The following is a 104,449-nucleotide window of genomic DNA, read 5'->3' as shown; positions in this document are numbered from 1 at the left end:
ATACGAAGCGAGCTACACAATCACCCAAGCAGATATTGATGCTGGTGAAGTAGTAAACCAAGCGACTGCTATGGGAACAGCTCCAGATCAAACTGTAGTAAGTGATGATTCAGGAACAGCTATTGATAATGACGATCCAATAATTATTACGCTTTGTCAGAATGCTTCAGTTGCTGTAATTAAAGTTGGTACTCCAGTGGATGAGAACAATGATGGATGTGCAGGAGTAGATGAAACGATTATATATACATTTAGTGTTAAAAACACAGGTAATGTATCGTTAACCAATGTGATTATAACAGATCCGTTGGTAACTGTAACTGGTGGTCCGATTGATTTAGCGGCTGGGGAAGAAGATGTAACTACTTTTACTGCAACCTATATTATATCGCAAACTGATGTTGATGCAGGATTTATTGAAAACCAAGCTTTAGCAGAAGGTATTGCGCCAGCAGGAAACATTGTTTCAGACCTTTCAGACCATACTAGTTATTTAGAAGATAATCCTACCATAACTTCACTATGTAATAATCCATCGATTTCATTAGAGAAATCAGGAGTATTTAATGATGAAAACGGGGATGGTGCGTCTGATGTCGGAGAAACGATTAGCTACACATTCGTAGTGACTAATACAGGAGATGTTACACTTTATAACATTACCATATCAGATCCGCTACCAGGAATTGTAATGTCTGGTGGTCCAATAGAAGTATTGCAACCAGGTGAAGTGGATAGTACAACATTTACTGCTACTTATTCAATAACGCAACAAGATATTGATAATGGAGAGGTTGTAAACCTTGCTACCGTAAGCGGTGAGGATACTACAGGTAACACTGTAGAAGGTGATGCCGAAGCAATTGTTATTCTTCCAGATGTATTAGGAGTTGTATTTGAGATATTCAATGGTATTACACCAAATGGAGATGGTATGAACGACTTCTTCTGGATAAGAGGAATTAACAATTACCCAAATAATAATGTTAAGATATTCAACAGATGGGGGGTATTGGTTTACGAAACAGATGGTTATGGACAGGGAGAAGACGATAGCATAAATACTTTTAGAGGTATTTCAGAAGGTCGTGTAACTGTTCAGGAAGATAAGGAGTTACCAACTGGAACTTACTTCTATATTCTTACTTTCCAAGGTGAGAACCCTGGTAAAGATACTTATACTGGATACTTATATATAAATAGATAGAAAAATCAAATATTCCTGGGAGCATATCTCCCAGGATTAAAAATACATAACTATGAAACACAGTTATCTAACACTAATAATTTTGATTTTACTTGGCACGTTTTCAAGTAATGCTCAGCAGGACCCCCAATACACGCAGTATATGTATAATACGCAGGTGGTTAACCCTGCCTATGCAGGAAATCGTGAAGCTCTTAGTTTTGGTCTTTTGTATAGGACTCAATGGGTTAATTTCGGTGATGGTGCACCTAATACAGGTACATTTACCGTAAATTCTCCTATGGGTGAAAATATGGGAATAGGACTTTCAGTGGTTAATGATAGAATTGGTCCCGCTGTTGAAACGAATTTCAATATCGACTATTCTTATTCAATTAATACTTCGGAAAGCGCTAAGTTATCATTCGGTCTTAAAGCAGGTTTAGACATTTTAGATGTAGATTTTGCTAAATTGAATTTACCGGGCGATGTATATTCTGATCCATATTTTGAACAAAATAATATAGACAATAAGCTTCAACCACAAATTGGTGCAGGTGTATATTTTAATACTGATAAGTTTTACGCTGGGTTATCAGTACCCAATTTTTTAACTACTAAGCATTTTGATAAAGGTAGCATAGCCAATACTACAGTTGAAACAACCGCTTCCGAGCGTATGCATTATTTTTTAATTGCTGGGTATGTATTTGATATCAGTGATAATTTAAAGTTTAAACCAGCAACCTTAGTTAAGATGGTAAGTGGATCGCCTTTACAAGCAGATGTTTCTGCCAACTTCTTATTGTATGATAAGCTAACACTTGGTGCCGCTTATCGATGGAGTGCTGCTATGAGTGCTATGGTAGGTTTTCAAGCTTCGGATGCAATATTTATCGGCTTTGGATATGATTATCAAACAACAGATATTGAAACTTATAGTGATGGCTCTTATGAACTTATGCTTCGTTTTGATATATTTAATAGACCAGAAAGAGTGTTAACCCCAAGATTCTTCTAAAATATAATGACTATGAATACAATATTACGTAATATATTTATTTTAGCCTTTATGGTTCTTTCAACGGGAAGCACTTTTGGGCAGATAAAAGATGTAAAAAGGGCAAATAAAGAATTTGATAAGTATGCTTATATCGATGCACGACAAATCTATCTAAAAGTAGTTGAAGATGGATATGAATCTGCTCAGATATATGAAAACTTAGGAGACACCTATTACTTTAATGGCGATTATACCAATGCAGCAAGATGGTACGAAAAATTAGTAACTACGTTTCCAGATGAAACTGAACCTAAATACTATTATAGAGCCGCCCAATCACTAAAGAGTCTTGGTAAACACGATAAGAGTCGTGAGCTATTAGAATCCTATACTGCGAAAGGAGGAACTGGTTTTGTGATAAAAACCTACGATGAGGACGTAGATTATTTAAAGAGTACTGTTTTTAAATCTCGACAGTTTGTAATTGAGATGTCTCCAATAAGCTCAGGAACTTCAGATTTTGGACCTGCTTTTTATATGAAGGATAAATTGGTTTATGCATCCGCAGCCAATGCAACAGGATTAAATGTAGATCCATGGACTCAAGAGCCTTATTTAGATTTGTTTATAGCTAATAGAGATGAAGAAGGATTGCTAAGTAATCCAAAGCCGTTAGGAGGAGATGTAAATACTCAATATCACGAATCTACTGCAGCTTTTACAAAAGATGGTAATACAATTTATTTTACTCGAAATAGCTATATAGATGGTCAAAAAGAACTGGATAAATCTAAAAAACATAAAACACTAAGATTAAGCCTTTTTAAAGCCGAGAAAACGGGGGAAAATACATGGACTAATGTGGTGGAATTACCTTTTAATAACAAAGCCTATTCAGTTGCGCATCCTGCTTTAAGTCCGGATGGCAAAAGATTGTATTTTTCATCTGATATGCCAGGTACTCTAGGTATGTCTGACCTTTGGTATGTAGATATTTTAGAAAATGGCACCTATGGTACACCAGTTAACCTAGGCCCTGAAATAAATACAGAAGGAAGAGAATCTTTTTCTTTTATTAGTGATAAAAACAACCTTTATTTCTCTAGTGATGGTCGTTCGGGATTGGGAGGCTATGATGTTTTTGTTTCAACATTAGATGAAGAAGGAAAACCAGGGGGACCTACAAATTTAGGAGCACCTACTAATAGTGCAAAAGACGACTTCGGATTTATTATAGATGAAGAATCTAAAATAGGATATCTATCTTCTAATAGAGATGGTGATCGCGGAAGTGTAGATGATAATATATATCTAGTAAGAGAAAGTTGTACTATTTTAATAGAAGGAACAGTGTTCGATGCTGAAACAAAAGAGATGTTGGCTGGTGCAAGTGTTTCCTTATTAGATGAGAATAATAAACTTATAACTCAAACAACTGCTGATGAGAATGGTGTTTATAGTTTTGATGCAGATTGTGAAAAGCAGTTTACAGTTAGAGGAACCATGGAGGGGTATAATCCTCACGAAGAAATTGTTGAAACTCCTAAACTTGCAGGAACTATTAATGTACCATTACCATTATTTAGCGAAGGCCCTTGTGCGCCCAACGATTTGGGATGTAGATTAAACTTACGACCAATCTATTTTGACTTTGACAAGTCGTATATACGTCCAGATGCAGAAATAGAGTTAGCTAAAATTCTTGCTGCCTTACGAGAGTATCCAGAGATAGTTATTCATATAGAATCTCATACAGATTCACGAGGAAGTGATGCGTATAACGAAGCTTTATCTGAACGTCGTGCTCAATCTACCCTTAACTGGTTGATTTCAAAAGGAATCGATAGCAGTAGGTTAACAGCCAAAGGCTATGGCGAATCGCAATTAGTTAATGAATGTGAGAATGGAGTGCCTTGTAGTGCTGAGAAACATCAATTAAATAGAAGATCTGTGTTTATCATAAAAAATTAACTCGACTAAATTAAATTCCATAAAAGCGTTTAATACTTTGTATTGAACGCTTTTTGCTTTTTATACAGCTACTGTTTTCGTATTTTTGAGCCAAAACTAAGTTTTTAATGGAAGAAGAAAAAGTAATACTTGTCGATGAGAACGATCAGAAGATTGGTTTAATGCCAAAAATGGAAGCCCATGAAAAGGGTTTGCTTCATAGAGCTTTTTCAGTTTTTGTATTTAATTCAAATAATGAATTAATGCTTCAACAACGTGCATTACATAAATACCATACCCCTGGACTTTGGGCAAATACTTGCTGTAGTCATCAACGCGATGGGGAATCTTCTATAGATGCTGGAATGAGAAGACTTTCAGAAGAGATGGGTTTTACCACAGCCTTAAAGGAAACCACAACGTTTATATATAAAGCTCCTTTTGATAATGGTTTAACCGAACACGAGCTTGACCATATTCTAATAGGAAAGTATGATGGAGAACCCAACATAAATCCTGATGAAGTAGCCGACTGGAAATGGATGAGTTTAGAAGAAGTTAAAAATGATATTCAAGTGAATCCAGATATTTATACAGCTTGGTTTAAAATTATTTTCGATAAATTTTATCAACATTTAGTTGTATGAGTTTAACTGTATTTAGAAAAGCACACTTCAATGCTGCTCATCGCCTATTTAATAAAGAATGGGACGATGCAAAAAACTTTCAGGTTTTTGGAAAATGTAGCAACCCAAACTATCATGGGCATAACTATGAATTGGAGGTTGGCCTAACCGGTGAAATAGATCCTGAAACTGGATTTTTAATAGATCTTAATATTTTAAGAGATCTAATTAAAGAAGAAGTTGAAGATGCTTTAGATCATAAAAACCTAAATTTAGAAGTTCCTGAATTTAAAGATCTTAATCCTACTGTAGAAAATATAGCTATTGTAATTTGGAATAAACTAAGAAAACGTCTTGATTCTAAATTCGACATTACAATAAAATTATACGAAACCCCACGCAACTTTGTTGTTTACAACGGACATTAATGATTACAGTTTCTCCCCTTTATCCTTTAAAATTTGAACCTATACTTAAAGAAAAAGTGTGGGGTGGTAATAAGTTGAAGGAAATATTCAATAAAGATGCCGATGAATATATAGGTGAAAGTTGGGAGATTTCCGGGGTAGAAGAAAGTGTATCGCAGGTTGTTAATGGAAGTTTAAAAGGAAAAAGCCTTAACTGGTTATTAGAGGTTTATAAAGAAAAATTAGTTGGAGCAAAAGTTTATAAAAACTACCAAAACACTTTCCCTTTATTATTTAAGTTTATTGATGCTCGTGAAGATCTTTCGGTACAGGTTCACCCAGACGATATACTCGCCAAGGAAAGGCACGATTCATTAGGAAAAACCGAAATGTGGTATATTTTGGATGTGGAGAAAGATTCAAGACTGATAATAGGTTTTAACGGGAAAATCAATGAAGAAAAATATTTAAAAGCCCTATCTGAAAAAAAAATCACGGAAGTATTAAAAACTGAATCTGTAAAAAAAGGAGATGCTTTTATTTTAAAACCAGGAACTGTTCACGCTATTGGCGCAGGAATCCTTTTAGCAGAAATTCAACAAACCTCAGATAACACTTATAGAATATACGATTGGGATAGGCCGGATATCAACGGAGAAATGCGTGAATTGCATACCGAACTTGCAATAGGTGCAATTGACTTTTCATCGGAAGAATCAAAACAGAATTATATAACCAAGAAAAACACTCCTTCTCAAATTGGTGTTACAGAGTTCTTTACTGTCAATAAATTAGATCTATCCAAAAATTACCTTCGAGATTTAAGAAGTATCCCATCTTTCACCGTTTATATGTGTTTAGAAGGAGAAGCCACAATAAAAACTAATGGTTATACTGAAACAATTAGTAAGGGAGAAACCGTTTTGATACCTGCTCAATTACCTGAAATAAAATTTATTACAAATTCAGTAAGCTTTTTAGAAGTGTACATAGCTTAATTGTTCGTATCTTTGCACCCAATTATTTAGAATACAACAAAAACAATTAAAGTAAGAACAATTCAATGGCAAACGTTAGAGATTTAAAAAAAGACATAAACTACGTATTAGGTGATATTATTGGAGCAGTTAGCATTTGGGAACTTACCAATCCAGAGAAAGACAACAAAAAATCACAAGGTATTATAGACGAAGCTATCACAACTTTTGACGAGTTAATCGCAAAAGTAAATCAAAAAGATGTTGACAATAAAAAACAACACTTTACTGCTGTAAAAGCTGAGCTAGAAGAAAGAGGTAGAAAATTAATCGACCAAATTAACACACTATAATATAGTATCTGTTTTTTTACGATTTACAATAAATGACTCCAATTCTTTACCGTATTTGGAGTCTTTTACTTTTGGGGTAAGTGCATTGTAAACGGTGTCTAAATATTTGATATTTGCATCGTAAACTTCACTCAATACAAGATAAGGAGCAAGTTCATATTCCTTATGGTTTAAAGCGAAATTTATAGTTGCAAAATATTTGCTAGAATGTAAAGCCCGCTGTTTGTCTTCAATTTTTGCTCTAGACGCTTCGCTTGCGTTGTTTTTCAACTTTAACCTTTCTTCGATTAAACTTAAATTTTTAATTACGTATCTGTTTTTTAATTTAAGGTAATCTCTATACGCCTTATCATTTTCTGAACCTGTAACAACTGCAGCACTTCCAAAGTTTTTTAAGTTGGTAGTGATATTAATATCGCTGTTTTCAGCAAAAAAAGTGATTCGGTCATCTTTTAATGTTCCGTCTTTAAGCCTAACATATAAATAGTAAACTTCGGGACTCTCAACTTTATCTGAAAACTTAAAATTAGAATTACCATCTACAATCACCGAATCTATTGTAACTAGAACTGTGTCTTCAAATTTCTGAAACAATATTGTTCCTTTCTTCAGACCTTTTACAGTACCAGTAATATTCATAATCTCTGTATCCTTGGTATTATTACAGCTAACAAGTGATACAAGTACAATTGCAATTAGTAGAAAATAGCGCATTTTAATAATTTAAAGATGATATTATGTTAAAGTAGGTTTGATTTAAGAGCCTGCAAATATGACTATTTTTTTTCAAAAATAATCGTTGAAAATAATAGATTCAGTGTTTCTTTATTCACAATTTAATCTTTAAAAGGTTAACTAAAGATTAGTTTACTTCAAAATAGAAACACAACTGTATTATTTGCATTTAGGCAACTGAAGCTAATTGCATAAGTACAGTACATAAAATTGCGGCTACCGTTCCCACAGCGTATCCAAATACTGCTAATAGTACTCCAACCGTTGCTAGTGAAGGGTGAAAAGCCGAAGCAACAATAGGAGCAGATGCAGCACCTCCAACATTTGCCTGGCTACCTACAGCCAAGAAGAAGTAAGGAGCGCGAATTAATTTTGCTGTCAGAATCATTAGTCCCGCGTGTACAGCCATCCAAACTAACCCGATAACAATTAACCATAAGTTATCAAAGATGAGGGTTAAGTCCATTTTCATTCCAATGCTGGCAACTAATATGTAGATAAATACACTTCCAAATTTACTAGCGCCTGCGCCTTCATAAGTTCTAGCTTTTGTAAAAGATAACAATACACCAATAATAGTAGTTATAGTGATCATCCAAAAGAAACTTGAATCTAAGAATGTGAAAATATTTCTTGTTATGCCTTTTGGCATTTCACTCACAACAGAAGTAAAAAATCCACTTAGGAAGTTAGCACCAAAATGTGCCACACTAACAGTTCCAAATGCGATTGCTGCAAGGATCATTAAATCTGTGAGTGAAGGGTTGCGATCAACTTTTTTAGCGTAATCGGTAACCTTTTCTTTTAAACTTTCTATGGCTGAAGTATCTGCTTTTAACCATCTGTCAATTTTAGCAGATTTTCCTATCCCAAAGAGGATTATAGCCATCCAAATGTTTGCGACTACAATATCAACGAATACCATTCCGCCGTAAAGCTTTTGGTTGTAACCATAAATTTCTAGCATGGCAGTTTGGTTTGCACCACCCCCAATCCAGCTTCCTGCCAGTGTTGAAAGTCCACGCCATACTGCGTCTGCACCTTCGCCACCCACAGCTTCAGGATGAATAGACCCTACAATTAGCACGGCTAAAGGCCCACCGATTACAATACCGATGGTTCCCGCAAAGAACATAATTAAAGCTTTTGGACCTAAATTAAGAACTCCTTTCAAGTCGATACTTAATGTCATTAATACTAAAGCTGCAGGTAATAAATACCTACTAGACATATAATATAAACTTGTTTTTCCTGTGGTAGTCTCTCCGGTTTCAGAAATAGTTGTCCACTCTGGTGATATTATACCTGATGTTGTTAATAAAGCAGGAAGGAAATACGCCATAAAAAGCGCGGGAACTACACCGTAGAATTTTTTCCAAAAACCATCTTCGCGTGAAGAAGTATAAAAAATGAAGCCTAAGGCTATCATCAAAATTCCAAAAACGATTGTGTCGTTGGTAAAAAGGGGAGTAGTGTCCTTAATAATTTCGGTAGCTGTATCTTGCATTATGGGTAGTTTTGGCGCAAAATACATATTTAATTTAAATTTTTAGAACTCTAATTTCAGAATTATGAGGTGTTTGAATCTTATAACAACTTAATTTTTTTGATATTCTACTTATTAATAAATCCACTTATTGTTTCTACCAACTCTGGCATAATAGGCAAGTTATGAATATTATAGGTTTTGCTGTTTTCCAAATCATTACCTTCAATTTCTTTAAGGATATGATTCATATTTTCAATAATATTATATTCCGCGTCGGGTTTTGCTTCCTTGAGCAATTCAGCTTCCGAAACTAAAACTTGAATATCTTTTGTTCCGTTAATAATCAAAACTGGAATATCTAATTTTGCAATTTCTTCTTTTGGATTAAAAACCATCCAACTCCCAATAAACGGTTGAATTTCTTTTCTAAAAATTGATGCTAATCCGGGGTTGTAATTGTTAGCAATACCATTTACGCGAAGATCATCGAAGGCATCACGAGCACTATCTGCCAATCCTGGAGCTTGTTTGGTAAGTTGAGAAACAATTACATCGTCTATAGGTTGGCCAGCTCCTGCAACAGATATAAAGCCATCTGCACCATTTTGCGCTGCAACCATCCCCACTAAGGAACCTTGACTATGACCAATGATATAAATTTTTGAAAATTCGTTTTTGTTTTTGAAATAATTCAGGATAGCATCAGCATCTTTTATAAAATCGCTGAACCGAATGTTTTTTTCATCAATATTGCGCATTTTCAATTGCTTTACAATTCGTTTATCGTATCGAAAAGTAGCAATGTCTTTATCGTAAAGTGCCTCAGCTAAGAATTTCAATGAATTGTTCTCCATCATTTGCTGGTTTCCATTTCTATCGGTTGGACCACTACCCGCAATTATAATTGCCAATGGAATTTTTTCATTCGAATCTGGTGTTAATAAGGTGCCATCTATAAGTGGAGTAATCCGTAAATCTTCAGCGTTAAATTTTTTAGTTTGGGCAGAAATCAAACCACTGAAGAGCATAAAAGCAATAAGTATTTTTTTCATTTGTTCTAAATTTATAACGTTGAGATTGTGTCTTGCTAAGATAACACAAATTGAATTCTCTTATTCTATTAACAAGTCGTTTATTCAAATATTTTATTTTCGAAATCTGAATGTGAACAATTATATAAGATGCTATCTTTGCATTCCTAAATCTTAAAATATCATGAATAAATTTATAGTAATTACTACATTCTTTTTGCTTTGTTTATCAACCGCTTATGCATCTGAAGACTTCGGAAAAACGGGGCATAGAGCAGTAGGTGAGATTGCCCAAAACCATTTGAGTGAAACAGCTAAAGAAAAGATATTTAAGTTGTTAAATGGTCAATCCTTAGCTTTAGTTTCTAATCATGGTGATGATATTAAAAGTGATAGAGCTTATGATTCTTATGGTCCTTGGCATTATGTAAGCTTTCCATTTGGGGAAAAATATGATGAACATCCAAAAAGCGAAAGCGGAGATTTAATTCAGGCTATTGAAACATGTATTGCTGTGTTGAAGGACGATACAAGCACTAAAGAAGATAAAGTTTTTCATTTAAAACTATTGGTTCACTTTATAGGAGATTTACACCAACCGCTACATATTGGTTTAGCTGAAGATAAGGGAGGGAATGACTTTCAAGTTCGCTGGTTTAAAAATGGAACAAATCTACATAAGGTATGGGATACCAAAATGATAGATTCGTACAAGATGTCTTATACCGAGCTAGCTTCAAATATTGACGTTCTTAATGAAGAAGAAATTGAAGCTATTAAAAGTGGTTCGGTAAGAGATTGGATGTACGAAAGTCGTGAGCTTTGCGAGGATATCTACGCCAATACTGAAGTGGGACAAAAACTGAGCTACGGGTATATGTATAAATATATGGAGACTGTACGCTTTCAACTTCAAAAAGGAGGAGTTCGGTTAGCAGGACTATTAAATGAGATTTTTGGTTAGTCGATAGTGTTTTAATGGCGAGAAGTGAATGGGGAATGTCGTTGCTTCTCTGCATTTTGGCTTTCTAAAGCGAAACGGGTTAGCTCTCTGTTACCTAAGGCATAATGAGCTAAGGTTTGTATTTATTAAGTATATAAATACGCCCAATAAATCAATGCTAATTGCAATGGAAATCTTACGATTAACACCCATTTTGGTAGCTTCATAGAAGCTTTTTTATCCTGCAACATATAAACATGTACTGGTATGAATGCAATTAATAATGCTATTATACCCCAGGCCGCCATTTCTTGACTGTTTTTATTCATTAGCATAAAACCTAAAACCATTTCGGCTACTCCACTAAGCATAACCATAGTGCTATGTGCAGGAATATATGGTGGCATAATGCGCTCATACAACTTTGGTTTTCTAAAGTGGTTCATTCCAGCGAGTACTAGTAGTATTCCCATTAAATATTGATGCCAAGGTAACATAAGTTATTTTTTTAAGTTTTTAAATGTAGGCCTTTTTTAGATGTACAACAATAACGAATTGTTTAAAAAGACAAAAGCCTTTCTAATTTATGTTTAGAAAGGCTTTTAAAATATTTAATCTAATTGTATTGCTTAGAGACTATTTAATCATTTCGTAGCTACGCTTTATAAAAGCAGTTAGCTCTTCACCTTTTAATAAGTTTTTACTCAATCTTGCTAAGTCCAAAGCTTGATTAACTAAACGCTCCTTTTTCTTATCGGTCTTAGTATTTAGTATTTCACTTACCAATTCGTGGTTTGTGTTTACAATTAAATTGTACATTTCTGGGAATCCACCCATTCCAAACATACCACCGCCTCCGGTTTTCTGCATATCTTTCATTCTACGCATAAACTCTGGCTCGGTAATAATAAAAGGATTGGCATTGCTATCCATTGCTTCTAATTGAACAGTAAATTTTTCCTTTGGTATAACCCCGTCTAAGAACGTTTTTAGCGTTTCTTTTTCTTCATCAGAAAGTTTAGAAATCTGCTCGTCGTCTTTCTTAATTAAGTTTTCGACGTGATCACTATCTACGCGAACAAAAGAAACTTTATCTTCACTGCCTTCAATTTTTTGAAGTAGGTGAGCAACAATAGGAGAGTCTAATAATAAAACTTCGTATCCTTTGTCTTTTGCAGCCTGAATATAACTGTGTTGTTCTTCTTTGTTTGAAGCATAAAGAATTACAAGCTTGTCATCCTTATCAGTCTGGGCGTCTTTTATTTTGTCTTTTAACTCAGAGAAAGTGTAAAAAGCGTTATCTACAGTTGGGTAAAGCGCAAAATCTTTTGCTTTGTCGAAGAATTTATCTTCAGTAAGCATCCCGTATTCAATAACGATTTTGATATCGTTCCATTTCTTTTCAAAACCTTCGCGGTCGTTGTTAAATAAGCTCTTAAGCTTGTCTGCAACTTTTCTTGTAATGTAGCTAGATATCTTTTTAACTGCTCCATCTGCTTGTAAGTAGCTTCTAGATACGTTAAGTGGAATATCTGGACTATCAATCACTCCGCGTAACATTGTTAGGAATTCAGGAACAATTCCCTCCACATTATCAGTTACGAAAACTTGATTTTGGTAAAGTTGAATTTTATCCTTCTGAATGCTCATATCGTTCGTCATCTTAGGGAAGTAAAGAATTCCTGTAAGGTTGAACGGATAGTCTACATTTAGGTGGATATGGAAAAGAGGTTCCTCGAATTGCATTGGGTACATTTCTCGGTAAAACTCATTATAATCCTTATCTTCAAGTTCAGTAGGTGTTTTTGTCCACGCTGGATTAGGGTTATTGATTATATTGTCAACTTCCTGAGTTGGAGCTGGATCGTCTTCTTTTGCGTCATCTGGCTTCGGAAGAGTTTCAGTACGAGTTCCAAATTTAATTGGAATAGGCATAAACTTATTATACTTCACTAAAAGTTCACTGATTCGTGACTCCTCTAAAAACTCTGTAGAGTCTTCAGCAATATGAAGAATAATCTCTGTCCCTCTATCCTTTTTATCGGCTTTTTCTAATGTAAATTCAGGCGAACCATCGCAAGACCAATGTACAGCAGGTTCATCTTTAAAGCTTTTGGTAATTATCTCAACTTTTTCGGCAACCATAAAAGCTGAGTAAAAGCCAAGTCCGAAATGACCAATTATTCCAGCATCCTTCCCATCCTTGTCTTTGTACTTCTCTATAAATTCCTCAGCTCCAGAAAATGCAATTTGGTTGATATATTTCTCAACTTCTTCCGCAGTCATTCCAATACCTTGGTCTATAATGCGTAGCTGTTTCTTTTCTTTATCAAGCTTTACTTCAATTATTGGATTACCGTATTCAACTCCTTCAGCCTCTCCTATATTAGCAAGGTGTTTGAGTTTTAAAGTTGCATCTGTCGCGTTCGAAATTAATTCACGAAGAAATATCTCGTGGTCGCTGTATAAAAACTTCTTAATTAGCGGAAAAATATTATCCACTGATACATTAATAGTTCCTTTGCTCATCTTTTTTATATTTTATATAATTTGTAATTGTATTCAGTATCACTTCATAGTCAAAAAAAATACCAAGGGTTACAATGCTGACACCTTGTCATTCTATTGAAGAAATAAACTTTAACACAACATTTTGTTTAACAGTTAGTCTAAAATGTTAAACAGTAACTATCTTTGCTTACTAAGGTTGATTTACACCTTTTTTAATATTAAATACGAGACGTACTATGGCGACTGCAAAAACGAATTCTCCTGCTTTAAAAAAATCAAATTCGAAAACTAAAATGAGTAAGGAGAAAATTATTTCCTTGTATATGGAATCAGTTCTTACAGATGAAAAAGCTCCGAAAAGCATTTTTAAATTTTGTAAGGAAAACAATTTAAAGGAAACTCAATTTTACGAGCACTTTGGTTCTTTTGAAGGTTTACAAAAGGAAATTTGGAGTTCTTTCTATGAACAAACAATTTCATTAGCCAATAATGACAAAGCATTTCAGAGTTATTCCAACCAAGATAAAATGCTAACTTTCTTTTTTACCTTTTTTGAGTTGCTTACACTTAATAGAAGTTATGTGCTTTTTACATTGAAGGAGCATCGAAGTATGTTGAAAAATTTGAGTCAGTTAAAGGGACTTCGCAAAGATGTAAAACACTTTGCGGCCGAATTAATTCGAGAAAATAATGAAGACAAAAAGCTAAAAGTTTTAAAACAATCTGTCACAATTTTTTCTGAAGGCGCTTGGTTACAAACCCTGTTTCTGATGAAATATTGGATGGAAGACAATTCTGCTGGGTTTGAAAATACAGATGTTGCAATTGAAAAGTCGGTAAGAGCCATTTTTGATGTATTCGATACACAGCCGTTGGAAAGTGTTTTAGACTTTGGGAAATTTTTGTGGAAAGAAAAAATGGTATAATGAAGACTATCGATAAAATTCCAACAAACAAAATTCAACGTGCTTCCAAGTTAATGACTACAGGTGCAAAAGTCGGCGGAAATTATTTAAAATATTACAGTAAAAAACTCGTAAACCCACAACATTCAAAAGATGAGTTAAACGAAAGCAATGCTGAAGATATTTATGACAGTCTTAAAAACTTAAAGGGAAGCGCTTTAAAAGTTGCCCAAATGCTGAGTATGGAAAAAAACATCATGCCAAAGGCATATGTTGAAAAATTTTCTTTAGCTCAGTTTCAAGTACCGCCACTTTCTGCACCTTTAGTGCGTAAGACCTTTAAAAAGTATTTTGGCAATACTCCAGAAAATATTTACGATTCTTTTAATGCCGAATCTGTGGCGGCTGCGAGTATAGGGCAAGTCCATAAAGCAACTAAAGATGGAAAGAATTTAGCTGTAAAGATTCAGTATCCTGGAATTGCCGAAAGCATAAGCAGTGATTTGGCTATGGTTAAGCCAGTAGCCATGAAAATGTTTAATATTAAAGGAAAAGACAGTGACAAATACTTTCAGGAGGTAGAGGAGAAACTGTTGGAAGAAACCAATTATATTTTCGAAGTTGTTCAAAGTAAAGAGATTACACAGGCGTGTAGCAAAATTCCAAATCTTAGGTTTCCAAAATATTACGAAGAGCTTTCTAACGAGCGAATTATAACTATGGATTGGATGGAAGGGCAGCATTTGTCTGAGTTTGTAAAAACCAATTCAAACCCTGAATACTCCAACAAAGTGGGGCAGACATTGTGGGATTTTTATATGTTTCAAATGCATCAATTAAAGCGAGTTCACGCCGATCCCCATCCTGGGAATTTTATGGTAGATACTGATGCAAACCTAATAGCCATAGATTTTGGTTGTGTTAAAACCGTGCCAGAGGAATTTTATACCCCTTACTTTGAGTTGGCTCAACCTGAGAATATCAACAATCCTAGAATTTTTTCAGAAAAAATGTATGCTTTAGAAATTTTGAAGAAAGAAGATTCTCCTGAGGAAATTAAGTTCTTTTCAGAGCTATTTCACGAGATGCTAAGCTTGTTTACAAAACCATTCCACAGTGAAACTTTCGACTTTTCAGATGAAGTGTTTTTTATGAAAATCGCCGAATTAAGTAATAAATACTCTAAAGATACCGAATTGAGCAAAATGAATGGAAATAGGGGTTCTCAACATTTCTTATATATAAATAGAACTTTTTTTGGACTTTATAACTTGATGAACGACTTAGGGGCAAAGGTTCAAATTAACAATTATAGAAAATACATTTAAACTTTAACAAAACTTTGTTTAATCCTTTAACAATTTCACTAAACAAAGAATGGTATATTTACCATTAAATAATTAGATATAAAATTGCTATGAAAAAGTAAAATATCAATTATTTAATTGGTTAGGTTGTTTAAAAAGGGCGCATTGTTAATGCGCCTTTTTTGTTACATTAAATTATTTTCTGAAGTGCTTATTCACCGATATTCTTTTTGTTTTTTACATATTTTTCAAGCCACTCATGTTGTTCCCATAAAACGTGAAGAACACTTTCTTTGGCGCTGTAACCGTGACTTTCCTTTGGAAGCATAACAAGGCGAGCAGTTGCTCCTAAACCTTTTAATGCATTGAAATATCGCTCACTTTGTAGTGGGTAGGTTCCTGAGTTATTATCTGCCTCTCCGTGGATTAATAACAATGGAGATTTCATTTTGTCGGCATTCATAAAAGGAGACATAGTATTATAGGTTTCAGGAGAATCCCAATAGCTTCTTTCTTCACTTTGAAATCCGAAAGGAGTTAACGTCCTATTATAGGCACCACTTCTAGCAATACCTGCAGCAAATAAATTTGAATGACTTAATAAGTTTGCTGTCATAAATGCACCATAAGAGTGTCCTCCAACACCAACTCTGTTTCTGTCTATGTATCCCATTTCATCAACTGCATCTATTGCGGCTTTTGCATTTCCAACTAACTGAGTAACAAAAGAATCGTTAGGCTCTTCATCACCTTCACCTACAATTGGAAATGCAGCATCATCTAAAACTACATATCCTTGGGTAACCCAGTAAATTGGAGATCCGTAATATGGGTATATAAACTCGTTAGGGTTTGTTGTGCTTTGTGCAGCGCTGCTTTTGTCTTTGTATTCACGCGGATATGCCCAAAGAATCATCGGCATTTTTTCTTTGCTATTCACATCATATCCGATAGGTAAATACAAGGTGCCTTCAAGCTCTAAACCATCATCGCGTTTGTAACTGATAACTTCTTTGTGAACATCTTGAATGCTTTTAAACGGATTTTCAAATGAAGTAACTGCAGTTAAATCATTCTTCTTTTTGATGTTTCTGAAGTAATAATTAGGGTATTCATTCTGTGATTCTATTCGTACTAAAATCTTCCCTTTCTTCATGTCAATAGCAGAGTTTAAATTTTCTAACTTATCGGTATAAGTAGATTCGTAAACACGCTTAGTTTTTTGAGTTTTTAAATTGTATTCATCAATAAAAGGAAATTGTCCTTTCTCTGAAAAACCGTCACCCATTAGATAAGCTGTACCATTGTTGATTTCTAGAACTCTTTCGTCATAATTGTTTCTAGTAGTTACAAAATTTCCTGGATCGCTATATCTGTCTTGATAACTTCTATCGAAAATTACTTTTGGTGTTTGTGAAGCATTTGAAGGATTGAAAATATAACTCTTTGTATTACGGTCGTTCCACCAGTAATCTCTTGCAATTGCTAGGTTATCATTCCCCCAAGTAATTCCAGAAAAACGATTGATAGTTTTAAGGAGCAACCTCCCTTTACCTTTAAAGGGAGCAGCTAATTCATAAACGGCATCTCGGTAATCTACTTTTACTTCTGGGTCACCTTTATCTTGCGCTTCAGCCCAATATAAAGTAGCCGGTTTGTCTGCGCGCCATCTCATACTTCTTTTGCCTTCTCTAGTAGCCATAAATCCTTTTGGCTGTACTTCGTTTAGCGGTACGTCGTTTACTTTTTGAATCAGTGTCCCGTTCTTGTCATAAATATTTGTTTCAAATGGAAATCTGTAGTAAGGAACTATATACGAAAAAGGTTTTTTTATAATATTTACCATAACATAATTACCATCTGGCGAGAAATCGATGTCGTCATACATTGCGGTAGGGAGGAAATCTGAAACTTCTCCGTTAAGTGTAACCTTTTTTATCGTTGAAAGTGCCAATTGTTCAAAATTATATTCGTCATTAGGGCTACTCAATAAATCTTGATAGGTTCTGTTTTGAGCTTTTTCTCCGTCACTTGCTGAAATTGTTGGCCCTTCGGGTACAGCTTCTGAAATATTTATTAATTCTTTTCTGTTGTTAGGAATAGCATTTACTAACAGTGCATTACTATCTTTAAACCAATTGATAGGATTCCCCATATTTGCATTTAATCTAAGTGTACTTAGTTTCTTTGCACTTCCTTTTTCAATATCTGCAATCCATAACTGAACTCCATTGCCCGAGGTGTTTAAGAAAGCAATCATCTTTTCGTTTGGTGAGATAGATAAATTAGAAATTCTTGCATTCTCAGGTAATCCAATGATTTGCTTTGCATCCTTTGTTGTAGCTTCCTTTACTTTTATGTTGTTGAAATACCTTGTTCTACTTCCGATATTAGTTTTAGGGTTTATACGTAGACCTCCCAAACGAAGTTCGGTTTCAGAAAGTTCGGCAATAGATTTATATGCGTCTCGGTAAAATAGCAAAACGTTTTCCCCTTTACTATCAATCCAAACTGAAGGTGCTAAAGGAGCATCAACAAGTTCTAAAATTTCTTTTGGGGGTTTTTGATATTTTAGTTTCTCTTGTCCAAAAAATGATGTTGTTACAAATAAAAATGCAACAAATGCAATAATGTTTTTCATATTAAAATTTTTAAATGCCTAAAGATATTCAAAATAATTATTCTAGGTGTTTTATAAAACCAGGAGTACAGAGAATGTTTTAAAATGTGAAGGTTAATTTGTTTCATCTTAATAATCTATTATGCATGCATACTTTATTACGTTTATATTACTTCCATAAAAAAAGTATATGCGTATCTTTCACGATTATTTAAAACGCAAAAAATGTATACTTCAAAAATTACTGGTCTTGGATATTATGTTCCCGAAAATGTTGTGACCAACGACGATTTGTCGAAATTAATGGACACCAATGATGCTTGGATTCAAGAGCGCACAGGTATTAAAGAACGCAGACATATTAAAAAGGGCGATGGAAACTCTACTTCTGTTATGGGAGTTAAGGCTGCTACTGTAGCCCTAGACCGCGCTAAACTGCTTCCTAAAGATATAGATATGATTGTTTTTGCTACGCTTAGTCCAGATATGTATTTCCCTGGCGGTGGAGTAGAAGTACAAGAAATGATGGGAATGAGAACGATTCCAGCATTAGATGTACGAAATCAATGTAGTGGTTTTATCTATGGACTTTCTGTGGCCGATCAGTTCATTAAGACGGGTATGTACAAAAACGTTTTAGTAATTGGTAGTGAAAATCACAGTGGGGGATTAGATTTTACAACGCGTGGAAGAAACGTTTCAGTGATTTTTGGGGATGGTGCAGGAGCTGCTGTACTATCTAGAAATGAAGAGGGTGCCAATGGAATTTTATCTACGCATCTGCATAGTGAAGGGGCACACAAAAATGAACTTGCATTACAAGGGCCTAGCACCGCTCATTGGGTTCCAGAAATTATAGCTGAAAATCCTCAAGAAAATATTCCGTACTATCCTGTAATGAATGGACAATTTGTATTTAAACACGCTATAGTTCGATTTGCCGAGGTAATTCATGAAGGTTTGGATGCAAATAACCTTAAAGTGAAAGATATTGATATGTTAATACCTCACCAGGCTAATTTACGTATATCGCAATTTATTCAACACAAGTTGAAATTAACAGACGATCAGGTTTTTAACAATATTCAGAAATACGGAAATACAACAGCTGCCTCAATTCCAATTGCGCTTACTGAAGCTTGGGAACAAGGTAAAATCAAAGAAGGAGATATTGTAGTGTTAGCAGCTTTCGGAAGTGGATTTACCTGGGGAAGTGCAATTATAAGATGGTAAATTTATTTTTTTAAAATAAAGATGCGATTGCGAAACAACCTGTTTTAAAATGTTGTTTACTCACAAAATAAGATAGCCTTTCAGAATTTCTGAAAGGCTATTTCAATTTCCTAAAATATGGAATAATTCGTTGAAGGCTAATTCAAATAAATTATAAAAATGAAACTTAGGATTATATGTGTTAGACGAAAAACCATCTTAATTGTTTCATTGTAAAACCTTATTTAACAATACAATAACATTTGAGTTTTATTACAAACAAACCCGAAGTGTTTGCTTCGGGTTTGAAAAATAACTGCAATTATTAACACTAACCATCAACGTAAAACTATTGCAGTAAAATAATATCTTTCTTCTACTTTAATTAAGACGTTCAAAAAGTTATTATGTTTCATTGCTACCTTCTTTTTAACTAACATTTATGATAATTTAAAGCGTTGTATTGTATTTTTCCTAAAAACTAAATAAAATGAAAAAAACATTAGTGCTAGGCGCAAGTTTAAAGCCGAATCGATATTCTAATTTGGCAATAAATAGATTAGTGAATCACAATCATATTGTTGAAGCCGTAGGCTTAAAAGAAGGTGAGGTTGCTGGCGTAAATATTGTTACAGAAAAGAAGGATTTTAAAGATATTGATACAGTAACCTTATATCTAAATCCAAAACGACAAGAAGAATACTACAACTATATTATTTCGTTAAAACCAAAGCGAGTGATCTTCAATCCAGGTACTGAAAATCCTGAATTCTACGCACTTCTTAAAGACAATAATATTGAAGCTGAGGTTGCTTGTACTTTAGTGCTTTTGGGTACGAATCAGTATTAGACCTAAAAATGTAAGTACTCCATTTAAAATTAATATAAAAAATCCGAATTCAAAGTTTAGGTGCAATGAGCTTAGGTGACTTATACCATACCCTATAAATGGAGTGGCAATTGCAATTACCGGAACTAGTTTATCCTTTACATTCCATTTTGTAAAGAGACCGTAAGCATACAGACCCAAGAGTGGACCGTAAGTATAACCCGCGAAAACAAATAATTTTGATATTACAGAATCGTCTGCAATTACATACTTAAAGATAATAATTACAAGTATTAATAATAGTGAAAATAAAATGTGAATGAGCTTTCGCATTTTAATTTGCTTCTTTTCATCATATCTCTTCTCAATACCCAGTATATCGATACTAAAGGAGGTGGTTAATGCCGTTAAAGCACTATCTGCGCTACTATAAGCTGCGGCTATTAGCCCTAAGATAAACAACACGGCAACGCCAATACCAAACACGCTTTCTTGCGCAGCAAGGGTTGAGAAAAGTTGATCTTTATGAGCATCTATTCCATTTTGTTCAGCGTACACAGTAAGTAATAACCCTAAAGTTAAGAACACAAAATTTACAATTGTAAGTACAATAGTAAACCAAAACATATTTTTTTGAGCGTCTTCTAAGTTCCGACAAGTAAGGTTTTTTTGCATCATATCTTGGTCTAAACCTGTCATTACAATTGCAATAAAAGCACCACTTATAAACTGCTTTACAAAATGATCTCCTGATCTCCAATCGTCAAAAAAGAATATCTGGCTCATTTCACTTTCAGCTACAAATGTAAAAAGACTGCTTCCAGAAAGTCCTAAATCTGTGGCTACATAGTAGACAGCAACTCCCACTGCTATTAACATAAATAAGGTTTGTAGTGTATCTGTCCAAACAATAGTTTTTATACCACTTTTAAAAGTATAGAGCCAAATCAATAAAATTGTAATGGTTACTGTTGCCCAAAAAGGAATATTCATATCGTCAAAGATTAAACTTTGCAACACTACAGCTACTAAATAGAGGCGGAAACTTGCTCCAACAACCCTGGATAATAGAAAAAATGAAGCTCCTGTTTTATAAGAGGCATTTCCAAACCTTCCTTCTAAGTATGTATAAATTGAAGTGAGGTTTAAGCGGTAGTAGAGTGGAAGTAAAACGGTTCCAATTACTGCATAACCTACTATATAGCCTAAAACAACCTGAAAATAGCTGAATTTCGAAGCTTCAACCCAACCGGGAACTGATATAAAAGTTACTCCGCTTAATGAAGCACCAATCATACCAAACGCAACCAAGTACCAAGGCGATTGTTTTCCTGCCTTAAAAAAATCGGCATTACTACCACCTTTATTAGTTAAGTAGGAAATTAAAATTAAAGCTAAAAAATATCCAATAATTAATAAAAGTATGTGTAAGGGTTGCATATTATATTAGACTATAATAGTTAGGAATTCGGCCGCGTAAAAATACAAAGTTTGGTTTCTCTACCCATTTTATTTTTAATACATTTGATGGCTTTACTTAAATTAACTTATAACTACCTAAAAACTAAAAAGATGCGTTTTAGATTACTACTGCTTTTTACCCTTTTATTTAGTTCTTTAGCCATTCAGGCTCAAGAATATTTACGAATGATTGATGCTGGCACCTACAAAGTGCAAGATATTATAGATAGTGCCGAAGCCCATTTCGAAGGGAAGGATAAAGGCCGTGGCACAGGATATAAACAATATAAGAGATGGGAGTACAACGCTCTTAGAATGGTTCAAGAAGACGGATATTTAGCTTCTAATGCTGATCGTTTAAGAGAACTAGAAAACTGGAACGCATATGTAAATAATACTGCTGAAAATAGAATGGTTCTTCCAGATAGCTGGCAAGAAATGGGGCCAGATAATTGGAATGCAACTTCAGGGTGGAATCCAGGTGTAGGTAGAATTACTTCAGTAGCTATTGAAGAAGGAAACGAAAACCACATTATTGTTGGGGCTAACACCGGAGGTGTTTGGAGAACTACTGATGGAGCTCAAAGTTGGACTCCTTTAAACGACTACTTTTCAAATATGAAGGTTTATGCTGTTGCTATGGATCCAACCGATGCTAATACTTACTTCTTTGGAGCAACTAATGGCGATATTTTTAAATCGACAGATGCTGGAGCAACTTGGAGTTTATTAGCTACTATAGGGAACAGTGTGGTAAATAGAATTTTAATTCACCCAACCAATAGCGATATAATGTTTGCAACTGCCGAAAATGTTGGGATTTATGCTACTACAGATGGGGGAGCCACATGGACAACTGCAGTTTCGGACTCAAGAGGGTACGACTTAGAATTTAAACCAGGAGACCCTTCAGTAGTTTATGCTTCGGGAACGGGATTTCATAAATCAACAGACGGAGGTGCAACTTTTACAACCATCGGCGGATTTACTACGGGCCCAAAAATGATAGGTGTTTCGGCAGCAAATCCAGAGGTAGTTTATGTGGTAGAAGCTTTTCAAAATAGATTTGGTGGATTTTATTCATCTGTAGATGGAGGTAATACATTTACAAAGCTTAATCACGGTAACAAAAACTATTTTGGATATAGTACAACTGGAAATGACAATAACGGACAAGCACCTAGAGATATGGCGATTGCTGTAAATCCTTTAGATGCTAATGAAGTGCATATTGCAGGTATTCTTTCTTGGAGATCTATGGATGCAGGAGTGACTTTTGAAATTACTTCAGATTGGGTTCCTGCAAATGCTGCTGCACAAAACATCGGCTACTGTCATGCCGATATTGATGATATGCTATTCCACGGAACTACACTATATGCTGTTACTGATGGAGGAATTTTTAAAGCTGAAAACACGGCTACAATAAACGCTTCATATTTTGAAGATCTTACAGAAGGCTTAGGGATTCGTCAATTTTATAAAATTGGTATTTCACAAACCGAAGATGTGGTTGTTTCTGGTGGGTCGCAAGATAATGGTACTTCTTTCTACACCTCTTCAACTGGATGGAGAGATTGGATTGGTGCTGACGGAATGGAAACCTTTATAGACAAAGACAATACAAACTTTATGTATGGTACTAGTCAATTTGGTCAATTATACCGAACTCAGAATGGTGGAAATAGTCTAATTCAAATTAATGAACCAGGAACGGGTTCAGGGAATTGGGTAACTCCTTTTGAGCAAGATCCAACAGTTCAAAATTCTATATATGTTGGTTACAATCGAGTTTATAAATCGGCTAACTTAGGTGCTTCGTGGACTCCAATTTCTCAAAATTTTGGAGGTAACTTAAACAATTTAAAAATTTACGAAAGAAACAATCAGATCATGTATGCATCAAGAGGTGCATTAATGTACAGAACTACTGATGGGGGTGCTACAGATTGGGAACAAGTTGGAATTCCAGGAGGACTAATCAATTCAATTGCAATTCACCCTGTAGACCCTAACAAAATTGCAGTAGCTACCACAAGTGCAAATAAAGTGATGGTATCTGAAGATGGAGGGGATACTTGGAGTAGTTACAATTTAAATCTTCCAAACTTTTCAGCTTTAGCAGTTGTTTGGCAAAATAACAGTAAGGATGGTCTTTATTTAGGTATGGATTACGGTATTTATTATATAGATAACACTTTTACCGAATGGCAGCCTTATAGTAATCTACTGCCAAACGTTCAGATTAATGAGCTGGAGATTAACTATGAAAACGGAATGATTTACGCGGGTTCATATGGTAGAGGTCTTTGGGTTTCCCCAGTAGTTGAAGGTACAATGGGAGTTAGTAAGAACACTTTTGAATCTACTGTAAGTATATATCCAAATCCAGCGGATTCTCAGATTACACTAGGATTGCAAAATCCAATAAATGCAGAAATTAGAATTTTTGATATTTCAGGAAAACTATTAATGTATCAAGCTGATGCATATATCGCAAATAAATACACTATGGATGTTTCATCATTGAATTCGGGTGTTTACTTTGTGCGTTTAAATACAACTGCTGGTACAGCAATTAAAAAGCTTGTAATTAATTAATACAAATTTAACCCATGTTAGGAATGCTTCAGGAAAAACATTTTTTTCTGAAGCATTTTTTTTAACTTGTCGGCAGGATTTTAGCTATGGAATTTTCTTCAAAATTACTTGAGAACGCGGTAAACGAAATGTCCCAACTCCCTGGAATTGGAAAGCGTACAGCTTTGCGTTTAGTGCTTCATTTATTAAAACAACCAAAAGAGCAAACCCAAAAATTGGCTGCTAGTTTGGTAAAAATGCGGGACGAGATTAATTTTTGCTCAAATTGTCACAATATTAGTGATTCAAAATTATGTGAGATTTGTGCTAACCCTAACCGAAACGAAAAAATTGTTTGTGTGGTAGAAGATATTCGCGATGTAATGGCAATTGAAAATACAAGTCAGTATCGCGGACATTACCACGTTTTAGGAGGTAAAATATCACCTATGGATGGAATTGGTCCTGGTGATTTAACGGTCCCTTCACTTGTTGAAAAAGTGAAATCTGGAAATATCACCGAGCTTATTTTTGCTTTAAGTTCTACTATGGAAGGGGATACTACTAACTTTTATATCTTTAAACAAATTGAGCCTTATAACATTATTACAACTACTATCGCTCGTGGGGTTTCAGTAGGTGATGAGTTGGAATATGCAGATGAGGTAACTTTAGGGCGAAGTATACTTCATCGTATCCCATTTGAATCGTCCTTAAAAAACAATTAGATTTGATTCCATTACTTCAAAATAATAAAACCATCTTAGCTTTTAATTTTTCAAAATAGTTTGTACCGATGAAATTATCTGTAGTTATACTTAATTATAATGTGCGGTACTTTTTAGAACAGTGCATACTGTCTGTTGAAAAAGCTATTGAAAATATTGACGCTGAAATTATCGTAATAGATAATGACTCTAAGGACGATAGTTGTGAGATGGTAAAAACTCAGTTTCCAAACATAACTCTTATTCGAAATAAGGAAAATGTAGGATTTAGTAAGGCAAATAATCAAGCAGTATCTGTAGCCAAAGGGGAATATGTGTGTATATTAAATCCAGATACTGTTGTAGCTGAAGATACACTTGTTAATGCAATTCATTATTCTGAAAATGTAGAAAATATTGGCGCTTTAGGTGTTTATTTGATGGACGGAACAGGTAGTTTTTTACCTGAAAGTAAACGGAATTTACCAACACCAAAAGTATCTTTACTTAAACTGTTAGGCTTTACAAAAAAGTATTATACGTCTCATCTATCAGAAAACTCTTGTGGTGAAGTTGAAATATTAGTTGGTGCATTTATGCTTGTAAAACGAAGTATTTACAATGAAGTTGGTGGATTTGATGAAGATTACTTTATGTATGGTGAGGATATAGACTTGTCTTATAAATTTACTAAAGCAGGATATAAAAACCATTATTTAGGAAATAGTACTGTACTTCACTATAAGGGAGAAAGCACTAAAAAGAACAAAGCGTATTTTGAGCGCTTTTATGGTGCAATGCAGATTTTTTATGAAAAACATTTTAATAATAATGCATTGCTTAAAAATTCAGTTTCTCTAGGAGTTGCTCTTGCAAAAAATGCATATAGATTTACGTCAAGTAAAAAAAACAATGAAAGTGTACAGCTAGAAAAACATTATGTTTTTACTGAAAATGTTGAATTAATTGAAAGGCTTTCAGATAAAATGAAACTACATTTTCAAATGGTATCAAAAAATATTCACGAGCAGATCGTTTTGGAAAATTGCTTGCTGGTTTTTGATAATGACTATGTTACAAATGGTGAAATCTTTCAGTTTATGAAACAATTGAAAGGAAAAGGCAATCATTTTAGAATAAAACCGCGAGGTCGCAACTTTATAATTGGAAGTGACCAAAGTGACGAAAAAGGTGGTGTATTTGTTTTTTAAGAAAATTGAAACAGAAGACGAGCAAATTTTGACTAATTTTGCAACGTTTTTAAAATAAGGCTTACGCCTTCCAAATTCGATATTGAAATTATATTATGGCAAAATTTGAATTGAAACTACCCAAAATGGGCGAAAGTGTTGCTGAAGCAACCTTAACAAACTGGCTAAAAGAAGTAGGTGATACTATTGAAGCAGATGAGGCAGTGCTAGAAATCGCTACAGACAAAGTGGATAGCGAAGTTCCCAGTGAGGTAGATGGTGTTTTAGTTGAAAAACTATTTGATGTAGATGATGTTGTGCAAGTGGGACAAACCGTTGCTATTATTGAAACAGAAGGAGAGGCTGATGAAACTCCAAAAACTGAAAGTACTTCAGAAGCTACTGCCGATTCAACACCTGAACAAGCTGTAAAAGAAGTTGAAAAGCAATTTGAAGCTGCAAAACAAGAAACTCAAACTCCTATTGAAAATACTGGCGATCGTTTTTATTCTCCTTTAGTGAAGAATATTGCTGCTGAAGAAGGTATTTCACAAGCAGAGTTAGATGGTATATCTGGAACTGGTAAAGACGGCCGGGTAACCAAAAACGACATTCTTGCCTATGTAGAAAACCGTTCTTCTGCTAAAACTGATGCTCCAGCACATGCTGCTGCAACTGCGGATTCTGAAACTCCTGCGGCAAAAGAAACTTCAAAAGCTAAAACTCCGATATCGGTAAATGGTGGTGATGAGATAATTGAAATGTCTAGAATGGGTAAATTGATTGCCCATCATATGGTTGAAAGTGTTCAAACATCTGCCCACGTACAGTCATTCGTAGAATGTGATGTAACTAATGTTTGGAATTGGAGAAATAAAGTAAAAGCATCATTTGCTAAGCGCGAAGGTGAAAACTTAACTTTTACTCCAATATTTATGGAGGCTGTGGCAAAAGCGCTAAAAGACTTTCCAATGATGAATATTGCCGTAGATGGTGATAAAATTATCAAAAGAAAAAATATAAACCTTGGTATGGCTGCTGCCTTACCCGATGGAAACTTAATTGTTCCTGTAATTAAAAATGCAGATCAGTTAAACTTGCTTGGAATGAGTAAGGCTGTAAACGACCTTGCAGTACGTGCTCGTGAAAACAAGCTGAAACCAGACGACATTCAAGGTGGTACATACACAGTTACTAACGTTGGAACATTTGGTAGCATTATGGGAACACCAATCCTTAATCAACCACAAGTAGGTATTCTAGCTCTTGGAGCAATTAGAAAAGTACCAGCTGTTATAGAAACTCCAGAAGGTGACTTTATTGGAATACGTTACAAAATGTTCTTGTCGCATAGTTACGACCACAGGGTTGTAAACGGTGCATTAGGAGGGCAATTTGTAAAGCGTGTTGCAGATTACCTTGAAGATTGGGATGTAAATCGTGAGATTTAATTGAGATAAGTAATACGTTAAAGGGGGATTTTGTAATCAAAATCCCCCTTTTCTTTTTTATAAATTCTTTCAAAACTTCAATAAGAAGTATCTTTACTTTTTTAAAATAAAAAAATGGAACTGAACCTAAAAAAACCAATCTGTTTTTTCGATCTTGAAACCACAGGTGTAAACGTCGCCAAAGACAGAATTGTTGAAATTGCAATCCTAAAGGTATTTCCAAATGGAAATAAAGAAAGTCATACTTGGCGCGTAAACCCAGGAATGCCTATTCCACCAGAATCTACAGCTATACACGGAATTAACGATGAAATGGTTGCTAACGAGCCTACTTTTAAAGAAATTGCGCCAAAAGTTTATGGATTGATAAAAGATAGTGACCTTGGCGGATTTAACTCAAATAGATTCGATATTCCACTGCTTGCTGAAGAGTTGCTTCGTGCAGAAATAGACTTTGATTTGAAAAAAGCTCTTGCGGTTGACGTACAGACCATTTTCCATAAAATGGAAAAGAGAACCTTAGAAGCAGCATATAGATTTTACTGTAACAAAGACCTTCTAGATGCTCATAGTGCTGCTGCCGATACAAATGCCACTTACGAAGTTTTAAAAGCGCAATTAGAGCGTTATCCAAACTTGGAGAACGATATAGCTTCCTTAGCAGATTTTAGTTCTCATAAAAACCATGCAGATTTTGCGGGATATATAAGTTATGATGAGAATGGAGAAGAAGTTTTTTCATTCGGAAAATATAAAGGTAAGTTAGTGACTGAAATATTAAATAAAGATTCAGGTTATTTTGGATGGTTGCTCAATGCCGACTTTCCATTGTATACCAAAAAGGTGCTTACGCGAATTAGACTTCAGAAATTGAATACAAAACTTTAAGAAAATTATCCCCTTTGATAACTGATAGTTTTTCTACTTTCAAATAATAATATTTACAATATGAAAATAATCTGCGTAGGAAGAAATTACACAGAACATATTAAGGAACTGGATAATGTTGTTCCTGAAGAGCCAATATTGTTTTTAAAACCAGATTCGGCTATACTATTAAAAAAGCAACCATTTTACATTCCTGAATTTACAAATGAAGTTCATCACGAAGTTGAAGTGTTGGTGAAAATCAATAGAATAGGGAAGCATATAGATCGTAAGTTTGCACATAAATACTACGATGAAATAGGTTTGGGTATTGATTTTACAGCGAGAGATTTACAAAAGAAACTAAAAAGCGATGGTTTACCTTGGGAAAAAGCGAAGGCATTTGATGGTTCGGCTGTAATTGGAAATTTTATATCAAAAACTGAGATTGAAGATGTTAACGATATTCACTTCAGTCTAAAACGCAATGGAGAGGTTGCTCAACAGGGGAGCACAAAGCAGATGATGTGGAAAATAGATGCCTTAATCGAAAATATTTCAAAATACTTCACTTTAAAAATCGGAGATGTTATTTTCACAGGTACACCATCAGGCGTTGGGCCAGTTTCTGTAGATGATGTTTTACAGGGGTATATTGAAGAAAGAGAAATGTTTTCAATAAAAATAAAGTAAAGGAATATCATTCCGACATTATCTTCAAAATTGTCTTTGAAGTGTGCTTTTTTAAAAAAAACAATGTAAATGCTAGCAGAGATTATAACCATAGGAGATGAAATTCTCATAGGTCAAATTGTAGATACAAATTCGGCTTTTATTTCGAAAGAGCTTAATAAAATAGGGGTAAAAGTATATCAAATTACTTCGGTTCAGGATGATCGTGAGCATATATTGCAAGCTTTTGAAGATGCTAAAAAACACGCCGATTTAATTATTGTTACTGGAGGACTTGGCCCTACCAAAGACGATATTACCAAACGTACTTTTTGCGATTATTTTGAGGATACTTTGGTGGAAGATTCAGAGATAGTTGAAAACATTAAGCGATTATTTAATAACTATCAGCTCGGGGAGCCTTTGCCCTCAAATATTCAGCAGGCACTCGTTCCTTCTAAAGCAAAAGTCTTAATGAATTATTATGGAACCGCACCTGGAATGTGGATGGAGAAGGATAAAACTGTTTTTGTTTCATTGCCAGGCGTGCCATACGAAATGAAAAATTTGTTAAAGGATCAAGTTTTACCGCTAGTAATAGAACGCTTTAATAGACCATTTATTTACCACAAAACCCTACTTACCTATGGAATGGGGGAAAGTGCTGTTGCAGATAGAATTGCAGATTGGGAAAATAATTTACCTGAAAATATAAGACTGGCGTATTTGCCTTCCTTAGGAAAAGTACGTTTGCGACTATCATCTAGTGGTGCCGACGAAAATGCTTTAAAAGAAAGTATAGATTCCCGAATGGAAGTTTTATCTAATATGCTTTCGGATATTGCTATAGGTTTTGAAGATGAAACGACTATAGTAGGAAAGATTGCACATATTTTAAACGAAAAGCAGCGAACATTAAGTTTAGCAGAAAGTTGTACAGGAGGGACGATTGCAAGCCAGATAACTGCGGAGCCTGGAGCTTCATCATTTTTCTTAGGAAGTATTATTCCGTATAAAACAGAATTAAAGACAAAAGTTTTAGGTGTGCCGGCATCACTTATTGAAGAATATTCAGTTGTAAGTGTTGAAGTTGCTGAAAGCATGGCGTTAAATTCGTGTAGGCTATTTGATACAGATTATGCGATTGCCACAACAGGAATTGCAGGACCAACAAAAGGAGATGGAGCAGATGAAGTTGGAACTGTTTGTATTGCAATAGCATCTGGAAACGAAGTTTTTTCAGAAAAATTTAATTTCGGAAATGATCGCTATCGTGTGATTACAAAGGCGGCAAACAAATCTTTTGAGATGTTATTAAAAGAAATTTCAAAAAACTAATTTTCTTTTGTTGTACAACACGAAAGAATTACTTAAATTTGCACCCTGTTTTAAAATAACTAATAAAGTTAAGGAAATGTCAAGAGTTTGTGAACTTACCGGAAAGAAAGCGATGGTTGGAAATAACGTGTCGCACGCGATGAATAAAACCAAACGTAAGTTTGATGTAAATTTGCTTAAAAAGCGTTTTTATATACCAGAAGAAGATAAGTGGGTAACACTTAGAGTTTCAGCTTCTGCTATTAAAGATATCAATAAAAAAGGTATTTCTGCGGTTATGAAAGAAGCGCGTGAAAAAGGCTTTTTAACTAAATAATTGCAATAATCAATAAAGTCTATTACAATGGCTAAAAAAGGAAATAGAGTACAAGTAATTTTGGAGTGCACTGAGCATAAGGAATCTGGTAAACCAGGAACTTCTCGCTACATCACTACCAAAAACAAAAAGAATACACCGGATAGAATGGAGTTGAAGAAATTCAACCCAATTCTTAAGAAAATGACGGTTCATAAAGAGATTAAATAAGAGATAAAATGGCAAAGAAATCAGTAGCATCGTTACAGACAGGTTCAAAACGTTTAACCAAAGCTATTAAAATGGTTAAATCGGAAAAATCAGGAGCATATACATTTACTGAGGCTATTATGTCTCCAGAAATGGTAAACGACTGGTTAAACAAAAAATAACCAGATTAAAATATTGAGTTAAAGCCACTTTTTTACGAAGGTGGCTTTTCGTATTTTTGTTATTTAAAAAATAGTCAGGTATAAAATTGAGCTAATAATGGCATAAATTTATACCCTTTAACCGACCACGGAAACCATGAGTATATTTAAAAGGATATTCTCCAAGGAGAAAAAAGAAACACTTGATAAAGGGCTAGAAAAAACTAAAACATCTTTCTTCGATAAGCTTAGTAAAGCTGTAGCCGGAAAAAGCAAGGTTGATGATGAGGTTTTAGATAATCTTGAAGAGGTATTGGTTTCTAGTGATGTTGGTGTAAATACTACCTTAAAAGTAATTGAAAGAATTGAAGAGCGAGTTGCTAGGGATAAATACTTAGGTACGGATGAGCTAAATAAAATTCTTCGCGAAGAAATTGCTGGGCTTTTAAGTGAAATAGATTCTGGTAACGCTACCGAATTTGAAATTCCATCAAATAAAAAACCATATGTTATTATGGTTGTTGGGGTAAATGGTGTAGGTAAAACTACTACCATTGGGAAATTGGCTTATCAATTTAAAAAAGCAGGTAAGAAGGTAGTTTTAGGTGCTGCCGATACTTTCCGTGCTGCCGCGATCGATCAATTGCAAATATGGGCTGATAGAACAGATGTATCCATCGTTAAACAAAGTATGGGTAGTGATCCCGCTAGTGTTGCTTTTGACACCTTACAAAGCGCAGTAAATCAAAATGCTGATGTTGTAATTATAGATACAGCAGGGCGTCTTCACAATAAAGTAAACTTAATGAACGAGCTTACTAAAGTAAAACGTGTGATGCAGAAAGTTATACCAGATGCGCCTCACGATGTACTATTAGTTTTAGATGGTTCTACTGGCCAAAATGCATTTGAACAAGCTAAGCAATTTACAGCTGCAACCGAAGTTACCTCTCTAGCAGTTACTAAACTTGACGGTACTGCAAAAGGTGGTGTTGTTATTGGTATAAGCGACCAATTTCAAATCCCGGTAAAATATATTGGAGTAGGTGAGGGAATGGAGGATCTTCAGGTATTTAATAAAATTGAATTTGTGGATTCGTTCTTTAAATAAATCACATAATAAAACTTTATTAAAAAACCCACCTTTCTTAATCTAAAGGTGGGTTTTTGTGTTTTTTGTGGAGTTGAAATTTAAACTTCAATAATGGTAAAAGATAAGTTTAAAGGATCTAAATTCTCTTTAATAATATCTAATATTTCTTCCCCATTATCTAAATAGAAGTTTGAAAAATTCAGGTTTCTCTCTTGTAAACTACCATTTGGGAATAGAGTACCTTGAATATTTTTTACAGGGTTTAATTTCTCAGAAAGTTTTCTTTTTTGCGCTTTTAGTAATCTAGATTCAAGTTTATCTAATCCGTTAAGTTGTTTTTTCTCTTGAGCAGCCACAGCACCAAGAAACGACTTGTCCGTTTTTTCAGCTAGTACATATAAATCTTTAAATTGTTGTTTTAAAAACGCTCTTTGTTCAGAAAAATCAATTTCAATATCCGAAATTTTATAAACGTGCTTGGAAATTAACTCTTGTTGTGGAAGAAATAAATCTTTAATAGAAACGTCATAAGTTTCTAGTTCTTCCAATAATTTTTTAGGAACTATTAAAGCTGAATTTCTCAATAAAAGAATAGGAAATGGAACTTTTACTTCATTAAAATAATCTTTCAATTGAAACCAATATGCTAGTTCGCCGCCTCCACCAATATAACAGAGGTTTGGTAATACAGCTTCTTGATATAATGGACGCAGTAAGGCGTTTGGCGAAAAGCATTGTGGCTTATCATTAATTTCGGCTAAAATTTCCTCCTTAGAAAATGAAATTTCAGTGTTATTCACGTAAAAATCACCTTCACTTTCAACGATACGTTCCCGAACATTCTTATTTAAGTAAAATAAATTAATCTCTCGAGGATGTACCTGTTCTGGATGACCTAGGTCTTTTAGTTTTTTAGTGGTTTCAGAAACTTTTTTGAAACTTAAGTTTTCAGTTATTTCTTTTTCAGCATAAGGAATGAAATGTTTCTTTAAAACCTCATCATTGCCATCGACAATTACCAATCCAGATTCAAAAAACAATGTATTGGCTAAGTGTCGAGTAGCATCAGCTAAATTGTCATTTTTTAAATAAGCGTCAGAAAAATATTTAAGAAGCTCCTTAGCATTTTCACTGTTTCCAAATTGTGTTTTTAATTTTTCAAAAACCTCATTTAAGCCTTCAGTACTTAATTCTCCAACAGCGCCGGAAGAATTTCTATCCCATTTATGCTTTTCTAACCTGGAAGTATTATTGTTTTTGTATGTATTAAAATAATTTATCTCTTCAAAGTCGTGATCTTCTGTTGCCATCCAATAAACGGGAACAAAATTAAAATTAGGATAGTGCTCTTTTAGCTTTTCACATAAGTTAATCGTTGAAAATATTTTGTAAAGAAAATACAGTGGTCCGGTAAAAAGGTTGAGCTGATGCCCAGTTGTTACGGTAAAAGTAGTGTTTTCCTTAAGCAAGTCTAAGTTTGTTAATGTAGCTTGGGATATAGAGTTGTACCCGTATTGCAACATAATCTGTTTGGATAATAACCGTCTCTGACGAATATTAAAACTATTTTGTTTCTCTTCAATTTGAAGTTTGAAGTTCTCCAAATTTGGAAAACGATTATAAAAAGGAATTAATGATTTTTCTTCTGCTAAGTAGTCGCAGATAAGTTTAGAAAAATAACCAGTCTCTTTATAAGGAATAGATTTAATTGACATGTGCAGTATGAAAGATTTTGAACAAAAATAGCCGATTTATGTGGGCTTAGGTTTTAAAGATACGTTAATTTCAGATTGTAATAAAGGCCTTTTAAAATTGTTTAAAGTCACTGTATTTGCAGTTTGAATTTCGGGCATAGTAATTGTATCTTTGCACATCCAAAAACTATGGCCATTAAAGGTGATAGTTCTTTCAAAAATACCCATGAAAAAACGTGTTGTAGTAGGATTAAGTGGAGGTGTAGACTCTAGTGTAGCAGCCTATTTGTTAAAAGAACAAGGCTATGAAGTTATAGGTCTTTTTATGAAGAATTGGCACGACGATTCTGTAACTATTTCAGATGAGTGTCCTTGGCTAGAAGACAGTAACGATGCAATGCTTGTTGCTGAGAAATTAGGAATACCATTTCAAACTGTAGATTTAAGTGAAGAATATAAAGAGCGAATTGTAGATTATATGTTCCGTGAATACCAAATGGGACGTACTCCAAATCCAGATGTGCTTTGTAATCGAGAAATTAAATTTGATGTGTTTATGAAGATAGCGCTAGGGTTGGGAGCAGATTTTGTCGCAACTGGACATTATTGCAGAAAAACAACTTCAAGAAGTAAAGAGAATGGCGTTGAAACAGAAATTCATCATTTACTAGCAGGGAAAGATCCTAATAAAGATCAGTCTTACTTTTTGTGTCAACTTTCGCAAGAACAACTATCCAAAACATTGTTTCCGATTGGTGAATTATTAAAGCCTGAAGTTAGAAAAATCGCAGCCGAACAAAATCTTATCACTGCTGAAAAACGCGATTCTCAGGGCTTGTGTTTTATAGGAAAAGTGAGATTGCCAGATTTCCTTCAACAAAAATTAGCTCCTAAAGATGGAATAATTGTTGAAGTTCCAGCAACATTGCCAGAATATAAAGTGGAAACTCCAGAATTTACTTCTGAGATGGAAGAACTTGAATTTCTATCAGCAAAACATAAGTATTCAAAATCTGATGGTAAAGAAGTCGGGGTTCACAATGGAGCGCATTATTTTACTAAAGGGCAACGAAAAGGTCTAGCAGTTGGTGGTACCAAAGAACCATTATTTGTGATAGACACAGACGTGGCTGAAAATATTATTTATACAGGACAGGGTAAAAGTCACCCAGGACTTTATAGACGCGGACTTTTTGTAAAGGATGAAGAAGTTCATTGGGTTCGTGAAGATTTAAAGCTTCAAGAAGATGAAAAGATGGAAGTTATGGCTCGTATACGCTATAGACAGCCATTAGAAAAAGCAACATTGCACTGCACGCATTCAGGACTTTATATTATCTTTGATAATCCGCAATCTGCCATTACAGAGGGTCAATTCGTGGCTTGGTATAACGGAGCTGAGTTACTTGGAAGTGGTGTTATCTCTTAAAAATATTATATGAAAAAATTATTCCTATTAGTAGTATTTGCATTTGTGTCAACCTTAAGTTTTGCACAGTTAGAAGATGCCTTGGTTTTTTTAGAACCTAAGGATCCTTCGGTGGTTTCGGCTGCATTGGCAGACCCATCAACTATTTTAACTACAGCGGCAATAAATAGAAAATTAGCACAAGGTATTGTTATTGATGAACGGGATGTACCTTTAAATGAAGTGCAAAAAGCACAGATAGAAGATGCAACGGGTATTACAGTTCTTGCAAAATCAAAATGGCTAAATGCTGTTTATGTGCGAGGAACTTTAACAAATATCAATAATCTTTTAAATCTTTCATTTGTTTCAGATATTGAATATGCTGATAAAAGTATGAATAGACCTGGACCTAAAGAATTTGAAAGACAGTTTAGATCTTTACAGAACAAAATAGAACAAGAAGAGCAATTAAGAGTAGTTTATAATTATGGGAATGCTGAGAATCAGACTGAAATGATTGGTGTTGATGTTTTGCATCAAGAAGACTTTACGGGGCAAGAAATTGCTGTAGCATTTATGGATAATGGATATCCTAATGTATTGTACAATCCTGCTTATGCTCATATGCGTGATGAAGGAAGATTACTTGGGTATTATGATTTTGTTGCTCGTGTGGAAAGTCCAAATGGAACTGGTGGTCACGGAGCTTTAACCTTAAGTGATGCCGCTGCGGTGGTTACAAATGAATTTGTAGGTACTGCGCCAAATGCTTCCTATTACTTATTTATTACCGAGGATGATAGTGAAGAGTCTCCTGCTGAGGAGGCTTATTGGGTAGAAGCATTGGAGCGTTCCGATAGCTTAGGGGTTTACGTGAGTAATACTTCTTTAGGTTACCAAGATTATGACAAATCAGCCTATACTCATCAATATTCAGATTTAGATGGAGAAACTACTATTGCAGCTCGCGGTGCTAATATAGCTTTTGATAAAGGTATGATTACGGTTACCTCTGCAGGTAACGACGGTTCTGGCTTTGGTTATGTGGGAACTCCTGCAGATGCGCCAGGTTCTTTCACGGTAGGCGCAGTGGATGCAAACGAAAATTATGTGTATTTCAGCTCTTATGGTCCTAATTCAGCTGGACTAGTAAAGCCTGATGTAATGGCTCAAGGGGCTAATACAGCTGTTGTAGATAGATTTGGAGAAACCACGGATTATTGGGGTGATCCATTAACTTCTAATGGAACTTCTTTTAGTTCACCTATAATTGCTGGAGCTGTGGCATCTTTATGGAGTGCTGTTCCCACTTTAAAAAACGATGTCGTTATGCAAGCAATTCGTGAGTCTGCACATTTATACAACAATCCTACAGATTTAATGGGTTATGGAATTCCAAATTTTGGAGAAGCATTAAGCACACTTTTACTTAAAGTGAACGATCAAGAGCTTCAAAAAAATCAATTTGCTTTATATCCAAACCCAGTTACAACTGAAGTAAATATTTCATTTCCTAAAACTGCAGAAAATGCTGTATTTGTAATGTACAATGTTTTAGGTGAAAAAATACTTAAAGCTAATATAACGGCTAGTAATAATCGCATTGATTTATCTAACCTAACTTCAGGGATGTATATTGCATCTATTACTTCAAGCAATAAAACAACAAGTTACAAAATCATAAAAAAATAGTGCAGAATAAAATTACAGAGCTTTTTAAGATTGAATATCCAATTATTCAAGGTGGAATGATATGGAATAGTGGTTGGCGTTTGGCTAGTGCTGTATCTAATGCAGGTGGACTAGGTCTTTTGGGAGCAGGTTCAATGTATCCTGAAGTGCTTCGGGAACATATAATAAAATGTCAAAAAGCTACAGACAAACCATTTGGGGTGAATGTGCCAATGCTTTATCCTGATATCGAAAAAATTATTGATATAATAATTGAAGAAGGGGTTAAAATAGTTTTTACCTCGGCTGGAAATCCAAAGACTTACACTTCTAAACTTAAAGAAAACGGGATTGCCGTAGTTCACGTTGTTAGTAGTGTAAAGTTTGCCTTAAAAGCACAAGAAGCAGGAGTAGATGCCGTTGTAGCTGAAGGTTTTGAAGCAGGAGGTCATAATGGTCGTGAAGAATCCACTACACTTACTTTAATTCCAATGGTAAAGGAACAGTTACAGATTCCATTAATAGCTGCTGGAGGTATTGCTACAGGTCGCGCTATGCTTGCTACTATGGTTTTAGGTGCAGATGGGGTACAGGTAGGTAGTCGTTTTGTGGCATCGAATGAGGCTTCGTCACATCATGCGTTTAAACAAATGGTGGTAGACGCAAAAGAAGGAGATACCCAACTTACTTTAAAAGAGTTGGCTCCAGTAAGAATGCTTAAGAATGAATTCTTTGAAAGTGTTATGGAGTTGTATAAAACGAATCCTACCAAAGAAGAGCTCGCCAAACATTTGGGTAGGGCTCGTGCAAAACGTGGAATGTTTGAGGGAGATTTAGTTGAAGGTGAATTAGAAATAGGGCAGGTTTCTGGACTGATTCACGATATTAAACCAGCTGGAGTTATATTAAAAGAAATGGTTGAAGAATTTCAAACTGCAAAAAAGGAAGTAGCTAGCTTTTAGCCTTCTTATTAAATATTTTAAAAAGCAAAAACCCTTCCGATTTATTTCGGAAGGGTTTTGTTATTAGGATAATTATAAACTTATTCTTTAATAAGTCTTTTTATTACTTGACCATCTTTACCTTGAATAATTACAAAATAAGTAGCTGAAGCCAATTCAGAAACATCAATAACTTTTTCAGCACCCATATTTCTAAGATCGATTGTTTTAATTACTCTTCCTCTTAAGTCGAATATCTTCAAGTTTTCAAGAGAAAGACTTGTTGATTTTCCTAAGGTGATAGCGTGTGTAGTCGGGTTAGGATACATTTGTACACTTTCCGAATCTAAGTTGTTATCACCAATGCCTAAGACTTCATTAACAGTAAGTTCAAACGTACAAGTGGCATCGTTTCCATACTCGTCTTGAGCAGTTAACGTAATTGTATGAACTCCTTCAGGAAGTTGTGTTCCTGCCGCTGGGTTTTGAGAAGTAATAGTAACAGGAGATGTACAATTATCTACTGCTGTTGCCTCTCCAGTTCCAAAGTAATCAGGTAGTATGTAAAATTCATTCCCAGGATCAGTATCCACTGTTTGATCATTAGGACACGTAATTACTGGTGCTTCACTGTCTTCTACTGTAATAGTAAAACTACAAGTAGTAGTATTGCCTTCACCATCAGTAGCTGTAAATTCAATAGTGCTCACACCAATAGGGAAATTACTTCCGCTAGGTAAACCACTTGTTTGTGCAACTGTTACAGAGCAGTTGTCTGCTGCCGTTGGAGTGGTGAAACTAACTACTGCTTCACACATAGCAGCATCAGTATTTACAGTTATATCTGCAGGGCAATTAATTGTTGGAGGAAGGTTGTCTTCTACTGTTACAATAGCTACACAAGTGCTTGTATTTCCATTTACATCTGTTACAGTTAGCGTAACATTATTTGCACCTAAATCTGCGCAAGTAAATGAGCTGGTTGAAATACTTAATGTATCAATAGCACAATTATCACTAGAACCTCCGTCAACATCTGCAGCGGTAATAGTTGCATTTCCAGAAGCGTCTAACTGTACAGAAATATCTTGACAAACTACTGTAGGTGCTTCAGTGTCATTTATAGTAACGGAAAAAGAACAAGTTTCTATCGGATTAATTCCGTCGTCATATTCAAAAGTGTTAACCGTAGTTCCAATAGGGAATGTGCTTCCACTTGCCAAACCTTCTGTTTGTGTTATAGTTCCTGAACCACCGCATCCTGCTGGAGAGTCTACAGTATATGTAACAACTGCACCACAAACCCCTGGGTCGTTATCTTGTGTGATATCACCTGGGCAAAGTAGTGGACCGCCACCGCCGGTACCAATAACATTAACCACTGCAGAACAAGTAGAGCTAGCTCCACTGTCATTTGTTACTTCAACTAAAATTGTATTTAGGCCAACATCTGAACAGCTAAAACTTACTGTTGGAGCTAATGGGCTTCCTGCAAGTACAGTGTAACTACCACATTCAACACTAACGTCGTATAATAATGCTTCTGCATTTATAGTAGCATTACCGGTACCGTCAAGTGTTACATCTAATACAGGAGCGTTAATTTCGTAATCGTAATCTATAGCCCATGTGTTCAGTGTACCAGTAAGGCCACCTGCAACATCCGAAACTTTAAGTTCCCATGTTCCTAAAGTGCTTTCACCATCAAAAATTGACAAAGGGTTATTTGGTTTGAATGTTCCATTTATAGTTGGTGTTGAACTCGAACATTCATTTTCTACAGATGTTGCAGCTTCATCGTCAAGGGTGGCAACAATATCATCGCCAGAACAACCGTACCCAGAATTTGTTCTTCCTGGTCTATCAACGATAACAGCGGTAGTACCAGCTGGAGATTTTATTCTAACAATTACGTCTCCCACCCAAGAATGTGATATGTTTAAATCTACATCTAAATCGGTTATTGTAACATCTTCTGTAACATTCATCGTAACGGTAACCCCACTTGAATTCCCGTCTGGGATTGCAACACCTGGGGAACTTGATTGTGAACCTGTCATTGGCACACCGCCTGAACCCATGCAAATAATCACAGGAGGTTCGTTCGTTACATTAATTTCATCGGTAATTGTTGTAGGGTTTCCAGTACAGAAATCATCTACTGCATAAGTCACCGTTACTAATCCCGGACCTGCAACACTTGGGTCGAATGTAAAGGTTGTTCCGTTTCCATCATCTGTAACTCCAGGTCCACTATAAACTCCGCCAGCAGGGTTACCTCCTGAAAGACCAGTTTGAACACCGTCTGAAAGACAAACTTCATCTACAACATCTAAGCTTGAAAAGTTTGGTGGTAAATCAAATGCTTCAGTTCCATCTGTTTTACTACTAGATGAGCCCTGAATGGCACTATAACCAAGTCCTCTTCTGGCGAATGCATCCCAAATTGCACATTGATTAGCTCCTCCGTATAAAGCCATGTCTGCTGCTAGAATAGCATCACGACCATCCACAAAACCAGGATTACTTGGTTGTAGTTTAAGAGCTTCTGTTACTAAGGCTAAAGAAATATTATTTCCACCACTTCCATTATAAAAATCTGTATCGAATCCGTGTACAGCAATTAGCTCCCACGTCATTTCCCAAAGCATTGCGGTCCAAACAGAGCCTACTCCATGTGGTGCAACTTCTGATTTTATATCATCATATGTGTGAGGGTTAATTGCAAAATTTGTACTGTAAGGATGAGTTCTAATTCCTGGACCATTAGGACCTTCTCCCATTAACCAAGTTCCAACACCTCTAGAGTCGGTTCCAGAATCTCCGCTTTGCATAGTAAGCATTAACCCATAATAGTCACTCCATCCTTCACCCATTTGTTCTTGTCCGCCTAAAGTGCTTAATCTATTAGAAATACCATGCCCATATTCATGAACAATTACCATATTATCTAAATCCCCATCTCTGTTATCACAAACATACATCTGCATACGAGGTCTGTTTCCGTCTGGGGGAGTCGCGAAGTTTGCATTACATGTTCCCGAGCCATCTTGCGCTTCTGCATTAACTCGGTCATTGCCTAAGCCACCTTTTCCATAATTATTGTGTTGGAAATTTCCACTAGCTTCATCAAAACCATATTGATAAGTTACGTCGTGGATAATATTATTCCAGTAAAAAAGGTTTGTAATTGCAGCGCTCTCCGATTGGTCACTATTACTGTAGTTGGTATTTAATGGGAAATCAAAAATTAAATTACCGCCCGGGCTAAACGCGTATTTATTGTCTGGTTGGTTGTTTGCATTGTCATCGTCATATGCATCAACATTATTTCCGCGTGAATTGGTGTAATCAGCAGTGTTATTACCGCTAATGTCATGCCATCCGTAAGGGGATGCAGTTAGGTTTTCTGGGTTTGTTACTAAAGTTCGGGTTCCGTGATTTGGACTTTCTACCGGCATAGCAAATACTCTATAGCTTGCTGCTGGAGCCAATGTAGTTGTCGAAGAATTTGTATTGTTGTAATTATAAGGCTCATTCATCGGCCCAACAAAAGGTGCTGAGGTTTCAGCAGCGTGAATGTGGTTTTCGTGATCTCCTAATATATTACAGTATAAGGTCCAATTGTCTTTGTCAATAATATTTCCGGTTGACGCATCAACGCGGAAGTTCCACCAGTCTGGTGACGTTGTTTCAGATACAGAAAGCTCCCAAACTAGTTGAGTACCTATCCCTTGTCTGTAATAATACATTAGTTTAACAGGAATGTCTTCTGAAGAAATATCTGCTTTATTAAAAACTGCAGCCTTATTTTTACCGCCGATGCTTTTTACTTCTTGAAGATTGCCAATTTTGTAGTTCATTTGTCTAGCTACAGAAGTAATTGCTTGTTTTGCAGAAATTCCTTGAGCATTACTTTTTAAAGTAGCTTGAATATCTGCTAAAAATTTGTTGTGAGCTACTAATACCTTTCCGTTCTTGTCAATGTGAATGCTAGATTCTGTACCGTAAACTTCTATTCCGTTTATGGCTTGACGTAAATAGATGTGATGAACACCGCTAATACTACTTACATGTTGTTTAGTGATTACATAGGTGTCATTTTTTTGTTTGATGAGTTCTTCTAAAGAAATAGAGGATGGCTCATTTAAAATTTTTGCCTCTCTCCTTTCTTTTTCTCGATTTGTGTCTTGTGCATTGAGCTGAAAAGTCAGCAAACACAGTGCTAGTAAAAATAGGGTAGTGTTTTTCATATTATAATTGAAATTTAATGGAATCTTAAAATTACAATAAATAAAAATTTATTTAGCAATTGACACTGTTTATTTCACTCTAAATTAAAGTAGGAAAGTTTTGAGCAAAAAAAAACCCCGCTAAAAGCGAGGTTTATTGTCTTAAAAAGTGATAACTATATTATAGTACTTTTACGTTAACCGCATTTAATCCTTTTCTTCCTTCTTGAAGATCAAATTCTACTTCGTCACCTTCGCGAATCTCGTCGATAAGTCCTGTAACGTGTACAAAATGTTCTTTGTTGTTTCCTTCTTCAGTGATAAAACCGAAACCTTTGGTGTCGTTGAAGAATTTTACTGTTCCTTTGTTCATTGTATTTAAATAAAATAATTAATATAAGATGCAAATATAGATTTATTAATTACAATTTGCGGAGTTTTTAACTATTTTTTTTAAAAACTATAAACTTTTCAATTGTAAAAATTATTTATCTTTCATTATTTGAGGCTATTTTTCAATAAATTGCTTTCTGAAGTGTTATAAATATGGATTGTTTGTAACTGATACTAAATATTTGAAAAGTATTAATTTTCAATTTAATTTTACATCGAGAAGGAAAGCCTTAAAAAACATTAGGGCATTCTTGTTACATTTGTTATTTTTGCAAACCATAAATCAAGCCTGCTGATAAAATGCAGTAGGAACAAAATCGCAACTATGAACTTACACGAATACCAAGGAAAAGAAATACTAAACAGTTTTGGCGTTGAAATACAACGCGGAATCGTAGCAACTACTCCAGCAGAAGCTGTTGCAGCTGCAAAAAAACTTACCGAAGACACTGGAACTAGCTGGCATGTAATTAAAGCTCAGGTTCATGCTGGTGGCCGTGGAAAAGGTGGCGGAGTAAAACTTGCAAAGAACCTTCAAGAGGTTGAAGAAATTGCTGGAAATATAATAGGAATGAACCTTATCACTCCTCAAACTTCTGCAGAAGGAAAAAAAGTACACCAAGTTTTAATTGCTGAAGATGTTTATTACCCTGGAGATAGTGAGCCCGAAGAATACTATATGAGTGTTCTTTTAAATCGTTCTACAGGTAGAAATATGATTATGTATTCTACAGAAGGTGGGATGGATATTGAAACTGTAGCTGAAGAAACTCCACATTTAATCTTTACTGAAGAAATTGATCCTGCTGTTGGTCTTTTAGGATTCCAGGCAAGAAGAATTGCTTTTAATTTAGGCTTGAGTGGAAAAGCTTTTAAGGAAATGACAAAATTTGTTTCTGCACTTTACAAAGCTTATAACGAATCAGATTCATCGCTATTTGAAATTAATCCAGTACTAAAAACCAGTGATGATAAAATTATCGCTGTAGATGCTAAGGTAAGTCTTGATGATAACGCAATGTATCGTCATAAAGATTATATGGAAATGCGCGATAAGCGTGAAGAAAACCCAGTGGAGGTTGAAGCTCAAGAAAAGGGTCTTAACTACGTTGATCTTGATGGTAATGTTGGGTGTATGGTTAATGGTGCTGGACTTGCAATGGCCACTATGGACTTGATTAAACAAGCTGGTGGTGAGCCTGCTAACTTTTTAGATGTTGGAGGTACTGCAAATGCAGAGCGCGTTGAGGCAGCATTCAAATTAATTTTGAAAGACCCAAACGTAAAAGCAATCTTAGTAAATATATTTGGTGGTATCGTTCGTTGCGACCGTGTAGCCCAAGGTATTGTTGATGCATATAATAATATGGGAACTATTAATGTGCCAATTATTGTTCGTCTACAAGGAACAAACGCCGATATCGCAAAAGAATTAATAGACAATAGTGGTTTAGATGTTCAGAGTGCTATTGAATTCCAAGAAGCTGCAGATAAAGTTAAAGAAGTATTGTCTTAATTTATTTGCCTAATCTTTAGTTATATAAAACCTTTCATCTTAACAGATGGAAGGTTTTTTTATGGTTTTAAATCAAGATTAGCTAACGAAACCATCTTGTTCTTATCTTTTTCAGAACTAAAATCCATATCATCAACCAAGGCTTTTAATTCATTTTTTACAACAATGTTGTAGTCCTTGTTTCTAATAGATTGTTTATCTAAATAGGTCAGCATGGTTATTAATTTTTGGATCACAATGGGGTCGTGCTTACAATAAGCTCTTAGCGAAGCCATTACATTATACAATAGCTCTTCAAAATGAATTATAGCTATTTTTAAATTCATTTTTCCATCTATAATAATTACACCGTTATCATTTTTTCTTAAACGAAGGGCGAAGAGCTCTGTTAGGTAGTCTATGGCGTTTATAGCGGTTCCTGGGTCGTTGATTCCTGGTGACATAGCTTTTACCGCAATTTCGGTAATTTGCTTAAAGGCAAGGGTGTAATTGTCTTGAATGTATTCTCCTCTAGCAAAGTTGATGTTCGAGAATATTTCTTCCACTAATTTATCGTCAATTGGTTTGTTGACCTTTAACATTGAGTTGTTTTTCAATACAAACAAACCCTTAGGAACGGTTATGTAGATTCTAATATCGTGTTCTAAGCATAATGCATTCATGTTTTTAATTGAAATATTTTGGAAATACCCACTTTTAGAACAACTGTAAGTGTGCCAATCGGAAGTGTCGGGAAATATTTGCGGAAGCATTTTAGAAGAATCTTCTTCCTTTTCAATAATTTCTTCTAAACGCCTTGTGGCTGTATTATAAATCCCGTCCATAATATTATTTATCTGAATGCTTTGGGAAATATTATGAATGAAAAATATAAATGAAAATAAACACAGTACCGTAAACATTACGCCTATTAGAATTGATATTCCAGGCAAGGTGTATTTGTCTTCACTAGGGTCTATGGAAAATAATGTGAAAATGCAGTATATAATAGAAGCCAAAAAGACTCCCAAAATAACTTGATGGGTTTTGTTTGAAATTAAACCTGGAAGTAGGCGAGGGGAGAAATTGCTTGATGCTTGGCTCAATAAAAGCATAACCATAGAAAAACTAAAAGTCATCATGGCTATCAAGCCGCCAATACAAGTGCTTAGAACATTAAGAGCGGTATCTCCATCCTCTACCATCAACATCGGAAATATCTTAAGCACTTTTTGAGAAACTCCTTGTTGCTCAATAAATATCATGCTAAGTGCTAAAAAAAATCCTCCTAAAGCAAAAATACTAGGGTAGAAAGCAATTTTACCCTCTAGCATATTAAAGAAAGTTGACAGTCGGTTAATGAAGTACTTCATTATTATAGTTTTAAATGACAAAAAGACAGTTGTATTACTTTAAAACGAGCCAAATTGTCTGGTTTTTGTAAATGGAATTGTTATTGTCTAATTGTAATTGAAATTAGTAAAAAATAAAACAATATAACACTATGAAAACAGTTAATAACAATAATATGTGGTTGCCTAGTTTATTAGATAATATATTCTTAGAAAACCGTCTTGATAGATTAAATAATTATGAAACTTTTAGTAATCCAGCGGTAAATATTATCGAAAATTTATCGAATTTTGTAGTCGAATTGGCTGCGCCAGGTTTGCAAAAAGAAAACTTTAGTATTGAAGTTGAGGAAGATACCTTGAAAATAGCTTATGAAGTTAAGGAATCTCAGGAAGAAGAGCAGAAAAATGATAATGCAGCTCAATATAAAAGAAGAGAATTCAATTTTGGAAGTTTTGAAAAGTCATTTAAACTACCTGAAAATGTAAATGTTGAAGATATTTTGGCAAACTATGAAGATGGAGTATTAAAAGTTACTTTGCCTAAAATGGAAGAAAAGAAAGTTTTAAAGAGAATGGTTGAGATTTCATAATTGAAATTTAATTTGGTTAGTTAGTTAAAATGACCGCGTGCTACTCAATCGGTACGCGGTTTTTTTTATGCTTTTTAGTTAACCTCGTCTTCGCTTTCCTCCTGTACTTTTAATATTGGAATTACCTCTTTTTTCACCGCCATTTTTTCTTGCTTGTGGCTTGTCCTTTCTAAGAGGTTTACCTTTTTTATTGTCTATTGCACGACGTCTTGTGGGCTTTAAGGCCCTTTTTTCATCAAAGTCGGCTTTAGGATGCGGTTTAGGCTGTCCATCGCTATCTTTAACAGAATCTTTTAAAGTTTTTAATTCTTCTTCAGTTAGATCACGCCATTCACCAATGGGTAAGTCGCCTAATTCCAAATTCATAATTCTTATTCGTTGTAGTGCTACAACTTCATAGCCAAGGTATTCACACATTCTGCGAATCTGTCTATTCAAACCTTGAACTAAGAATATTTTGAATTCAAATCGGCTAACTCTTTCAACTCTACAGCGCTTTGTAACAGTATCAAGAATAGGAATTCCAGACCCCATTCTTTTTATAAATTCATCTGTAACAGGTCTGTCGACTTTAACAATATATTCTTTTTCGTGTTTGTTTCCTGCACGTAAAATTTTATTTACAATATCTCCTTCATTAGTTAGTAAAAGTAAGCCTTCACTAGGTTTGTCTAATCTTCCTACCGGAAAAATTCGTTCAGGATGTTTCACAAAATCTATAACATTATCTTCATAACGAGTATCTGTGGTGCAAGTGATTCCAACAGGTTTGTTGAGCATTATATAAACTAGATTCTCGTTCTCCTTAATTAATTTCCCGTCAACACGTACTTCATCATTAGGCATAACTCTATCGCCAAGTGTACTTTTTACGCCATTTATTGTTACGCGCCCTTTTTCGATTAAGGCGTCAGCTTCACGACGTGAGCAGAAACCACTATCGCTTATAGCTTTATTAATTCTTACAGAATCTGGATGATGCATTTATAGATTTTTTGTAAAGATACCATAACTGAATGTCAAATTAAAAAGGTTAAAATTGATTTAATTTCTATATGTAGATATTTTAAAAATTGTAGTTTCATAAAAAACTAAAAATATGGCAATATTAGGTTCAATAATCAAGACTGCAATCGACCTCCGCGACGCGATAGTTTCTGAAAAATCCCAAGTAGAATCTCAAAAGGAAGTTTTAAAAAGCTTGCTAGAAACAGCTAAGGATACAGCTTTTGGGAAATATTATGGTTTTTCTAAAATTTTAGAGGCTGAGGATATACAAAAAGAATTTTCTGACAAAGTTCCTTATTTCGACTATCACCAAATGGAAGAGAAGTGGTGGGTAAAAACACAAGAGGGGCTTGAGGATATTACTTGGCCGGGTGTACCTACATATTTTGCGAGAAGTAGCGGAACTACTGGTAAAACATCAAAAAAAATTCCTGTAACTGATGAAATGGTTGAGACCATTCGCAATGCTGGGATTAAACAAGTGGGTGCTTTAGCAAATTTTGATGTTCAATCAGATTTCTTCGAAAAGGAAATAATGATGTTGGGTAGTAGTACAAACCTTGAAGAACAAGACCAGTTTTTAGAAGGTGAAATTAGCGGGATTAGTGCGAGTAATATTCCATTTTGGTTTCGCGGATACTACAAGCCCGGCGAAGAAATCGCACAAATGGAAGATTGGGACGAAAAGGTGGAAACAATAGCGAAACGCGCACGGGAGTGGGATATAGGGGCATTGAGTGGAATTCCTTCCTGGATGGAACTAATGATGAAAAAAGTGATAGAATATCACGATGCAAAAAATATACACGAAATATGGCCAAACCTTCAAGCCTATACTTCCGGAGGGGTTGCTTTTCAACCCTATGAAAAGAGTTTTAATCAGTTACTCGCGCATCCTATTATAATTATTGATACTTATTTAGCGTCAGAAGGGTTTTTAGCTTTTCAGAATAGACCCGAAACAACCGCAATGAAGTTGGTTACAGATAATGGTATTTATTTTGAATTTGTTCCGTTTAACCCAGATTATATAAATGATGATGGATCACTGTCTCAAGATGCTCCTGCATTAACACTTGAAGAGGTTGAGGTTGATACAGATTATGTTTTAATAATAAGTACGGTTTCTGGCGCTTGGCGTTATTTAATTGGTGATACCATCGCTTTTACAGATGTAGAAAAAGCTGAAATTAAAATTACAGGTCGCACCAAATTCTTTTTAAATGTGGTAGGGTCACAACTATCTGTAAATAAAATGGAAGCTGCCATGCGTGAACTGGAAGAGAAATTTGATATAAAAATCCCTGAATTTACACTTGCTGCTGTTAAGATAGATGACGAGTTTTATCATCATTGGTATTTGGGTACAGATACTGAAATTAGCGATAAAAAATTAGCTGAAGCCTTAGATAATGCTTTAAAAGAAGCAAATAAAAATTATGCAGTAGCTAGATCCAAAGCTTTAAAAGGAGTAAAAGTCTCTACCGTAAGTTTAGAGGTTTTCCAAGAATGGAGTGCCAAGAATAAAAAGAAAGGTGGACAGGTTAAAATGGAGAAGGTGATGGGAGAAGATAAGTTTGCGGAATGGGAGGAATTTGTAAAGCAACTGGGTGTATAGGCAGGCGAATAGTTACTTAACGCAATTTGATAACAAATAATCGATATTGAAAATGTGCAATGTTTAATTAATGTTTAAAAACATGTTATTGCCTATAGATATAGTTGCAACGTCTTCTTCATATTCATTCTTTCGACTGAAAAAAGTTTTGATTTTTGGTTTAAGAATTCAATAATAATAATTCCTTTTTCAGCAGTTTTATTTAATTCATAATTTTCTTTTAAATCAAGAGATTGTATTTTAACCACAAACTGATATAATAATTTTACGATTTTTTCAATATGAGATTCATGTAACGTCGAAATATGTTTTATTAAGTCTGTAGTATTGATATTAGATATTTTTTCTAATGTTAAGTCAAATTCTTTTTCTAGAACTTCATTTATACTGCTAATTTCGTTGTTTGCATTACTTGAATTAATACCACTAATTTTATCAATTAAACTGACTAATATTAAATTGAGTTTTTGAATTTCTCGTTTTATATAGTCCTTTTCTATCTCCATTATTTAAAATTAGTATCTAATAGTTTTGGTTTAAAATTTGGCTAGTTTAATTTCGAAAGCATATATTTTTATTTCATACATTTAACTTGATTCTTTTAAGTCCAAAAATAGATCTATCCTTCTTTTTCTACCATTTCAATTTCTTCCTCAATTTTATTTTTGTTGATTAGTTCCATAACTTCTTCAGGTGAAATGTAAAGTCTTCGAATGCGTTCTTTATATTTCTCAGAAAGATTGGCGTTATCGAGTATAAAGTTTTTTGTTTTTAAAATATAATCACCCATACCGTGAGCAATAGCGTAAGTATCTGCTGCGCGCTCTACTTCTTTGATATGTGCTGAAGAGAAAAGATATTTCACCCCAAATATTAGCATTCCAACATTCGTTCTATTGCGATAGTCCATAACATGACCTAGTTCATGGCCAATCCAACCAATTATTACATCGGAAGGAATGTCGTCTATGGTGAATTTTTCACCTTCAATTTGAATGTTTCTACTAATTAGAATCACATATTCCCTGTTTTCTTTCGATTTAAAAAAACTTGCAAACCGAGGTTGAGCTTGCATTGTAGACTTTTTTATATTGTTCTTAAATTTAAACTCTATGGAAGTGTCATAAAGTTCAGGATAATACGAAATTGCTTCGATTACCTCTTTTTTAATGTTCTCTGGAATTATTTTGTTATCTAAATTGATATTTTGAGTTGAAATCATAGAAAGAGTAAAATACAAAATAGATTTTATGAAAGTCGTTAAAAGCATTGTAAAATTAATTCTCTTGTTAATATACTGCTGACTATAATATAAAAAGAATATTTTAAAATACTCAGACCTCCTCTAGCTGTTTTTGATATGTTTTAATTTTATCACGAAGTTTAGCAGCCATCATAAAATCTAACTCTTTTGCCGACTTTTCCATTGCTTTACGAGTATCTCGGATTTTCTTTTCAATTTGAGCTTTAGTCAGGTATTCCACTTCAGATTCTGCAGCAAGGCTTTCAGCTGTTTCAAACGAATATGCTTCTTGTTTAGACTTGGTTAGTGAATTTTCAAAAGACTTTTTAATTGCTGTTGGCGTGATACCATGTTTTTTATTGTATGCAATTTGCTTTTCTCTTTTGTAGTTGGTACTATCAATTGTCTCTTGCATACTTTTAGTTATTTTATCAGCATACATTATGGCTTTACCATTCAGATTTCTAGCAGCACGACCTACGGTTTGGGTTAGAGAGCGCCCGCTTCTTAAAAACCCTTCCTTATCAGCATCTAAAATAGCTACCAATGAAACTTCTGGCAAGTCCAACCCTTCACGAAGAAGGTTTACACCTACTAATACATCAAAAAGACCAAGACGTAAATCCTGCATAATTTCTACACGTTCCAAAGTATCAACATCACTGTGGATATAACGAGTTCTTACCTGTACACGAATCAAATACTTGGTAAGCTCTTCTGCCATTCTTTTAGTTAAAGTAGTAACTAAAACCCTTTCGTCTTTTTCAATACGAAGTTGGATTTCTTCCAGTAAATCATCTATTTGATTGAGGCTAGGTCGAACCTCAATTGGTGGGTCCAAAAGTCCTGTTGGGCGTATAATTTGCTCTACAAACACACCGCCGCTCTTTTCCAATTCGTAGTCGGCAGGAGTTGCACTCACATAAATAACTTGATTTTGAATAGCTTCAAATTCTTCAAACTTAAGTGGTCTGTTATCCATTGCAGCTGGTAAACGGAATCCGTATTCAACCAAATTTTCTTTTCTAGAACGGTCACCCCCATACATAGCGCCAACCTGGGGGATAGAAACGTGGCTTTCATCGACTACCATCAAATAATCATCAGGAAAATAGTCTAATAGGCAGAAAGGACGAGTACCAGGCAAACGTTGGTCTAAGTAACGCGAATAGTTTTCAATTCCGCTACAATACCCTAGTTCGCGAATCATTTCAAGATCGAAATTGGTTCGCTCTTCTAGTCGCTTTGCTTCTAAGTGCTTCCCGATTTCTTTAAAATATTCTATTTGTAAAATTAAATCATCCTGAATGCTCTTAATAGCATTTTGTAACACATCTGGTGAGGTTACGAACATATTGGCAGGATAAATATTTAATCGATCATACTTCGCTTTTATGCTGTTATTTAAAGGATCAAATACTTCAATTTCCTCAATTTCATCTCCAAAAAAATGAATTCTAAATGCATCATCGGCATAACCTGGAAAGATATCAACGGTATCTCCTTTTATTCGGAATCGTCCGTGATTAAATTCGGCTTCAGTTCTAGAATAAAGACTTTGAACCAAACGGTGAAGTAACTTGGTTCGCGAAATTATTTGTCCTTTTTCTAATGAAATAACGTTTTTCTTAAATTCAACAGGGTTACCAATACCGTATAAACACGAAACGGAAGAAACTACTAACACATCTCTTCGTCCAGATAATAGGGCAGAAGTAGTGCTTAATCGCATTTTTTCTATTTCTTCATTTATAGAAAGATCTTTTTCAATATAGGTTCCGCTGCTAGGAATAAAAGCTTCTGGCTGATAATAATCGTAGTAGGATACAAAATATTCTACTGCATTATTTGGAAACAGATTTTTAAACTCCGTATAAAGCTGAGCCGCAAGAGTTTTATTATGGGCTAAAACCAAAGTAGGCTTTTGTACTTGTTCTACAACATTAGCAACAGTAAAAGTTTTTCCCGAACCAGTTACACCCAAAAGTGTTTGATATTTTTCGTCGGAATTGAGGCCTTCAACTAATGATTTTATAGCCTGTGGTTGGTCACCAGTGGGTTGAAATTCTGATTCTATTTTAAACTTCATATGTTCTTTTTCAAAGCTTTACAAAAATAGTGAATTGAAGTGAGAACTGATAATTAGTTAGCTAATGCTTAACGTATATTAATTATGAATTTCAATTTGAAATTTATCTAAAAGTCCAATTACACTAGGTAATGAAAATTTAGCGCCTTTTAATCTGTTTTGTTCAGGATCAATAGAATAATTTTTAGCTTCTCGAAAATCAGCTTTTTCCAAATTCGTGTTTTGAAAAGTTGCATTTTTAAAATTACATCCCGTAAGCTTTACACCTTTTAAGTCTGCTTCAGTAAAATCTACAAATTGCAATTGTGAATTTTTAAAAATACTTCTGCTCAACTTCATTTTAAAGAATATCGAATGCTCTAAATGGCATTCATCAAACGAAACAGCAAATCCAAAGTCATTACATGAATCAAATTGCAACCCTAACATTTTACAATTTTTAAACCTAACATCCTGAAAGGATACCTTAGACAAATTGCTATTGCTGAAATTACAATCTACAAACTTACAGTCTGAAAATCTACTTCCAGAAAGGTTGCTATTAGCAAAATTGCAATGTGTAAAAGTGCAGAATTCATATTCGGCTACTTCTAATTTGTCTTTCGAAGTGTCAATATTGCTAAAATTTTGATCGTCTATGTATTTGAAATTCATTAAATAATTTTTCGGTTATCTATTAGAGTGATTCGTTTATTAAACAGATTTAATTTCAACTTTTTCACCGTAAAACTTAGGTTCAACATTGAAAATGATATCTAGAAAAGCTTTCGTTCTTGCGAAATACTCGCGTAGCTTCACCTTAAAACCATTTCTTCCACCCACATCCTTTGCATTATAACCAATTACGGTTAAACCGTTTTTTTCGGCGAGATATATAGCGCGTTCATTGTGAAACTGTTGTGAAATTACAGTAAAACTATCCTGACTAAAGATAACATGAGCACGGATAACAGAGTCTAAAGTTCTAAAGCCAGCATAGTCCAAGAATATTACATCTTCGGGTATGCCGCGTTTAATCAATTCCCTCTTAAATGTTTTTGGCTCATTATAGCTCTTCGAGCTGTTATCGCCGCTCACCAAGATAAAATCAATTTTATCATTCTTAAATAATTCTACAGCTGCATCAATTCTATATTTAAAATATAAGTTTATTCCTCCATCTTTATAGTACTTTGCTGTTCCTAATACTACGCCAACGCTATTTTTCTTTATGGAGTTTGCGCTATTGAACGTCTTGCCTTTACTTGTATTTGTAATTGTATAATTGGAATAAAAAGTCAAAAAAAATACACTTAAGAAGATCAATATTATAACTTGAAAAATTCTTTTTAGAATCATTGATAGTGATTGGTGTTTTACTGTTGAATTAAATTTAGCGTAAATCAATATTGCTACTTCACAAAGCTACGCAATGGGTTTATTCTTATAATGTATTTTAGGGAAATTAACTACTTGTACTCATCGCGTACTTCATCACTATTTGCAAAACAAACTGGTGATGAATTTTGAGGAATTTGATTTTTAGTTTCAATCCATTTACTTAAGTACTTTGTGCTCTGTAGTGTGTGATGCTGTATCACCTGACCCAAGAAATTTTCTTGTCGGTGTTTTGTTATGGTTTTAACAAGGGTAGTAATTTTCGCATTGAGTTTTTCGGAGAATAATTCACCTAAAAAACGTTTTTCAATAATTTTAAAACCATTTTTCTGAGCATTTTGCCAGGCGTTTTCATCTGAATACAGTTCGACTGCGTTAGTGATGAAATTTTCATCCGAAGTGGTTATAACTCCACCATAGGCTAAATTTCCATATAAACCTTCAGCGCCAACTTTAGTAGTAATAGACGGCAAGCCAAATTGCATTGCATCAAAAAGTTTTCCTTTTAATCCAGCACCAAAACGTATTGGAGCAAGTTGAACACGATAATTATTCATTATTTCGTTAACGTCTTCTGCCCAACCTTGTATAATAAAACCTTCTTTTTTATTATTAAGTTGAAGAATTTGCTGAGGAGCATACGCACCGTAAACGTGGAGTTCAGCTGAGGGTATTTGCCTTTTTATTTTAGGCCATAATTTTTTCAGTTGTAAAACGGAATCTACATTAGGCGGATGCAATAAATTTCCGATAGCTAAAAAGTTTTTTCTTTCTGTAAATGAAACACTGTTTTTGAATTCCGTATTAGCGTCAGCCAGCAATGGAAGATAAAAAAGTATATCAGAGGAAATATTAAAAGAGTTCTTTAAGAGCATAATTTCATATTCTGAAATTATTAAAGAGAGGTCACATCTTAAAATACTTGCGAGTTCCCTTTTTGCAGAATCTGAGAATAGATTTGCGACAGAAACTGGTTTATTTTTTTTAATAGCTTCCTTTCTTGCGTTTCTTAAGAAGTGCAGATCCTCTGTATCTAAAATTTTTAATGCATTTGGACAGTTTTCAGATACGCGCCAACCAAATTGTTCTTCAGTAATAAAGCGATCAAACATTACTACCGTTGGATTTATTTCTTTTACAAAATCATCAAATGTAGAGTCGTTGAGCTTTATGTTTTTAATAGTAATATCTTGAGCTATTAGGTTCGCCGATTTTTCATTTTTTGAAGCAGTACTTCCAAAGGTTATTTCATAATTACTTTCATTGAAGAGTTTAATCAATTGCATCATTCTCCCGCCCGCTGCGGTAGTTGAAGGCTCAGGGTATGTATGGCCTATAATTAGAAGTTTTTTTGTATTCAAATTAGTATCCATAGAATTCACACATTAATCCAAGGTTGAAAAATCCAGAGAGAGCTCCTAAAAAGAGCATAGTACTTATAAATATGATGGTGAGAATTACAACTTTGTTTTTTGAGCGATATGCGATGTAATTCAAAATTATTTGAATAACCATAGCAAAACCTTGGGCTATTAGCATCCGTTCGGCACACACAATAACAGGCTCCTTATAGTAAAGAATATAGGTAGCAATCATCAGAAACACATAAAGCGCACTGATGGTAGATAAGACTGTTTTAGGAAGTTTGAATCTTGAATAGCCCATCTCGACACTTTTATATCAAAGGTACTGAATTAAAAAGCTTCAACAATTAAAAAGCCTTTCCAATGCAGCAATTGCTTTGGAAAGGCATGTTGAATTTGGTTAGTTTTATACTCCACTGTTATATAGAGAATTCGGCTCTTTAAAATATAACAGTGGAGTCCCCCTCTAATTAAACTTAATAAACAAACAAATGTTAACTTTTTTCACTAAGTTATTAAACTCTATTGCGCTATTAAACGCAGTATAAAAAATAATATTGAAACAAATATACCTTTGATATAAGGTAGTATCAATACCAAATTAGTATTTGGTTCATCTTACTGAGTATTCGGTTTAAATGTGTTTTAATTTCCCAAATACTAATTTATAGCCGCTATTTACTAAAATGTTAAGGTGTAAGCGGGGGTATAATGGTATATTAGCTACAGACATGAGAACTTCCATTGTTTTATTTGTTTTTTGTCTTTTAGCTAATTTGACATCGTTACAGGGTCAAATAATGGCCGACTCAATTGTGTCCAAATTTGAACTCATCAATAGTAAGGAGGTTCAAGCGCTTATTAATGATAAAGGTTCTAACTTTAAAGATGTTAAGGAGAGTGTTTCGTGGAGGCCCTACAGTTCAGAATTGGCTGTAAACTCTAAACAAGCGCTTTGGTTAAAATTCGACTTAAAAAATAATTCCAAAGACACTATCCGCAACTATATATACAGTGACACCCCAAGTAACACTATATATCAGGTATTTAAAAATGAAATTAAGGTATTTAAGAATGGAAGGTTAATTCCCCTACCAAAGCGCACAAACAAGTCTGATTATTATTTTACTGAAATAGCACTAGATCCATTTCAAACTTCTCAGGTATTTATTGAGTTACACAATCCTTTAAACAAAAAAATAGATCCACCCACACTTAACTCCAAGCTTAGTTACTGGGAAACATTGCATAACATAAATGCAAAACAAGATGCATCAATTTCCTTCATATATATTTATATAATAACCATAACAACAATTTTTATCTTTGCTCTGGTGTTTTGGTTGCGGCTTTGGAAGAAACTATACCTGTATTATATAGGATATTTATTTTTTCAAATAATTTATGGTTTTCAAGTATTGAGGACTACTTCAGCATCTTTTGGTAATTTGTTTACTTATTTTCCAACACTTTCCACTTCTGCTTTTCAACCTGTTCAATTTGTATTTATAGGGTTTTATATTTTATTTATAAAACATTTATTGAAAGTTAAGTACTATGATAAATTACTAGCGAAAGTATTATCATACCTAGGGGGATTTTGTTTTATTTATGCGTTTTCACATTTTATATTCAGCTATTTTTTCTTTGGTAATATGTTTGCCGAAACAGTGTTTATTATTGTGAGATTAATAATTATTCCACTTAATTTTATTTTGATTTTTTGGATTATTTATAAGGTAAAACATCCGCTTATCAGTTATTTTATAGTAGGACAAACATTCTTTTTTATTGGTGCAGTTTTGTCGTCCTATGTTGCTTATGCAGAATTGAATTTTGTTCCAGGCCACTTCTTCAACTTTACTCAAGCTCCAAATATCATCTTCCAAATAGGATTATTGGCTGAGGTAATATGTTTTTCACTAGCATTAGGAGAAAATGTACTTCTACTTCAAAAAGAAAAAACTATAGCTAATAAAGAATTAATTGTTCAATTAAAAGAAAACCAAGCTTTGCAAGAAAATATGAATCGGAAGCTTGATGAGAAAGTTCATAAAAAAACTGAAGAACTAATTAAGGTTTATTCTGAGATTGAAAAAGATAGAGAACAGAAAATTAAAGATGAATTTACTCAGAAAATAAGAGAAACAGAAATGATAGCGCTGCGTTCACAAATGAACCCTCACTTTATTTTTAATAGTTTGAGTGCTATTAAGCATTTAATAATGACCTCTAGAAATGATGATGCAATTACCTATCTAGATGAATTTTCTGCTTTACTACGAGGAATACTAAACAGTAGTAAACATCAACAAATTACCGTAGAAGAGGAGTTGGAAATTTTAGAATTATATCTTTCTTTGGAGCGCAGTCGAATGGGGTCTAGCTTTTCTTATGATATTGAAGTAGCGTCCAAGGAGGAGCTTTCACAATATCAAATACCTCCATTGTTGTTGCAACCTTTGGTTGAAAATGCTATCTGGCACGGTTTGCAACCAAGTCTTAAAGCCGAGAAAAAATTATCGATTATATTTGATACTTCTGACGATTTAATAATCACTATATTAGATAATGGTATCGGCAGAAAGGAAAGTGCCAAGAAAAAAAGATTACATGAGGCTATGGGCACAAGTCTAGTTCAAGATCGATTAACACTTTTTAACCATTTGAGCGATAAGTCAATACGTCTAAAAATTACAGATCTTGAAAAAGATGAAGTAGTTTTAGGAACAAAAATTACATTAACCTATGAAACTTAAATCATGACAAAAATTATAATAATTGATGATGAGGCGCATTGTACTAATGTATTAAAACATTTAATAGAAAGGGCACATTCAGATTATACCATCACGGGGATTTTTACAAATCCGCTCGAAGGCTTAGAGTTTATTAAAAAAAATCCACCTGATTTATTGTTTCTAGATATCGAAATGCCCAATTTAAATGGATTTACGTTATTAGATAATTTGCTTCCTATTGATTTTGATGTAATTTTTACAACTGCTTATGATCAATATGCGATAAAAGCATTTCGCTATAGCGCTATAAATTACCTTTTAAAACCTATTACAGAAAGAAGTATTGTAAAGGCATTATCTGGTTGGGAAAGCCGTCGGAAAAAAACATCTACCAAACAGTGGCAGATTCTCAATGATTATATGCAGGATCCTAAAAGAGACATTTCTCAAATAGCACTCCCAACGGGGGTGGGATATAAGATTGTTGAAATTCAAAATATAGTGAGATGTCAATCTGATAGTAATTACACTAATATATTTTGTAAAGATCAACACAAGATTTTGATTAGCCGAACATTAAAAGAAATAGAGGAGCTATTATACGAAAAGGGTTTTATAAGAGTGCATCAATCCCATTTAATTAACCCTCAGTATGTAAAAGGAATTTTAAAACACGACGGAGGGAGTTTAATTATGCACGATGATGTTGAGATTCCAGTGTCGCGTCAAAAAGCCAAACAAATTAATGAAATTTTAGAGACAATGCTCCGCTTTAAATAAAAAGTATAATAATGGATAACTAAGCTGTCTAGAATTGAAATGTTTAAATCCAGTCATTCATATATCTGGGTTTTTTATTTGTCTAATAATATAAAAAGCAATTTTTCCAAATTCTAAATCAAAACCTCCAAATTCTCATTAGGGGTTGTAATACTCTAACAGCATCGATAGGTTTGTTTGTAGAATTCTTTATAAAAGAATAAAAAATAGTATCATGAAAAAGATTTATACAACTATAGTGACAACTTTAATGTTATTAGCTTTTATAGCGCCCGTGCAAGGACAACGAGGTTTTATTAAAAGAAAAATAAAGGAGAAAGTTGAAAGAGACATGCGCGAGAAGCATGCAGAGCCGCAAAGAGAAAAAGGTCGCAAAGCGATAGAAGATATTACTTATGAAAATGACACACGCTATCCAGTGCCAGAGAATCCTGTACAAGCAACCTTAGTGATGAAAATGCAATCGTTTAAAAAGAACGGTAAATTAGACGACACTAATACCGCTAAAATGGTATTTGGTAAAACAGGTGAGTGTATGATTATGAATGAAGGTGATAAAAATGAAAGCCGAATGCTATTTGATTATAAAGGTGCTGCCACGTATATGGTAAATCACAAGGAGAAAACAGCGATGAAAATGCCAATGATAAATTTTCAGAAAATGGCTGAGAAAATGGCTGGAGATCAAACTGATTTAGAAGATAGTAATGGTAAGTGGAAACGAACTAATGAGGTAAAAGAAATAAACGGGTATAATGCCCGAAAATACGTTTATACCAATCCAGACGAAGATATTAAAATGGATGCTTGGGTAACTAAAGATATTAGTATTGACCTTAGTGGGAACCATCTTTTTGGCGGACAGATTAAAGATTTTTCAAAAGCTTCAACTGTAAAAATGGATGAGAACTACCCCCAAGGAATGATGGTTAGAAGTATTTATTATAATAAAAAAAGCGATAATCCTAGTTCAATTATGGATATTACTTCTTTTAAAAAATCGTCAGACCCTAAGTATTTCGACCTAAGTGGCTACACTATAAATGATATTTTGGGGAAACTTTAAGTATATAATTAGATTTATTAATAAACATCATAACAATTAAAAATAAAAATTCAGACATGAAAAAGTTTCAATTTAAATTTCAAAATCTTTTATACATACCATTAGCTTTTATTGCTTTAACAAGTTGTAGTAGCGATGACGATGGTGGTGATCCAGACCCAGTAGTGGAGCCATTAGTGTTAGATTGTTCTACAATTACTGAAGCGATGGTGCTAGAGGATAGAGGTTCTGGAATAGATTATATATGGCCATGTGCCGTTAAAGTAAGAGCTCCGTTAACAATAGAGCCAGGTGTTACAATCGCATTTGAACAAGGGGGAGGATTGATTATCGACGATTACGACACTAGAACAGGTGCGCTAATAGCCAATGGTACAGAAGATAAACCAATTGTGTTTACAGGTACAAACCAAACCCCTGGGGCATGGAATCGAATTTCTATGGATTCGGGCGATTTAAATAATATATTAAATCACACTATAATAGAATATGCTGGAGGCACTGATGGAAGTTTACCTGCTTTGACAAACTTGAATGGAAGTAAAGTAGAAATTAAAAATAGTATAATCCGCAATAATAAAGGAATTGGAGTTTATGTTGCTAGCTATGCCAATATAGATGGATGGGAAGCTAATACGGTAGTTGCCAACCAAGGGTATCCAATGCAAATTGCAGCGAGAAAAGTAAAGTTTTTAGACGGAACAGCAAGCTTATATGCCGACAACGGAATAAATCAAATATATGTAAACTCAGGATCTATATATAATCGCGGATTTATTGAAGACGAGGTAAATGGGCCTGTACACACATGGCTGAATCCTGGTATTCCATTCTTTATTGAAGAAAATATATTTGTTAGACAAGATAGAGAAAATGAAAGACCAGGCCATTTAAAGATTACCGAAGGATGTAATATTGTTTTTGCAGAAAATTATGGTATCCAAGTATATCATGGTAATACTGTATTGGAAGTATTAGGATCAGCAGAAAATCCAGTAAATTTCTCTGGGCAATACGGACAAGGGAGTTGGAAAGGAATAAATATAATTCAAAGTATAAGTAATTTAAATAAAATTGAGAATGCAGTGATAGCCGACGCAGGACAATCTACTTGGGATTGGTTTAATCAACCAGGGGGTCTTTCTTTAGGAGGACAAACTTCTCATGCTGTAAACTTAACTTTAAACGGCGTTCATTTTACCAATAGTGGTGGATGCGGAATTGTTGAAAGAAAGATGGCTAGTAACGCTAGTTTGGTTTATAACGACCTCACTTTTACTAACAATGTTGGTGGCGATATTTGTGAGGAACTATAAATCGCTAAAATTGTAATTTTCAATTTTTCATAAACTCTATCCGACCCTTCGTTAATATTAAACTTGTGTTATTAATGAAGGGTTTGGTTTAAAAACAATAAAGATGTACGAGAATCAAAATGTTCAGGAGGGCCAACCTTCAAATACGATTGAAGAAGGAAAGACTATCGCAATTATAGCTTACATAACCATTTTTGGCTTGTTGATAGCCTTTTTAATGAATAACGATAAAAAGAACTCTTTTGCTTCCTACCACCTTCGTCAATCTCTTGGGTTAGGGCTTACAGGGATAGTGTTATCAATTATTAATATCGTTCCTATTTTGGGATGGATAGTTTCATTCTTAGGTAGTATTTTTTTAATTGTCTTATGGGTTATCGGACTAATGGGAGCTTTAAATGGATCAGAAAAACCAGTGCCTTTTTTAGGTAAGAAATATCAAGAATGGTTTAAGAGTTTATAATTATGTGTAAGATAAAACCTTTATTTATTGTTTTAGGGATTATCGGACTTGTTCTGATAAGTTGTAAAGACAATTCAAACAGTGAAAATGATGCCGATAATAAAGTCTCATCCAAGGTAGAAAGCAAGGATGATAGCTCTATTGAAATACAACTAGAAGATGGTAAAAACATCATATTAAACTCCCCTAACCAAAGTGGGAATCTATTCGCACCTAGTAGCCTTGCTGTAAATATGGATAAGGATGGTATAGTTGTAATGCTAAAATTGAGCAAGTATAAAACGCCTTTAGAAAACAAGGTTTACGATGATCCGCTTGATGCACAAATTACGCTTACAAGTATATCACACAGTGGTCCGCTCGGAAAGGAATCATACCGCTCTTTTAATGAAAACGAAAATGGAGAAGAAGGGAAGGTGAGAATCAATTTGATTTCCCATAGTGAAAATCATGCTGAAGGAACTTTTGAAGGTACACTTTATTCGCAAAATAAAAAAGAAGCGATTATTAAAGGAAAGTTTAAAACTAAAAAGAAAAAGTAGCCAAGCTAGAAATTGATTTCGTTCAAATACATACACTAAACTTTTGATTAGCGTATTAGCCTTAATTTCATCAAGTAAGATTACATATTCAGAGTAATTAGTTGATACAAAAAAAAGCGAGAATTTTCTCGCTTTTTTGTTTTTATAATATGATGTATAAAATGTTATCCAACAACTTCAGCATACAAATCGAAGTCTTCGGCAGCGGTAATTTTTACATTAAAAAATTCTCCTGTTCTTAAATATTCATCTTCTGCATTAATCAATACTTCGTTGTCAACATCTGGACTGTCAAATTCAGTTCGCCCTACAAAGTATCCACCTTCCTTTCTATCGATTACCACGCGAAATTCTTTACCTATTTTTTGCTGATTTAGCTCCCAAGATATTTGAGATTGAATTTCCATAATTTGGTTGGCACGATCCATTTTTACATCTTCTGGAACGTCGTCTTCCAGATTGTAAGCGTGAGTATTTTCTTCGTGAGAATATGTAAAACAACCCAAACGCTCAAAACGCATTTCTTTTACCCATTCTTTTAACGTTTGGAAATCTTCTTCGGTTTCACCTGGATATCCAACAATTAGTGTAGTTCTAATCGCCATTTCAGGAACGGCAGCTCTAAAGTCTTCCAATAACTTGGTTGTTTTTGCTTTAGTAGTTCCTCGACGCATCGATTTCAAAATTGAATCTGAAATATGTTGTAATGGAATATCTATATAATTACATATCTTAGGTTCATTACGCATCACTTCTAACACATCCATAGGGAAACCTGTAGGGAAGGCGTAATGCAATCGAATCCATTCAATCCCTTCAACTTTTGCAAGCTTTTGAAGTAATTCTGCAAGATTTCTTTTTTTGTATAAATCTAAACCGTAATAAGTTAAATCTTGTGCTATTAAAATAAGCTCTTTAACACCTTTCGCTGCTAGCTTTTCAGCTTCAACAACCAATTCCTCCATTGGAGTACTTCTATGCTTTCCACGCATAATCGGAATCGCACAAAAAGAGCATGGACGGTCGCACCCTTCAGCAATTTTAAAATAGGCATAATTCTTTGGTGTGGTTGTAATTCTTTCACCAATCAATTCGTGTTTATAGTCTGCACCTAAGGCTTTTAATAAACCTGGAAGTTCGGTTGTACCAAAATATTCATCCACATTCGGAATTTCTTTTTGAAGGTCTGGTTTATATCTTTCAGAAAGACATCCTGTAACAAAAACCTTATCTACAACACCTTCTTCTTTTTTCTGAACGTATTCAAGAATAGTATTTATGCTTTCTTCTTTGGCGTTATTAATAAAGCCGCAGGTGTTAATTACCACAATGTTTCCTTCTTCCTCGTGTACTACCTCTTTATTACTAGCACGCAGTTGGCCCATAAGTACCTCACTGTCATATACATTCTTAGAGCAACCTAATGTTACTACATTAATTTTATTTTTCTTTAGGGATTTCGTGCGCATTTCTGTTATTTCTTAATTTAAAAAGTGTGCAAAGATACCACGAAAAATTAGAACATTCATTACTATCTATATCTAGTGCAACCCACATAGATTTTTTAAGTAACTTTGCATTTTTAAAAACTTTTGAAATGAAAAAAATAATGTTCCTGCTAGCATTTCTTACTGCTGGCATCATGTTCGCTCAAAAAACAATGACGCCTGAGCTACTGTGGCAAGTAAAAAAAGTAAGCCCGATTGGAATTTCTGACAATGGAGAAGTGCTTTTTTATAAAGTTACAACTCCCAATATGGAAGAAAATAGCTTCGACTCAAAATTCTATGCTATGAAAGTAACTGGTGGCAATTTTGCAGAAGTTACTAAGGAAGAAGCTAAAGTGGCAGATAAAGACCTATCTCCAAATGGCAAATACCTTTTAATGCACAAAGCAGTTCATATTAACGACATTACTGGAAAAGATATTTACAACGATTTACCAAAAAGTGATGCGTATGTGTTTACGTCATTAGATTACCGTCATTGGGATAAATTCAACGACGGAAGTTTTAATCACGTTTTTTATAAAGATGTAGAAACTGGTGCTGAAACCGATATTACACCTGGCCAGCCATATTACACCCCACAAGCTCCATTTGGAGGTGATGAAGATTATGTTTGGGGTCCAAAAGGAGAAAATATCTATTACGTAAGTAAAAAAGTTGCAGGTACAGAATATGCAGTAAGTACTAATACTGATATCTATAAGTACAACCTGGCCAGTAAAAAAACTGAAAATATTACTGAAGAAAATAAAGGGTACGATACAAACCCTGCATTTTCGAAAGATGGTGCTTTAGCTTGGTTACAAATGAAAACTCCGGGCTATGAAGCAGATAAAAACGATATTATAGTGCTTAAAGATGGTGTGAAACAAAACCTTACAGCACAATGGGATGGAACTGTTGCTAACTTTATATGGGCAAACAACAATACAGACATTTACTTTACAGCTCCTGTGAATGGTACAAGACAGCTTTTTAAAGTAGATTATCCGGGGAGATCTAGAAAAATGCCTGTTGTAGAGCAGCTTTCACAAGGTCAATTTGATGTAACGGGAATAGTAGCAGAAAATAATGGTCAATTAATCGTTACACGTACCGATATGAACCACGCTACAGAGATTTTTTCTTTCGATTTAAAGAAAAAAACTTTTAAACAACTTACACAAGTTAATACAGAGTTTTACGGAAATATGGATTTACCATCAGTTGAAAAGAGAATGGTAACTACTAAAGATGGTAAACAAATGTTGGTATGGGTGGTTTTACCTCCAAACTTCGATAAAACAAAAAAATATCCAACATTGCTTTATGCTCAGGGCGGTCCACAGTCTCCTTTATCTCAATTTTACTCATTCCGTTGGAATTTTCAATTAATGGCTTCGCAAGGTTATATTGTAGTAGCTCCAAACAGAAGAGGAATGCCAGGTCACGGTGTAGAATGGAATGAGGCAATTAGCGGCGACTGGGGTGGTGGTGCAATGCAAGACTACCTAGATGCCATTGATGCTATTGCTAAAGAGCCTTATGTAGATAATGATAGACTTGGTGCTGTTGGTGCAAGTTTTGGTGGCTATTCAGTTTTCTGGCTTGCTGGAAATCACGATGGTCGTTTCAAATCTTTTATTGCCCATGACGGTGTTTTCGACAATCGATCAATGTATGGTACCACTGAAGAGTTGTTCTTCGTAAACCACGATATGGGTGGTGCTTATTGGGAGAAAGAAAATGAAGTAGCACAGAAAACATACAATGAGTTCAACCCAATTAACTATGTGGATAAATGGGATACTCCAATTTTAATTGTACAAGGTGGGAAAGACTACCGTGTCCCTATTGAGCAAGGATTGCAAGCATTCCAAGCGGCGCAATTACAAAATATAAAAAGTAAGCTTCTTTATTTCCCAGAAGAGAACCATTGGGTGCTTCAGCCACAAAATGCATTGGTATGGCAAAGAGAATTCTTTGGTTGGTTGAAAGAAACACTTTAATTTATGCTAAATGAAATGTCACGAATGCACGAAGGATAATAAAAACTCGTGTGTTCGTGATTTTTTAAATGATATTAAAAAAATAGTACATCAACAATTTTACTTTTGTTGAAAATACATTAAAAAATTACTCACATCAGTTTAACCAAATTAACAATTTACAGTATTTTTGCCTATGCAAAATAATGTCCTCATTTTAGATTTTGGATCGCAGTACACTCAATTAATCGCTAGACGCGTTAGAGAGCTGAATATTTACTGCGAAATCCACCCTTACAATAAAGTTCCAGAAAACCTAGATCCTTATAAGGCTGTAATTCTTTCTGGAAGTCCATTTTCTGTTCGTGCTGAAGATGCTCCACATCCGGATCTTTCAAAAATTAAAGGTCAAAAGCCACTTTTAGCGGTTTGTTATGGTGCACAGTATTTAGCACATTTTAATGGCGGAAGTGTAGAACCATCAAACTTACGTGAATACGGGAGAGCGAAGTTGTCTATGATTAAAGATGGCGAAGTTTTCTTTAAAGACATTCCTGAAAACACTAATGTTTGGATGAGTCATAGCGATACAATTGCGAAACTTCCTGAAAACGGAGTACGTTTAGCGAGTACTGTAGATGTTTTAAACGCTGCCTATAGAATTGAGGGCGAAGAAACCTACGCAATTCAATTTCATCCTGAAGTATACCATTCAACGCACGGTAAACAATTGTTAGAGAACTTTTTAGTGAATATTGCTGAGGTACCTCAAACTTGGACACCAGCTGCTTTTGTTGAAACTACTGTTGCGACTTTAAAAGAGCAAATAGGAGATGGAAAAGTTGTATTAGGGTTAAGTGGTGGAGTAGATTCTACTGTTGCTGCTATTCTTCTTAATAAGGCAATTGGTAAAAATCTATACTGTATATTCGTAAATAACGGGTTGCTTCGTAAAAATGAATTTGAAAGCGTTTTAGACCAATATAAGGATATGGGGCTGAACGTAAAAGGTGTAGATGCATCAGAACGATTTTTGAAAGCTTTGAAAGATGTAAGCGACCCTGAAAAGAAACGTAAAGCTATTGGTAATGCCTTTATTGAAGTGTTTGATGATGAGGCACATCAATTAACTGGCGTGGATTGGTTAGGTCAAGGAACTATCTACCCAGATGTTATTGAAAGTGTTTCTGTAAACGGACCATCGGTAACCATTAAAAGTCATCACAATGTAGGAGGTTTACCAGATTTTATGAAATTAAAAATCGTAGAGCCACTACGTATGCTTTTTAAAGATGAGGTAAGACGTGTAGGAAAAGAAATGGGAATCGACCCTGAGTTATTAGGAAGACACCCTTTTCCTGGACCAGGTTTAGCAATTCGAATTTTAGGAGATATTACAGCCGAAAAAGTTCGTATATTACAAGAGGTTGATGCTATTTTTATAAATGGATTGAAAAAGTGGGACTTATACGATAAGGTATGGCAAGCTGGAGCAATTCTATTACCTGTAAATAGTGTAGGGGTAATGGGAGACGAGAGAACTTATGAGAAAGTAGTAGCCCTTAGAGCGGTTGAGTCTACCGATGGGATGACTGCAGATTGGGTAAATTTACCTTATGAATTTTTGCAAGAAGTAAGTAATCATATAATAAATCGCGTTAAAGGCGTTAATAGAGTAGTCTATGATATCAGCTCTAAACCGCCTGCAACAATAGAGTGGGAATAATTTCTGTAAAGTTTCTTTTTTGCTGAAATTGATTTAACCTCTAAATCATGTTTAATTTTAACTGAAATTGAGACTATGTTTGACAAACTTAAAAATTCGATTATCCCTATGTTGAAGTGTTTAATATACGTTTCAGTTACGTTGTTATTTATGGTTAGTTGTGGATCTGCAGCTCAACAACAATACAAGAGTCACGCTGTTAAAAAGGGTGAAACTGTATCAAGTATTGCAGACGCATATAATATTTCTGAAGAAACAATTTACAATTTGAACCCTGAATCTAGAAATGGACTAAAGACAAATAGTATCTTGATTATTCCTTCTAATGAAATTATTAGTTCGGGAACAGAAAAAAACAACTACCGCGAGCATAGGGTTAAAAGAAAAGAAACCTTATACGGCATAGCTCAAAAATACAATGTTAGTGTTGATGATATCAAAAGGTTAAATAAGGAGTTGTATTCTAGGGGCTTAAGAAACGGTGAAAGAATACTTATTCCAGCGGCTTCAAAAAGTACTGAGGTAACTACCAAAGAACCTGATGATAAATTACCATCTGGCACACAAGAGTATAAAGTTCAAGCTAAGGAAACTAAGTTTGGAATTGCGAGAAAATTCGGGATTAGTATTGCGGAATTAGATGCACTAAATCCAGAGTTGGGCGATGGTTTAAAGAAAGGTTCAATAATTATTGTTCCTGAAGACACTGTAATGGAAGATGCTGAAATAGACGATGAAAAATTTCAGTATTACGAGGTGTTACCAAAAGAAGGTTTTTATAGATTGAAAGTGAAATTTGGTCTTTCTCGAGATGAAATTGTTGCTTTAAATCCGTACGCAAAAGATGGATTAAAAGAAGGAATGATTCTTAAATTGCCTAAAGAAGCAGATTACCAATCTTCTGATGTTTACACTGATATTAATCTTGAAGACCGAATAGACAACAAGAGAATGAAGACGGTAGCGCTTATGTTGCCATTTCGTTTACCTGGAAGTCCAGACGATTCAACTGAAGGCGATAGCGATTTAATTAAAAGAGATCCTACGCTTCGTGTATCTTTAGACTTTTATAGCGGAGCATTAATGGCTGCTGAGTTTGCAAAGGATAAAGGCATTCCTGTTACACTAAACGTTTACGATACGGAAAGAAGTGAACGTAAAGTTGCATCTATTATTTCAAATGGAAACTTTAAAGATGTAGATGCCGTAATTGGTCCTTTACTACAGAAGAATGTTGAAAAAGCTTCAGATATGCTTCAGAGAGATAAAATTCCGGTTTTTTCTCCTTTAAGCAATAGAGATATGGCTATGAATAAGAACCTTTTTCAAACCATACCTACCAATTCAATTCTTGAAAAAACTATGATTCAATATTTGGTAAAGCATTCATCAGGTAGAAATATTATAATAATTTCAGATTCAAAAAGAGCTAAACAGAAAGAAATGCTACTATCGGCAATTCCATCCGTAAAATCTGTAGCGCCAAGAGGTGGAGGATATGTAGCCGCTAGTGATATTTCTGCTGTGGTTAATAGCGGTATGGAAAATTGGGTTGTTCTTGAATCGGAAAACCCTGTATTAATTAGTAGTGCTGTAAATGTGCTGGCTGGAATGTCTCCAAGCTATAAACTTCGCTTATTTACTTTCGATAAAAATGACGCTTACGAATGGCACGAAGTATCGAGTAGACGTTTAGCAAAATTAGATTTTACATTTCCTTCTGTAAACAAAAAAATTGATGAGGACGAACGCAATTCTTTTTTAGTAAGTTATAAAAATAAATACGGGGTGTTACCGAATAGATACGCCATTAGAGGTTTTGATGTAACTTACGACGTATTGTTGCGTATGGCTTCAGAAAACGATATTTACGATGCTGTATTACCTGAAAATCAAACAGTGTATATTGAGAATAAGTTTCGATATAATAAGTCTGATACTGAAGGGTATTGCAATGAAGCGGCTTATATTCTAAAATATAATAACGAACTGAAATTTGAAGTAGTAGAATGAGTACTTCTAAAGTAACATATTTAGGAAATCTTCGTACAGAGAACGAACACCTAAAGTCGAAAAACACATACATCACCGACGCTCCAACCGATAATAACGGAAAGGGAGAAGCGTTTTCGCCTACAGATACTGTGGCTACAGGGCTTGCTAATTGTATGATAACCGTAATGGGGATTAAGGCGAGAGATCTCAATGTAAATATGGATGGAACAACAGCAATGGTAACAAAAACTATGGCTGCAAACCCGCGTCGCATTTCTAAAATTGAAATAGTCCTAGACTTTCCTGCTGGTATTGATGAGAAATCGAGAAAAATATTAGAAAATACAGGGAATACTTGCCCTGTTATACAGAGTCTTCACCCTGATATTGAAAAAGTAATTGATTATAATTGGGGGTAAATAAGCAATTTGCTTTCATTATCAGTTGTGAGTCAGTTATTTTTAATTTCGACGATATTATTGACTTCAACTTATTATGAAACTTTTATTTGCATTCTTAATTTTCTTGGTAACACACCCACACCCTCAGAACAATTCTGAAAAAATTACGTGGAGTGAAAGTTATAAGCTTAGTTGGAATGACTTTCGCGGAAAACCTATACGTAGTGCAAGTTTTGTTGCAACCACCAATTCGGGAATAAGCTTTCAGTATTCATATTCCATCAAGAATAATAAAGTTAGTGTTGACTATTCGGTATCAAGCTTTTTCGAGCCCAATAATTCTTGGTATATTCCTGAAAAAGTAAATGATCATATTCTAAAACACGAACAGCTTCATTTTGACATATCAGAAGTTCATGCTCGAATGCTTAAAAAGAATTTAGAAGGAAAGCAATTCTCAAAGAGGGTGCAATCTGAAATTGAAAAAATTTACAGAGAAGTCGAACAGAAAAGAAGGGCAATGCAAACGAGATTTGACGCCGAAACTGATCACTCTCGAAACGAAAAACAAGAATTATACTGGCGAAAATATATCGCCCAACTGCTCGCCGAATATGAACATTGGAAATAGCCCAGACCCTAATCACTTAATTGAACTTGCTAACTATAAAATGGCTTTCGGAAAATATGAGGGGTATTATTTGGTGAATGTTCCTGAATATTACTTTGTATGGTTTAAACAAAAGGGATTCCCAGAGGGGAAACTTGGTAGAATGATGGCCGAAATGTACGAGCTTAAACTCAACGGACTAGAAGGCTTAGTGAAAAAGCTTATTAAAAAGTGAAAATCTGTATCTTTTTGGCGATAGATAAAGTGGTAATAACTAAAATGTATAATGAAAAAGATTTTAAGCTACATCTGGCCAGTTACTAAAAAAATTCCTTCTGAATTTAATGGTACTTTAGAAATATCTTATGTCAATGGTAAGAGAGTTTTAGATACAGAAAATGCAAATTATTCTTACGGGTCACTTCAAAAAATATTAGAAATAGGTTTGACTAAAGTAAATCTAAAGTCGGTTGAAAACTTATTGCTTTTAGGATTAGGCGGTGGAAGTATCATTAAATCACTTCGTGAAACTTTTGAATACAAAAATAACATTATTGCTGTTGAGATTGATCCAGAAATAATAAAACTAGCTAAGGATGAATTTGGAATATCAGCTTCAGAAAATCTTCAGATTGTACAACAAGATGCTTTTGAGTATGTCCAAAATTCTGAAGTCAAATTTCAGCTAATTATAATCGATCTTTTTATAGACACTACTGTGCCTTCAAAATTTTTCAAAAGGGAATTTTGTGAAAATGTTTCGAAACTCATCAGTATTAATGGAGAGTTGATTTTTAATATAGGAGTTAACTTAGATAAGGATACAGAAATAGCTTCCTCAATTATTGATAATTTCGGAATTAACTTCAAGTTTTATTCACTTAAAAAGGTAAACGGAACAAATCATTTATTAATTGGAAAAAAAATATCTTAATTCTGACAATTAACGGAAATTTATTTTCAAAATAGAGTGTTTCATTTTTGAAATTTAAACCTTTCCTTTCCACAATAAAAATGTACCTTTGCATCCCGTATAATCATTTCAGCAGAGGCATCCATGAGCACTACAAAATACATCTTCGTTACGGGCGGGGTTTCATCATCATTAGGAAAAGGAATAATCGCAGCGTCGCTAGCTAAACTTTTGCAAGCTAGAGGCTACCGTGTAACTATTCAAAAACTAGATCCTTACATTAACGTAGATCCAGGAACTTTAAATCCTTACGAGCATGGCGAATGTTATGTTACAGATGATGGTGCTGAAACTGATTTAGATTTAGGACATTACGAGCGTTTCTTAAACGTAACAACTTCTCAAGCAAATAATGTTACAACGGGACGTATTTACCAAAGCGTAATCCAAAAGGAGCGCCGTGGTGAATTCCTAGGAAAAACGGTTCAAGTAATTCCACATATCACAAACGAAATTAAAGAGCGTATCCAACTTTTAGGTAAAACAGGCGATTACGATATCGTTATTACTGAAATTGGTGGAACTGTGGGGGATATTGAATCTTTACCATACATAGAAGCTGTTCGTCAGATGAAATGGGAAATGGGAGATGATAACGCCCTAGTAATACATTTAACCTTTGTTCCTTTTCTTGCTGCTGCAGGTGAACTAAAAACCAAGCCAACACAACATTCGGTTAAAACCTTAATGGAAAGTGGTATCCGTGCAGATATTTTAGTTTGTAGAACAGAACACGAACTTTCTTTTGATTTAAGAAGAAAACTAGCTCTTTTCTGCAATGTAAAACAAGAAGCTGTAATTCAATCTATAGATGCTTCTACAATTTATGATGTTCCAAACTTAATGTTTGAAGAAGGCTTAGATAAGGTTACTCTTAAAAAATTAAACCTTGTAGATTCTAATGAACCAGACTTGAAAAGTTGGAATAACTTTTTGCAAAGACATAAAAACCCGAAAGCTGAGGTTAGAGTTGGTTTAATTGGTAAATACGTTGAATTACAAGACAGCTACAAATCTATTTTAGAAGCTTTTATTCACGCAGGTGCTGAAAATGAAGTGAAAGTAAATGTAGATTTCATACATTCAGAACATATCAACGCAAAAACAATTGGGAATAAACTTTCTAAACTTGATGGAGTTCTTGTTGCACCAGGATTTGGGGAACGAGGAGTTGAAGGAAAGGTTGCTGCTGTACAATATGCCCGTGAAAACAACTTACCATTCTTAGGTATTTGCTTAGGAATGCAAATGGCGGTTATCGAGTTTGCTAGAAATGTATTGAAGTTAAAGGATGCAAATAGTACCGAAATGAATCCGAAAGCTCAAGACCCTGTAATTAGTATTATGGAGGATCAAAAGAACTTAGAGGATATGGGAGGAACTATGCGTTTAGGTTCTTGGAAGTGCGATTTAAAAGAAGGTAGCTTAGCGAATAAAATATATAGTTCAAATTCTATTGAAGAGCGTCACCGCCATAGATACGAGTTTAACAGTACGTATAGAGAAAATTTAGAAGCAGCAGGTATGATTGCTACAGGTAGTAATCCAAATACCGATTTGGTAGAGATTGTAGAAATTCCAAGTCACCCTTGGTTTATTGGTGTTCAATACCATCCTGAATATAAAAGTACGGTTGCCAACCCGCATCCGCTTTTCGTGGCTTTCGTAAAAGCAATGCACGAGCATTCAGAAAAAAATAACTAAGACAATTTGGCGTAAGGTTAATAAAAGGCGGGATTATTGTTTACCTAGCTATCTTATAAGTTTAAGTCTAAGTTAATAACGAAGATAACAACGAAACAAAACGATTAAATTAAACTAAAACTTTCGAATTATAAATTCGGAATGCATTAAAACGATTGCGGTACATGTCCGCGACTTAGTATGGAAGAAAAGAAATTTGACGTTAACTCACTCGTAGGTTTTTTATTGATTGGAGGTATCCTTATTTGGATGCTTTATATGAATAAACCAACCGAGGAAGAATTACAAGCTGAACAAGCAAAAACTGAAGCTGCAGCAAGTGTGGCTATTTCATCAGAAAAAGGACCACTAGACACAACATTAACTGGAGCTATTTCAGATTCAATGAAGTTAGGCTCTGCAAGTGATTCATTAGCTTATGAGCAATTGAAAAACAAACTAGGTTCTTTTGCTTATTCTGGCACATTGCCTTCTGCAACCGATGAAACTACAGTGTTTGAAAATGATGTACTTTACCTTAAAGTGAGTAATAAAGGGGGGTATATTTCGGAAGCTAGATTAAAGAATTTTACCAAATTTGATTCTGTTCCAATCTATCTTATTAAAGATGGTAACGCTTCATTAAATCTTCAGTTTACAGCTGAAAATAGAAATTTAAACACAGCAGATTTATACTTCGAGCCTACCTTAAGTGAAAATGGCGAAGATAAAGTCCTTTCTATGAAGCTAAAAACTTCACAAAATGGATTCTTGGAATATCGCTATACCTTGAAGCCAGGTGAGTATATGCTTGACTTCAGTATTAATAGTCAAGGTTTAGATGGTGTATTAAATACATCTCAGCCTATGTATTTAGACTGGAGGTTAAAAGGATATCGTCACGCAAAAAGTATCTCGTACGAAAACAGATATTCTCGTTTAACCTACGAATACGACGGCGAAAAGCACTCAAAATTATCTCCATCTGGGGATGATGAAGAATTAGAAAAAGATGTTACCTGGATGAATTTCCGTCAACATTTCTTTAGTTCGATGCTACTTACCGATACTCCATTTAAAGAGGTAAAACTTACATCTGTAGATTTAGTAAAAGATGAAGAAATAGATACTGTATTTACAAAACAGTACGGAGCTAAAATGCTTATTGAACCTAAAGGTGGAAAGCTGGCCCATACTATGAATATGTATTACGGTCCTTCAGATTATAAAATTTTTAAAGAGTACGGTCGTAACTTAGACGAGGCAATGCCGCTAGGTTGGGGAATATTCGGGTTTATTAATAAGTATGTTATTATTCCATTATTTGGATTACTATCAGACTTTTTACCTGCTGGGATTGCAATTATTGTCCTAACTATTTTAATTAAATTGTTGCTTTCTCCAGTTCAGTACAAACAATATCTGGCACAGGCTAAAATGAAGGTTTTAAAACCTGAAATGGATGCAATTAAAGAGAAGTACAAGGACAATAAGTTAAAAATTCAACAGGAAACTATGAAGTTACAAACTTCCGCAGGCGCCAGTCCGCTTAAGGGTTGTTTACCAGCTTTATTGCAAATTCCTGTATTCTATGCCTTATTTACCTTTTTCCCGTCGGCATTCGATTTGAGACAGAAAAGTTTCTTATGGGCAGACGACCTTTCGAGCTATGATACAATTTTAGAATTGCCATTTCATATTCCATTTTATGGGGATCACGTAAGTTTATTTCCAATATTAGCTTCTATTGCTATCTTCATTTATATGATGATGACAACAGGACAGACAATGCAGCAACAGCAGCAACCGGGAATGCCTAATATGAAATTCATAATGTACCTATCACCGTTGTTTATGTTGATTTTCTTTAACAATTACGCAAGTGGTTTATCTCTGTACTATTTTGTTTCAAACCTTATTACTATTGGGATTATGCTTGTAATCAAAAATTTTATTATTGATGAAGAAAAGATTCACGCTAAAATTCAGGTGAAAAAAGCGCAACCAAAAAAGCAAAATAAATTTCAGCGTAAAATGGCTGAAATGATGGAGCAGGCTGAAGAACAAAAGCGAGCTGGAAAACGATAATATTTTCTAAACTTAGTAAAGAAGGGTTTCTTTGTAGGCTGATTATTCAGCATATCTAGAAACCCTTTTTCAATTCACATTTATTAGTAAAATAGAATTAAAGCTTCTTCGTTATCTTTATTGAAATATTTCAAACACTATGAAAACACTTAATGCCTTACTATTCTTTGGAATTTTTATCTCATCTGTAGCAGGTTTTTCTCAAAATGATATAAACCAAATGGATGCAGATGGTAAACGTCATGGAATTTGGAAAAAGACATATCCCGGAACGGAACAATTGCGATATGAGGGTAAGTTTGAACACGGAAAGGAGGTTGGAGAATTCAAATTCTATTGTAAAGACTGCCAAAATCAGCCTACCATAATTAAAACTTTTAACAAGAGTGATAATATTGCTGATGTCAAGTATTTCACTAAAAAAGGCAAACTTGTAAGTGAAGGTAAAATGGAGGGTAAAGAGCGAATAGGGGAATGGATTTACTATCACCAAAAATCGAAGGTAATTATGTCTCGAGAAAACTACCTTAACGACGAACTTCACGGAAAAGTTATAACCTATTACCCAAATGGAAAAATAACCCAGGAAACCGATTATAAGCACGGAAAAAAGGACGGAGAAGACAATTATTACTCCGTGGAAGGGGTGCTTCTTAAAAAACTTCCTCATACTAATGACCAAATTCACGGACAGGTTTTTTACTACGATGCCTATGGAAATGTTGTAATTGAAGGGCACTACAAACACGGTAAAAAGCATGGTCTTTGGAAATATTACAAGGATGGACAAGTTGTTTTAGAGGAAACCTATCCAAAGAAAAATAGAGAGTAAATTATAGTTTTCTATGTACTTATTAATTTGTTACAAGAACCCAATCTCAATCATTTACCATTAATTAATTAGCTATCAATTATTGAAGCTTAGCGATATTTAAATTTTAGCTGCTAATAGGGTTAAGCCTTGTCTTTGCCCTAAAATCAATAACATTATTTCAAATTGTTTCTTTAGCTTTATCAATTATTTTAAACTCCTTCAGAATGAATCGTTTTCTCACTATTTTATTTTTAATTTTTCCTGTTTTTATTTTCGCGCAGTTAAAATCACCTGCCGAGTTTTTGGGGTATGAAATTGGTACTCAATTTTCGCGACACGCCGAAGTAGTTGCCTATTTCGAACACGTTGCTGAAAACAGTGCGCTTGTTCAATATTCCGATTATGGTATTACAAACGAACGTAGAAGATTGACCTATGCCATTATTTCTTCTGAAGAGAACCTTAAAAACATTGAAAAGATTCGCACTGATAATTTAAAAAATGCTGGAATTATTTCTGGAAAGGCAAACCCTGAGAAAGCTATTGTTTGGTTAAGTTACAATGTACACGGAAATGAAGCGAGTAGTAGTGAAGCAGCAATGAATACAATCTATAAATTACTGACAGAACACCAAGATTATCTTCAAAATACTGTTATAATTATGGATCCTGGTGTTAATCCAGATGGGCGAGATAGATATGTAAATTGGTACAATCAAGTGCAAGCTAAACCTTATAACACTTCGCAAGACGCTACAGAGCATAAAGAGCCTTGGCCAAGTGGACGACCAAACCATTATTTATTCGATTTAAATCGCGATTGGATGTGGGCAAGTCAGGTAGAAACACAACAACGCTTAAAAATATACAACCAGTGGATGCCGCATATACACGTAGATTTTCACGAACAGTTTATAAACAACCCTTATTATTTTGCGCCAGGAGCAGAGCCGTATCACGAAATAATTACTCCTTGGCAACGCGATTTTCAACATCAGATAGGAAAGAACAACGCAAAGTATTTTGATGAAAACGGATGGTTATATTTCACCCGTGAGAGTTTCGACTTATTGTACCCAAGTTATGGCGATACTTACCCAATGTATATGGGAGCCATTGGGATGACTTATGAGCAAGCTGGTCACGGTATGGCTGGGTTGGGTATTATGAACGATGAAGATATTGAACTTACACTTGTAGATCGTGTTGCTCATCATACCACAACAGGACTTTCAACCATTGAAGTTGCTTCAAAACAAGCAAAAACTCTTAATTCAGAATTCAGAACATTTTTTCAAAATGAAAATCTAAAATTCAAGAGTTTTGTTCTAAAAGGAAATGCAGATAAAATCAAAAGTCTAACCGAGATGTTGGATCGTCACGATATTAAATACGGATTTGCAGATGGCGGTAAAGCGAAAGGTTTTAGATATTCAACATCCAAAAATGCGACTATTGATGCTAAAGATGCTTTAGTAGTTAGTACAAATCAACCAAAAGGAAAGATGGTGCAAGTGCTTTTTGAACCTACAACAGCACTATCAACTCCAATTACTTACGATATTACAGCATGGAGCTTGCCTTATGCTTTTGGCTTAGATGGTGTTGCAAGTAATAGTTTGGTTACTGCTAATAGTACAGCGAAGAAATCATCAGTTTCGAATATTGCTTCTCCTAATGCCGCTGGTTATATCGCGAAGTGGAATAGTTTACAAGACGCTTCATTTCTTGCTGAATTATTAAAGAATAATATAAAAGTGCGTTTTTCAGAAAAAGAACTTCGCTTTAATGGTAAAAGCTTTGGTCGAGGAAGTTTAATTATTACAAGAAGTGACAATAAAACCAATTCAGATTTCGATACAAAACTTATCGAAATAGCAAATAAAATGGAGCGAGAGCTTTATGCTTCTCCAACTAGCTATGCCGATGAGTTAACAGATTTTGGATCACAGTATGTGAATTTAATTAAGAATAAAAAAGTTGCAATTCTTCAGGGTGCTGGGACCTCTTCATTAAATTACGGAGCGCTATGGCACTTTTTTGAAACGCAGTTAAAATATCCTATCACATCAATAAATACAAAAAGTGTAGGAAAGGTTAAGTGGAGTGAGTACGATGTTTTAATATTACCTGAAGGAAATTACAACTCAATTTTTAACGATGATAACTTTAAAATACTTGAAGATTGGGTTAACCAAGGCGGTAATTTAATAGCTATAGGAAATGCTGTAGCTGTTTTTGAAGGTAAAAAAGGTTTTGATTTAACCAAAAATGCTTCTGAAAACGATGAGGAAAAAGAAGATGAAGTTTCCGATAAAAACTTAATACCTTATGCTGAACGTGAGATGGAAAGTACCAAGGATATGATCACTGGAAGTATATTTAAAGTGAAGTTAGACAACACTCACCCTTTGGCTTTTGGGTATGATGATACGTATTACAGTATGAAATTGGGTAATAAGTCTTATAAGTTTTTAGAGGATGGCTATAATGTAGGTTATATTGAAGGAGACGCTGAAAGTGTTTCTGGATTTACTGGTGAACGCGCAAAAGCCTCGCTTAAAAACTCAATTGTTTTTGCTCAGGCAAAGAAGGGTAGCGGTAGTGTAGTTTATATGGTTGACGATGTTTCCTTCCGTTCGTTTTGGCAGAATGGAAAATTGTTTCTAGCCAATGCAGTATTCTTTGTGAAATAAAACACCCGAATAGTATAAATAGAACTCGGTCTTTACTTTTAAAGACCGAGTTTTTTTATTCTATAATATCGACTGAAATACCTTCTGTAATTATTTCTGAAACTAAGGCTAATTTTCCTTCAGTAAAGAGCTCATCAAGCGATTTCATATCAACATTTTCCCAAGGTTCAGCTTTATAGTTTTTGTAATTAACAAAACGTATTCCCTTTACAACACTGGGGTTGAATGCTTCTCTAAAACGAATACCACCTTTTCCAGTGTAGAATTTATAGGCGAGATAGTCAGTAGTAAAATCATCTTTATTTATCCAATACATATAAATATCTTCGTGATCTACGCCACCGCCTTCTTGTGCAAACGTCACTTCAATTTCGTAGTATTTTTTGCCTTTAATCTCAGCCTCTCCAACCAATTTTTTATTTACGGCTTCATCATTCAAACCGTAAGGTAGTTGCACAAAATAATGTACAGAATTCACCGAGTTTGCATAAAGATTCGATAGTGAGTCGGGCAAGTTTATCTTTACACCATCTACTTGTCGCTCAAAACTACTATTGGTAAGCACATCATAGGTTTCTCCTAATGAATCGTTTATTGTTCGGGTTAATTTGTAAAGACCGTTTTTTCTTTCGCTAGTGTATTTATTTTTACGAAAGGTGAATTCAATTTTGGCCTTGTCGTACTTATCCCCTCCTGCAGTTTCAATTGTTTTGTCAATAATCTGCTGCGCTGTAAGTTTTTTTTCTTCTTGCTTGCAGGAAATAAAAAGAAAAAGAAATCCAATTAGTGGAAGGAGTCTCATAGTTTATGTTTTTTCCTCAAAGATACAAATGAATTATTCTAATCAATAAATTCATCTATACGCAAATGTTGTAGTTGTAAAACTTTAAATATTAATCTACAATAGTTCTAAACGTCAGATTGATTCTTGCTGAGTTTACTTTTTTAGTTGGCGGTAATCGATGTAACCAATAGGTTTGAGTTTCACCTTTCATCACTAATAAGCTACCGTGTTCTAAGATTACAGAAATTGTGTCTTTGGTTTCTCTATACTTAAAAGCGAATTTTCGCGTTGCACCAAAACTAACAGAGGCAATGGCTCCATTCTTTTTTAAATCTTTTTCATCATCACTATGCCAAGCCATTCCTTCTGCACCAGTGTGGTATAAGTTAAGTAAGCAGCTGTTATAAGTTTCTCCACTTTTCTTTTCAATATAGTTTTTAAGCTCAAGTAATTCTGGTGTCCATGGAAGCGCTTTTTTTGTAGTTTTTGAATAGGTGTATTTAAATTCCTTATCACCGTACCAAGCTACCTTTCGTTTTGTAATAATTTTTTTTCCAAAGATGAATGCTTCATCATTTTTCCAAGAAATAGAATTTAGAAGAATTTCGAAATAACGATTTGCCAAGTCTTCAGAAAATATTTTTCCGAAATAATTAACCTCGCCATCTCTCGGAAGTAAGTTCTTTTCTGAATTTGATTTTTGAGAAAATAAATTAAATTGTTCCAAGGGAAATCTTTTTTAAGGAATGATAAAAATAACAACTCCCAACGAATCGAGTTTATATTAAACGTAGTATTTAGTTATAAAAAAAATGTGTGAAAGTTTTAAATTGAATTCATTACTTTTAATAACCAATGGACTATCAAATTAAAACCTAATCAATTATGAATATTATGCTTTTTATTTTCGGAGTAATAGTAGTGATTGCGATTTTGCTTGTTATTGTTTTTAATCGCTTTGTAAAAAACAAAAACTTAGTGAAAGATGCTTGGAGTAATATTGATGTCGCTTTAAAGCGTCGCTATGATCTAATTCCGAATCTTATTGAAACTGTAAAAGGGTATGCAGCTCACGAAAAAACCACATTAGAAAATGTGATTAATGCGCGTAATGCTGCTATGTCTGTTCCTTCCGACGATATAAGTGGCCAGATAAAAGCAGAAAGTCAGTTACAACAATCGTTACGCAGTATTTTCGCATTAGGTGAGGCATATCCAGATTTAAAAGCTAATCAAAACTTTTTAGACCTGCAGCAAAAGTTAAATGAAATTGAGGTAAATCTCGAACGCAGCAGAAGGTATTACAACGGTACGGTGCGTGAAAATAACACCTATGGCGAAAGTATGCCTGGTGTTTTATTTGCTGGAATGTTTGGGTATAAGCATTTCGATTACTTTGAAGCTGATGAAGCCGAACGCAAAAATGTGAACGTGAGCTTTAATTAAAAAGTAATTAAACGTATGCAATTAAAATGCTCTTCAATTATTTCATAAAATACAAGGTTAGTTGCTGGTTCAACAAAGAACTGGTTTTATTGATTTGTGGAATATTCTTTTTCCTAAAAGCTTCTTCTCAGAATTTTACTGTTGATTATGCAAAGGTTGATATTTATATAAGTGAAGAGGGGTATTTTGATGTTGTAGAAAATTACGACATTACTTTTACGGCTCCCAAATACGGGATATATCGTACTATACAAACTCAATACGATATTAAAACGGAAGAAGGAACGAATGAAAAACGCAAAATTGAGATTAAAAAATTAGATGTTTCAAAACATAAGTATTCAACTACTCCATTTTTAGCACGAAAAGTAAGCAATGATTTTGAAATTAAAATTGGGAACAAGGATAAAACTATAATCGGTCCGGAGCACTACGAAATTAAATATAGGGTTTACAATGCTTTTCTCTATGAAGAAGAAAACACTCATTTCTATTGGAATATCAAACCAGACAATTGGTTGGCTCCTTTTAAAAAATTAGATTTTACTATTCATATTCCTGAAAGCATCCATTTAGATTTAGACAATTTTTATGTGTATTCAGGTGAGCGAGGTGAAACTGCAGCTTCACCTTATTTTGAAGTTAATTATGTCGATGGAGTATTTCTAGCTAAAAGTACTAGAGACTTTAATTCTGCAACCGGAGAGAGTGTAACGGCACTTGTTAAACTTCCAGCTAGTTCTATAAAAGAAATAAAACCCTTTTGGCCGTTTTGGTCAGACTATGGTTGGATTATTATTTTGGGAGCTTTAATCTTTGTTTTTTATTTAGTTTGGAATAAGTACGGGAAGGATGATAAGGTGATTGCGACTACAAGTTATTTTCCTCCAAGTGGCATAGATCCAGCTATGGCAGGGTATTTAATAGATGATAAAGGTGATACTGAAGATCTAATTGCTTTATTACCATATTGGGGCGAACGTGGGATAATAGCCATAAAGGAAATTCCTAAAAAAAATTGGTTTGGAAAGAGTGATACTAAAATTACACGTTTAAGACCCCTACCAGAAGGTGCTCCACCCTATGAAATAGAACTTTTTAATGGAATTTTCGGTAGCGAACATAATTCTGGTGAAAAAAGTGTTTTAATAAGTAGTTTGAAAAATTCCTTCTACACCAAAATGGATAAAGCAAAGAGATTATTAAAAAAACAAGCTCAGGTATATTACGATCCCAAAGCCAATAAAGTTCAAATTGGAGCAATAGTGGGGTTGCTACTAATAAATTTTATTTTACTCGTTGTTTTTTTAATATTTTGGGGGTTTATTGCTGTAATTACACTTGTACCTGTTTTTATCTTCCTTCTTTATATGACAGTACACTTGGTAAAGAAAAACGCTAAAGGAACTCAGGTTTTATCTGAATTAAAAGGGTTTAAACAATTCATTATAATAGCAGAAGAGAATAAACTAAAAATGCTATTAAAAGATAGCCCCAACTACTTTGAATCTACGATGAGCTATGCGCTAGCTTTTGGTTTGTTAAGCAATTGGGTTAAGAAGTTTGAAGCACTCGATATACAACCTCCTACTTGGTATTCTTCAACAGGAGGCGTGGTGACAATAAATAATTTTTCCAAATCATTTTCCGATACCATACAGTCTACCAAATCTACCATGGTTAGTTCCCCATCAAGCAGTTCGTCTGGAGGCGGATCTTCAGGTGGCGGTTTTGGCGGCGGTGGCGGTGGAAGCTGGTAAGTCTTTTCTTATTTATTCATAAATACATTAAATTTCATCTAGATTCTAGCATCTAGCATCTCAAACCTCACATCTAGCATCTCAAATCTCACCTGTACCCCCAAGGTGCTGCAGGAGTTTCAACTTCAGTAGTTAAATCGAATTTTACTGTAAACACTCTGTCGCTTCCAATTCTACGTAAATTGTAGGTCATAGAAGTATCATCAAGGGTAAACCACCATACATTAGTAGATGCTAAAGGAAGCATATTGCTTGTATGTTGGTCTGCAGGAAAAATCTGGATATTAGGTAAACCAGTATTAGAGCTTAACCCTCCGTATTGAGTAACATCTTCTTCAGTTCCATCTTCGTGACGATGGTCATGCTTTAAAAGGATGCGATTGTCATCTTGTAAGGTCAATACCCAAGTTCTAGATCTATTTTCCCCTACAAAAAACGGAACACGAATGATATTTTTTTCACAACTTCTTACATGCATAACAAGTTTTTCACCCATAAAACCATCACCTTCCTTGCCGCCAGCTGTAATTTCTCCCTCATAAGCTTTCCCGCAATGCGATTTTAGATTGTTCCAAAATTGTTCGGATGCAGGAGCTTCTTGAGCAAAGAGATGTAGGGGAAATAGCATCAACAAAAGGAGTAACTTTTTCATAATAAGAAGTTTTAAAGGAAACGACAAGATATCAACTTTTATACAAAATGTAAATTAATATCGAATTAAACTAATCCCCTATGCTAAATCAAAAGCATAAGCATGGATTTAGAAATTATAAATCTCTTCTCTTGAGTACAGCGTACGACCAATAAACGAATAAAAAAGTCCATACCACTACAATTAGAATATTTAACCAACCAACCGCATAATCCTTTGTAAAATTTTCCCCTAACTGGTTTGCGGCGGTTTGTATAACTCCTAAGCGGCTAAACGGTTCTTTTATTAGGTTTGCCATCGCATTTAAAGGAAAAAACAAAGCTACTTTATCTGCAATTTCAGTGTCTCTAAAGAACTGCCATTTCATTAAACCGTAGAGTAACCATTCAATTACTTGCCAAACAATTAAGAAGCCAAGCGCAAAGGCTGAACGCTTTACCAATACCCCTAAAAATAAACAAAACGAGAAAAAGGCAACGAGTTTTATAAAATACGCTGCTATGTATTCCAAATCGCTAAAAATTATTCCTATTTCATTGTAATCGGAAAAACTTAAACCTAGGGTTAATGTTACTATAAATATGAATATGGTGGAAATGCTTGCAAACAAAAGCACCGTAAGAAACTTAGAAAGTACAAACTCTTTTTTGCTAAGGCCGTCAATCAGGTTTTGCTTAAGAGTGCGATAAGTGTATTCATTACTCATCAGGGAAACAATAACAATTGCTAAGAAGAGTTTTAAAATAGCAGCAACATATGTGTTAAAATGCCAAATAAAAGGAAAGTTGAAAATTCCTTGATCTGCTACTCTAAAGTGAATATTTCCAAAATTGAATTCTATAGAAGCAATAAGGGCAATAAAAGTGATTAGTATAAAATAAATACTCGAAATAACTTTTACAGATCGGCTATGTTTCAGTTTAAAAAGTTCTATTTTTAATAATCGTAGCATCTGCAATTAGTTTTGTTTGGTTAGTTCAAGGAATTGTTCTTCAAGGCTTTCTTTTCTCTTTACAAGGTGTGAAAGGGTAACACCTTTTTCAAAAAGTAATTTATTTACCTCAGTTGCATCCATGGGTTGGTTTAGATAAACTATTAGATATTCTCCATCACGTTTAACAGTTCCAAAAGCAGAATTGCCTTTTAATGCTCGTTCCAATAGCTCCATATTATTACTTTGAAGGGTTAAAAACCCATGGCTAGCATTCATAGCATCTACACCGCCTGAATACAGACTAACTCCTTTTCTAAGAATAACTACATGAGTACATACTTTTTCAACTTCATCTAGCAAATGTGAAGCGAGTAATATCGTGGTGCCTAAGGAAGCAATTTTCTTTATAATCTCTCTAATCTGATGAATTCCCTGCGGGTCAAGACCGTTGGTTGGTTCGTCTAGAATTAATATTTCAGGGTCATTTAATAAGGCTGAAGCAATGGCTAAACGTTGTTTCATTCCTAGTGAAAAGGTGCTAAACTTGCTATCTTTTCTTTCGGATAAACCAACTAACTCTAGCTTTTCTAAAATTTTAGCTTCAGAAACCTCTTTAATTTTACATACCAATTTAAGATTTTGTACTGCCGTCATATACGGGTAAAAGTTAGGTCGCTCAATAATAGCTCCTACTTTTTTTAGAGCATCGTGAGTAGAAATATCACCGTTAAACCATTGAAAGTCGCCTGAAGTTTTGTTTACTACATTAAGCACAATACCTAGTGTTGTACTTTTACCGCTTCCATTTGGACCAAGTATCCCGTAAACATTACCTTTTTCGATTGTAAAAGATAGGTTGTTTACAGCAGTAAGTGAACCGAATTTTTTAGTAAGATTATTTATTGTGAGAATGTTTTCCACAGAAAAGTTTTTGGTGGTTATTGTTTGTATGACGAATTGCAAAGGCTTTTGTTACATTTTCAATTCTGAACATTGAATTCTATATTCAGAATTAAGTACCTTTGCACATCTTTTAAAATATAAATATAATGCAAGACGGAATCTACGCAAAAATAACCACAGAAAAAGGAGAAATCCTTATTAAACTTACGCACGATAAAACTCCAGGAACAGTTGGAAATTTTGTGTCTTTAGCAGAAGGGAATTTAGAAAATTCAGCAATTCCACAAGGGAAACCATATTACGACGGATTAAAATTCCACCGTGTAATCCCAGATTTTATGATTCAAGGAGGTGATCCAAAGGGAACAGGTTCAGGAGGTCCAGGATATAACTTCGAGGACGAATTCCATCCAGATCTTCGCCATGACACTCCAGGGGTGCTTTCCATGGCCAATGCAGGTCCGGGAACTAACGGAAGTCAGTTTTTTATTACTCACGTGGCAACGCCTTGGTTAGATAATAAGCACACTGTATTTGGAAACGTAGTAGAAGGACAAGATGTTGTTGATAGTATTGCTCAAGGGGATACTATGCAAAAAGTTGAAATTATTCGCGTAGGGGAAGAAGCTGAAAAGTGGAATTCAGTAGAAGCGTTTAGAAGTTTTACTGGCGAAAGAGAAGCGCGAATTGCAAAAATGAAAGAGCAACAAGAAGCCGAACTTAAGAAAGTAGCAGAAGGTTTTGAAAAAACAGATAGCGGACTTCACTATAAAATCATAATCAAAGGTGATGGTAAGAAGGCTGAAAAAGGAAAAACAGTTTCTGTGCATTACAAAGGAATGCTAACTGACGGAACCGAATTCGATTCTTCATACAAGAGAAGACAACCAATTGACTTTCCATTAGGAAAAGGTCACGTAATTGAAGGTTGGGATGAAGGTATTGCGTTATTACAAGTTGGTGATAAAGCCAGATTTGTAATTCCTTCTAATCTTGCTTATGGTGAGCGCGGAGCTGGTGGTGTAATTCCTCCAAATGCAAATTTAATTTTCGATGTTGAATTAATGGACGTAAAATAAGTTTACATATTTGAATCGTTAGTTTTAGAAATCTTCATTACTCCATTTTTTGTGTAATGAAGATTTTTTTTTGGAACTATTATTTTCTTCCAACGAAATGTTCCATCGTTTTGTAAATGCCGAGCACCTTGCCAGCAAACCAATCGAAAGTATTAATAGAAAGTAATGCTTGTCCTAATCGTGTGAAGCGGTATATGTACCCCGGAATAGTTACCATCTTTTTATCTTTCTCAATTGCTTTTATAATAGTAAGCGCCGCTGCTTCAGGTTTGAGAATTGGTATCTTAGATTGAACCCCATCAAACATTCCTGTATTGATGTAGTAAGGCATGATGGTAGTAACCTTAATGGCTTTATTTTTTTGCATCATTTCTAATCGAAGACTATCAGACCAACCAATCATAGCCCATTTACTAGAGGCATAAACCGACATTTTTGGATTGGAGATTAATCCACCGGAAGACGCGATATTGCAAATATGCCCTGAATTCTGGTTCAACATGCCATCAAGAAATTCGTTAGTAACATACATCGGTCCAATGGCGTTAATCTCCATAGTCTTAGCAATGTCTGCATTTGTATGTTCGTCGAAATATTTCCCTACAACAATTCCCGCGTTGTTGATTAGTACGTCAACAATTCCTATTTCTTGCCTTACTCGATTAGCTGTTTCTTTAATTTCCTCAGGATTGGAAACATCTACTTTAAATCCAAAAAGATCTTTGTTATTGGCAAACTCAGTTAGCGTACGGTTTATATTTTTCTGACTAATATCCCATATAATCACTTTTGCCTTCCGCTCAAGCATTAATCGAACCATTATCTTTCCAATACCAGACCCTCCGCCTGTGATTAAAACGGTTTTATTATTTAATTGACTCATAAATTAATTTGATTGTTGGAATTTTTTATTTCCATTTGATATTGCATCCAATACTTGGTTTTTGATCCTTTCGCTGCGGATTATTGTTAAGGATATTATCCATAGCTTCGCGTAAATCACGGCCATTTACAGGAATTCTATTACCAGGTCGGCTGTTGTCTAATTGTCCGCGGTAAACCAGTTTAAGGTCATCATCAAATAGATAAAAGTCTGGCGTGCAAGCTGCATCATAAGCTTTTGCAATTTCTTGAGTTTCATCGAATAAATATGGGAATGGATAGCTTTCTTTTTGGGCAGTTCGCCACATTTCCAAAGGAGAGTCGGCTGGATATTTAATTATGTCGTTACTATTAATTGCAACAAACCCAAAACCAATCACCCTATAATCGTTGCAAATGCGAACTAATTCTTCATTTACATGTCTAACGAAAGGGCAGTGGTTACAAATAAACATAACTACAGTGCCCTTTTCTCCCCGTATGTCCTTTAGCGCAACAATTTTGTTAGTTACCGCATCTGTTAGTACAAAGTCTGGGGCTTTGGTGCCAAGGGGTAGCATATTTGATTCAGTGTTTGCCATTTTGTTTTTAAAATATTTGTATTGTGTTCAGGTCTAAATATACAATTTTTAAGGGTTTAAATAACTAACGATTGCAGGCTAATACTAATACGCTTCTTAAAAATTTTACTAAAGAATTTATAATTTTTTGCCGATGTTTAATTTCTCAGTTAACTTTAAAGATTAAATTAAAACATTATGAAAAAATCATATTCATCATTATCTGTAGCTATTGAAGATTTACAAAAGGAAGGTTATACTGAAGACTTTAATCTTGTAGAGGAAGGAATAGAATCTAAAAATCTTAGGAAGAAGTGGAAAGCTGGGGAGCTAGATGTTGTAAAATATTACCGATTTGAAGGTATGACCGACCCCGGAGATAATACTATTCTATATTTAATTGAAACCAAAGGAGGAGTTAAAGGCCTTCTGGTAGATGCATATGGTGCAGACCAAAGTGTGGTTTCTTCAGCAATGATTCAGAAACTTAGAATAAACCATGCCAAATAAACTAACTTGGACAGATTTTGAAAAGGTAGAAATGCGGGTTGGAACTATTATAGAAGCCAATGATTTCCCTGAAGCGAGAAACCCTTCATATCAACTAAAGATCGATTTCGGAGAAGAAATTGGAAAAAGAAAAACTTCTGCTCAAATAACAAAACTTTATCATAAAGATGAATTGATAGGGAAACAAGTGGTTGCCGTAGTAAATTTTCCAAAGAAACAAATCGCAAACTTTATGAGTGAGTGTCTTGTTTTAGGTGCTGTAGAAGGCAAAAACGTGACTTTATTGCAAACCGATAAACCAGTTAAAAACGGTTTACGAATTTTATAAACTTTATACCAAGGCTTAATAGCAAACTAACTAATGAAGAAGTTCTTAATCTATATATTCTTACCAATCTTAATTATTTCATGTAAAAACAACTCAGCAGCAGAGCAGCTTGAAAAAGAGGTTGTTGTAAATAATTACGATAGAATCAATCAATTAAATTGGTTGATAGGAACTTGGACAAACGAATCTGATGATGAATATTCTCAAGAAACATGGTCTAAAGAAAATGACAGTACTTTTACGGGGTTTAGCTTTGTTGAGGTTGATGGTAAACCTGAACAAGCCCTAACAATGGCCTTAGAGGAGAAAGAAAACAACTTGTTTTTATCCTTTCTAAAAGTTGATGAAAAAAACTCTAAACCTTAAACCCTAACACTTGTTTCATCAAGAGAAGGTAAATTTGTTTTCGACAATGATAATATAGACTTCCCTGAAAGGATTACCTATACCAATCCTGCTAAAGACTCCTTACACACTTGGATTGAAGTAGAAATAGAGGGTGAGCCAACTAAAACAGATTTTTACTTCACCAGAAAATAAAGACTAATTAAGCTTCGGCATCTAGAGTATCGGTAACAACATAATAACGTGGATCCTCAACAGAATTTTTTATTATAGTTTCAAATTCTGGATTCCACTTAAGTAATAACGCTTTACAATCTGGACTAAGGTGCGTTAATTTAATTTGCTTTCCGTTATCGAGGTATTTATTAGCAATATTACGAACAGCCTCAACCCCAGAATGATCTGATATTTTAGATTCAATAAAGTCTATTTCCACCGAATCTGGATCGCTTGAAACATCAAACTTACTATTAAAGGCTGTGGTCGATCCAAAGAACAAAGGCCCCCAGATTTCATAAACTTTGGTTCCGTCTTCTTTAATTCTTTTTCGAGCTCTAATTCTTGTAGCATTTTTCCAAGCAAAAACCAAGGCGCTCATAACAACCCCTATAAACACTGCTATTGCCAGATCTAACCAAACTGTTACTGCAGACACTGTAATAAGCACTATAGCATCCGAAACTGGAATTTTATGCAGAATTCTAAAACTACTCCAAGCAAAAGTTCCAATTACAACCATAAACATAACTCCGACTAATGCAGCAATAGGAATTTGTTCAATAAGTGGAGCCCCAAATAGCACAAAACAAAGTAAAGCTATTGCAGCTGTGGCTCCAGAAAGTCTCCCGCGTCCCCCAGAACTTACGTTAATGATAGATTGCCCAATCATTGCACAGCCACCCATTCCACCAAAAAGACCGTTCAAGATATTAGCTCCTCCTTGAGCTACACATTCTCGGTTTCCACTACCACGAGTTTCGGTCATTTCATCTATAAGATTCAATGTCATCAACGACTCAATTAAACCTACGGCAGCCAATATAAAAGCAGTAGAAAATATCAATCCCCAATGTCCGTCTAGGGTTTCAATAAATCCAAAAATTTGAGTTTGGAACATCGGCAATGAACCTTTTAAACCAGATCCGCCACCATCGCGTATAAACGAACCAACAGTACTCACATCTAAACCTCCGAATATGGTAATTGCTGCAACTACAATAATAGCAATAAGAGCCGCTGGAAGTTTTTTGGTGATTTTCGGTAAACCGAACATAATACCCATGGTCAATCCAACTAGCGCTAGCATAACCCATAGGTCCAAACCGGAAATCCATTGCGGTACCGTTCCGCGAGTTTCTTTAAATAGACCTAGTTGAGAAAGAAAAATCACAATTGCTAAACCATTTACAAATCCCATCATAACGGGATGGGGGATAAGTCGTACAAATTTCCCTAACTTAAAAACGCCCGCCATTATTTGAATGGCCCCAACAAATAAAAGGGTTATAAAAAGCCATTGAAGCCCAAGGTTTTGAACAGGTTCTGCTAATGTAAGTCCAACTTCATTTCCTTTTTGGATTAAGTGTACCATAACAACCGCCATAGCACCCGTTGCTCCAGATATCATACCAGGACGACCTCCAAAAAGAGCTGTTACGAGTCCCATTATAAAAGCACCATAAAGTCCCACTAAAGGATCTACACCCGCTACAAATGAAAAAGCTACCGCTTCTGGAACTAATGCAAGTGCAACAGTAAGTCCTGATAGAATATCGTTTTTAGGATTCTGAGTGAAATTTTGAAGTGTTTTTGCGAACATAATGTTTTTTATAAAGGGCGGCAAAGATAACCTTTTTGAAATAAAACTAAAGGATTGAGTGTTTCAATGCATTTTAAGTTGTAAAACTATTTAAAACATTGATTTTTAAGAAATAAAAAAAACCGGCTACGAAATTATTCGCGCCGGTTTTACTTTTTTGTTTTTCAACTACTAAATGTCGTCGAAACTGATATCTGTAAAAGTACTAGTATCAGTAGCAGTTGTTTGAGCAACTGCTTCTTTAACAGGATTAGACGTATTTTCTGTTTCCTTTTTGTAATTTTTTTGATGACGTTCGCTTATAACTTCTTCGCCCTTCTCATCTATAATGTAGTTTATCATTTCTTCAAGAGTGTCTTTAAACTCAGTAAAGTCTTCTTTGTATAGATAAATCTTATGTTTTTTGTAGTGGAAAGACCCATCATCGTTTGTAAACTTCTTACTCTCGGTAATTGTAAGGTAAAAATCTCCTGCCTTTGTAGACCTTACATCAAAAAAGTAGGTGCGTCTTCCTGCACGCATAACTTTTGAAAAAATTTCTTCTTGCTCCATCGTATAGTGCTCACTCATAATTTCTATTATTTTTTACTAGGTGTCGCCAAAAATCTAAAAAAAAACCAAACCAGCCAAAGTAAATTACATTTCTTTTTCTAAAAGCTGTTTTGAATATAACTCCTTGTAGTAACCTTCAATGTTAACTAGCTCCTCGTGGGACCCTTTTTGGATAATTTTTCCTTCATCTAAAACAATAATCTTATTTGCATTTTTAACTGAAGAAATTCTGTGACTTACAATGATAGTGGTTTTATCTTTAGAAATCTTAAATAGGTTTTGAAGAATCTCTTCTTCAGTTTCTGTATCTACAGCCGAAAGGCAATCGTCGAACAATAATATTTGAGGATCTTTAATAATTGCCCTTGCAATAGAAACTCTTTGCTTTTGCCCGCCACTCAATGTAAGGCCTCGTTCTCCTAAAATTGTATCATACCCTTTTTTAAAGCCAATAATGTTTTTGTGAACCGCAGCATTTTTGGCAGCATATATAACCTCTTCTTCTGTTGCTTCTTCTTTCCCAAAACGAATGTTGTTTTTTATCGAATCGCTAAACAAAAATGCATCTTGTGGTACATACCCAATACTGTCACGCAAATTTTCGAGGTTGAGGTTTCGGATTGAAGTTTGGTCAATGTTAAGCATTCCAGCTTTAACATCATATAATCTTCCTATCAACTCTAGAATGGTTGATTTTCCAGATCCAGTATTTCCTACTATTGCAAGAGTTTCTCCAGGTTTCACTAAGAAGGATACATTTTTTAAGGCCGTAATTCCAGTGTCTGGATAAGTGAATGTTAAATTGTTAAATTCTATTTCACCATCAATAGGAGTGCTTTCTGTAACAAGATTTTTAATGGCAGGTTCTGTTTTTAGAAACTCATTTATACGTTCTTGTGAAGCTTCTGCTCTTTGAACCATAGAAGTAACCCATCCCACAACAGCTACAGGCCAAGTAAGCATATTTACATAAATTAAAAACTCGACTATAGTTCCAAATTCGGCTATTTGACCATTTATATATCTACTTCCCCCAATATAAATAACTAGAATATTACTTACGCCAATAAGTAACATCATTAAGGGAAAAAATAGGGCTTGTACCTTAGCAAGGTCTATGTTTTTTACCTTACTTCCTTCGGCCAATTCTTCAAAATTAGCATTAATGCTTTCCTCGGTTCCGTAGGCTTTAATAACGGCAATTCCACTAAAACTCTCTTGAGTAAAAGTTGTTAGTTTTGATAAATATTGTTGAACTATAGTACTGCGTTGATTGATAATCACGCTTAGTTTATAAATGGCAATCGATAGAATTGGCAGTGGAGCAATAGCATACCACGTTAAAATTGGTGCGGTATAAAACATATAACTTATTATTACAATAAAAAGTGTAATTGTAGTAATGCTATACATAAGCGCGGGCCCAACATACATTCTTACTTTAGAAACATCTTCACTTATTCGGTTCATTAAATCGCCAGTCCGATTTTGTTTGTAAAAGCCTAAAGAAAGTCTTTCGTAATGTTGAAAAATCTCATTTTTTAAGTCGTATTCCACATATCTAGAAACCACAATAAATGTTTGTCTCATCATAAATGTGAAAAAAGCAGAAAGCAATGCAGCGCCAAGTAAAAGTAAAATATTAATCAAAAGCTCGTGTTTTACATAAGCTAAATCGGTTACCTCTCCATTTAAGTATTGTTTTACAACTGTTACCGAATCTCCTACTTTCATAGGGACAACAAGTTTAAATACTGTTGCAACTATAGTAATAAATACTCCCAACAGAAGGCGCCACCTGTATTTTAAAAAGTATTTGTTTAGATATTTTAATTCTTTCATTAGAAATAAATTGAATGTTTTTTTAAAGTTCTTAAATTAACACCCTTTGCTTTGTGGAATTAACAAGTAAAAGTTACTTTTGCACTGCCTTTTTAAAGGATAAACAAAAATCAAAATAGTTATGAAAACTGAGGTAATCAATACAAACGAACTACATAAAATAGACCCTGTATTTGGTCAAATGTCATTTGATGATCACGAGCAAATCGTTTTTTGCAACGACAAAGATACTGGATTGAAAGCAATAATTGGTATCCACAACACTGTTTTAGGACCAGCTTTAGGTGGTACTAGAATGTGGAACTATGCAAATGAGTGGGAAGCATTGAATGACGTTTTGCGTCTTTCTCGTGGTATGACTTATAAAAGTGCAATTACAGGTTTAAATCTTGGTGGAGGTAAAGCAGTTTTAATTGGTGATGCTAAAACTCAAAAAACCCCAGAATACATGTTGAAGTTCGGTGAGTTTGTACATTCATTAAGTGGAAAATATATTACTGCAGAAGATGTAGGAATGACAACTGCCGATATGGATTTAGTACGCACAGTAACCCCTCACGTAACTGGTGTTTCTGAAGCAAACGGAGGTTCAGGAAACCCTTCTCCAATTACAGCTTACGGTGTTTTTATGGGACTAAAAGCTGCAACTAACTATAAATTTGGTTCAGATAATTTAGATGGGAAAGTAGTTTACGTTCAGGGAATTGGTAACGTTGGTGAAAATCTTGTTAAGCACTTAAGTGAAGAAGGTGCTAAAGTTTATATTTCAGATATCAACCAAGAGCGCTTAGAAGAAGTTCGCGACAAATACAGTGTAAACATTTACACAGGTAGCAATCTATATGCGGAAGAAATGGATATTTATGCTCCATGTGCGTTAGGTGCTACAATTAACGATCAAACTATTAATCAGTTTAACACAAAGATTATTGCTGGTGCGGCTAACAACCAACTTGCTGATGAGCAAAAGCACGGTAAAATGTTACGTGAAAAAGGTATAGTTTATGCTCCAGACTTCTTAATTAACGCTGGAGGGATTATAAATGTATATGCTGAACTTGAGAATTATGGCCGTAAGGAGATAATGAGTAAGACTGAAAACATTTATAATACCACGCTTGAGATCTTGAAAACAGCTGATAGTGATAAAATTACTACACATCAAGCAGCCTTCAACATTGCACAAGCTAGAATAGACGCAAGAAAAAACGAAAAATAGTTCAAACCTTTTTAGTACTACAATATCACTATTTCTTATATTTGCAGCGCACAAGATGTTCTTGTGCGTTGCTATTTTAAAAACAAGTTCTTTTAAAAAATAATATGCTTACTAGAAGACATATCCGAGTAAAAGTTTTGCAGACTGTTTATGCTTACAATCACAGTGTAAACCCGAACATCGATGTACAAGAAAAATTTCTTCATCACAGTATTGGTCAAATGCAAGATTTGTATTTACTAATGTTAGAGTTGTTGGTTGCGGTAAAAGATCAGGCAGAAGATTTTCTCGCGAAGTCACAAAATAAGTATCTAGCTACCGATTCTGAAAAAAATCCGAGTCGTACTTTTGTAGATAACAAAGTATTAAACATTATAGCCAACAATGCTGTTTTTTCTGAAATAATTGATAAGAAAAAACTTAACTATTGGGCATTAGACAACGAATATGTAAGTATTGTTTTTAAAGAATTACGCGAAAAAGATTGGTATCAAACTTATCTAGGTAAAACAGATACTACCCTTAAAGAGGATCAAGCTTTCATTGCGAAGTTCTACAAAGATGTGATTGCTCCAAACGACAAGCTTTATGATTACTTAGAAGATAAACGTCTTACTTGGATAGATGACTTTCCGATTGTAAATACTGCCATCGTTAAAATGTTGGGAAAAATTTCGGAAAAGAATGCTTCTGACCTTTTAGTTCCTGATACCTACAAAAACCATGAGGACCGTGAGTATGCGCTTCAACTTTTTAGAAAAGTAATTTTAAATGAAGAAAAGCTAAATCTTCAAATTGAAGGAAAAACTCCAAATTGGGATCAAGATCGAATTGCCGATATAGATTTGATTATTTTAAAAATGGCTATTGCTGAATTTTTATATTTCCCATCAATTCCTGTTCGTGCAACAATAAACGAATACTTAGAGGTTTCAAAAGAATATTCTACCCCAAAAAGTAGCATTTTCGTAAACGGTATCTTGGATAAATTGGTAAAAGAGTTTACCGAAAATGGGGATCTTAATAAAATGGGAAGAGGGCTTCAATAAGAGCAAAATATTGTCTATTTTTGCCCAGCTAAAAACATAAAAAATGAAAAAAAAATGAAAAAATCAGTTTTATTTGTAGCTATACTTTCTGTTTTTGCGTTTTCTTCTTGTAAAGATAATGCAGCAGATAAGGTGAACGAAGAAAATGTAGCAGCAGCAGAAGCACGTGATGCAGAATCTGGAAAATTTCCAGTAATGACATTTGAAGAAGGTCAATACGACTTCGGAACTATCGAGCAAAATACACCTGTTGAACACGTATTTAAATTTAAAAACACTGGAGATGCTCCATTAATGATAGTTAACGCTAAAAGTAGCTGTGGATGTACTGTTCCAGAATATACTAAAGAGCCAGTTGCTCCAGGAGAATCTGGTGAACTTTTAGTTAAATTCAACGGTGCTGGACAAAACCAAGTTAGCAAGACTGTAACTATTATTACAAATACAAAAGCAGGAGTTGAAACCTTAACTATTAAGGCTTTCGTTACCCCTAAAGGTGGAGCAAAACAGCTACCAACCTCATAATTTACTTACTGGAATTTAAAATTTACTATGGAACAAATACAAGGTTTTTTACCTATAATATTATTGTTTTTGGTGATGTATCTTTTCTTGATACGCCCACAAATGAAAAAAGCCAAACAAGAAAAGCAGTTCGCTGCTCAGCTTAAAAAAGGCGATAGAGTTATTACAACAGGAGGATTGCACGGTAAAATATTAGAACTGTCTGATGATGGAACTTGTGTTATTGAAAGCCTTGCTGGAAAGATGAAGTTTGAAAGATCTGCCATATCTATGGAAAGAACAGCAAAACTAAACGCACCTGTGAAAGAAAAGAAATAGAAAATTGTTCCTTTTTGAATTAAAAACTCCCTCTCTATTTTATATAGTTGAGGGAGTTTTTTATTTTAGAGAATTCTTGTGAGGCTAAACGCTCTTCAGAATATCCAATTTGCTAGTTTTAAATATTATCTCCTAATTTAGCGCTGTATTTACTATGTCCGACATTAAGAAGAATCAATTGCGAAAACACAAAAGATTGGCGACTGGGCTGTTCTTTTTTATGGCGATTGTATATGGATTAATGGTTTACCTTCAACATCAAGGTAGTGAAGCTTGGATGGGATATGTAGAAGCGTTTTCGGAGGCTGGGATGGTTGGAGCGCTGGCTGACTGGTTTGCTGTAACGGCTATTTTTAAACACCCTCTTGGAATTCCTATACCTCACACAAATTTAATCGAGCGAAAAAAGGACGATCTTGGACAAAATTTAGGGAAGTTTGTAAAAGACAACTTCTTAAATCCCGAAAATATACGGCCGTATATAGAAAAATTAAATGTTGTAAAGTGGGTCTCGGAATGGCTAAATAAACCCACTAGTCAAAAAATACTGGAGAAAGAAATTATTAATCTTACTACAAAAATCATTTCAGACCTTCAGGATAAGGATGTAGAACAATTTTTAGCAAATAAAGGGACGGAGATTTTACGTGAAATTGATTTTCAGAAAATTTCATCATCAGGTATTAAATACTTTATTGATAAAAATGAACATATCACCTTATTGGAAATTCTACTACCTGAAATTAAGGAGTATATCAATGAAAGCCAAGAGATGATACTTCACCGATTATCTGAAAACAGACCATTTATTGCTTTTTTAGCTGGTAGAAAAATTTCAAATGAAGTGGTTGAAGGCTTAATAAAATTTATTGATGAAATAGAATCGGATAAGGAGCATTTTGTTCGGAAAAAACTTACGGAAAATTTACAAGGATTCTCTGAAGATATTCTTGTTTCTGAGCAATGGAAGGAGAAATTTGAGACGTTAAAACAAGAAGTATTAACGGAGCAAAACTTAAGAACTTACACCAATGATGCATGGCAATCTATTAAAGGGCTTTTATTGCAAAACTTAGAAAATCCTAACTCACAGTTACAAGGTTATCTACAAAGTAATATCCAAAAGTTATCGCATAGCCTTTCCGATGACCAAGAAATTAGCAATAGGATAAATAGTTGGGTGCGACATTTTTTATATAGAATGACATTAAAAAACAGCGATGAAGTAGTATCACTTATTAGCAGCACTGTTGCTGGATGGGAAGGGAAAGAGCTCAGTGAGAAACTAGAGTTGGAAGTGGGAAAAGATCTTCAGTTTATCCGTATAAATGGTACTTTGGTAGGTGGTTTTGTGGGATTGCTAATTTATACACTTACTCATTTGTTTATTTAACACTAAAATTCGGTTGTGTATTTTTAAGACGTAAGACGTAAGACCGCTGCGCTTAAGGACGTAAGACATAGGATGTAAGACCGCTGCGCTGAAGGACTTAAGACATAGGATGTATGACCGCTGCGTTGGAGGATGTAAGACATAGGACTAAAGACCGCTGCGCTGTAGGACTTAAGACTTGATATTTGACAACTTTATATTAATGTTAAATGGATTGATCTGGTTTTTAAAATTAATTTTAATTGGTGACCTTAGTATTAAGCCGTTAATTAATAAAAGTATACTCCAATTGTGTAATTATAAGGGAGTGATTAAATTCTGATTTGTAAAATAATAAAAGCACCAAATTCCATAAGAATACCTTTGGAATTTGGTGCTTAGTTTTTTAGGAGTTTATTTTGCTTCTGTCTTAAACTTAGTAAGGTCTTCAGCTGTAATTTTCGCAATGTTTACAATTACTTCTACCGCTTTAATCATACTCTCAACAGGTACATACTCGTATCTACCGTGGAAGTTATGACCTCCAGCAAAAATATTTGGACAAGGAAGCCCCATAAAGCTTAATTGCGAGCCATCTGTTCCACCTCTAATAGGTTTTATTAAAGGTTTGATGTTTGCTTGCAACATGGCTTCTTCAGCTATATTTACAATATGCATTACAGGCTCCACCTTTTCACGCATATTAAAATATTGGTCTTTTATTTCAACCGATACAGCTTCCGTTTCAAATTGTTCATTTAAATCATCAGCAAGTTTTTGGATCATTTCTTTTCGAGCTTCAAAATGCCCTCTATCGTGATCGCGGATAATATATTGAAGTTGCGTTTCGTCTACACTTCCTTTTATATTGTGTAAATGAAAGAACCCTTCACGACCTTCTGTGTGTTCTGGTGTTTCAAGTCTTGGTAAGGAATTGATAAAGTCTGTAGCAATGTACATACTGTTTACCATTTTCCCTTTTGCATAGCCTGGGTGTACAATTTTTCCTTTAATTGTAACTACGGCCCCGGCTGCGTTAAAGTTTTCGTATTCTAATTCGCCCACTTGACTTCCGTCCATAGTATAGGCCCATTCAGCACCAAATTTTTCTACGTCGAATTTATGTGCGCCACGGCCAATTTCTTCATCGGGAGTGAAACCAACACGAATTTTTCCGTGCTTTATTTCAGGGTGATTGATTAAGTATTCCATAGCCGAAACAATCTCGGTAATTCCAGCTTTATCATCGGCACCCAAAAGTGTTGTTCCATCAGTAGTGATAAGCGTCTGACCTTTGTACAACAATAAGTCTTCAAAATAATCCGGAGAAAGAACGATATCTTGTTCTTTATTCAGAACAATGTCCTTCCCATCATAATTTTCAATTATCTGCGGTTTAACGTTGGCACCTGTGAAATCAGGGGAAGTATCAAAATGCGATACAAAACCAATTACCGGAACATCGTGTGGAACATTTGATGGCAAAGTAGCCATAATGTAAGCGTTTTCGTCGATGCTTACGTCTTCCATTCCTATTTCTTTTAGCTCCTCAGCTAGTTTATTTGCTAAATCCCATTGCTTTTCGGTACTCGGAGTTGTGTCGCTATTTGGGTCACTTTCGGTGTCAATAGTTACATAACTTTTAAAGCGGTCAATAATGTGTTGTTTTTCAATCATGTCTTTTTCATTTACAATACAAAATAAAGCATATTCAAAATAACAAATACATAGTTTAGTGTATTTTTGTACCACATTTTGCAATTATGTATAAAACTATCATCCGTCCCATATTTTTCAGCTTCGATCCTGAGAAAATTCATCATTTTACATTTTCATTACTTCAATTCTGCCATAAACTTGGTTTAGGAGGTCTTTTCCGAAGTATTTATAAAGTTGAAGATAAAAAACTTGAACGTGAGCTTTTTGGTTTAAAATTTCCAAACCCTGTAGGTCTTGCAGCAGGTTTTGATAAAGATGCAAAACTTTATAAAGAATTGTCAAATCTCGGTTTTGGCTTTATCGAAATTGGAACCGTAACGCCAAAACCTCAAGCCGGAAATGAGAAACCTCGTTTATTTCGATTAAAGGAAGATTCAGCTGTTATAAACCGAATGGGGTTTAACAATGGGGGAGTGGCAGAAGCCGTAGAAAGGTTAAAACAAAATCCGAAATTAGGAGATAAAAGAAGGGTTTTAATTGGAGGGAATATTGGTAAAAATAAAGTTACGCCAAATGAAGAGGCGGTTAATGATTATATCATTTGTTTCGATTCACTGTTCAACTATGTAGATTATTTTGTTGTAAATGTAAGTTCGCCAAACACACCAAACCTTCGTGCGTTACAGGAGAAAAAACCTTTAACCGACTTGTTGAAAACGCTTCAAGATAGAAATAATAAAAAGGAAAAGCGTAAGCCAATTCTTTTAAAGATCGCTCCAGACTTAACAGATGAACAGCTAACCGATATTATTGACATTGTAAATACTACCAAAATTGATGGTGTAATTGCCACAAATACTACTATTTCACGAGATGGACTTACATCAGCAAACAAAAATGAAATGGGTGGGTTAAGCGGAAAACCTCTTAATACGCGTGCCACAGAAGTAATCCGTTATCTTTCAGAAAAAAGTAATAAATCGTTTCCAATAATTGGAGTAGGTGGAATTCATTCAGCTGAAGATGCGCTCGAAAAGCTTGAAGCTGGAGCGAGTTTGGTTCAGCTGTACACAGGGTTTATTTATGAAGGACCGGGTTTAATAAAACGGATAAATAAAGCAATTCTTAAAAGGACTTAAGACAATAGGACGTAAGACGTAATACGAATTATTAGCGTTTTCAATTATCCGCAATCAATATTAAAAAGTATATTAGAGCAAATCCAAGGTGGTTATCTTATAGCACTAAGTCATTTATTCTATGATAGAAACCCTATTATCCTTTGCCATTGCATCGTTAGCTCTTGCACTTTCTCCGGGGCCAGACAATATTTATGTGCTTACACAATCTTTGGTAAATGGCACTAAAAGTGGAATAGCGACAACAGCTGGTTTAATTAGTGGTTGTATTGTGCATACCACCTTATTGGCTTTTGGAGTTTCTGCGATAATAACAACTTCCGAAGAAATTTTCTACGGCATTAAAATTTTGGGAGCATGCTACCTGCTTTATTTAGCGTATTCGGTTTTTAAAAGTGATTCAGAAATTACTTTTACCAATAATGCTCCAAAAAAAACGTATTGGCAGCTTTTTAAAACGGGGGTGATAATGAACTTATTAAACCCTAAAGTAATGATTTTCTTTTTGGCGTTTTTCCCTGGTTTTCTTTGGGATAAAGATGGCAATACGGTTTACCAGTTTTATGTGTTAGGAATTACTTTTATGATAGTTTCTTTTTTTGTTTTCAGCTTAATAGCGCTTTTAGCAGGACGAATATCTAATTTGCTAATGAAGTGGAAACGTATAAATACTGTTTTAAAGTGGTTGCAAATTGTGGTATTTGTGGGAATAGCTGTTTTTATTTTGCTGCCGTAATTAGGTTTTTATTAAAATATAGATTGAGAGTCCAAGATTTTATTTCCCTGCTCTAGAAGCTTCGCGAGCATTGCATCGTCTTCTAGGCTTTATTTTTGTGTCCCCCCGCTCCCGCGCGATTACATCGCGTGGTCTCCCAGACTTTAATTGATTAACAGTACTTACTTTTCTTATCTCGATATCATTTAGCAACCTTTGTTTTCATGAATTAGGAAATAACAATATCTTTAGAGGATGAGTCGCAATTACAAACCAGCCTGCGTACTGGCAGGTTTCATAATCCAGAAGGACTTTATTTTGTGGAGCTGTATAGATGAAAAAGGACCTTTATATGATACATTGGTATTTCGGTATTATGGTTGATTTGGGATATATTAATTTAAATTGTGTGAGGAACGCGATGCAATCGCGCACCAGCGGGAGGTAAAACAAATAGGCTAATGCAGTTGATGCGCGATTTTCTTGATATGCTTAATTGGTATGATGATGTTCCGGAAGGAGACAAGAAACCTGAATCTAATGAGAGCACTATGGAGACTAATAATGAGGAGCCGGTTGAACCGCCTAAAAATAGTATTGAATACACTGTGGAAGGGCAACTGAAACCCAATTCCAGATATGGAGTAAATAGTCCAGATTATGGCGGGACAGGCGAATCGTCTTCTACAAAAAATTACAATAAAGCTAAGAAAGATTCCCTAAGATTCGTGAAAACCGGACTTTTCAAAAATTTATCCATTAGAAGAGATACAATTAAATAATAAGCAGATATGAAAGAATTAATAATCGGAATACTATGCGTGTTTCTTTTTTCGTGCGTGGAAAAAGAATCAAAAAACGTTCAAGAGCAAGAGTCAAAGACATTAAGTCGTATACATTTTGATGACCTTGTAGGAGAGGGAATGTTTTTAAGGAATAACTTTCCAATAGGATTATGGAGATATTATGATTCTAAAAAGCGACTTTTGGAAGTAAAACAATTTATTGATATAAAAAATAGTCCGTATTTAAACCAAAACTGGACTTTTGACATTAAAGGAGATACTATTCCCGATTTAAGCTATTATTATGAAATTTTTTTTGAGAAGGATACTATATCCTTAAAGGACCCTGTAAAAGCATTAGTCAATCTTAAAGAAGCTTTTTTTAAAGATCAACCTTCATCTATTATGGTTTTGATTCCACAAAAAAAAACTGAAAACTTTAATTCTGATTTTTCAAATATATCAAAGGTTTTAAAAGACACAATATTTAATCTTAATACAGAAAAGGAGTATCGTGAACAAGGAAAGCTAGAGGGTGATTATAGAAGAAGTGCTTTCTTTGGACGTTATTTTGATACTGGAGGTTTGAAAAAGATCAGAGGAATTATTGTCGAATTCAATTCTGATGGAAAGTTTTCAGATGATACGAATGCAGATTATAAGGAACATTATTATTATTTTGAGAAGGATATTTTTGTAAAAGATTAATGTAGATATTGAAAATATAGCTAGTGGTATTTAAGACAACAAACTCTTACAGATTAGATAATGTTGCATCCGACGAGGGAGGCACGACCGAGAGGAATGCATATCTCAAAGAGGAGTTCGACATAAACACCTACGACTTCGGCGCAAGAAACTACGACCCCACCCTCGGGAGGTGGATGAACATAGACCCGCTCGCGGAGGCGATGCGCAGACATTCGCCTTATAATTATGCGTTTAATAACCCCATCTATTTTATAGATCCCGATGGGATGATGCCTACCGATAGTTATGGGATGAAATTTGACACTTCGTTTAATGATGTAATTGGCTCTACTGGAGATTTAAATGTACGCAGCTTTGATGAAGACGGAAATACTTTAGATTTTGTAACAGTAAATGATAAACAAGGAGTGGACCTTCATGCAGATGGAACTCTTGAAAAAAATAATTTACAGACTCGAGGGGATATTATTAGTAATACTAACGGTACTGATGGGAGTGAGAGTTTACGTAGTAGTCCTCCAAACAAGTGGCAAAAGATTTTTAGGGCAATGCGAAATGCAGCTAACGCTGCATCCTATTCAAGTGGTATTGCAGGAATGACGCAAATCGGAATGATAGAATATAGACAAGCACTACCACTAGAAAATAAAATTAGTACTTTTGGAAAATTTAGTTCTATTTATAAAGGAGTGGGAACTGTAAGGAGAGTAGGAGGTAATATAGGTTATTTTGCCGCTGCACTAAATATGCATATGGATTATTCTGAAATGACCTCAAATAATATTACCACAACAAAATTTGCTTATAGAACCACCTCCACATTTGCTTCAATTTTTACCACAGCGTATGTGGGGGCTAAAGTAGGTGGCCCTTGGGGAGCTGCTGCGGGAACATTAGTAGGTGGAGCAACAATGGGTCTTGAAATATTTCACGATTGGTGGGACAATAATATTACTCCTCAGATAAATCGATCTTTTCAATTTGATATTCAGGGATTAATGCAAGGATTTAAGCCATAAATTCATTTAGAGAATGTTGTTGAAAATAAGTTCAAAAAATCATTTTATAGCAGCTTTATCTATATTTGTCTTGACTACTGGACATTTTATCCTGCTTGTAGCATTTAATTTCGATTTTGGAATTATAATGATATGTTTTATTGGTTCTCTATTATTTGTTATACCAGGAATCTATTTACATTTAGAATATTGGTTTATAAATAGACACGAAAAATATATTATTAGAACAGATTCCATTAGTCGGTTTAAGAATAAAAAAGAGGAAATATACTATTCCGAAGACATAAAAAAAATAATACTTTATGGCTCAGCTACATTATTTGAACCTTGGTTTCATCTTTCTGCTATGGAGCAGTATCATTTTGCTCATGTCTTTTTAAAGAATGGTAAAACCTTAACCATAACATGCTTATTAACCCCAAGAGTAGATAATGCATTAGGCATCTTAAAAGGTGTAAGGATTGAAAAGAAAAAAGGCTTATTTAATTCTATCTTTTTACACATGAATTGAGGCATTTTGATCTTGCGAACTTTTATGTTATATAGTTGGCGTGAGCGTGTACCCCGCTGGCGCGCGAATCCTTTCGCGTGCCTTGAGTTTTCCTTCTTTATAACAGCTTCAATTTCACTAAAATGACTTAGTTTTAGTGTTTATTTATTGATATATTTATGAGTCGAAAGTATAAACCTGCCTGACGACAGACAGGTTCCACAATCCAGAAGGACTTTATTTTGTAAGCTGTGTAGACGAAAACGGATTTTTGGAAGATATTGTGGTGTTTCAGTATTATGATTGAATAGGTTAGTTTAATTAGAATTGTGCGAAGAACGCGATGCAATCGCGCACCAGCGGGGGGTTTCATAATCCAGAGGGCCTGTATTTTGTAAGCTTTGCAGATGAAAAAGGGTTGTTGGAAAATATTGTGGTGTTTTAATATTATGGTTGAATTGGGAGTTATTAATTAAAATTGTGCGAGGAACGCGATGCAATCGCGCACCAGCGGGGGGTGCAGCTGGTTTTGGAGGAAGTTTAACTTTATTAGATATTAATGGGGGATTAGGAAAGTCTAAAGCAACAATTGGAAAATCATGGTAAAAATTTCATTACTGTCACTTTTTGTAATTATTTTAAGCTGTAAAAATCCTTTTGATGAATTTAATAGGATTTCAATTGACGACGCATTAGAAATTACAGTACATAGTCAAATAAATGAAAGAGGAGGAGCAATTCTAAATGAGAAATATTTGTTTATTTCATTTTGCCCATTAATTTCAAAAAGCGATAATCCAGAATATCAGGATATAGAGATTTTTTATTCTGTTGATAAATTAGTTCCATATAAATTACATAAATATAAGGGCGAAAATTATTTCTATATAATCAATAAAAAAGATAGTTTGGTATTTAAATTATTGAATTTTGAGTAATTAATCGGTTTAAGCTTTGAATTAGGATGTATATGAATAGAATATCTATCACCTACGACTCCGCTAGCGCGCGAATCCTTTCGCGTGCTTTGAGCTTTCCTTCTTTAAAACGGTTTTAGTCTCAATAAAATAACTTAGTTTTAGTGTTATTAATT

The 104,449-nt window shown here is 34.6% G+C and carries 96 protein-coding genes; 65 read left to right on the top strand and 31 right to left on the bottom strand.

Features of this window, described 5'->3' with window-relative positions; all coding sequences use genetic code 11:
• From K8344_RS11740 to K8344_RS11710, 7 genes are all read left to right on the top strand, one after another.
• A partial coding sequence (locus K8344_RS11740; protein WP_237608877.1) for a DUF7507 domain-containing protein occupies positions 1–1,207 on the top strand: 1,207 nt, incomplete at its 5' end.
• Positions 1,208–1,259: 52 nt separating this feature from the next.
• Positions 1,260–2,207, top strand: a complete 948-nt coding sequence (locus K8344_RS11735; RefSeq protein WP_237608876.1) for a PorP/SprF family type IX secretion system membrane protein — start codon at positions 1,260–1,262, stop codon at positions 2,205–2,207.
• A gap of 12 nt (positions 2,208–2,219) precedes the next feature.
• On the top strand, positions 2,220–4,160 hold the full coding sequence (locus tag K8344_RS11730; protein ID WP_237608875.1) for an OmpA family protein: 1,941 nt from the start codon (positions 2,220–2,222) through the stop codon (positions 4,158–4,160).
• A 107-nt stretch (positions 4,161–4,267) separates the two neighbouring features.
• Positions 4,268–4,786: an isopentenyl-diphosphate Delta-isomerase gene (idi, locus tag K8344_RS11725; RefSeq protein ID WP_237608874.1), complete on the top strand. Its 519-nt coding sequence runs from the start codon at positions 4,268–4,270 to the stop codon at positions 4,784–4,786.
• Entirely contained in the window at positions 4,783–5,193 is a 411-nt protein-coding gene (locus tag K8344_RS11720) for a 6-pyruvoyl trahydropterin synthase family protein (RefSeq protein WP_237608873.1), read from the top strand. The genes idi and K8344_RS11720 overlap by 4 nt, the downstream gene beginning before the upstream one ends.
• The gene (locus tag K8344_RS11715) at positions 5,193–6,170 is read left to right on the top strand and encodes a type I phosphomannose isomerase catalytic subunit (RefSeq protein WP_237608872.1); all 978 of its coding nucleotides are present in this window, start codon (positions 5,193–5,195) and stop codon (positions 6,168–6,170) included. Before K8344_RS11720 ends, K8344_RS11715 begins: the two co-directional genes overlap by 1 nt.
• A 65-nt stretch (positions 6,171–6,235) precedes the next feature.
• Positions 6,236–6,502: a hypothetical protein gene (locus K8344_RS11710; RefSeq protein ID WP_237608871.1), complete on the top strand. Its 267-nt coding sequence runs from the start codon at positions 6,236–6,238 to the stop codon at positions 6,500–6,502.
• Here K8344_RS11710 and K8344_RS11705 read toward each other — a convergent pair.
• The 3 genes from K8344_RS11705 to K8344_RS11695 all read right to left on the bottom strand — a co-directional run bounded on the left by K8344_RS11705 (position 6,497) and on the right by K8344_RS11695 (position 9,778).
• Positions 6,497–7,216 (bottom strand): DUF4369 domain-containing protein, encoded by a 720-nt coding sequence (locus tag K8344_RS11705; RefSeq protein WP_237608870.1) that lies wholly within the window; start codon positions 7,214–7,216, stop codon positions 6,497–6,499. The two genes, K8344_RS11710 and K8344_RS11705, sit on opposite strands and share 6 nt — an antisense overlap.
• Positions 7,217–7,406: 190 nt before the next feature.
• Positions 7,407–8,744, bottom strand: a complete 1,338-nt coding sequence (locus tag K8344_RS11700) for a DUF819 family protein (RefSeq protein ID WP_237608869.1) — start codon at positions 8,742–8,744, stop codon at positions 7,407–7,409.
• 107 nt (positions 8,745–8,851) lie between these two features.
• Positions 8,852–9,778: an alpha/beta hydrolase gene (locus tag K8344_RS11695; protein WP_237608868.1), complete on the bottom strand. Its 927-nt coding sequence runs from the start codon at positions 9,776–9,778 to the stop codon at positions 8,852–8,854.
• A gap of 163 nt (positions 9,779–9,941) precedes the next feature.
• Between K8344_RS11695 and K8344_RS11690 the strand changes: the two genes are divergently transcribed.
• Positions 9,942–10,721, top strand: coding sequence for a S1/P1 nuclease (locus K8344_RS11690; protein ID WP_237608867.1), 780 nt, complete (start codon positions 9,942–9,944; stop codon positions 10,719–10,721).
• A 125-nt stretch (positions 10,722–10,846) separates the two neighbouring features.
• On the opposite strand, the gene K8344_RS11685 is transcribed toward K8344_RS11690, so the two are convergent.
• Together K8344_RS11685 and htpG are read right to left on the bottom strand one after the other, a co-directional pair.
• On the bottom strand, positions 10,847–11,197 hold the full coding sequence (locus K8344_RS11685; RefSeq protein WP_237608866.1) for a DoxX family protein: 351 nt from the start codon (positions 11,195–11,197) through the stop codon (positions 10,847–10,849).
• A 139-nt stretch (positions 11,198–11,336) separates the two neighbouring features.
• Positions 11,337–13,229: a molecular chaperone HtpG gene (gene htpG, locus K8344_RS11680; protein WP_237608865.1), complete on the bottom strand. Its 1,893-nt coding sequence runs from the start codon at positions 13,227–13,229 to the stop codon at positions 11,337–11,339.
• A 218-nt stretch (positions 13,230–13,447) separates the two neighbouring features.
• Here htpG and K8344_RS11675 point away from each other — a divergent pair, with 218 nt between their 5' ends.
• A complete protein-coding gene (locus K8344_RS11675; protein ID WP_237608864.1) occupies positions 13,448–14,137 on the top strand; it encodes a TetR family transcriptional regulator C-terminal domain-containing protein in 690 nt (229 codons plus the stop codon).
• Positions 14,137–15,444 carry an ABC1 kinase family protein gene (locus tag K8344_RS11670; protein ID WP_237608863.1) on the top strand — a complete coding sequence of 436 codons (1,308 nt, stop codon included), beginning with the start codon at positions 14,137–14,139 and terminating at the stop codon, positions 15,442–15,444. The genes K8344_RS11675 and K8344_RS11670 overlap by 1 nt, the downstream gene beginning before the upstream one ends.
• A 190-nt stretch (positions 15,445–15,634) precedes the next feature.
• Here the strand turns inward: K8344_RS11670 and K8344_RS11665 are convergent, their stop codons facing one another.
• Positions 15,635–18,064, bottom strand: coding sequence for an alpha/beta hydrolase family protein (locus tag K8344_RS11665; protein ID WP_237608862.1), 2,430 nt, complete (start codon positions 18,062–18,064; stop codon positions 15,635–15,637).
• Between the two features lie 204 nt (positions 18,065–18,268).
• On the opposite strand from K8344_RS11665, the gene K8344_RS11660 reads away from it, so the two are divergent.
• Entirely contained in the window at positions 18,269–19,276 is a 1,008-nt protein-coding gene (locus tag K8344_RS11660) for a 3-oxoacyl-ACP synthase III family protein (protein ID WP_237608861.1), read from the top strand.
• A gap of 469 nt (positions 19,277–19,745) precedes the next feature.
• Positions 19,746–20,105, top strand: coding sequence for a CoA-binding protein (locus K8344_RS11655; RefSeq protein ID WP_237608860.1), 360 nt, complete (start codon positions 19,746–19,748; stop codon positions 20,103–20,105).
• Here K8344_RS11655 and K8344_RS11650 read toward each other — a convergent pair.
• The gene (locus K8344_RS11650; RefSeq protein WP_237608859.1) at positions 20,076–21,524 is read right to left on the bottom strand and encodes a sodium:solute symporter; all 1,449 of its coding nucleotides are present in this window, start codon (positions 21,522–21,524) and stop codon (positions 20,076–20,078) included. The genes K8344_RS11655 and K8344_RS11650 overlap by 30 nt on opposite strands.
• A gap of 132 nt (positions 21,525–21,656) precedes the next feature.
• On the opposite strand from K8344_RS11650, the gene K8344_RS11645 reads away from it, so the two are divergent.
• From K8344_RS11645 to ftsY, 11 genes are all read left to right on the top strand, one after another.
• A complete protein-coding gene (locus tag K8344_RS11645) occupies positions 21,657–24,146 on the top strand; it encodes a T9SS type A sorting domain-containing protein (protein ID WP_237608858.1) in 2,490 nt (829 codons plus the stop codon).
• 86 nt (positions 24,147–24,232) lie between these two features.
• Positions 24,233–24,853 carry a recombination mediator RecR gene (recR, locus tag K8344_RS11640; protein WP_237608857.1) on the top strand — a complete coding sequence of 207 codons (621 nt, stop codon included), beginning with the start codon at positions 24,233–24,235 and terminating at the stop codon, positions 24,851–24,853.
• A gap of 68 nt (positions 24,854–24,921) precedes the next feature.
• A complete protein-coding gene (locus tag K8344_RS11635) occupies positions 24,922–26,043 on the top strand; it encodes a glycosyltransferase family 2 protein (RefSeq protein ID WP_237608856.1) in 1,122 nt (373 codons plus the stop codon).
• 95 nt (positions 26,044–26,138) lie between these two features.
• Positions 26,139–27,473, top strand: coding sequence for a dihydrolipoamide acetyltransferase family protein (locus tag K8344_RS11630; protein WP_237608855.1), 1,335 nt, complete (start codon positions 26,139–26,141; stop codon positions 27,471–27,473).
• A gap of 114 nt (positions 27,474–27,587) precedes the next feature.
• A complete protein-coding gene (locus tag K8344_RS11625) occupies positions 27,588–28,361 on the top strand; it encodes a 3'-5' exonuclease (protein ID WP_237608854.1) in 774 nt (257 codons plus the stop codon).
• 60 nt (positions 28,362–28,421) lie between these two features.
• Positions 28,422–29,033: a fumarylacetoacetate hydrolase family protein gene (locus K8344_RS11620; RefSeq protein WP_237608853.1), complete on the top strand. Its 612-nt coding sequence runs from the start codon at positions 28,422–28,424 to the stop codon at positions 29,031–29,033.
• Positions 29,034–29,102: 69 nt separating this feature from the next.
• Positions 29,103–30,350 carry a competence/damage-inducible protein A gene (locus K8344_RS11615; protein WP_237608852.1) on the top strand — a complete coding sequence of 416 codons (1,248 nt, stop codon included), beginning with the start codon at positions 29,103–29,105 and terminating at the stop codon, positions 30,348–30,350.
• Positions 30,351–30,426: 76 nt separating this feature from the next.
• Positions 30,427–30,666 (top strand): 50S ribosomal protein L28, encoded by a 240-nt coding sequence (gene rpmB / locus K8344_RS11610; protein WP_014782807.1) that lies wholly within the window; start codon positions 30,427–30,429, stop codon positions 30,664–30,666.
• 27 nt (positions 30,667–30,693) lie between these two features.
• Positions 30,694–30,876, top strand: a complete 183-nt coding sequence (gene rpmG / locus K8344_RS11605; RefSeq protein WP_045081706.1) for a 50S ribosomal protein L33 — start codon at positions 30,694–30,696, stop codon at positions 30,874–30,876.
• A gap of 8 nt (positions 30,877–30,884) precedes the next feature.
• A complete protein-coding gene (locus K8344_RS11600; protein WP_139856086.1) occupies positions 30,885–31,037 on the top strand; it encodes a DUF4295 domain-containing protein in 153 nt (50 codons plus the stop codon).
• Positions 31,038–31,173: 136 nt separating this feature from the next.
• A complete protein-coding gene (ftsY, locus tag K8344_RS11595) occupies positions 31,174–32,127 on the top strand; it encodes a signal recognition particle-docking protein FtsY (protein ID WP_237608851.1) in 954 nt (317 codons plus the stop codon).
• A gap of 80 nt (positions 32,128–32,207) precedes the next feature.
• On the opposite strand, the gene bshC is transcribed toward ftsY, so the two are convergent.
• Complete coding sequence (gene bshC / locus K8344_RS11590; RefSeq protein ID WP_237608850.1) at positions 32,208–33,824, bottom strand: bacillithiol biosynthesis cysteine-adding enzyme BshC; 1,617 nt, start codon at positions 33,822–33,824, stop codon at positions 32,208–32,210.
• A gap of 205 nt (positions 33,825–34,029) precedes the next feature.
• Between bshC and mnmA the strand changes: the two genes are divergently transcribed.
• The 3 genes from mnmA to K8344_RS11575 are packed head-to-tail and all read left to right on the top strand — an operon-like array spanning position 34,030 to position 37,847.
• On the top strand, positions 34,030–35,232 hold the full coding sequence (gene mnmA, locus K8344_RS11585; protein ID WP_237608849.1) for a tRNA 2-thiouridine(34) synthase MnmA: 1,203 nt from the start codon (positions 34,030–34,032) through the stop codon (positions 35,230–35,232).
• A gap of 9 nt (positions 35,233–35,241) precedes the next feature.
• Entirely contained in the window at positions 35,242–36,906 is a 1,665-nt protein-coding gene (locus K8344_RS11580) for a S8 family peptidase (protein ID WP_237608848.1), read from the top strand.
• Entirely contained in the window at positions 36,906–37,847 is a 942-nt protein-coding gene (locus K8344_RS11575) for an NAD(P)H-dependent flavin oxidoreductase (RefSeq protein ID WP_237608847.1), read from the top strand. Before K8344_RS11580 ends, K8344_RS11575 begins: the two co-directional genes overlap by 1 nt.
• Positions 37,848–37,927: 80 nt before the next feature.
• On the opposite strand, the gene K8344_RS11570 is transcribed toward K8344_RS11575, so the two are convergent.
• Together K8344_RS11570 and K8344_RS11565 are read right to left on the bottom strand one after the other, a co-directional pair.
• Complete coding sequence (locus K8344_RS11570) at positions 37,928–42,079, bottom strand: M36 family metallopeptidase (protein ID WP_237608846.1); 4,152 nt, start codon at positions 42,077–42,079, stop codon at positions 37,928–37,930.
• A gap of 160 nt (positions 42,080–42,239) precedes the next feature.
• Positions 42,240–42,431 carry a cold-shock protein gene (locus K8344_RS11565; protein WP_139856072.1) on the bottom strand — a complete coding sequence of 64 codons (192 nt, stop codon included), beginning with the start codon at positions 42,429–42,431 and terminating at the stop codon, positions 42,240–42,242.
• A 345-nt stretch (positions 42,432–42,776) separates the two neighbouring features.
• Here K8344_RS11565 and sucC point away from each other — a divergent pair, with 345 nt between their 5' ends.
• Complete coding sequence (gene sucC / locus K8344_RS11560; protein ID WP_237608845.1) at positions 42,777–43,967, top strand: ADP-forming succinate--CoA ligase subunit beta; 1,191 nt, start codon at positions 42,777–42,779, stop codon at positions 43,965–43,967.
• A gap of 59 nt (positions 43,968–44,026) precedes the next feature.
• Here sucC and K8344_RS11555 read toward each other — a convergent pair whose 3' ends face one another.
• Positions 44,027–45,319: a DUF2254 domain-containing protein gene (locus K8344_RS11555; protein WP_237608844.1), complete on the bottom strand. Its 1,293-nt coding sequence runs from the start codon at positions 45,317–45,319 to the stop codon at positions 44,027–44,029.
• Between the two features lie 131 nt (positions 45,320–45,450).
• Between K8344_RS11555 and K8344_RS11550 the strand changes: the two genes are divergently transcribed.
• Positions 45,451–45,891 carry an Hsp20/alpha crystallin family protein gene (locus K8344_RS11550; protein ID WP_237608843.1) on the top strand — a complete coding sequence of 147 codons (441 nt, stop codon included), beginning with the start codon at positions 45,451–45,453 and terminating at the stop codon, positions 45,889–45,891.
• A gap of 78 nt (positions 45,892–45,969) precedes the next feature.
• Here the strand turns inward: K8344_RS11550 and rluF are convergent, their stop codons facing one another.
• Complete coding sequence (rluF, locus tag K8344_RS11545) at positions 45,970–46,875, bottom strand: 23S rRNA pseudouridine(2604) synthase RluF (protein ID WP_237608842.1); 906 nt, start codon at positions 46,873–46,875, stop codon at positions 45,970–45,972.
• A 115-nt stretch (positions 46,876–46,990) separates the two neighbouring features.
• Here rluF and K8344_RS11540 point away from each other — a divergent pair, with 115 nt between their 5' ends.
• A complete protein-coding gene (locus tag K8344_RS11540; protein WP_237608841.1) occupies positions 46,991–48,517 on the top strand; it encodes a GH3 family acyl-acid amido synthetase in 1,527 nt (508 codons plus the stop codon).
• 92 nt (positions 48,518–48,609) lie between these two features.
• Here the strand turns inward: K8344_RS11540 and K8344_RS11535 are convergent, their stop codons facing one another.
• The 7 genes from K8344_RS11535 to K8344_RS11505 form a co-directional block, all read right to left on the bottom strand.
• Positions 48,610–49,023: a hypothetical protein gene (locus K8344_RS11535; protein ID WP_237608840.1), complete on the bottom strand. Its 414-nt coding sequence runs from the start codon at positions 49,021–49,023 to the stop codon at positions 48,610–48,612.
• 113 nt (positions 49,024–49,136) lie between these two features.
• Positions 49,137–49,739: a hypothetical protein gene (locus tag K8344_RS11530; protein ID WP_237608839.1), complete on the bottom strand. Its 603-nt coding sequence runs from the start codon at positions 49,737–49,739 to the stop codon at positions 49,137–49,139.
• A gap of 112 nt (positions 49,740–49,851) precedes the next feature.
• The gene (gene uvrB / locus K8344_RS11525; RefSeq protein ID WP_237608838.1) at positions 49,852–51,849 is read right to left on the bottom strand and encodes an excinuclease ABC subunit UvrB; all 1,998 of its coding nucleotides are present in this window, start codon (positions 51,847–51,849) and stop codon (positions 49,852–49,854) included.
• A 78-nt stretch (positions 51,850–51,927) separates the two neighbouring features.
• Positions 51,928–52,503 (bottom strand): pentapeptide repeat-containing protein, encoded by a 576-nt coding sequence (locus tag K8344_RS11520; RefSeq protein ID WP_237608837.1) that lies wholly within the window; start codon positions 52,501–52,503, stop codon positions 51,928–51,930.
• A 39-nt stretch (positions 52,504–52,542) separates the two neighbouring features.
• Positions 52,543–53,130, bottom strand: coding sequence for a SanA/YdcF family protein (locus tag K8344_RS11515; protein WP_237608836.1), 588 nt, complete (start codon positions 53,128–53,130; stop codon positions 52,543–52,545).
• 167 nt (positions 53,131–53,297) lie between these two features.
• On the bottom strand, positions 53,298–54,599 hold the full coding sequence (locus tag K8344_RS11510; RefSeq protein WP_237608835.1) for a glycosyltransferase: 1,302 nt from the start codon (positions 54,597–54,599) through the stop codon (positions 53,298–53,300).
• On the bottom strand, positions 54,589–54,891 hold the full coding sequence (locus tag K8344_RS11505) for a hypothetical protein (RefSeq protein WP_237608834.1): 303 nt from the start codon (positions 54,889–54,891) through the stop codon (positions 54,589–54,591). Before K8344_RS11505 ends, K8344_RS11510 begins: the two co-directional genes overlap by 11 nt.
• Before the next feature lie 499 nt (positions 54,892–55,390).
• Here K8344_RS11505 and K8344_RS11500 point away from each other — a divergent pair, with 499 nt between their 5' ends.
• From K8344_RS11500 to K8344_RS11475, 6 genes are all read left to right on the top strand, one after another.
• Positions 55,391–57,349, top strand: a complete 1,959-nt coding sequence (locus tag K8344_RS11500) for a histidine kinase (protein WP_237608833.1) — start codon at positions 55,391–55,393, stop codon at positions 57,347–57,349.
• Positions 57,350–57,352: 3 nt separating this feature from the next.
• A complete protein-coding gene (locus K8344_RS11495) occupies positions 57,353–58,111 on the top strand; it encodes a LytR/AlgR family response regulator transcription factor (RefSeq protein WP_237608832.1) in 759 nt (252 codons plus the stop codon).
• Between the two features lie 214 nt (positions 58,112–58,325).
• The gene (locus tag K8344_RS11490; protein ID WP_237608831.1) at positions 58,326–59,177 is read left to right on the top strand and encodes a DUF4412 domain-containing protein; all 852 of its coding nucleotides are present in this window, start codon (positions 58,326–58,328) and stop codon (positions 59,175–59,177) included.
• Between the two features lie 56 nt (positions 59,178–59,233).
• Complete coding sequence (locus K8344_RS11485) at positions 59,234–60,493, top strand: hypothetical protein (protein WP_237608830.1); 1,260 nt, start codon at positions 59,234–59,236, stop codon at positions 60,491–60,493.
• Between the two features lie 103 nt (positions 60,494–60,596).
• Complete coding sequence (locus K8344_RS11480; RefSeq protein ID WP_237608829.1) at positions 60,597–60,956, top strand: DUF4870 domain-containing protein; 360 nt, start codon at positions 60,597–60,599, stop codon at positions 60,954–60,956.
• Positions 60,957–60,958: 2 nt separating this feature from the next.
• On the top strand, positions 60,959–61,498 hold the full coding sequence (locus K8344_RS11475) for a hypothetical protein (protein ID WP_237608828.1): 540 nt from the start codon (positions 60,959–60,961) through the stop codon (positions 61,496–61,498).
• 164 nt (positions 61,499–61,662) lie between these two features.
• Here the strand turns inward: K8344_RS11475 and rimO are convergent, their stop codons facing one another.
• Positions 61,663–62,967, bottom strand: coding sequence for a 30S ribosomal protein S12 methylthiotransferase RimO (rimO, locus tag K8344_RS11470; RefSeq protein WP_237608827.1), 1,305 nt, complete (start codon positions 62,965–62,967; stop codon positions 61,663–61,665).
• Between the two features lie 128 nt (positions 62,968–63,095).
• Here rimO and K8344_RS11465 point away from each other — a divergent pair, with 128 nt between their 5' ends.
• From K8344_RS11465 to K8344_RS11415, 11 genes are all read left to right on the top strand, one after another.
• Positions 63,096–64,994 carry a S9 family peptidase gene (locus tag K8344_RS11465; RefSeq protein WP_237608826.1) on the top strand — a complete coding sequence of 633 codons (1,899 nt, stop codon included), beginning with the start codon at positions 63,096–63,098 and terminating at the stop codon, positions 64,992–64,994.
• A gap of 175 nt (positions 64,995–65,169) precedes the next feature.
• Positions 65,170–66,699, top strand: a complete 1,530-nt coding sequence (guaA, locus tag K8344_RS11460; RefSeq protein WP_237608825.1) for a glutamine-hydrolyzing GMP synthase — start codon at positions 65,170–65,172, stop codon at positions 66,697–66,699.
• A 75-nt stretch (positions 66,700–66,774) separates the two neighbouring features.
• Positions 66,775–68,712, top strand: a complete 1,938-nt coding sequence (locus tag K8344_RS11455) for a LysM peptidoglycan-binding domain-containing protein (protein ID WP_237608824.1) — start codon at positions 66,775–66,777, stop codon at positions 68,710–68,712.
• Entirely contained in the window at positions 68,709–69,113 is a 405-nt protein-coding gene (locus K8344_RS11450; RefSeq protein WP_237608823.1) for an OsmC family protein, read from the top strand. The genes K8344_RS11455 and K8344_RS11450 overlap by 4 nt, the downstream gene beginning before the upstream one ends.
• Positions 69,114–69,189: 76 nt before the next feature.
• Positions 69,190–69,726, top strand: coding sequence for a DUF922 domain-containing protein (locus K8344_RS11445; protein ID WP_237608822.1), 537 nt, complete (start codon positions 69,190–69,192; stop codon positions 69,724–69,726).
• The gene (locus K8344_RS11440; protein WP_237608821.1) at positions 69,710–69,940 is read left to right on the top strand and encodes a DUF3820 family protein; all 231 of its coding nucleotides are present in this window, start codon (positions 69,710–69,712) and stop codon (positions 69,938–69,940) included. The genes K8344_RS11445 and K8344_RS11440 overlap by 17 nt, the downstream gene beginning before the upstream one ends.
• A 51-nt stretch (positions 69,941–69,991) precedes the next feature.
• Positions 69,992–70,639: a spermidine synthase gene (locus K8344_RS11435; RefSeq protein WP_237608820.1), complete on the top strand. Its 648-nt coding sequence runs from the start codon at positions 69,992–69,994 to the stop codon at positions 70,637–70,639.
• 123 nt (positions 70,640–70,762) lie between these two features.
• On the top strand, positions 70,763–72,382 hold the full coding sequence (locus K8344_RS11430) for a CTP synthase (protein ID WP_237608819.1): 1,620 nt from the start codon (positions 70,763–70,765) through the stop codon (positions 72,380–72,382).
• Between the two features lie 180 nt (positions 72,383–72,562).
• On the top strand, positions 72,563–74,449 hold the full coding sequence (gene yidC / locus K8344_RS11425) for a membrane protein insertase YidC (RefSeq protein WP_237608818.1): 1,887 nt from the start codon (positions 72,563–72,565) through the stop codon (positions 74,447–74,449).
• Positions 74,450–74,588: 139 nt separating this feature from the next.
• Positions 74,589–75,281, top strand: coding sequence for a toxin-antitoxin system YwqK family antitoxin (locus K8344_RS11420; protein ID WP_237608817.1), 693 nt, complete (start codon positions 74,589–74,591; stop codon positions 75,279–75,281).
• A 206-nt stretch (positions 75,282–75,487) separates the two neighbouring features.
• A complete protein-coding gene (locus K8344_RS11415; protein WP_237608816.1) occupies positions 75,488–77,959 on the top strand; it encodes a M14 metallopeptidase family protein in 2,472 nt (823 codons plus the stop codon).
• 55 nt (positions 77,960–78,014) lie between these two features.
• Here the strand turns inward: K8344_RS11415 and K8344_RS11410 are convergent, their stop codons facing one another.
• Both K8344_RS11410 and K8344_RS11405 read right to left on the bottom strand, forming a co-directional pair.
• Complete coding sequence (locus K8344_RS11410) at positions 78,015–78,761, bottom strand: DUF6503 family protein (RefSeq protein WP_237608815.1); 747 nt, start codon at positions 78,759–78,761, stop codon at positions 78,015–78,017.
• A gap of 91 nt (positions 78,762–78,852) precedes the next feature.
• Positions 78,853–79,470: an alpha-ketoglutarate-dependent dioxygenase AlkB family protein gene (locus K8344_RS11405; protein ID WP_237608814.1), complete on the bottom strand. Its 618-nt coding sequence runs from the start codon at positions 79,468–79,470 to the stop codon at positions 78,853–78,855.
• A 158-nt stretch (positions 79,471–79,628) separates the two neighbouring features.
• On the opposite strand from K8344_RS11405, the gene K8344_RS11400 reads away from it, so the two are divergent.
• Both K8344_RS11400 and K8344_RS11395 read left to right on the top strand, forming a co-directional pair.
• Positions 79,629–80,189, top strand: coding sequence for a LemA family protein (locus K8344_RS11400; RefSeq protein WP_237608813.1), 561 nt, complete (start codon positions 79,629–79,631; stop codon positions 80,187–80,189).
• Between the two features lie 26 nt (positions 80,190–80,215).
• Positions 80,216–81,949 (top strand): DUF2207 domain-containing protein, encoded by a 1,734-nt coding sequence (locus K8344_RS11395; protein WP_237608812.1) that lies wholly within the window; start codon positions 80,216–80,218, stop codon positions 81,947–81,949.
• An 88-nt stretch (positions 81,950–82,037) separates the two neighbouring features.
• On the opposite strand, the gene K8344_RS11390 is transcribed toward K8344_RS11395, so the two are convergent.
• The 3 genes from K8344_RS11390 to K8344_RS11380 all read right to left on the bottom strand — a co-directional run bounded on the left by K8344_RS11390 (position 82,038) and on the right by K8344_RS11380 (position 84,456).
• A complete protein-coding gene (locus K8344_RS11390) occupies positions 82,038–82,601 on the bottom strand; it encodes a hypothetical protein (protein WP_237608811.1) in 564 nt (187 codons plus the stop codon).
• Positions 82,602–82,716: 115 nt separating this feature from the next.
• A complete protein-coding gene (locus K8344_RS11385; RefSeq protein ID WP_237608810.1) occupies positions 82,717–83,553 on the bottom strand; it encodes an ABC transporter permease in 837 nt (278 codons plus the stop codon).
• Positions 83,554–83,559: 6 nt separating this feature from the next.
• Positions 83,560–84,456: an ABC transporter ATP-binding protein gene (locus K8344_RS11380; protein WP_237608809.1), complete on the bottom strand. Its 897-nt coding sequence runs from the start codon at positions 84,454–84,456 to the stop codon at positions 83,560–83,562.
• 128 nt (positions 84,457–84,584) lie between these two features.
• Here K8344_RS11380 and K8344_RS11375 point away from each other — a divergent pair, with 128 nt between their 5' ends.
• A complete protein-coding gene (locus tag K8344_RS11375; RefSeq protein ID WP_237608808.1) occupies positions 84,585–85,517 on the top strand; it encodes a peptidylprolyl isomerase in 933 nt (310 codons plus the stop codon).
• Positions 85,518–85,596: 79 nt separating this feature from the next.
• Here K8344_RS11375 and K8344_RS11370 read toward each other — a convergent pair whose 3' ends face one another.
• Positions 85,597–86,400, bottom strand: coding sequence for an SDR family oxidoreductase (locus K8344_RS11370; protein ID WP_237608807.1), 804 nt, complete (start codon positions 86,398–86,400; stop codon positions 85,597–85,599).
• A gap of 25 nt (positions 86,401–86,425) precedes the next feature.
• Entirely contained in the window at positions 86,426–86,980 is a 555-nt protein-coding gene (locus tag K8344_RS11365; protein ID WP_237608806.1) for a thioredoxin family protein, read from the bottom strand.
• 177 nt (positions 86,981–87,157) lie between these two features.
• On the opposite strand from K8344_RS11365, the gene K8344_RS11360 reads away from it, so the two are divergent.
• Genes K8344_RS11360 through K8344_RS11350 form a run of 3 tightly spaced genes read left to right on the top strand, consistent with a single transcriptional unit; the run spans position 87,158 to position 88,163 of the window.
• Complete coding sequence (locus tag K8344_RS11360; protein WP_237608805.1) at positions 87,158–87,469, top strand: phosphoribosylpyrophosphate synthetase; 312 nt, start codon at positions 87,158–87,160, stop codon at positions 87,467–87,469.
• Positions 87,459–87,797, top strand: coding sequence for a tRNA-binding protein (locus K8344_RS11355; protein ID WP_237608804.1), 339 nt, complete (start codon positions 87,459–87,461; stop codon positions 87,795–87,797). The genes K8344_RS11360 and K8344_RS11355 overlap by 11 nt, the downstream gene beginning before the upstream one ends.
• A gap of 33 nt (positions 87,798–87,830) precedes the next feature.
• Positions 87,831–88,163, top strand: a complete 333-nt coding sequence (locus tag K8344_RS11350) for a DUF6265 family protein (protein ID WP_237608803.1) — start codon at positions 87,831–87,833, stop codon at positions 88,161–88,163.
• A 181-nt stretch (positions 88,164–88,344) separates the two neighbouring features.
• Here the strand turns inward: K8344_RS11350 and K8344_RS11345 are convergent, their stop codons facing one another.
• The 3 genes from K8344_RS11345 to K8344_RS11335 form a co-directional block, all read right to left on the bottom strand.
• Positions 88,345–89,961, bottom strand: a complete 1,617-nt coding sequence (locus K8344_RS11345; RefSeq protein WP_237608802.1) for a SulP family inorganic anion transporter — start codon at positions 89,959–89,961, stop codon at positions 88,345–88,347.
• Between the two features lie 171 nt (positions 89,962–90,132).
• Entirely contained in the window at positions 90,133–90,531 is a 399-nt protein-coding gene (locus K8344_RS11340; protein ID WP_237608801.1) for a PUR family DNA/RNA-binding protein, read from the bottom strand.
• Between the two features lie 66 nt (positions 90,532–90,597).
• On the bottom strand, positions 90,598–92,355 hold the full coding sequence (locus K8344_RS11335; protein WP_237608800.1) for an ABC transporter ATP-binding protein: 1,758 nt from the start codon (positions 92,353–92,355) through the stop codon (positions 90,598–90,600).
• Positions 92,356–92,476: 121 nt separating this feature from the next.
• Here K8344_RS11335 and K8344_RS11330 point away from each other — a divergent pair, with 121 nt between their 5' ends.
• The 5 genes from K8344_RS11330 to K8344_RS11310 all read left to right on the top strand — a co-directional run bounded on the left by K8344_RS11330 (position 92,477) and on the right by K8344_RS11310 (position 96,859).
• Positions 92,477–93,574 (top strand): Glu/Leu/Phe/Val family dehydrogenase, encoded by a 1,098-nt coding sequence (locus K8344_RS11330; protein ID WP_277613142.1) that lies wholly within the window; start codon positions 92,477–92,479, stop codon positions 93,572–93,574.
• Positions 93,575–93,678: 104 nt separating this feature from the next.
• The gene (gene nusB / locus K8344_RS11325; RefSeq protein ID WP_237608799.1) at positions 93,679–94,623 is read left to right on the top strand and encodes a transcription antitermination factor NusB; all 945 of its coding nucleotides are present in this window, start codon (positions 93,679–93,681) and stop codon (positions 94,621–94,623) included.
• Between the two features lie 54 nt (positions 94,624–94,677).
• Positions 94,678–95,148, top strand: coding sequence for a DUF1573 domain-containing protein (locus K8344_RS11320; RefSeq protein ID WP_237608798.1), 471 nt, complete (start codon positions 94,678–94,680; stop codon positions 95,146–95,148).
• Positions 95,149–95,175: 27 nt separating this feature from the next.
• Complete coding sequence (gene yajC, locus K8344_RS11315) at positions 95,176–95,466, top strand: preprotein translocase subunit YajC (protein WP_139856016.1); 291 nt, start codon at positions 95,176–95,178, stop codon at positions 95,464–95,466.
• A 154-nt stretch (positions 95,467–95,620) separates the two neighbouring features.
• The gene (locus tag K8344_RS11310; RefSeq protein ID WP_237608797.1) at positions 95,621–96,859 is read left to right on the top strand and encodes a DUF445 domain-containing protein; all 1,239 of its coding nucleotides are present in this window, start codon (positions 95,621–95,623) and stop codon (positions 96,857–96,859) included.
• A gap of 393 nt (positions 96,860–97,252) precedes the next feature.
• Here the strand turns inward: K8344_RS11310 and pepT are convergent, their stop codons facing one another.
• Complete coding sequence (pepT, locus tag K8344_RS11305) at positions 97,253–98,515, bottom strand: peptidase T (protein WP_237608796.1); 1,263 nt, start codon at positions 98,513–98,515, stop codon at positions 97,253–97,255.
• 86 nt (positions 98,516–98,601) lie between these two features.
• Between pepT and K8344_RS11300 the strand changes: the two genes are divergently transcribed.
• The 8 genes from K8344_RS11300 (at position 98,602) to K8344_RS11270 (ending at position 104,294) form a co-directional block, all read left to right on the top strand.
• Positions 98,602–99,636 (top strand): quinone-dependent dihydroorotate dehydrogenase, encoded by a 1,035-nt coding sequence (locus K8344_RS11300; RefSeq protein ID WP_237608795.1) that lies wholly within the window; start codon positions 98,602–98,604, stop codon positions 99,634–99,636.
• 121 nt (positions 99,637–99,757) lie between these two features.
• Positions 99,758–100,372, top strand: coding sequence for a LysE family translocator (locus K8344_RS11295; RefSeq protein ID WP_237608794.1), 615 nt, complete (start codon positions 99,758–99,760; stop codon positions 100,370–100,372).
• Between the two features lie 440 nt (positions 100,373–100,812).
• Complete coding sequence (locus tag K8344_RS11290) at positions 100,813–101,133, top strand: hypothetical protein (protein ID WP_237608793.1); 321 nt, start codon at positions 100,813–100,815, stop codon at positions 101,131–101,133.
• A 9-nt stretch (positions 101,134–101,142) separates the two neighbouring features.
• Positions 101,143–101,844 carry a hypothetical protein gene (locus K8344_RS11285; protein WP_237608792.1) on the top strand — a complete coding sequence of 234 codons (702 nt, stop codon included), beginning with the start codon at positions 101,143–101,145 and terminating at the stop codon, positions 101,842–101,844.
• A 23-nt stretch (positions 101,845–101,867) separates the two neighbouring features.
• Entirely contained in the window at positions 101,868–102,866 is a 999-nt protein-coding gene (locus K8344_RS11280; protein ID WP_237608791.1) for an RHS repeat-associated core domain-containing protein, read from the top strand.
• Between the two features lie 13 nt (positions 102,867–102,879).
• Complete coding sequence (locus K8344_RS11275) at positions 102,880–103,377, top strand: PH domain-containing protein (RefSeq protein ID WP_237608790.1); 498 nt, start codon at positions 102,880–102,882, stop codon at positions 103,375–103,377.
• Positions 103,378–103,836: 459 nt separating this feature from the next.
• Positions 103,837–103,962, top strand: coding sequence for a hypothetical protein (locus K8344_RS14160; RefSeq protein ID WP_262913426.1), 126 nt, complete (start codon positions 103,837–103,839; stop codon positions 103,960–103,962).
• Complete coding sequence (locus K8344_RS11270; RefSeq protein WP_237608789.1) at positions 103,956–104,294, top strand: hypothetical protein; 339 nt, start codon at positions 103,956–103,958, stop codon at positions 104,292–104,294. Before K8344_RS14160 ends, K8344_RS11270 begins: the two co-directional genes overlap by 7 nt.
• Positions 104,295–104,449 lie beyond the last annotated feature (155 nt).

It is taken from the genome of Aequorivita xiaoshiensis (assembly GCF_022008395.1).
In the GTDB taxonomy this organism is placed as follows: Bacteria; Bacteroidota; Bacteroidia; order Flavobacteriales; family Flavobacteriaceae; genus Aequorivita; species Aequorivita xiaoshiensis.
This window is presented reverse-complemented; position numbering and strand designations above follow the sequence as displayed.

What these genes read in the sequence shown, in the direction of transcription:
- K8344_RS11450 (WP_237608823.1), top strand. Translation starts at nt 68,709, where the DNA reads ATGAGTACTTCTAAAGTAACATATTTAGGAAATCTTCGTACAGAGAAC.
- K8344_RS11635 (WP_237608856.1), top strand. Translation starts at nt 24,922, where the DNA reads ATGAAATTATCTGTAGTTATACTTAATTATAATGTGCGGTACTTTTTA.
- K8344_RS11390 (WP_237608811.1), bottom strand. Translation starts at nt 82,601, where the DNA reads ATGAAAAAGTTACTCCTTTTGTTGATGCTATTTCCCCTACATCTCTTT.
- K8344_RS11540 (WP_237608841.1), top strand. Translation starts at nt 46,991, where the DNA reads ATGGCAATATTAGGTTCAATAATCAAGACTGCAATCGACCTCCGCGAC.
- K8344_RS11675 (WP_237608864.1), top strand. Translation starts at nt 13,448, where the DNA reads ATGGCGACTGCAAAAACGAATTCTCCTGCTTTAAAAAAATCAAATTCG.
- K8344_RS11490 (WP_237608831.1), top strand. Translation starts at nt 58,326, where the DNA reads ATGAAAAAGATTTATACAACTATAGTGACAACTTTAATGTTATTAGCT.
- K8344_RS11620 (WP_237608853.1), top strand. Translation starts at nt 28,422, where the DNA reads ATGAAAATAATCTGCGTAGGAAGAAATTACACAGAACATATTAAGGAA.
- K8344_RS11340 (WP_237608801.1), bottom strand. Translation starts at nt 90,531, where the DNA reads ATGAGTGAGCACTATACGATGGAGCAAGAAGAAATTTTTTCAAAAGTT.
- K8344_RS11625 (WP_237608854.1), top strand. Translation starts at nt 27,588, where the DNA reads ATGGAACTGAACCTAAAAAAACCAATCTGTTTTTTCGATCTTGAAACC.
- K8344_RS11520 (WP_237608837.1), bottom strand. Translation starts at nt 52,503, where the DNA reads ATGAATTTCAAATACATAGACGATCAAAATTTTAGCAATATTGACACT.
- K8344_RS11495 (WP_237608832.1), top strand. Translation starts at nt 57,353, where the DNA reads ATGACAAAAATTATAATAATTGATGATGAGGCGCATTGTACTAATGTA.
- K8344_RS11670 (WP_237608863.1), top strand. Translation starts at nt 14,137, where the DNA reads ATGAAGACTATCGATAAAATTCCAACAAACAAAATTCAACGTGCTTCC.
- K8344_RS11350 (WP_237608803.1), top strand. Translation starts at nt 87,831, where the DNA reads ATGAAGAAGTTCTTAATCTATATATTCTTACCAATCTTAATTATTTCA.
- K8344_RS11375 (WP_237608808.1), top strand. Translation starts at nt 84,585, where the DNA reads ATGCAAGACGGAATCTACGCAAAAATAACCACAGAAAAAGGAGAAATC.
- K8344_RS11685 (WP_237608866.1), bottom strand. Translation starts at nt 11,197, where the DNA reads ATGTTACCTTGGCATCAATATTTAATGGGAATACTACTAGTACTCGCT.
- K8344_RS11530 (WP_237608839.1), bottom strand. Translation starts at nt 49,739, where the DNA reads ATGATTTCAACTCAAAATATCAATTTAGATAACAAAATAATTCCAGAG.
- K8344_RS11395 (WP_237608812.1), top strand. Translation starts at nt 80,216, where the DNA reads ATGCTCTTCAATTATTTCATAAAATACAAGGTTAGTTGCTGGTTCAAC.
- K8344_RS11570 (WP_237608846.1), bottom strand. Translation starts at nt 42,079, where the DNA reads ATGAAAAACACTACCCTATTTTTACTAGCACTGTGTTTGCTGACTTTT.
- K8344_RS11335 (WP_237608800.1), bottom strand. Translation starts at nt 92,355, where the DNA reads ATGAAAGAATTAAAATATCTAAACAAATACTTTTTAAAATACAGGTGG.
- uvrB (WP_237608838.1), bottom strand. Translation starts at nt 51,849, where the DNA reads ATGAAGTTTAAAATAGAATCAGAATTTCAACCCACTGGTGACCAACCA.
- K8344_RS11385 (WP_237608810.1), bottom strand. Translation starts at nt 83,553, where the DNA reads ATGCTACGATTATTAAAAATAGAACTTTTTAAACTGAAACATAGCCGA.
- K8344_RS11480 (WP_237608829.1), top strand. Translation starts at nt 60,597, where the DNA reads ATGTACGAGAATCAAAATGTTCAGGAGGGCCAACCTTCAAATACGATT.
- K8344_RS11290 (WP_237608793.1), top strand. Translation starts at nt 100,813, where the DNA reads ATGCAGTTGATGCGCGATTTTCTTGATATGCTTAATTGGTATGATGAT.
- K8344_RS11555 (WP_237608844.1), bottom strand. Translation starts at nt 45,319, where the DNA reads ATGAAGTACTTCATTAACCGACTGTCAACTTTCTTTAATATGCTAGAG.
- yajC (WP_139856016.1), top strand. Translation starts at nt 95,176, where the DNA reads ATGGAACAAATACAAGGTTTTTTACCTATAATATTATTGTTTTTGGTG.
- guaA (WP_237608825.1), top strand. Translation starts at nt 65,170, where the DNA reads ATGCAAAATAATGTCCTCATTTTAGATTTTGGATCGCAGTACACTCAA.
- rimO (WP_237608827.1), bottom strand. Translation starts at nt 62,967, where the DNA reads ATGCGCACGAAATCCCTAAAGAAAAATAAAATTAATGTAGTAACATTA.
- K8344_RS11465 (WP_237608826.1), top strand. Translation starts at nt 63,096, where the DNA reads ATGAAAAAAATAATGTTCCTGCTAGCATTTCTTACTGCTGGCATCATG.
- K8344_RS11455 (WP_237608824.1), top strand. Translation starts at nt 66,775, where the DNA reads ATGTTTGACAAACTTAAAAATTCGATTATCCCTATGTTGAAGTGTTTA.
- K8344_RS11485 (WP_237608830.1), top strand. Translation starts at nt 59,234, where the DNA reads ATGAAAAAGTTTCAATTTAAATTTCAAAATCTTTTATACATACCATTA.
- K8344_RS11295 (WP_237608794.1), top strand. Translation starts at nt 99,758, where the DNA reads ATGATAGAAACCCTATTATCCTTTGCCATTGCATCGTTAGCTCTTGCA.
- K8344_RS11715 (WP_237608872.1), top strand. Translation starts at nt 5,193, where the DNA reads ATGATTACAGTTTCTCCCCTTTATCCTTTAAAATTTGAACCTATACTT.
- K8344_RS11270 (WP_237608789.1), top strand. Translation starts at nt 103,956, where the DNA reads ATGGTAAAAATTTCATTACTGTCACTTTTTGTAATTATTTTAAGCTGT.
- K8344_RS11645 (WP_237608858.1), top strand. Translation starts at nt 21,657, where the DNA reads ATGCGTTTTAGATTACTACTGCTTTTTACCCTTTTATTTAGTTCTTTA.
- K8344_RS11500 (WP_237608833.1), top strand. Translation starts at nt 55,391, where the DNA reads ATGGCCGACTCAATTGTGTCCAAATTTGAACTCATCAATAGTAAGGAG.
- K8344_RS11630 (WP_237608855.1), top strand. Translation starts at nt 26,139, where the DNA reads ATGGCAAAATTTGAATTGAAACTACCCAAAATGGGCGAAAGTGTTGCT.
- recR (WP_237608857.1), top strand. Translation starts at nt 24,233, where the DNA reads ATGGAATTTTCTTCAAAATTACTTGAGAACGCGGTAAACGAAATGTCC.
- K8344_RS11535 (WP_237608840.1), bottom strand. Translation starts at nt 49,023, where the DNA reads ATGGAGATAGAAAAGGACTATATAAAACGAGAAATTCAAAAACTCAAT.
- K8344_RS11310 (WP_237608797.1), top strand. Translation starts at nt 95,621, where the DNA reads ATGTCCGACATTAAGAAGAATCAATTGCGAAAACACAAAAGATTGGCG.
- htpG (WP_237608865.1), bottom strand. Translation starts at nt 13,229, where the DNA reads ATGAGCAAAGGAACTATTAATGTATCAGTGGATAATATTTTTCCGCTA.
- K8344_RS11320 (WP_237608798.1), top strand. Translation starts at nt 94,678, where the DNA reads ATGAAAAAATCAGTTTTATTTGTAGCTATACTTTCTGTTTTTGCGTTT.
- K8344_RS11330 (WP_277613142.1), top strand. Translation starts at nt 92,477, where the DNA reads ATGAAAACTGAGGTAATCAATACAAACGAACTACATAAAATAGACCCT.
- K8344_RS11550 (WP_237608843.1), top strand. Translation starts at nt 45,451, where the DNA reads ATGAAAACAGTTAATAACAATAATATGTGGTTGCCTAGTTTATTAGAT.
- nusB (WP_237608799.1), top strand. Translation starts at nt 93,679, where the DNA reads ATGCTTACTAGAAGACATATCCGAGTAAAAGTTTTGCAGACTGTTTAT.
- K8344_RS11510 (WP_237608835.1), bottom strand. Translation starts at nt 54,599, where the DNA reads ATGGATACTAATTTGAATACAAAAAAACTTCTAATTATAGGCCATACA.
- K8344_RS11710 (WP_237608871.1), top strand. Translation starts at nt 6,236, where the DNA reads ATGGCAAACGTTAGAGATTTAAAAAAAGACATAAACTACGTATTAGGT.
- K8344_RS11410 (WP_237608815.1), bottom strand. Translation starts at nt 78,761, where the DNA reads ATGAGACTCCTTCCACTAATTGGATTTCTTTTTCTTTTTATTTCCTGC.
- K8344_RS11415 (WP_237608816.1), top strand. Translation starts at nt 75,488, where the DNA reads ATGAATCGTTTTCTCACTATTTTATTTTTAATTTTTCCTGTTTTTATT.
- K8344_RS11365 (WP_237608806.1), bottom strand. Translation starts at nt 86,980, where the DNA reads ATGGCAAACACTGAATCAAATATGCTACCCCTTGGCACCAAAGCCCCA.
- K8344_RS11275 (WP_237608790.1), top strand. Translation starts at nt 102,880, where the DNA reads ATGTTGTTGAAAATAAGTTCAAAAAATCATTTTATAGCAGCTTTATCT.
- rpmG (WP_045081706.1), top strand. Translation starts at nt 30,694, where the DNA reads ATGGCTAAAAAAGGAAATAGAGTACAAGTAATTTTGGAGTGCACTGAG.
- K8344_RS11445 (WP_237608822.1), top strand. Translation starts at nt 69,190, where the DNA reads ATGAAACTTTTATTTGCATTCTTAATTTTCTTGGTAACACACCCACAC.
- K8344_RS11655 (WP_237608860.1), top strand. Translation starts at nt 19,746, where the DNA reads ATGAAAAAAACATTAGTGCTAGGCGCAAGTTTAAAGCCGAATCGATAT.
- pepT (WP_237608796.1), bottom strand. Translation starts at nt 98,515, where the DNA reads ATGATTGAAAAACAACACATTATTGACCGCTTTAAAAGTTATGTAACT.
- K8344_RS11430 (WP_237608819.1), top strand. Translation starts at nt 70,763, where the DNA reads ATGAGCACTACAAAATACATCTTCGTTACGGGCGGGGTTTCATCATCA.
- K8344_RS11420 (WP_237608817.1), top strand. Translation starts at nt 74,589, where the DNA reads ATGAAAACACTTAATGCCTTACTATTCTTTGGAATTTTTATCTCATCT.
- K8344_RS11690 (WP_237608867.1), top strand. Translation starts at nt 9,942, where the DNA reads ATGAATAAATTTATAGTAATTACTACATTCTTTTTGCTTTGTTTATCA.
- rpmB (WP_014782807.1), top strand. Translation starts at nt 30,427, where the DNA reads ATGTCAAGAGTTTGTGAACTTACCGGAAAGAAAGCGATGGTTGGAAAT.
- K8344_RS11440 (WP_237608821.1), top strand. Translation starts at nt 69,710, where the DNA reads ATGAACATTGGAAATAGCCCAGACCCTAATCACTTAATTGAACTTGCT.
- ftsY (WP_237608851.1), top strand. Translation starts at nt 31,174, where the DNA reads ATGAGTATATTTAAAAGGATATTCTCCAAGGAGAAAAAAGAAACACTT.
- K8344_RS11600 (WP_139856086.1), top strand. Translation starts at nt 30,885, where the DNA reads ATGGCAAAGAAATCAGTAGCATCGTTACAGACAGGTTCAAAACGTTTA.
- K8344_RS11650 (WP_237608859.1), bottom strand. Translation starts at nt 21,524, where the DNA reads ATGCAACCCTTACACATACTTTTATTAATTATTGGATATTTTTTAGCT.
- K8344_RS11435 (WP_237608820.1), top strand. Translation starts at nt 69,992, where the DNA reads ATGAAAAAGATTTTAAGCTACATCTGGCCAGTTACTAAAAAAATTCCT.
- K8344_RS11705 (WP_237608870.1), bottom strand. Translation starts at nt 7,216, where the DNA reads ATGCGCTATTTTCTACTAATTGCAATTGTACTTGTATCACTTGTTAGC.
- K8344_RS11355 (WP_237608804.1), top strand. Translation starts at nt 87,459, where the DNA reads ATGCCAAATAAACTAACTTGGACAGATTTTGAAAAGGTAGAAATGCGG.
- K8344_RS11285 (WP_237608792.1), top strand. Translation starts at nt 101,143, where the DNA reads ATGAAAGAATTAATAATCGGAATACTATGCGTGTTTCTTTTTTCGTGC.
- K8344_RS11615 (WP_237608852.1), top strand. Translation starts at nt 29,103, where the DNA reads ATGCTAGCAGAGATTATAACCATAGGAGATGAAATTCTCATAGGTCAA.
- K8344_RS11400 (WP_237608813.1), top strand. Translation starts at nt 79,629, where the DNA reads ATGAATATTATGCTTTTTATTTTCGGAGTAATAGTAGTGATTGCGATT.
- bshC (WP_237608850.1), bottom strand. Translation starts at nt 33,824, where the DNA reads ATGTCAATTAAATCTATTCCTTATAAAGAGACTGGTTATTTTTCTAAA.
- K8344_RS11660 (WP_237608861.1), top strand. Translation starts at nt 18,269, where the DNA reads ATGTATACTTCAAAAATTACTGGTCTTGGATATTATGTTCCCGAAAAT.
- K8344_RS11730 (WP_237608875.1), top strand. Translation starts at nt 2,220, where the DNA reads ATGAATACAATATTACGTAATATATTTATTTTAGCCTTTATGGTTCTT.
- idi (WP_237608874.1), top strand. Translation starts at nt 4,268, where the DNA reads ATGGAAGAAGAAAAAGTAATACTTGTCGATGAGAACGATCAGAAGATT.
- K8344_RS11505 (WP_237608834.1), bottom strand. Translation starts at nt 54,891, where the DNA reads ATGGGCTATTCAAGATTCAAACTTCCTAAAACAGTCTTATCTACCATC.
- yidC (WP_237608818.1), top strand. Translation starts at nt 72,563, where the DNA reads ATGGAAGAAAAGAAATTTGACGTTAACTCACTCGTAGGTTTTTTATTG.
- K8344_RS11565 (WP_139856072.1), bottom strand. Translation starts at nt 42,431, where the DNA reads ATGAACAAAGGAACAGTAAAATTCTTCAACGACACCAAAGGTTTCGGT.
- K8344_RS11695 (WP_237608868.1), bottom strand. Translation starts at nt 9,778, where the DNA reads ATGAAAAAAATACTTATTGCTTTTATGCTCTTCAGTGGTTTGATTTCT.
- K8344_RS11720 (WP_237608873.1), top strand. Translation starts at nt 4,783, where the DNA reads ATGAGTTTAACTGTATTTAGAAAAGCACACTTCAATGCTGCTCATCGC.
- K8344_RS11345 (WP_237608802.1), bottom strand. Translation starts at nt 89,961, where the DNA reads ATGTTCGCAAAAACACTTCAAAATTTCACTCAGAATCCTAAAAACGAT.
- K8344_RS11370 (WP_237608807.1), bottom strand. Translation starts at nt 86,400, where the DNA reads ATGAGTCAATTAAATAATAAAACCGTTTTAATCACAGGCGGAGGGTCT.
- K8344_RS11665 (WP_237608862.1), bottom strand. Translation starts at nt 18,064, where the DNA reads ATGAAAAACATTATTGCATTTGTTGCATTTTTATTTGTAACAACATCA.
- K8344_RS11475 (WP_237608828.1), top strand. Translation starts at nt 60,959, where the DNA reads ATGTGTAAGATAAAACCTTTATTTATTGTTTTAGGGATTATCGGACTT.
- sucC (WP_237608845.1), top strand. Translation starts at nt 42,777, where the DNA reads ATGAACTTACACGAATACCAAGGAAAAGAAATACTAAACAGTTTTGGC.
- K8344_RS11735 (WP_237608876.1), top strand. Translation starts at nt 1,260, where the DNA reads ATGAAACACAGTTATCTAACACTAATAATTTTGATTTTACTTGGCACG.
- K8344_RS11580 (WP_237608848.1), top strand. Translation starts at nt 35,242, where the DNA reads ATGAAAAAATTATTCCTATTAGTAGTATTTGCATTTGTGTCAACCTTA.
- K8344_RS11300 (WP_237608795.1), top strand. Translation starts at nt 98,602, where the DNA reads ATGTATAAAACTATCATCCGTCCCATATTTTTCAGCTTCGATCCTGAG.
- K8344_RS11360 (WP_237608805.1), top strand. Translation starts at nt 87,158, where the DNA reads ATGAAAAAATCATATTCATCATTATCTGTAGCTATTGAAGATTTACAA.
- mnmA (WP_237608849.1), top strand. Translation starts at nt 34,030, where the DNA reads ATGAAAAAACGTGTTGTAGTAGGATTAAGTGGAGGTGTAGACTCTAGT.
- rluF (WP_237608842.1), bottom strand. Translation starts at nt 46,875, where the DNA reads ATGCATCATCCAGATTCTGTAAGAATTAATAAAGCTATAAGCGATAGT.
- K8344_RS11700 (WP_237608869.1), bottom strand. Translation starts at nt 8,744, where the DNA reads ATGCAAGATACAGCTACCGAAATTATTAAGGACACTACTCCCCTTTTT.